The following is a 112,624-nucleotide window of genomic DNA, read 5'->3' as shown; positions in this document are numbered from 1 at the left end:
GCACCATCGCCGCCTCGCTCCTCAAGGGCTGCGAGGCCCTCGCCACCTCCGATGCCGTGATGGCGTATTCGCTCGGCGAGCGCGCCGTGCTCTTCGACGAGACGGCCCCGGGCCTGCGCTGCCTCGCCCGCACCTCGCTCGCCACCGACCAGCGCGGCACCGCCGAGGACTCCCTGCGCCGCGGCCTGGAGCACTTCCCCAAGGACGGCCACTTCGGCCTGGAGCTGGGCCGGCTCCTGCTCGAGGACAAGGATCCCCAGGGCGCCATCGCGGCGCTGGGCAAGGTGCCGCCGCGCTCGCCCGAGGCGGCCAAGGCCCGCGTGCTCCTGCAGAAGGCCCGCAGCGCCTCCAGCGAGGAGAGCGCGGCCCTGGCCCAGGCCCGCGCCATCGAGCGGCGCTTCACCGGCGAGACCGAGGACACGAAGGGCTCCGTCCAGCCCGCTTCCGGCTCCGCCTCCACCGGCCTTTCGTATGAGTCCGGCGTGGCCTCGGACGGGATGCGCACCCGCTCCAACAGCCGCTTCGTCGTGAAGTACTTCAACAACGCGCGCGACTTCGGCCAGCGCGCCGAGTACGAGGGCCGCATCGTCTCCGCGCTCGACGAGGCCCACTTCCACACCCGCCAGGTGCTGGGCGAGGCGCGCGAGGCCCCCGTGGACGTCATCCTCTACACCCGCGAGGAGTTCCGCACCCACCAGGGCTCGGCGCTGGCGCGCATGGTGGCCGGGCTGTACTCGGACGGCGCCATCCGCATCAACGACGCCGCCGAGCTCACCCAGCAGACCAAGGCCACCCTCGTCCACGAGTACGTGCACGCCGTGGTGGATGACCTGGTACGGGCGGCCCAGGGCGGCCAGCGCGTCCCCATCTGGCTCAACGAAGGCCTTGCCGAGTACGTGGAATGGCGCTACCTGGGCAGCGACAAGCCGCCCCACGCCCTGGCCACCCGCATGCGCGCCGCCGCCCAGAAGGGGCAGCTCCCGCGCCTGTCCGAGATGGCCGGGGGGGCCCTCATCCAGCAGCGCGACCCGGCCATGGCTTATGGGACCTCGGCCATCGCCGTCCGCGAGCTGCTGAAGGAGGGAGGGCCCGGCCGCCTGCTCGAGCTCATCCGCGAGGTGGGCCAGGGCGCTTCCTTCGAGGAGGCCCTCCGGCAGCGCTACGGCCGCGGGGTTCCGGAGCTGGAGGAGGCCGTCCAGGCCGCTCTCTCGCGGAGGTAACGGGCAGGCGGAATCCGCGTTCGCGAAGTTTACCCCTCCACTCGAGTCCCCTACACTCGCCTACGGAAATTTTTTGCTTTGGCGCTGCGGCAAGAGTCCTGGCCCTGGGTCCGCAGCGAGGTGACGATGTCCGACACACGCGCGGCGATGAGGGAGTTTCGCTTCCTGGATGAGAAGCGGACGCGGGGGAGTCTTCCCCCCGCGGAGGAAGCTCGTTGGAACGAGCTACGGGGGCACCTGGATGAACCAGGTATGCCCGCGCAGGAGCAGGCCGCGGCCATGGACCCCGCGCAGCAGCCCCAGGGCTACTACGCCGAAGACGGCCAGTGGTACGCCTACCCCGAGGGGTACGATCCCAACCAGGGCTACGCGGGCTACGACCCCAACCAGGGTTACGATCCCAACCAGGCCTACGCGCAGCAGCCCCAGGGCTACTACGCCGAAGACGGCCAGTGGTACGCCTACCCCGAAGGGTATGACCCCAACCAGGGCTACGCGCAGCAGCCCGCCCAGGGTTACGACCCCAACCAGGGCTACGCGGGCTACGATCCCAACCAGGCCTACGCGCAGCAGCCCCAGGGCTACTACGGCGAAGACGGCCAGTGGTACGCCTACCCCGAAGGGTACGATCCCAACCAGGGCTACGATCCCAACCAGGGTTACGACCCCAACCAGGGCTACGCCGCTCCCCAGGGAGAGGCCTGGCCGGCCGAGCCGCAGCAGCAGGCCGACGCCGGACCGCAGCCGGATGCCGCCCACGCCTTGCCGGTGCCCGGATACGTGCCGCAGCAGCCGCAGCCGATGCCGGATCCGGTCAAGCTCAGCCTCGAGACCGAGAACCTGGAGGTCCCCGCGCTGAACGAGCCCGCGCCCTGGGAGGAGCCCACGCCGGAGACTCCCGCGCAGGCCGAGGCCGAACCCCAGGCCGAAGCCGAGCCCATGCTGTTCGACGAGGCCGAGCCCCAGGCTGAAGCCGAGCCGATGCTGCTCGACGAGGCGCAGCCCCAGGCCGAAGCCGAGCCGATGCTGCTCGACGAGGCGCAGCCCGCCACCGAGGACGTCTTCGAGGTGGCCGACACCGACGTCTCGCCCGTCAGCGAAGCCATCCCCGTCCCCGAGAGCGTTCCCGAGTCGGTCGACATGAGCGACTGGAACGACGTCACCGCCCCCTCGGCGGCCTCGCTCGCCGCGCGGCAGCGGGAGCTCGGGTTCGAGCCGGATGGCTCGGATCCCATCGAGCTGGGCGAGGACGACTTCTCCTCGCTCAACTCCGACATCCAGACGCCTCCCGCCGCCTCGGCGCCGCCGGTGGCCGACGAGCGTCCGGCGACTCCCATCCGGACCATCGAGATCCAGCACTCCGACATCGAGCTGCTCGAGGGCGAGGCCGATGCGCCGCTCGCCGCCGAGCCGGTGCTCGCCCCTGTCACCGATGAGTGGGCCTCCGCGCCGCTCGCGGTGGACTCGGAGCCGGGCGCGCAGCAGTCCGCCAGCGACTCGGACGCCGCCCTGGCCGAAGAAGATCCGATGGAGATCACCGCGTCGTACGCGATCCCCGCGTACCCGGAGCCCTCGCCCGACGCGGCATCCGTGCCCACCCTGGACACGAGCGGCATCCAGTCCGAGCCCTCCGCGGCGGACGGGACGCCCACGTTCGACGTCTCGGAGCTCGAGGCCGCTCCGGCCCTGGACGCGGCCCCCGCGGCCGAGACGCCGTGGGAGACCACTCCGGAGGAATCCGCGCCCGTCGGCGATGGCACGGAGCAGCCCACGTTCGACATGGTGGAGGTGGGTGCCGAGATCGAACCGCCGGCTCCCGCTTCGGAGTACGCGTACGGCGAGCAGGTGACGACGCTGGAGCTGAACCCGGTGCAGGTCGCGCCCGACCTGCAGGCGGACACCGTGCAGGTCGCTGACTCGTTCGAGCCCGAGGCCGCACAGCCCTCGGACTGGGGCGTGCAGACGGACACGCTCGAGGCGGCGCCCGCGGACGAGCAGACGTACGACGCGGGCAACCCGGGCGACGCCGTGCCACTGGCCAGCGCCTCGGACTTCCTGGGTCACACGGAGCAGCCGGGCACGTCGGTGTCGGACGAGCCCGTACCGCTCGAGACGACGGATGCCAGCGCGAGCTGGAGCGGGAACGAGGACGCAGGAACCGGAGAGGGCCTGCAGCTCGAGAGCGCCGCAGAGTACATGAGCACTCCGGAGTTCGCGACGGCCAGCGCGACCTGGGGCCACCAGCCGGAGACCGCTGCCGAGCCCGAGAGCACCTCGGCGTACGGCGCGCCCCTGGTCGAGGAAGCCGACGCGCCAGCCATGGAGGCCCAGCCCGAGTGGGCGACGGGCTCCGAGGAACAGGCCGCCATCGAGGTGCAGGGCGAGTGGATGACCACCGAGCCCGCCACCGCCGAGGAGCCGCAGCCGGTGATGGAGGCTCAGGCCGAGTGGACCACGCCTGCCGAAGAGCAGCCGGTGATGGAGGCTCAGTCCGAGTGGGCTACGCCTGCCGAAGAGCAGCCGGTGATGGAGGCTCAGTCCGAATGGGCCACGCCTGCCGAAGAGCAGCCGGTGATGGAGGCTCAGTCCGAGTGGGCCACGCCTGCCGAAGAGCAGCCGGTGATGGAGGCTCAGCCCGAGTGGGCTACGCCTGCTGAAGAGCAGCCGGTGATGGAGGCTCAGTCCGAGTGGGCCACGCCTGCCGAAGAGCAGCCCGTCCTCGAGGCGCAGAGCGAATGGGCCACTCCCGCTGAAGAGCAGCCGATGATGGAGGCTCAGCCCGAGTGGGCCACTCCTGCCGAGGAGCAGCCCGTCCTCGAGGCGCAGACCGAGTGGGCCACGCCTGCCGAAGAGCAGCCGGTGATGGAGGCTCAGCCCGAGTGGGCCACTCCTGCCGAGGAGCAGCCTGCTGCCGAGGCGCAGACCGAGTGGGCCACGCCTGCCGAAGAGCAACCGGTGATGGAGGCTCAGGCCGAGTGGACCACGCCTGCTGAAGAGCAGCCTGCGGCAGAGACTCAGCCCGCCGCCGAGGCTCAGCCTGAGTGGGCCACGCCAGCTGAAGAGCAGCCCGTCCTCGAGGCGCAGACCGAGTGGACCACGCCTGCCGAAGAGCAGCCGGTGATGGAGGCTCAGGCCGAGTGGGCCACGCCTGCCGAAGAGCAGCCGGTGATGGAGGCTCAGCCTGAGTGGGCCACTCCCTCTGAGGAGCAGCCTGCCGCCGAGGCTCAGTCCGAATGGGCCACTCCCGCCGAAGAGCAGCCGGTGATGGAGGCCCAAGCCGAGTGGGCCACTCCCTCTGAGGAGCAGCCTGCCGCCGAGGCTCAGCCTGAATGGGCCACTCCTGCTGAAGAGCAGCCGGTGATGGAGGCTCAGCCTGAGTGGGCCACGCCCGCTGAGGAGCAGCCTGTCCTTGAGGCGCAGACCGAGTGGGCGACTCCCGCCGAAGAGCAGCCTGCCGCCGAAGCTCAGCCCGAGTGGGCCACGTCCGCTGAAGAGCAGCCTGCTGCCGAGGCGCAGCCCGAGTGGGCCACGCCCGCTGAAGAGCAGCCCGTCCTCGAGGCGCAGACCGAGTGGGCCACGCCTGCTGAAGAGCAGCCCGTCCTCGAGGCGCAGACCGAGTGGGCCACGCCCGCTGAAGAGCAGCCGGTGATGGAGGCTCAGGCCGAATGGGCCACGCCCGCCGAAGAGCAGCCCGTGATGGAGGCTCAGGCCGAGTGGGCCACTCCCTCTGATGAGCAGCCTGTCCTCGAGGCGCAGCCCGCTGCCGAAGCTCAGCCCGAGTGGGCCACGCCCGCCGAAGAGCAGCCCGTGATGGAGGCTCAGGCCGAGTGGGCCACTCCCGCCGAGGAGCAGCCCGTGATGGAGGCTCAGGCCGAGTGGGCCACTCCCGCCGAAGAGCAGCCCGTGATGGAGGCGCAGGCCGAGTGGGCCACTCCCGCCGAGGAGCAGCCCATCCTCGAGGCTCAGCCCGCCGCCGAGGAGCAACCCGTCCTCGAGGCGCAGACCGAGTGGGCCACGCCCGCCGAAGAGCAGCCCGTCCTGGAGGCTCAGGCCGAGTGGGCGACTCCCGCCGAGGAGCAGCCTGTCCTCGAGGCGCAGCCCGCCGCCGAGGCGCAGACCGAGTGGGCGACTCCCGCCGAGGAGCAGCCTGTCCTCGAGGCGCAGACCGAGTGGGCCACGCCTGCCGAAGAGCAGCAGCCGTGGATGGCCGCCGCCGAGCCGGCGCAGAGCACCGAGTGGGCTTCGGATGGCGCCGCGCAGGACTGGAACGCCTCTGCCGAGGGGCAGACCGGGTGGAGCGCGCCCGTCGAGGAGGTCCAGCCCGAGTGGGTGGCGGAGTCCTCCGAGGCCCCGGCCGTTGCGTCCGAGTGGAATACGCCCGCCGAGGACGCGCAGCCCCTCATGGAGGCGGCGCCCGCGGAACAGGCACCCGCCTGGGGTGGCGAGTCCGCGTCCCAGGGCGAGTGGGCCAGCGCTCCCGCGGACACCGCGTGGGGCGAGCCCGCTCCGGAGGCCTCGAGTTGGGAAGCGCAGCAGGCCAGCGGCACGCAGACCGACTGGAACGCGCCCGCCGCCGAGAGCCAGGGTGAGTGGGGCGCCACGGCCCACGACGCCGAGCCCATGGACTCCGGCCGGGATCCGTCCCTCTTCGGCACGAGCAGCACCTGGTCCGCCGAGGAGCCGGAGGCCGAGGCGCAGCCCCACTGGTCCACCCAGGAGCTGGCCCAGCCTCCTGCCTTCGATCGGCCCACGACCGAGAACGACATCCCCATCATGGAGATGGAGCCCGAGCCCGAGCTCCCGGTCATGGAAGCCGCGCCCGAGCTCCCGGTCATGGAGATCGAGCCCGAGATGACGGAGATCGATCTCTCGGAGGACAGCGTGGAGCCGCCCGCCATGGCGGCGCCCGTCATCGTTCCGCCTCCGCCCCCGGCTCCCGTGGTGGCCCCCGCCCCGGTGACCCGGAGCGCGCCGCTCCCCGTGCAGCCTCCGGCGCCTGCGATGGCTCCGAGGATGTCCGCCCCTCCCCCGCCGCCTCCCGCCGCGGTGGCGGCCCCGAGGGCTCCCTCGGCCACGTCCGCCATGGCCTCGAATCAGGTGCTCGTGCCCGGGGCGCCGCCGCCTCGCGCGACGCTCAACGCCATCCCGGCCGTGCCGGCCAGCGCGTCGTCCGCGGCCGTCATCGCCCCCATCAACGCCTTCATCGAGGGCGAGCACCGGGTCATCATCCACACGGTGGAGGGCCAGGTGAAGCGCGGCGCCATCCGCGACGTGGACCTGCTCGACGAGGTCATCCCGCTCGAGCAGCAGACCGGCTTCGCCCCCGAGCGCATTCCGGTCACCCGCGTGAAGGCCATCTTCTTCATGCTCGCCACCGGCAGCCGTCCGCCGCAGCCCGAGGGGCAGAAGGTCCGCGTCACCTTCACCGACGGGCGCCAGGTGGCCGGCTTCTCCGACGACTACAAGAACACGAGCCAGGGCTTCTTCGTCATCCCCGCGGACACGCGCACCAACACCTCGCGCATCTTCATCTACCGCGCCAGCGTGCAGGCCGTCGCCGAGGGCTGAGCCCCCCTTCCCCGCCGGTGGCCTCACGCGCCGGCGGTTCCCCGAAATGAAAGAGGGGCCTCGTCACCGAGGCCCCTCCGGGCGACTGCCCCGTGCTGCTCAGCCGACTACTTCTTGGCGGGAGCGCCCGGCTTGGCCGCGGGAGCCGCCGGAGCCGCGGCGGGATCCTTCTTCTTGTTCAGCTCGAGGTCCAGCGTGATGGCGACCTCCTCGCCCACCGCCACGCCGCCGGTCTCCAGCACGCTGTTCCAGCCCAGGCCGAAGTCCTTGCGGTTGATCTTCGTGGTGGCCGAGCCGCCGCGCTTGATGTTGCCCCACGGATCCTTCGCCTCCGTGGTGAAGCCCTCCACGTCCAGCACCACCGGCTTGGTCACGCCGTGCATGGTGAGGTTGCCCGTCACCTTCAGGTTCTGGCCGGCCTGCTCCACCTTCGTCGACTTGAAGGTGATGGTGGGGTACTTCGCGGTGTCGAAGAAGTCCGCGCTGCGCAGGTGCTCGTCGCGCTTGGGCTCGTTGGTGTTGACGGTGGTGGCGTCGATGACCGCCTCCACGGTGGACTTGGTGATGTCCTTCTCGTCGATGTTGGCCGAGCCAGTCACCTTGGAGAAGGCGCCGCGCACGTTGGACACCATCATGTGCTTCACGGAGAAGTTCGCGGCCGAGTGGGCCGAGTCGATCACGAACTCGGCGGCGAAGGCCAGCGACGGGGAAGCGAGCACGAGGGCGGCAACGGCGGGCTTGAGGGACAGCTTCATGGTGTTTCTCTCCAGTTGAACGACGTACAGCGGGTTTCATCCACGCAGCGCGAAGCTGCGCATGGACAGACTCGAATAATGGAAGCCCTCGAACACCGGGGTGAGCCGGTCCTCGGGGAGGGCCGCACCGAGAACGAAGAAGAGCGGCAGGAAGTGCTCCGCACTGGGATGCGCGAGGCGCGCGTGCGGTGCGCTCGTCCAGGACTGTACCCCGGTGAAATCGCGGGCCGCGAGTTTCGCGCCCACCCACGCATCGAACTCCCCGGCCCAGGCCGCGGCGGGCGCGGATTTGTCCTGCCAGGACAGCCGGCGCAGGTTGTGGGTGATGCCGCCGCTGCCCATGAGGAGCACGCCCTCGGAGCGCAGGGGGCGCAGCACCTCGCCCAGCTTCGCCACGTCCGCGGCGGAGGCGCCCCAGGGCAGCGACACCTGCACCACCGGCGTGCGCGCCGCCGGGAGGGCCAGCCGCAACGGAATCCAGGTGCCATGGTCCAGCCCGCGCCCGGCATCCGCCACGGCCGGCACACCCGCCGCGCCCAGCCGCGCGACGATGTCCCGCGCCAGCCCGGGCGAGCCGGGGCTCGGGTACTTCAAATGATAGAGGGGCTCCGGGAAGCCGCCGAAGTCATGGATGAGCGGAGGGGCCTCCGACGCGGTGACGTGCACGGCGTGGAGTGTCTCCCAATGGGCTGACACGACCACCACCGCGCGCACCGGAGCCAGCGTCTCGCCGAAGGCCTTGAGCGCCTGGGGGTACGCATCCGTCTCCAACGCCACCATGGGCGAGCCGTGGGACACGAAGAGCGCCGGGGCCAGGCGCGTCCCCGAGCCGCCCAGCATGCCCCCCATACCGGCGGCCGCCGCTCCCTGCAACACCTCGCGTCGATTCAGGTCCGAGCTCATCTCGGGGGAACCTCATAGCAACCCCCGGGCCAGGAAACCCAACCTTCCAAGCCCTTGGAATCCCTCACCTCCCCCACTTCAGCTCGCGCGGGGGCTCTCAAAACGATAGAGAGTCCCATCATCCTGAGAGGGAGGAGCCATGGCGCCGAGGCTGGAGCTGAACCTGAGTGAGCTGCTGACGTTCGAGCCGGACGGGGGGCTCATCCACTTCGCGGGCCAGCGGGTGCTGCTGTTGGATCCGGTGGCGCTGGGGCTGCTGCGCAAGGAGCTGATGGGAACGGTGGGGATGACGGCGGCGCGGGGCATCCTCACGCGGCTGGGCTTCGCGCACGGGTGGCGGACGGCGGAGACGATGAAGAACGCCTTCCCGTGGGAGGACGAGTCGCAGTGGCGCCGTGCGGGAGGGCGGCTGCACACGCTGCAGGGCCAGGTGGTGCTGGAGCCGGTGGAGCGCCGGGCGGAGGACGGCCCGGAGCCCTTCGCGGAGGCGCTGTGGCACCACTCGTACGAGGCGGAGCAGCACGTGCTGCACCTGGGCAAGGCGGAGGAGCCGGTGTGCTGGGCGCTGACGGGCTTCGCCAGCGGCTACATGAGCTACTGCAACGGCAAGCCGGTGTACTGCATCGAGACGCGCTGCGTGGGCAAGGGAGACCCCGTCTGTCAGATCATGGGGAAGCCCGAGGAGGAGTGGAGCCCGGAGTGCCGCGAGGCGCTGCGCTTCTACGAGACGCAGTGCATGGAGGGGGCGCTGGCGCAGGTGACGGACGCGCTGAAGCAGGCCGAGCGGAAGCTGCGGGTGAAGCGGCAGACGCTGGCGCGGGTGTCGGGCGTGCCGGAGGACCCGGCGGGCATGGTGGCGCGCACCGAGGCGATGAAGCAGGTGCTGAGCCTGGCGCGGCGGGCGGCGAAGGTGGACTCGACGGTGCTGATTACCGGAGAGAGCGGCGTGGGCAAGGAGCGGGTGGCGCAGCTCATCCACGAGGAGTCGGGACGGGCGCACAAGGCCTTCGTGGCGGTGAACTGCGCGGCGGTGACGGAGAGCCTGCTGGAGAGCGAGCTGTTCGGCCACGCGCGAGGGGCCTTCACGGGGGCCACGCACGACCGGCCGGGCCTCTTCGAGGCGGCGCACGGAGGCACGCTCTTCCTGGACGAGGTGGGCGAGGTGCCCGCGTCGATGCAGGCCAAGCTGCTGCGCGCGCTGCAGGAGAAGGAGGTGCGGCGCGTGGGGGAGAACCAGAGCCGCAAGGTGGACGTGCGGGTGGTGGCGGCGACGAACCGCAACCTGGCGGCGGAGGTGGTGTCGGGACGCTTCCGGCAGGACCTCTACTACCGCCTGCGCGTCATCGAGCTGCGGGTGCCGCCGCTGCGGGAGCGGCGCGACGACATCCTGCCGCTGGCGCGCATGCTGTTGGCGGAGGCGACGGAGCGGCTGGGGAGGCGGGTATCGGGGCTGTCACCGGAGGCGGCGGATCAGCTCCTGCGGTACGAGTGGCCGGGCAACGTGCGCGAGCTGGGCAACGCCATCGAGCGGGCGGTGGCGCTGTGCGAGGGCAACCGGGTGGAGAAGGACGACCTGCCGGAGGAGGTGCGCGCGGCGCCGCCGAGCCTGGTGCCGGGGGACTCGCCGCGGACGCTGGAGGCGATGGAGCGCGAGTACATCCTCGCGGTGCTGGCGCGCAACGGAGGAAACCGGGCGCGCACGGCGGAGCAGCTCGACATCGGGGTGGCGACGCTCTACCGCAAGCTCAAGCAGTACGGAGAGCCCGAGGTGCCCAACTGAGCCCCTCTCCCAAGCCAACCACCCAGCCAACCACCCTCAAGCAACAACCCCTCTCCCCTCGGGAGAGGGTCGGGGTGAGGGTATCGAGGCCCCCGGGTTGCCCCCCGGGAGCCCCACTCAAAATCAATTCAGAAACCGGTCATCCGGGCGCTCTTCGGAGATGACGCGCAGGTGGCGCGAGCGGCCACGGAGCTGCCGCTGCAGCCGCCAGTGCTGAAGACGAAGCATCAGGCTCTTGGGGCTGCCGCCGCGCACGGCGATGAAGGTGATGGCGAGCGCGAGGAAGCTCGGGAATCTGGGTGGCCCAGCCGGCCGAGAGCCCGTTGAGGATGACGAAGGCGGCGCCGATACCGGCGAAGAAGTTGCCGGTGATGGGGATGCCCCAGAAGTTCGTCTGCCCGCGCCCGATGGACAGGCCGTAGGCCACCCAGGCGATGGAGCCCATCACCCAGCCGCCGGTGTACGGCACGCCGCGCAGCAGCGGGAAGAACAGGGCCAGGAGGACGGTGAGGAAACCGGCGAGCACCGTGCCGCCCAGCACCACCCACAGCAGCCGCTTGGAGCCCCAGCTCATCTCCAGGCCGCCGCCGATGGAGTAGAGGGCGAAGGCACCGAAGAGGATGCCGAAGGGGTGGAGCTCGACGAAGCCGTAGGTGAAGGGCTGCCAGAGCATCAACCCGGGGAACACGGCGCCGGGGGTGAGCAGCAGCATCGAGCCCACGGAGCGGACCGCCAGGGCCAACACCGAGCCCACCACGAGCCCGATCGCCAGCCTGGCCGCCGTGGATTCCACGCTGGGGAAGCCGAACCCCCCGCCTCCGCCGCCGCCAAAGCTACGCATCGGTCGCATCCAACCCTCCTCGCTCGGGACACCCGAGAGTCGTCCAAAGGTGGTGGAACACCGCCCGCTTCGCAACCGTTTCCGTCCACTTCCGGGCGCACCAAAAAGCGAAGGGCACTCATCCCCACCGTTGGGGAGAGCACCCTCGGGTCCTCGTCGTTACCGACAGGACGTCCCGCTCAGGACTTGTGGCGGTAGAACAGGGTGATGGTCAGGCAGTGGAACTCCTTGTCGGAGGACTGCGTGACGATCTTGTCCACCACGTCCAGGTTCGAGTTCTCCTTGAGCCACTTGGTGATGTTCTCGCCCATGTTCTCGCGATCGCGCGCGAGCGTGGTGGAGAACACCTTGACTCCCGTGAAGTTGATGACGGCCATTCCCGACCCTCGTGTAACCGAAGAGATTCCGCAGGTTTACCGCGAGTCTTGACGGCCATCAAGGAAACGGCCCGAAATTCCGGCCTTTTTCCTGCCCGGTGCGTGACATCTCACCCTACCCGGCAGGACGGGCAGGCGGCCCGGGACGTGGGCCGCCTCCCCGGGGACGGCTCAGCGCGAGGACGCGGCGCGGCGAGCCTGGCAGGTGAGCTCGTCCTTGCACGAGGGACCGATGCCGTCGGGGTGCGCCCCCAGCGGCGTCTTGTCGCTCTCCTCCACGCCACACACCACACACTTGCGCTTGCGGTTGCGGCGCTCGGCGCGCCGTTGCTCGGCGATCGCCTTGGCCCGCTCGCGGGCCGCCTTCGCATCCAGCTCGTTGCTCATCGTCATGGGTTCCGTTGGAGTCGTCTGGGAAGCCGGGAGGCTCACAGCACCTCGATCAGCACCGCGATGCCCTGGCCGCCGCCGATGCACGCCGAGCCGATGCCGTAGCGGGCGCCCCGGCGCTGGAGCTCGTAGGCGAGCGTCATGGTGATGCGCGCGCCCGAGGCCCCCAGCGGGTGGCCCACGGCGATGGCGCCGCCATTCACGTTCGTCTGCTCGCGCGGCAGGCCCAGCTCCTTCTCCACCGCGAGGTACTGAGGGGCGAAGGCCTCGTTCACCTCGAAGAGGTCCACGTCGGTCAGCTTGCACTGGGCGCGCTCGAGCAGCCGGCGGATGGCCGGGGCCGGGCCGATGCCCATCACCTTCGGGTCGCACCCGGAGATGCCCCAGTTGACCAGCCGGGCCAGGGGCTTGAGGCCGTGCTTCTCCACGTAGCTCCGGGTGGCCATCACCATGGAGCCCGCGCCGTCGCTGATGCCGCTGGCCGCGCCCGCGTGCACCACGCCGTCCTTCTTGAAGACCTTGGGCAGCTTCTTGAGGCCCTCCACCGTCGTGTCCGGCCGGTTGTGCTCGTCCCGGGCGAACTGCGTCTCCCCCTTCTTGCTCTTCAGGGTGACGGGGCAGATCTCCTGCGCGAAGCGGCCCGACTCCTGGGCGGCGGCGAAGCGCTTCTGCGTGAGCACCGCGTACTCGTCCACCGCGTCCTGGGACAGGCCGTAGTCCACCGCGAGCTGCTCGGCGGTGAGGGCCATGGGCTGCCCGGTGTAGCTGTCCGTGAGGGACGTCCAGAGCATGTCCTCCATGCCGCCCTTGCCCAGCGGCAGGCCCCAGCGGGCGCCGCGGATGACGTGGGGCGCCTGGCTCATGGACTCGGTGCCACCGGCCAGCACGCAGTCGGCCTGCTCGGTGAGCATCATCTCCGCCGCCGTGACGAAGGCCTGGAAGCCCGAGCCACACAGCCGGTTGACGCCCAGCGCCGGCACCGGCACCGGCACGCCCGTGCGCAGGCCCACGTGCCGCGGCAGGTAGATGGCGTCCGCACTCGTCTGCACCACGTTGCCGTAGATGACGTGCTGGATGGACTCGGGTGACACCTTCGCCTGCTCGAGCGCGGCCCGGGCCGATTCCACGGCCAGATCGGTGGCGCTCAGCTCCTTCAGCGAGCCGCCGTACGTACCGAAGGCCGTACGCTTACCGGACAGGAAGTAGATTTCTTCGCTCTTGGACACGCTCTTCATCGCGGGACGACTCCAGACGGGCTGAAAAGTTTCGCTCTTCCTACTCCCCAAACGGGCCCGGTGCACGCCCCAGGTGCATCAGACCGGGCGGCCGCCTCCCAGGAAGAGACCGGCGACGATGGCAAGGGCCACGACCGTCCACAACAACCCCTGGACGTTCTGTCTCCGAATCTCCTTTTGGCCGAGCCCCCGGTACCATGCCTGCCCCGACCGCAACCGCTCTTCCCAGGTGAAATCTTCCGAGGGATTCAACCCTTGGAGCCGCAAGCGGTGGGCCTGGAGAAGACGCTCGGGGGAGGCCCCCGGAACCCCTCCAGAGCGATAACGGCCGGGGACCTCGAAACCCGGCCGCCTGTAACCCGCGGTGAGCACGAACCCCTCCGGGGCGAGCGGGGTGAGGAGATAGAAGCGGGGCTCACCCCGCGGCGAGAAATGAAGGGTGGCGAAGGTGTGCTCGCCGGGGTGTGCGAAATCGTAGGAGGCCGTGCCCTTCTGGAAGCGGGGCTTCTCCACGTGGCTGCCCAGGGGGACGAAGCCCAGGGCCTGGAGCTGGCCCGCCAGGGGAGCGAGCTCGGGCGGGAGCCGCATCTGCCCGGCGGGGGCCTCGGGCAGGACGCGCACGCTCGCGGGGGAGAGGAAGAGCACGGCGCGCCAGAAATTGAGGAGCAGCAGCTTCACGGCCATCCCCAACGCCACGAGCACGAAGAGCAGCTCGGCGAGGGGGCTCATGGCGGGACACCCGGAGACATGGGGCGCGCACCCTAGCCCGGCACGGGCCCGGCCGCACGCCTGCTGAGCGGACCTGCGGGAATAGCCACTGTCGGGGCGTGCACATCGTCTCTGCCAGCGGGGCAACGGCTGCGCCGCGGGAGGACGGTGATGCGAGCGAGGAGACTCTCGAAGCTGGCCGGAGTGCTGGCCGTGGCGGCGCTGGCGGGGTGCGGCTCATCGAAGCAGCAGGAGGAGGGCACGCGGAAGGACTTCCTCACCCTGCGGGACGCCACGGTGACGCTCTTTCCCGGGCACTGCGCGGGCGTCATCGTCGCGGACGGGCACCATGCCCTCACCGCCGCGCACTGCATCGACGTGCCCCCGGGAGAGCGCCAACCCGTGGTGCTGCGCAGCGGGCGGATGCTCAGCGGCGTCGTGAAGGTGGTGGACCCCCTGCGCGACCTGGCCGTCATCCGCTTCGACGAGGCGGCCCCGGTGCGCCCGCTGCCCGTGGCCACCGCGATGCCCCTTCCCGGAACGGGGCTCCTCTTCTTCGGCCGCACGGACCGTCCGAACGAGCCGCAGGAGGTGGAGCTGAAGCGGCTCGGGCGCTGCCCCTCGCTGCCGGGCGTGCCCCAGGCGCTCTTCACCAGCCTGGATGGAGAGAAGGGAGACTCGGGCGCGCCGGTGGTGGACCGTCAGCTCCAGGTGGTGGGCCTGGTGCATGGGGGCGCGGCATGCAGCATCGCGACACCCACCGCCGACCTGGCGCCCGTGCTGGACACGCTCGTCGCGGAGGTGGCCCGGCCCGGTGCCGAGCAGGGAGTCGGCGGCAGCGGAGGCGCCGGCCAGTAGTCCCCCACAAGAGTCCTCTCCTGGGGCGGGCGGACGGCCGGGCCCCGGCGCGCCGGAGCGCTTGTCCGGCGCGCCACCATGCCGAACTTGAGTCGAGCAGCATCAGGCGCGCACACGACGGAGACACCCATGGCGGACACTCCCAAGAATCAGCAGAACTTCCAGCCGCGCAACGCGGGTGAGCTCGAGGACTCCATCGACGCGGCGGCGGCGCGGGTGGCCCAGGACATCAACGCGCGCGCCCGGGCCGCGGACAACCCGGGATCCTCACAGGACACCTCCTGGGAGGCCCGCGTCGAGCGCGGCGAGGAGTGGGAGGAACAGGACGACAAGGACCCCGTCCGCAACCACGACATCAACGAGGACGTCTACAAGCGCGAGGCCCCCTCGGACCAGCGCGACGAGAAGACGGCGAGCCCCGTGGACCGGGACCGGAAGCGCTGACCCATCCCGCGCGTGCGGCCGGCGCCTGCCCTGGCGTCAGCCGCGCGCGAACAACGGGCCCTCGCGCTCGGACCTCACCGTGAAGCGGAAGAGGAGGAACAGCGCGGCGAGCGCCAGCGCCGTCACCCCGAGCCCCACGCTCTCGTGCCAGGGGGTGTTGGCGAGTTCCACGCGCCGCAGCACGCCGCCCTGGGCGTCGAAGCCGGCATGGAGGCGGTAGACGACGTTGCCGCCCCAGTGCAGGCCGATGCCCAGCCAGAGCGAGCCGGTCCGCACCAGCGCGAGCGCGAACATCAGCCCGATCAGCCCCAGGAAGACGGTGTCCTCCAGCGTCAGCCGCACGTACCAGGCGTGGTTGACGACGTAGAAGCACGTGGTGAGCGCGACGAGCGCGCCCGCGGACAGGTGGCCCGAGAGGTGGCGGAAGACGTACCCGCGCACCAGCACGTCATCCGTGGCGGACGAGAGGAACATCGCCAGCAGGGCCTGCGCCAGCAGCACGGCGGCATCCCCGGCCGGACGTACGCCCTCGACGCGGAAGGCGCCCAGCGCCCAGAGCAGCCCGTACTTGAGCGCCCAGAAGGCCGCGCAGAAAGCGAAGCCCAGCAGCAGGTTGCGCCCCCAGCCCCGGTGCCACGCGAGCCCCAGCTCCCCCAACCCGCCCGCTCCGCTCAGCCGCCCCACCCCATGGGCCAGCGGGAAGAAACCGGCGTAGAGCACCAACCACGCCACGGGCGGCAACCGCACGAAGTTCGGAACATTCAGGTACACGTCCAGCACGACGAAGCCCGCCACCAGCCACAGCAGGCCCCGCGCGAGCGGACGGCTCGGGGAGGCCTCGCTGCTCGAGGCGACGGCGAAGACGGGGGACTCGGTGGGGACGGGACTCGGAACCTGGGAGGGTGCGGCGCGCATGAAGGGCGCGCAATGTAGACCAAGGCGCGGAGCCGATCACACCCCGTGCAGACCCACCCGGACGCGCGCCTTGCTGGCCCGGAATTCCGCCAGCTTCCGCCGCACCTCGCCCATGTCCAGGGCGCGCGCCTGTCGGATGACATCCTCCAACATCGGCTCGGGCAGCACCCCCACGTGGTTGAGCAGCAGGAAGCCGTCGCGGAACACCATCAGCGCCGGCAACGCCTGCACGCCCATGACCTCCACCAGCTCCGGCTGCCCGTTCACATCCACCCGGGCGAAGGTGACATCCGGGTAGCGCCCCGCCATTCCCTCGAAAACAGGGCCGAAGATGCGGCAGGGCGAGCACCACTTCGCCCACCATTCGATGAGCAGGATGCCGGGCCTCCCCAACGTCGGCCCGAAGCTCTTGCTGTCCAGGGAGACCACCGACATGGGATTCCTCCAGGAAGACGGCACCGCGCCACTCTCCTCCTAAAGGTAGGAGTCCGCGGACGCAGCGGAAGATTCACCCCGCCGAATGCGGAAAAGACGACCCGTCCCTCTTCCTAATCCTCGGGAAGCGAGCGAAACTGAACACGTCCGCGATTGGGGGTACGGGCCCATGAATACCCCCGGTGAAACCGGAACGCGGAAGCCGGCCCGGGAGAGTGGAGAGTTCCGTGAAGCCCAGAGTGCTGATCGTGGATGACTCGTGGTCCATGCGCCAGACGCTGCGGCTGTTGCTCGCCCCGGAGTTCGACTGCGCGCTCGCCGAGAACGGGCTGTCCGCGCTGGAACAGGCGCGCCGGAGCCCGCCCGACATCATCGTGTCGGACGTGAACATGGACGGCATGGACGGGTACGAGCTGTGCCGCCAGGTGCGCGCCGAGCCCCCGCTCCAGAAGGTGCCCTTCCTCTTCATCAGCGGCCACGCGCCCCGCCCGGGCATTCCCGAGGCCGGCGACGCCTACCTCATCAAGCCCGTCCAGCCCGCCGTCCTCATCGCGCGGCTGCACGAGCTGCTCCCGTCGGCCCCGCTCGCCCTCGCCGCCGTCCGGAGTTGAGCGGACCGGCGGAAACGCCGGGCCTCAATTCCACAAGAAGCTGTCCGCGCCCCGGTGGACGACCGCGAGCTGCGCCAGGTATTCGCGCTCCGCACGCACCATGCGCCGGAAGGCCTCGAGCTGGAGCACGACCGCGACGAAGGCCACCGGCATCCACAACGACCAGGCGATGATCTGCAGCAGAAGCCCCAGGTAGATGGGGTTCTCCAGATAGCGATAGAGCCCCGTGGTCAGATGGTGTGCGGGCCGATTGGCCGACATCGAGAACGACTGGGCGCGCGTGAGCTGGATCTCCCCGGCGAACTCCATCCCCAACCCCACGGCCTGCACGACTACCGCCCCCCATCCCCACCCGCCCGGCAGCTCCAGCGCGAAGAAGAACGGGGCGAGCAGCAGGACCATGGGAAGCGGCGTTCCACGCGGCAGGATGACGCGCCTGCGCTCCGCTGGCGGCGTGCGTGCCACGACCAGCGCCTCATTGAACAGCAGGCACACGAACAGGATGCGGCTGACGGTGAAGGCACTCATGCGCTCCGCCCATTCTATCCCAAGCCCCCTGGCGGATGACGGGGTGCCCGCGGCTCAGGGATTCCACCACACGGCGCCCTTGCCCTCGATGGCCTCCACCGCGCGCCGCCGCACGTCCGCCATCTGCTCGGAGGTAAGGGGCCGGAAGGCCGCGGCGGCGTGGAGGGCGGCGTCCTGCTCGTTGGGGAAGCTCATCCCCATCAGCGCCACGTCCGGCTCCAACGTGAGCGTGTAGCGCACGCACTCCTCCACCCCGAGATGGGGCAGCGAGGGCGCGCCCGTGTCCGCTCCGCCCGAGCTCACCTTGCCGCGCGGACGCGCCTGCAGTGGCCGCCCGTAGCCCTCGGAGTCCCCGAGCAGCTTGCCGGCCCCGAAGGTCTTGAAGGTCACCGTGCCCACCCCCTTCTCCTTCGCCAGCGGGAGGATCTCCTCCACGTAACGCGGGTGGACGTAGGGCCCCACGGGGAACATCACCACGTCACAGCGGCCGGACTCGAGCGCGGCGCGCAGCACGTCCGGGTGGTGGCTGGAGATGCCCCGGAAGCGCGCCTTGCCCTGGCGCACGCACCGCTCCAGCTCCTCCAGGCCTCCGCCCGGCGCCGCCAGCCGCTCCCACGTGTCCAGCGTCGAAAGGTTGTGGAAGACGAAGAGGTCCACCGCCTCCAGTTGCAGCCGGCGCAGGCTCTCCTCCACCTGGGGCGTCACCGGCTGGTCCAGGAAGTCCACCTTGTCGATGACGAACATGCCCTCGCGGCGGCCGCGCAGGGCCTCGCCGACGATCTGCTCGCTGTAGCCGTCCTCGTAACCGGGGGCGGTGTCGATGACGTTGAGCCCGGCGTCCATGGCGCGGTGCAGCGTGGCTACGCACTGCGCCAGGGGGACGGAGCGGTCCGCCAGGTCCCCGATGCCCACCGCGGTGGCCAGGAAGCCGGTACGCCCGAGCCGCCGTCGAGCCTGGAAGCGGGGAAGCGTTCGTTCGTCTGCCATGGGAGCCTCAGTCTGGGTGATGGATGTGATGTCCGAAGGTACGGGTTTTACATACCCCGAGACTTCAACCATCGAGACGAAGGGCTATGCTCCGCCGCCCTTTCCCCGATTTCTCCCCCGAGGAGCCCCGCGTGATCAACGCCAACGTCCGCGTCCCCCCGCCGCAGAACGAGCCCGTGCTCTCCCACGCGCCCGGCAGCCCCGAGCGCGCCGAGCTGCAGGCCACGCTCAAGCGCATGGCCTCCGAGCAGATCGAGATTCCGATCGTCATCGGCGGCAAGCGCATCAAGTCCAGCAAGACGGACACGGTGCGGATGCCGCACAAGCACTCGCACGTGCTGGCCACGCTGCACGAGGCGGACGCCAGCCACGTGGAGCAGGCCATCCAGAGCGCGCTGTCGGTGAAGGACGAGTGGGCGCGGATGCCCTTCGTGGAGCGGGCGGCCATCTTCCTGCGCGCCGCGGAGCTGCTGGCCACGAAGTACCGCCCCATCCTCAACGCCTCCACCATGCTGGGCCAGTCGAAGACGGCGCACCAGGCGGAGATCGACGCGACGTGCGAGGCGGTGGACTTCCTGCGCTACAACGTCCACTTCGCGCAGCAGCTCTTGAGCGATCAGCCGGTGAGCCCGGCGCAGACGTGGAACATGATGGACTACCGTCCGCTGGACGGGTTCGTGTTCTCGGTGGCGCCGTTCAACTTCACGTCCATCGCGCTCAACCTGTGCGTGGCGCCGGCCATCATGGGCAACGTGGTGCTCTTCAAGCCCTCGAACACGGCGGCCTACAGCAACTGGTACAACATGGAGCTGCTGCGCGAGGCGGGCCTGCCCGACGGCGTCATCAACATGCTCCCGGGAGACGGCCCCACGGTGGGCAACCCCGTGCTGGCCAGCCCGCACCTGGGCGGCATCCACTTCACCGGCTCCACGCCCACCTTCCAGGGCATGTGGCGCACGGTGGGCGAGAACATCGCCCGCTACAAGCAGTACCCGCGGCTGGTGGGTGAGACGGGCGGCAAGGACTTCATCTTCGTGCACCCCTCGGCGGCGGAGGACCTGGACGCGGTGGCCACGGCCATCGTGCGCGGCGGCTACGAGTACCAGGGCCAGAAGTGCTCGGCGGCCTCGCGCATCTACGTGCCCGAGTCCCTGTGGCCCAAGCTCAAGACGCGGCTGCAGGAGATGATCGCCGAGCTGCGCATGGGCGACGTCACCGACTTCCGCAACTTCATGGGCGCGGTCATCGACGAGAAGTCCTTCAAGCGGACGTCCTCGTACCTCGAGCTGGCGAAGAACAGCGGCTCGGAGGCGACCATCGTCGCGGGCGGCGAGGCGGACCGGAGCGAGGGCTGGTTCGTGAAGCCCACGCTGGTGCAGCTCACCAACCCGCGCCACCGCATCATGCAGGAGGAGATCTTCGCGCCGGTGGTGGGCCTGTACGTGTACCCGGACGCGAAGCTCGAGGAGACGCTGCGCGAGTGCGACTCGTGCGCCACGTACGCGCTGACGGGCGCGGTGTTCGCGAGGGATCGCAAGGCCATCAGCCTGATGATGAGCACGCTGCGGCACGCGGCGGGCAACTTCTACATCAACGACAAGCCCACGGGCGCCGTGGTGGGCCAGCAGCCCTTCGGCGGCTCGCGCGCCTCGGGCACCAACGACAAGGCGGGCTCCATGTTGAACCTGGTGCGCTGGACGTCTCCGCGCACCATCAAGGAGAACCTCGCCCCGCCCACCCGCGTCCCCTACCCGTACATGGGCCAGTAGGACCCGGGAGCACGAGGCTCCGGCTGGAGGAAGGGCTCGGAACCGCGAGGGAGACCTCGAGGGTTCCGGGCCCTTCGCATTCATCCCCCCGCTGGCGCTCCCGGAGCGGCCACACGGGGCAGGCGGACCGTGAACGTCGTCCCCTCCCCCTGCGCGGACCGCACCTCGATGGCGCCCCCGTGCGCCTCGACGAGCTGCCGGCTGATGAAGAGCCCCAGGCCCAGGCTGCCCGGGGCACCGCCCCGCGTGCTCCGGCCCTTCTGAAAGGGCTCGAACAAGGTGGGCAGCACCTCGGCCGGAATGGGAGGGCCCTCGTTGTGGATCTCCAGGAACACCTCCCCGTCCGCCCCCCGCGAGCTCACCCGGACGGGCGTGTCCGCGGGGCTGTGCTGCACGGCATTGCCCACCAGGTTGGTGATGACCTGGGCCATGCGGTCCGCGTCCCACGCCCCCTGGGCGTCCCCCCCGGGCTGGAAGTGGATGTGCCGCTCGGGGTACGCGAGCTGCACCTCCTCCACCACGTGCCGGGCGAGCTCGTGGAAGTCCAGGGGCCTGGGCTCCACGGGAATCCCCCCCACCCGCGCCTGCGTGGAATCGAGCAGATCTCGAATCAGCCGGATGGCCCGGTCCGCCGCCGAGTAGATGCGGCCCAGCCCCTTGGCCTGCCAGTCCTGGAGGCCCTCGCGCTTGAGCATCATGCTGGCGGACATGGAGATGGCCGAGATGGGATTGCGCAAGTCATGGGACACGACGGCCACCAGGTCCTCGCGGATGCGGGCGGCCTCCTGGGCCTCCCGGGCGAGCACCTCCAGCCGGGCCCGGTCCGCTTGCACCTCCCGCAGCAGTTGCTCGCGCTCCTCCTTGGCCTCCTGGAGCGAGCGCGCCATCTTCGTGAAGGTCTCGGCGAACATCTTCAGCTCCCGGGGCCCCTCGGCCGGCACCGCGATGTCGAAGGCCCCTCCCTGGAGCGCCCGGGCCCTGTCGGTGAGTGTCGACACGGGGCGCGAGAAGTGGCGCGCGAAGACGAAGGAGAGCCCCACGGCGAGCGCCGCCAGGACCACGGCGGCCATGGCCAGCCGGGCCCGCAGCGCGCGCACCGGAGCAAAGGCCTCCGCCTGCTCGATGTGGGCCATGATGCAGCCGCCACCCAGCTCCTCGATGAAACGGAAGCCGTGGATGACGCCGACGTCTCGATAGTCCAGGGCCAGGAGCTCCGCGTCCCGGCCCGACAGGCACTCACGCATGGGCCGGGCGTCGATGGGATGGCTCCGGCTCTCCCCCGAGTGCCCCGGGTACCTCGGCTGCGTGATGAAGACCCCCTGGCTGTCCGCCAGGAACGTCTCCCCCGACTCGCCCAGTCCATACCGGTCCCGGAAGAGGGGCTCGAGATGCGTGGCGGCACTGAAACGCAACCCCAGCCTCATCCCTCCTCCCTCGATGACCATGTCGTAGACGCGCTCATGGCCCTGCTTGGGCTCGACGCGCGCGAGCTGGCCGGGTGGAAGCGGCGTCAGGTCCGCCAGGGACTCCGCCTCCTCCCCCACCTGGATGGGTTCCAGCCCACGGACCACCAGCCGGGCGCCCCGCCCTCCCTCGGTGGCCACGAAGCCGGCGAGCGTGTCCTGGAGACAGCGCACCCGCTCCGGCTCCTCGTCGGACTCGCAGTCGGACAGCGCGACCAGCAAGCCGCTGGCACGCTCATGCTGCCGGCTCAACCGCATCACCAGGGTATGCTCGCGCGCGTTCGCGGCGATTCCCACGGCCCGGATGGCATTCTCGCGCACGGCCTCGCTCGCCGCCCGATAGGCCAGCCCGCCAAGCGCCGCCGTCGTCACCAGCACGGGGAGGACCATCAACAGCAGGAGCTGGGAGCGGAAGGAGAGCGTCCTCATGACCTGCTCAAGAGAATGAGCATGAGGATTCCCCGGCGTCCCGGTCTGGCCGCCTGCCCCCCTGCCATAACCTCTTCGCCCGGACAGCGGAGGGGCTATGCTCCGCGCCATGCCTACCCCCCATATCTCCGCCGCGCCGGGAGACTTCGCCGACGTGGTGCTCATGCCCGGCGACCCGCTGCGCGCCCGCTACATCGCCCAGCGCTTCCTCCAGGACGCCCGCGAGGTCACCTCGGTCCGCAACATGTACGGCTTCACCGGCCAGAGCCGCGGCCGCAAGGTGTCCGTCATGGGCCATGGGATGGGAATCCCCTCCATCTCCATCTACGCCACCGAGCTCATCCGGGAGTACGGCGCCCGCGTGCTCATCCGCGTGGGCAGCTGCGGCGCCCTGCGCCAGGACGTGAAGCTGCGCGACGTCATCGTCGCGCTCGCCGCGGGCACCGACTCCAACGTCAACCGCATGCGCCTCAAGGGCCAGGACTTCCCCGCCGTGGCGGACTTCGCCCTCGCCCGGCAGGCCGTCGAGGCCGCCGAGAGGCGCAAGCTCCCGGTGCGCACCGGCTCCGTCTTCAGCTCGGATCTCTTCTACGCCCCGGGCGGAGAGAACTACGAGGTCCACGAGCGCATGGGCATGCTCGCCGTGGAGATGGAAGTGGCCGGCCTGTACGGCGTGGCCGCCGAGTTCAACGCCCGCGCCATGGCCCTGCTCACCGTCTCGGACCACCTGCGCACGGGCGAGAAGCTCAGCGCCGAGGCCCGCCAGAACTCGTTCGACGAGATGATCGAACTGGCCCTGGACGTGGCCACCGCTCAGTAGGCGCCGGTCCGCCTCAGCACGGCCGGCAGCGTCCGCAGCAGGATTTCGAGGTCCAGCCAGAGCGACCAGCGGTGGATGTACTCGCAGTCGAGCCGGACCACGTCCTCGAAGTCGGTGATGGAGCTGCGGCCGCTGACCTGCCACAGGCCGGTGATGCCCGGAAGGGCCCCCAGCCGGCCGAAGTGGTGCTCGCGGTAGTTGACCAGGTCCGACTCGAAGAAGGGCCGGGGCCCCACCAGCGACATGTTCCCCCACAGCACGTTGAGGAGCTGGGGCAGCTCGTCCAGGCTCCACTTGCGCAGGAAGGTCCCCACGCGGGTGACGCGGGGATCATTGGGAATCTTGAACAGGCGCGCATCGCCGCTCGTGTTGAGGTGGGCCAGCTTGGCCTTCTCCGCGTCGGCGCCCACCCGCATGGTGCGGAACTTCATCATGCGGAAGGTGCGACCGCCCTGCCCCACCCGCTCCTGGGCGAAGAAGACGGGCCCGCGCGAGTCGAGCTTGATGGCGATCGCGATGAGCGCCAGCAGCGGGGAGATGGCCAGCAGTCCCAGGCCCGCGCCGAGCAGGTCCACCGCCCGTTTGATCCACATCTGCTGCGCGCGCAGCGAGGGGATGGTGAGCCTCCATGAAGGAGAGCGAGCGGTAGGAGATGGGCGAGGGGCGCACCCAGCCGAGCCGGTCATAGCGGGACACGGCCAGCAGCCGGACGCCGGCGGACACCACGGCCTCCATCAGCGCCTTCATCTGCGCGTCGTCCACGAAGCCGCAGAGCACCACGGTGTCCACCGCGTTGTGCTGGAGCACGTTCCAGAGGTCATCCACGGAGCCGAGCACCTTGCCCGGACCATCGCTGGGAAGCTCGGGCACGGTGGGGGAGACCCATCCCACCACCTCCAGCACGCCGAAGTGCTCCAGGCGCTCGCGCACCCGCTGGCAGGCGGGGTCATCCGGAGAGCCCACCAACATCACCCGCTCGGCGGGGGAGTGAAAGGCGGGGATGCGGATGAGCCGGCCGATGAGCTGGTCGAGCATGAAGCGGTTCAACATGACGGTGACGCCCAGGCCGCCCACCGCCGTGAAGTAGTGCACCACCACCGGGGCGAGGCCGCGCAGCCACAGGTCACGCCAGAGCACCAGGCCCACCGCGAGCATCACCCCGCTGACGACCAGCCGCAGCGAGCGCCAGTTGTCTCCGGAGCGGTAGGCCCCGGCGATCAGCAGGCCCACCACGAGGGCGCCGCCCATCTGCCACCCACCGGCGGAGCCGAGCGGGGGAACGGCCCAGCGCGTGGCCGCGTCGAGAGGCTCGAGCTTCTGGCTGGTCTGCACGACGTTCAACGCGGCGCGGACCATGAGGAAGGCCGCGATGTCGGCGACGACCAGCAGGAAGACGCGCGAGGTGGCCCGCAGGGCGTGCATCAACAGCGTGCGGGAGGCCCGGCGCTGCAGCACGACGCGAGGAGGCACCAACCACAGAGGCTTGGCTGGGACTGGGACCGCGAGGAATCGGCCCGACGCGGAGGTAGTCCCGGGGGGAGGGACAGGCGAGGCAGGGGGGCTCACTCTCATATTTTGCCATCCGGCTCGCGAGCGAGTCCATGGCCGATGCGGAATAAAGACCCGACCTGCCGGGTTGGAGCGCCCTCGCGCTCGCCTGGCTGCTACACGCCGGACGGCATATTCCGCCGCGCCCCATCAGGCCGGGCCGCACCCCATACCTGGTGGATCTGGTGGCGCTTCCGTCATCACGGACATCCTGTTCAACGGATGTCTTGACAACATAACGGACGGGGTTCATGTTGCCGTTCGTCATGAGCTTCGCGCCCTTCGCCTGCCGTCGAATGTGGATGCCGAGTGGTGGGCCTCTGCCCGCCGCCGGTTGACCGACGTTCGTCGACCCGTGGCGAGGAAGAGCGGAGCCCACCATCCCGCGAGGGTCGGTGGGCTCAGTCGTTTCATGCCTCCGGTGCCCTCGTGGCTTTTCAGCCCCACCGAGGAGCACCTCCATGAGCACGAATCCGTCGCAGTCCAAGCACTTCGAGACCCTGGCCCTGCACGCCGGCTACGAGCCCGACCCCACCACGGGCTCGCGCGCCGTGCCCATCTACCAGACGACGAGCTACCAATTCCGCAACGCACAGCACGCGGCGGACCTGTTCGCGCTCAAGGAGCCGGGCAACATCTACACGCGCATCATGAACCCCACGACGGACGTCTTCGAGAAGCGCATCGCGGCGCTCGAGGGCGGAGTGGGCGCGCTGGCGGTGGCGTCGGGACAGGCGGCGGAGACGCTGGCCATCCTGAACATCCTCAAGGCGGGTGACGAGCTCGTCTCGGCCACGAGCCTCTACGGGGGCACGTACAACCTGTTCAAGGTGACGCTGCCGAGGCTGGGCATCCAGACGCGCTTCGTGGATGCGAACAAGCCGGACGAGGTGCGGGCTGCCATCGGGCCGAAGACGAAGGCGCTCTACATCGAGGCGGTGGGCAACCCGCGGCTGGACATTCCGGACTTCGAGGTGCTGGGGGCCATCGCCCGCGAGGCGGGGATTCCGCTCATCGTGGACAACACGGCGCTGTCGCCGGCGCTGTTCAACCCGCTGCGCCACGGGGCGAACATCGTGGTGCACAGCGCGACGAAGTACATCGGCGGCCACGGGACGTCGATTGGCGGCGTCATCGTGGACGGCGGCACGTTCCCCTGGGACAACGGACGCTTCCCCGAGTTCACCGAGCCCAGCCCGGGCTACCACGGGCTGCGGCTGACGGAGGCGCTCGGGGCGGCGGCGTACATCGGCAAGGCGCGGCTGGAGGGACTGAGGGACCTGGGCCCGTCGCTGAGCCCGTTCAACGCCCACGCCTTCATCCTGGGGCTGGAGACGCTGAAGCTGCGGGTGGAGAAGCACTCGGAGAACGCGCTGGCGGTGGCGAAGTGGCTGCGGCGGCACCCGAAGGTGGAGTGGGTGCGCTACCCGGGGCTGGAGGAGGATCCGTCCTTCGCGAACGCGAAGAAGTACCTGCGCAACGGAGCGGGCGGACTGGTGGCGTTCGGGGTGCGGGGCGGAGTGGAGGCGGGGCGCAAGCTCATCGATGGCGTGAAGCTGTGGAGCCTGCTGGCGAACATCGGAGACACGCGCTCGCTGATCATCCACCCGGCGAGCACGACGCACCAGCAGCTCACGCCCGAGGAGCGGCTGAGCACGGGAGTGACGGACGGACTGGTGCGGCTGTCGGTGGGCCTGGAGCACCTGGACGACCTGCAGGCGGACCTGGACCAGGCGCTCTCCGCGTCCTGAAGCCTCTGTCAGAGCCCCCTCCCCCACTCACGTCCAACCTCCCCTCGCCCTCCGGGAGAGGGACGGGGTGAGGGTGCCACGCATCCCAGGTTGGATCTCATCCCAAGAGGAACCCCACCATGTCCCCATCGCCGTGTGTCTTCGACCTCTCACTGCCCGACCTGCCACTCGAAGCAGGAGCGCGGGTCATGTCCCACGTGTCCCGAGGCTGGTGGTGGGGACCGGAGCAGGACCTGCCCTGGCTGCGTTCAAGAGCCCACGTGCTCCCGCCGGAGACCGTGCGAGAGAACGCCCTGCGCGTCGTGCGCCGCACGAAGGAGGAGCTCCGCCAGCTCGCCGAGGCACCGGGGCGCGAGCGACCGGTGAGCCCGGACCCCGCGGTGCCCACGGTGTTGCTGGTCCACGCGCTGACGGGAGACATGCGAGCGGGAGGCGAGGGCGGGTGGTGGGAGCCGGTCATCGGTCCAGGCCGGGCGCTGGATCCGGAGCGGGTGCGGCTGCTGTGCTTCAACAACCTGGGCTCCTGTTACGGGAAGCTCGGGCCCGGCGGACGAGGGCTTCCCCGGGCGAGTGGACGATCGCCGTTTCGAGCCGCCCGCGCCGCTGCTCCGGGGAGACCTGCGGCTGAACGAGCACCTGCTGCCAGCCACCGTCACGCCCTGGGACCAGGCGCGCGCCATCCTGCAGGCGCTGGACGCCCTGGGCATCGAGCGGCTCTCCCTCGTGGTGGGGGGCTCACTGGGAGGGATGATCGTCCTGTGCCTGGCGGTGCTGGCACCGGAGCGTTTCGAGCGCATCTGTCCCATCGCGGCGGCGGAGGAGGCGAGCCCGTGGGTCGTCGGTTGGAACCACGTGGCGAGACAAGCGCTGCTGTTGGATCCGGAGTTCCCCGAGGCACCCGCGCGAGGCCTGGAGCTGGCGCGGCAGCTCGCCATGCTCACGTACCGGGCGGAACCCGGCCTGCAATCGCGCCACGGGAGGAACCAACCCCGGCCGGGAGAGGCGGAAGCACCGGGCTGGTCCTCGCGGGCGCTCTACCCCATCCAGAGCTACCTGGAGTATCAGGGCGCGAAGCTGCGGGCGCGCTTCGACGCGCGGACGTACCTGGCACTGCTGGGAGCGATGGACCACCACGACCTCGGGCGCGCCCCCGAGGGCGACACGAGTGGAACGTGGGGCGTGGCACGAATCCGCGCGAGCGCCCTGTGCGTGGGCATCGACCACGACCAGCTCTTCTACCCCGAGCACATGGAGCGGCTGACGGGCCGGCTGCGAGCGCTCGGGCGCCACGCGGAGTACGCCGGACTCTCCAGCGCCCACGGACACGACGGCTTCCTCATCGAGTGGGAGCCGCTCGAGCGGCTGCTGCGGCGCGCGCTCGCCCTGCCTGGCGCGTCCACGTCAGGGGACTCCCCCTCCACGCCAGGAACGGAGGAGGAGGTGCACCCGGCCTCCCTGCCCTCGACGGCGTACGCATTGTCCACTCGGCCCGCTCCTTGCTGAGAAGTAGCGCGGGGGAGGTTGACCGGAGAGGTCACCCGTCGCAGGCTTGAAGGCATGGGACGGCACACACAAGAGGGTGGGGACGCCTTCCCCCGGGCGCCCACACAAGAGGAGTGGGAGGCGATGGGGCCGGAGGAGCAGGAGCGGGTGGTGGCGTCACTGCCCGGAGAGGTGACGTGGGACGAGATGGCCATGCCGGAGGGCGACAAGCACCTCCGGGCCAAGGTGCGCACACTGGACCTGCTCGAGGGCTACTTCAGCCACCAGCGGCGCAAGGTGTACATCGGTGCGGAGCTGCCCATCTACTACCCGGGCGAGCGCCGCTTCGCCCCGGACCTGCTGGTGGTGCTCGATGTGGAGACGCACGAGCGGGAGAAGTGGGTGGTGAGCGCCGAGGGCAAGGGGCTGGACTGGGTGCTGGAGGTCCACGTGGGCGGCGACCGGAAGAAGGACGCCGAATACAACGTGGAGCGCTACGCGCGGTTGGGCATTCCCGAGTACTTCATCTACGACCGGGCCCGGGAACGGCTGGAGGGATACCGGTTACCGGAGCCCGGGGCGAGACGGTACGAGCGGATGGAGACGAAGCAGGGCCGCTACACCTCGGAGGTGTTGGGGCTGGAGTTCGAGGTGGTGGGGGCGCAATTGCGGTTGTGGTCGGGCAACGCGCTGCTGCTGGAATCGGGGGAACTGGTGGAGCGGATGCAGGAGAAGCTGAAGGAGGTGCAGCAGCGGGTGGACGAGGAAGCACGGCTGCGCGAGCAGGAGGCGCGGCGGCGTGAGGAGGCGGAGCGCCGCATCGCGGAGCTGACGGCCGAGTTGGAGCGCCTCCAGCACCGCGAGGAGTGAAGGCCGGGCTCAGCTCCCGCCGTGATGGGCGTACACGGGGGCGTCCGGCTCCAGGGTGAAGGCGCGCAGTTGCTTGTAGTCCTTGTATTCGGCCTGGAGCGTCACCGCGTCCCCCACCTCGATGCGCGTGTCGCCGGAGGGGTGCAGCCACTCGTCGCCCTTCCCTCCCCGGCGCATGGACAGCGCCAGCCCTCCGAAGCGATCCCGTATCTCGGAGATGGTCAGCCCCGGCAGCCCCTCCCGCGCCTCGAAGACGGACACCACCATGAGGTGCGTGCCAATGCGGAACGAGTGGATGATGCGCGGATCCAACGCCGCCAGCGCCATGGCGGGGGCCGCCAGCGACGAGCTGCTCAGCGCCTCGGCCTTGAAGGTGTCGCGCACCTTGGCCACCAGGTCGTCATCGAAGAGCCGGATGACTACGCGGATGTCCGGGTTCATCCTGCGCGCATCCAGCGCGATGTTCAGGTTGGCCAGGTCGTCGTCCGTGGCGCAGACGATGGCCGCCGCCTTGCTCACGTTGGTGCGGGGCAGGCACTGCGGACTGCGGATGTCGTCGATGAGCAGCGGCACCTGCTCGTCGCGCAGCACCGACACGAAGGCCGCCTCCTCGCGCTTCTCCACCACCACCACGTCCTTGCCCAGCGAGCGCAGCTGCACCACCACCCGGTACCCCACCCTCCCCGCCCCGCACACCACCACGTGCCCCTTGAACGTCTCGGAGATCACCTCGAACCACTCCTTGTCCTGCCGGTGCTTGGCGAAGAAGAGATAGGCGAAGCGCACCACGCCGTCGACGAGCACCGCGATGCCCACCGGCGGGATGACCATGTCGAGGAACATCAACAGGCTGTCATCCACGTCCAGCGATGGCTCGCCATAGAGCAGGAAGTAGACGTGGCGCAGTGCCTTGCCCAGGCTCACCCCGTGCCCGTCCGGCCCGACGTAGCGCCAGCGGTACACCAGCGGCATGCAGCCGAAGAGCAACACCGCCATGAGGACCGTCGTGCGGAAGCGACGCAGCAGCGCACGGAGGTACAGCAGATTCATCGCCAGGCGGCGGCGGAGAGTCACCATCGGCTGCTTGCGTACCACGCCTGTGACGCCTCGGCCACCCAAGGGGCGGGAGACACGATGTCAGGCTCCGCCCTCCCGCCCGGACCCCCTGGCACACGAGGCCCCGGGCCGCCGAATCGAGGACCTGCCCCCTCTTCCTCCTCATCGACGGGAATCACACGGAGACGGGTGAGCCCAGGCTGGGACTCGCGCTGGGCCTCAACCTCCACCTGCTCCGCGTGGGATTCTCCTTCTGAGCCGTCTCCTACTCGTCCCGCGCGAGGACACCGCAGGCCACCCGCGCACCCGAGTTACCCGCCGGATCCGTCACCTGGTCATCCGCGCTGGCGTGGATGACGAGCGCGGTGCCATCCGCATCGAAGATGGAGAGCTGTCCCTCGTCGAGCCTCACCCGGTTGGTGGTGGTCTTGTAGGAGGCCTTGCCGCTCGCGTCCGCCTCCAGGTTGGGCAGGTCCCCGGCATGCGCGCCGGTGGGTGACTCCAGCCCATGCTGCTTGTCCAGCGGGTTGAAGTGGCCGCCCGCGCTGGTGAAGCCCGGCGTCTCGCACAGGCCCACCTGGTGGAAGTGGATGCCGTGCGGGCCCGGGTCGAGTCCGGTGGCCTCGACCTGGAGCTCCACCGAGTCTCCCCGCTGCACCAGCGTCACCGTGCCGACCTTCTGGCCGCTCGTGTTCACCAGTTCCGCCGTCGCGCGAGACTCGCCACACCCCGCCAGCGCCAGTCCAACTGCCACCCAGAGCATCTTCCGCATGTCCGTTCCTCCCGTGTTGCCGCCTGCACCGGCAGCTTCGGGCAACGGGCCCGTCGAGGGGCAGGACACACGCGGCGTCTGTGGCACCGCGCACACACGTGACGGCCGGGCTGTCCGACGCCGGACCTTCCTCTATCCTCCCGCCTCCCCTGCAGCACGCGAGGACGAACGATGCAGCACACGAACAAGACCCGAGAGCTGTTGGCTGTACTCGCCGCGGTGATGGTCGTGGGCACGGGGTGTGACCCCGAGCCCGTGACGCCCCCCGCGGAACCGCCCATCTCCACCCCCCAGCACACCTGGAGCTGGATCGACTTCTCCAACTCCACCTGTGACGAGGGCACGCCCACGGGGCTCGGCGCCAACCTCAGCGACAGCAAGAACCTGCTCATCTTCTTCAACGGCGGCGGAGCCTGCTGGAACGCCGCCACCTGCCTGCAGCTCAACACCTCCGCGCACGGGCCCTTCACCCAGACCCAGTTCGATGCGCTGAGCTCGCGGATCAGCTCGGGCTCCATCTTCGACCGGGAGCTCGCCAACAACCCGTTCAAGGACTGGAACTACTTCTTCATCCCGTACTGCACCGGGGACCTGCACATCGGCAACTCGGACGCCGTCTACACCGTCGGCTCCACCTCCACGACGTTCCACCACAAGGGGAGGGTGAACACCGAGGCCTTCCTCGCTCGCATCGCCTCCACGTTCCCCAACCCCGAGCAGGTCGTCGTCACCGGCTCGAGCGCCGGCGGCTTCGGCGCGGCGCTCAACTACGACTTCGTCCGCTCCACCTTCCCCAACGCCAAGGTCTTCCTCATCGATGACTCCGGGCCGCTGTTCAAGAGCAGCGCCATGTCCGCGAGCCTCCGCGCCGAATGGGCCAAGGCCTGGAACTACGACGCCGTCATGGATGCCCTCGACCCGGCCGTGAAGGAGGATTACTCGGCGCTCTACCCCGCGCTCGCCAGGAAGTACCCCAACGACCGCATGGCGCTCCTGTCCTCGCTGCAGGACCAGACGATCCGCACCTATTTGCAGCTCACCCCCACCGCCTTCGAGGCCGCGCTGAGGGATCTCGACGCCACGGTGCTCTCGCCGCTGCCGAACACCCGCTCCTTCCTCACCCCCGGCCAGGCCCACACGATGCTGCTCAACCCGGGGGCCCAGAGCTCGCAGGGCGTGGTGCTCCTGGACTGGCTCAACCAGATGCAGAGCGCGAGTGATACGGACTGGAGATCCGTGCGTCCGTAGAGACACGGGCCTGCTGACCCTCACCCCGTCCCTCTCCCAGAGGGAGAGGGCTCAACCCGGAAGCCTCGATACCCTCACCCCGTCCCTTGTATGTACCTGACAAGTCGGCGACTTCTGAGGTAAGTAGGCGCCGACGCAATCGGGAGAGGGTCGCCGCACCGTCCCTGGAGGCTGAGTCCTCGCGGGAGAGATTGGCGCCCTCGACCGATGTTTCATTGCCCGGACGGAATCCTGGGGCGGCCCCCGCGGCCAGTCCCCGTATAGACAAGGGTGGGCAGGGACATCGGGCTCGAGGCTCCCGGAGTGTTGCGTCCAGGAGGAGTCAGGTGAAGCAGTACGAGCGCTACGCCGGTATCGACATAGGCGCGGAGAAGCACGCAGTGGCAGTAGTGGACGCCAAGGGAGGGGTGGAGCGCAAACCCCTGCTCGTGAGTGAGGACCAGGAGGGCTATGGCCAACTGTGGCAGGCGCTGGGCCCGGCCGAGCAGGTGCTGGTGGCCATGGAGGCCACGGGCCATTACTGGCGCAACCTGGTGGCGGCCCTGCTGGCACGTGGCTACGCGGTGGCCCTCATCAATCCACTACGCACCCACCGCTACGCTGGCGAGGACCTGCGCCGAGCCAAGACGGATGCCCTGGATGCGCTGAGCATCGCGCGCTTCGCCCAGGAAAAACGCCTCCAGTCCTCGCACCTGCCCGACAGCGTGCTGGCCGAGGCTCAAGGAGGCCGTGTCACTGCGTGACAGGCTGCTGGAGGACCACGGCGTCAAGCTGCGCCAGCTGCACCGGCTGGTGGACCTGGGCTTCCCCGAATTCACCCGCCACGTGAAGCTCGACACCGAATTGGCCTGTGCCTTGCTCTGCCAGTACCCCACTGCCCAGGCCTTCGCTCACGCTCGTCTCAAGGCCATTTCCAACCTCAAGTCCGACGGCCGCCACTTCGTCGGCCTTCCCCTGGCTCGCACTCTCCAGCAGGCCGCCACGGCCTCGGTGGGCGCCCACCATGCCGCCCCCTTCCAGCAGGGCGTCAAGTACGCCTGCGAGGACCTCTCCAGACTGCGTCAACGGCTGCGCCAGGCAGACGACGACATCGGCTTGCTGGTGGACAAGCACGAGCTGGGCTCGCTGCTCACCAGCATCGACGGCCTGGGCCCTACCACCGTGGCGCGCCTGCTGGCCTCCGTGGGCGACCCGGCCTCTGTCTTCCCCGACGGCAACGCCCTGGTGTCCTTCGTCGGCTGTGCCCCGGCTGTCTCCCACTCCGGTAAACGCACCCCCTCCAGCCAGGGCCTGTGCCGCATTGGCGACGCACGTCTGCGCGCCGCCCTCTGGATGCCCACCCTCACCGCCGTGCGCTCCAACGGCCTGCTCAAGGACTACTACGAGCGGCTGCTGGCTCGCGGCAAGCGCAAGAAGGTCGCCCTGGTGGCCTGCATGCGCAAACTGCTGCTGGTCATCTACAGCGTCGCCAAGCGCCGCCAGCCTTTCCTCTACCCCCTCCCTCCCCCAGCCCCTCCCTCCCCAACACCTACATGACAAAATCTCTTGCTGGAGCAGACGGAATCTCTCCCGAGGGGAGAGGGGAAATTGGGCTCAGGCTCCCGTCGTCGGGGTGATGCTCGTCTCGGCTTCCTGCTTCGAGCGCCGACGCTCGATGAGCCACACCGCCAGCACGCCCATCTCGTAGCAGAGCAGCATCGGCCCGGCCATCAGCGACAGGTTCACCACGTCTCCCGTCGGCGTGAGGATCGCCGCCGCGATGAGGCACACCACGAAGGCGTGCCGCTGGTACTTCATCAGGAAGCCCGCCCTCACGATGCCCACCAGGCCCAGCAGCGCCATCACCAGCGGCAGCTCGAAGATGATGCCGAAGGACAAGAGCAGCAGCAGCACCAGCGAGAGCTGCTCGTTCATCGTCAGCATCGGCTTCGTCCACGACGCCGCCACGTGCCGCGCCTTGCCCAGCGCCAGCTCCTTCTCCAGCCGCCACAGTCCCGCCAGCTCCTTGGCATGCGTGGGCGCCCCCGTGGCCAGCCGGCTCACGGCCTCTTCCATGGCCGCCGCCGACTTCCCGTAGTCTTCCTTCGCGTACTCCTCCACGGCCTCCGCCCGCTGCGCCACCGACTGCCGCAGCGCGTGGCGCGCCGGCCCCTCGAAGCCGTCCGCCGCCGCGTCCAGCAGCCGCCCCAATCCCTCCAGCCGCGCCGACAGCTCCACGCTCTCCGCGGGCGCCCGCGAGGCCTCCGGGATGTGTCCCACCCCGTCCGCCTTCAGCGCCGTGCTCGCCTCCATCGCCAGCACCCCCGCCCGCTCCGCGTCCCCAATCCGCAGGAAGCGCAACGCGTCGTCCGCCCTCAGCCGCCCCACGTCCAGCCGCTGGGAGATGGCCAGGCCCACCTCGTCGTTGAGGAGGAACTTGAACATCGAGGGCAGCACCGCGAAGTAGCAGAACAGCGCCCCCGCCAGGAACGCCGACGAGCCCAGGAACACGAAGGGTCCCGCGTACCGGCGCTCGTCCGGGTAGAGCCCCGGCGACACGAAGCCCCAGATCTGCATGAGGATGACGGGCGTCGTCAGGAAGATGCCGCAGTAGACGCCCACCTTCATCAGGACGTTCAGCTCCTCGATGCCCGAGGTGTAGACGAGCGAACGGCCCTCGGGCGGCAACGCGTCCAGCACCGGCTTCATCAGGATGCCGAAGATGGGCTTGGCGAACACCAGCGCCGCGGCGCCCAGCACCAGCACCGCGATCGTGCACTTGAGAAGGCGGGAGCGGAGCTCCGTCAGGTGCTCCGCCAGACTCATCCGAAGGTCGTTATCCACGGGCGCGAATCTCGAGGGCTAGCCGCTCTTGGGGGCGTTGCGCGCCACCGTGCCCGGGACGGGCTCCAGACGCGGAAGGGCGTCCGGCTCCGCGGCCCCGGGGGTGGACGGCTCGGCGGTGGGAGAAGGGGGAGCCGAGGCCAGGGCCACGGCCTCGGCGGCCTCCGGAGCGGCGGCGGCGGCGGGGGTGGCGGCCTGGGCTTCCGGAGCGGCGGCCGGCGTCACGGACAGGGGCGCGGCGGGGACCGGCGAGGGCAGCGCCGCCGGGGTGGGCGGGTGCACCTGGGGCCGGGGCTCGTCCATGATCTCCTGGTCCATCTTGTAGAACTCGCGCTCCACCACGGTGCGGACCTCATCGGTCTGCCGGCGGAACTCGCGCACGAACTTGCCGATGGTCCGCGCGAACTCGGGCAGCTTCTGCGGTCCGAGGACGAGCAGTGCCACCACCACGATGAGGATGAGTTCGCCTGCGCCGACGTTGAACATGAGCGGATGGCTCCAGGAGGAACCGCCCCGGGGTTATCGCGCCCCGGACGGCGGGGTGCAACCCGATTGGACCGCGCCCTGTCCGCTTGCCTCCTCAGGACCGGGGGGCGCCGGGGACCACGGGCACGGGGGCGAGCGGGGTGGCGGCCACCCGGTCGCGCGCCAGCACCCGGCGCTCCACCAGGAAGAACAGGGCGGGCGCCATGAGCGTGAGGGCCATGGACACCAGCACCACCTGGTTCATCCCCCCGAGCTGCCCGTCGGGCAGGTCCGTCAGCAGCTTCGAGGACAGGGAGGCCCCGGCCGCGGCGCCCAGGTGCTGCACGGCCGACTGGAAGGACATGAAGCGCGCGCGGATGGCCTGCTCCGGCACCCGGGAGGTGAGCGTGCTGTAGGACACGTTGCGCACCCCGTTGGACAGGAAGAAGCACGCGAAGACGGCCACCAGCGGCACGCCCGCCGGCAGGTGGAGGAAGGCGATGTAGAGCGTGCCGATGAACAGCAGCGAGCCCACCGTGCCCACCCGGAACGAGCCCAGCGCGTCCACCGCCTTGCCGGCCGCCCGCAGCGTCACGAAGCTCACCAGGCCGCCGACGAAGTAGATGATCTCAATCTCCTCGCGGGGATAGCCGAGGTTGCGCTGCACGTAGCCGGAGATGTTGGGGATGATGACGAAGCCGGCCACGTTGAGCAGCGCCGTCAGCGAGTAGGACTGGAGCACGTCCGGGCGGGTGAACAAATCCCTCACGCTCACCGTGGGGCCCTGCCGGCGCTCCAGGTGCCCGCGCATGGGCGGCAGGAAGAAGATGGCCGCGGCCACCAGCAGCAGCCCCAGGCCCGCCACCGCGAAGAAGGGCATGCGCCAGTCCGCCCAGTGCGCCACCTTCAGGGCCATGGGGATGCCCAGCACGGACGCCACCGAGAAGGCCCCCATCACCGCGCCCATGGCCCGCCCGCGCCGCTCCGGCGGGATGAGGTCGGCGATGATGGACATGGCCAGCGACGTGGCCGGGCCGCCGAACAGGCCCGCCATCGCCCGCGCCACCAGCAGCGAGGTGAGCCCCGTGGCGAAGCCTCCCGCCGCCGTGGCCACCACCAGCCCCAGCATGGCCACCGCCAGCGCCTTGCGCCGGTCGAAGCGGTCCAGGAAGTAGCTGCCCGCCACACCCGCCACGCACCCGGCCGCCGTGTACGCCGCGCCGATGTTTCCCACCTGGCTGGTGGGGATGCCCAGCCCCGCCGCGAAGTCAGGGCCCAGCGGCATCACCATCACGAAGTCCAGGATGTTGACGAACTGGACCGCGCCAATCAGGAAGACGACCGTGCGCTCTGAGACCACTCGGGGCGAAGACATGTGCCCCTCCACGGGGTGGGTGCTGGCTTACACCTTGAAGCGCCGGATCTCGGCGCGGAGCACCTCGGACTGACGCTGGAGGCTGTCGATGGCCTCCTCCAGCCCCTTCACCGAGCGCGTCTGGTGCTCCGACACGCCCTTGATGGCCTCCACCGCCTTGAGCACCTGCTCGCTGCCCTTGGTCTGCTCCTTCTGGGCGCGGTTGAGGTGCGTCACCATCTCGTTGATGTTCTCGATGGAGCGGGTGATCTGCTTGCTGCCGTGCGCCTGCTCCTGGCTGCTGCGCTGCACGTGCGCGGTGATCGCCTTCATCCGCTCGGCGCTGTTCATGATCTGCTCGCCGCCCTTGGCCTGCTCGTTGGAGGCCTTGGAGATCATCTGCACCGTCTCGGAGATGCGGTGGATGGCCTGCGTCACCTGCTTGCTGCCGCGCGCCTGCTCCACCGTGGCCCGGGCAATGGCCTTCACCATCTGCGTGGACTTCTGCGCGCTGTCGTTGATCTTGCGCAGGGTGCCCTCGGCCTCGCGGCCCAGCTGCACGCCCTCCTCCACGTTGCGCACGCCCTGGTTCATCACCTGCACCGCGTTGCGGCTCTCCTCCTGCACGCGGCTGATGAGGTCGGCGATCTCCTTGGTGGACGCGCCGGTGCGCTCGGCCAGGTCCTTGATTTCATCGGCCACCACCGCGAAGCCCTTGCCGTGCTCGCCCGACTGCGCGGCGATGATGGCGGCGTTGAGCGCCAGCAGGTTGGTCTGCTCGGCCACGTCGTCGATGACGTTGAGGATGTTGCCGATTTCGGAGATGCGCCGGCCCAGGCTGTCGATGGCGCCCGAGGCCCCGAGGCTGAACTCCTTGATGCGGTCCATGCCCTGCATCGTCTTGCGCAGGGCGTCCACGCCCGTCTTGGCGTCCTCGGACACCTGCTCGGACAGGCGCGCCGTCTCGTTGGCGTTGGCCTCCACCTGGCCGATGGAGCTGTCCATCTGGCTGATGGAGGAGCTCGTCTCCTGGGTGGAGTCGCGCAGCTCGTCGATGTTCTTGGCGACCTCCTTGATGGAGAACGTCATCTCCTCGATGGCGCTGGTGGTCTCCTCCACGCTGGCGGCCATGGCCTGGACGTTCTCGGCCACCTCGTCGTTGGTGGCGGCCATCTCCATGATGGAGGAGCTGCTCTCCTCGGCGCTCTGGTAGAGCACCTCGACGTTCTCCGCGATGCCGCGCAAGGACGCCAGCATCTGCTCCATGGACGAGGACGTCTCCTCCACGCGCCCCTGGATGGTGGAGGCGCCCGAGGACACCGTGGTGCCGGCGCGCGAGAGCTGCTCGATGACGCCGGAGACCACCTCGGACACGCCGCGCACCTGGCCCAGCGTCTTGCGCAGCGACTGGCCGATGCTGTCGAGCGCCTCGGCCAACTGGCCCAGCTCGCCGCCCCCGGTGGCATCCACCGCCACCCGGCTGGTGAGGTCGCCCTCGGCCATCCTGCGGGCCACCGCCATCATCCGGTCCAACGGCCGGAGGATGAGCTTGTTCGTGACGAAGTAGATGAGGCCCACCACCACGCCCATGCCGATGATGAAGGCCCCCACCAGCAGCGCGGTGAGCTCACTGAGGATGTCGCGCAGGGGCGCGAAGTCCACCACCACGGCGATCTGGCACGCCCCGGTCCCGCACTGCGGCCCCTGAGCGGGCTGGGACAGGAGCCAGTCCCCGTTGGGCATCTTGAAGGACGCCGCCGCCCCCGTCCGGGAGAGCTGGCCGAGCAGCTCGGTGAACCGCTCGGGCTGCGCGCCGCCCTCCAGGAGGATGCTCCCGTTGCTGGAGACGATGGCGGCGTACGTGAAGTCCTTGTCCGCCTCGGACAGCCCACCGATGGCCCGCATGGCGAACGTGTCCGCGTCCGGCCGGGTGAGGATGGTGGCGAGCTTCCCGGGCCTTGGCATGGCCATGATCCATGAGCCGGGACTCGAGGTAGTTCGAGACCTGCCAGGAGATGGAGACGTAGAGGGCCCCGAGGATGATGAACAGGGCCACGGTGAACAAACCGAAGAGGGACACCCGGAGGCCGGGCTTTTTCAGGCGTCGGAGCAAGGCCTCGGGACTGTAGGAAGGTTGACCCTCGAAGGGCAAGAAACCGGCGGTCCCACCGGGGTGGGCTGGAGTCAGTCCCCTGCTCGGAGAGAGAGAGGGCGGGCATCCCGAGCAGGTCCGCGCCATACTGGATGGGTGGGAGCCCGCTCCATGACCCAGACGCTGCTGCTGACCGATCCCCTCTTCCTCCGGCACGACCCGGGCCCGGAGCACCCCGAGTGTCCCGCGCGTCTGTCCCACATCCTGGATCTGCTCAACATGGAGCCCATCACGGGAGCCGAGCGACGGGCCCCTCGCCCGGCCACCGAGGAGGAGCTCGCCGCGGTGCACACCCGGCGGCTGCGCGACTCCCTGCGGGGGATGCGCGGCCGGCACGAGGTGATCGACCCGGACACGTTGACCTCGCCGGACACGTATGACGCGGCGGTGCTGGCGGCGGGGGCCTCGGTGGAGGCGGTGGAGGAGGTGATGGCGGGACGGGCGCACAACGCCTTCGCGCTGGTGCGGCCCCCGGGGCATCACGCCGAGCCGGACCGGGCCATGGGCTTCTGCCTCTTCAACAACGTGGCCATCGCCGCGGAGGCCGCGCGCCGTCAGGGCGCCGAGCGGGTGCTGATTTTCGACTGGGACGTGCACCACGGCAACGGCACGCAGGCGGCCTTCTGGGCGCGGCGCGACGTGCTCTACATGTCGGTGCACCAGTACCCCTACTACCCGGACTCGGGCGCGCCCTTCGAGGTGGGCGAGGGCCCGGGGACCGGCTACACGATCAACTGCGGGCTGCCCGAGGGCGCGACGGACGCGGACTACGGGGCGCTCTTCCAGGATCTCTTCCTGCCGGTGGCACAGGCCTACAAGCCGGACCTGGTGCTGGTGTCCGCGGGCTTCGACGCGCACCGCGATGACCCGCTGGCCGGCATGCGGCTCACCGAGCGCGGCTTCGCGGCCATGTGCACGGCGCTCCGGGACGTGGCGGAGAGCGCCTGCAAGGGGCGGCTGGCGCTGATGCTGGAGGGCGGCTATTCGCTGGAGGGCCTCTCGCAGTCGGTGCACGCTTGCGTGGAGGTGATGGCGGGAGTGACGAAGGACAGCTTCCCGAAAGGGGTCTCGAGGGAAGCGGCGGCGGCGCTGCAGCGCAGCCGTGAGGCGCTCAAGCCCTACTGGTCCGTGCTGGGCCGGTGAGGAGCGCCAGAGTGGAGACCCGGACGACGTTCACAGGTGCTGGGGTGAGACGTGGATCGTGAAGCCGTGGAGAAGTTGCAGCGCGCGGGCCTGAAGGTGGAGCAGCCGGAGATGCTGCGCGTGGCCATCCAGCGCGACGAGAGCAAGCGGGTGATGAAGGTGCAGGGGGAGGTGCCGGTGATGGGCAACGAGGGACTCATCCTCGTGCAGCTCAAGCCCGTCTCGCAGTTGTGGACGGGCTCGGCGGTACCGCCGGACCTGTCGCGGACGCCGCCGCCGCAGTACCAGCCCTTCTTCCTGCTGATGGAGTCGACGGCCGCCAACTACTGCGCGGCGCAGGGCAGGCCCGAGACGGATGACGAGTTCGAGCGGCTCTTCCGCCAGCTTCGCCGCAGGCCGGACGGGACGGACGCGCACCCGCTCTTCTCGTACCTGCAAGGGGCGGTGCGCCTGTACATGTCGCTGCGCGACGTGAGCCAGGCCGAGTTCGAGGCGGTGGTCAACCGGCTGAGCCAGTCGGCGAAGTGGCATTCCACGCACACGGGCAGCACCAACTACCACCGCGAGGTGCTGCAGGGAGTGTTCGGCGCATGATCGATCTTTACACGTGGGCGACGCCCAATGGGCACAAGGTGTCCGTCACGCTGGAGGAGTTGGGGCTGGCGTACACGGTGAAGCCGGTGGACATCGGCAAGGGCGAGCAGAAGCAGCCCGGGTTCCTGAAGCTCAACCCCAACGGGCGCATTCCGGCCATCGTGGACCGCGAGGAGGGAGACTTCGCGGTGTTCGAGTCGGGAGCCATCATGCTCTACTTGGCGGAGAAGACGGGAAAGCTGCTGCCGTCGGACCGCAAGGGGCGCTCGCGGGTGACACAGTGGTTGATGTTCCAGATGGCGGGCGTGGGGCCCATGCAGGGACAGGCCAACGTCTTCTTCCGCTACTTCCCGGAGAAGATTCCCGCGGCCATCACGCGCTACCAGAACGAGACGCGGCGGCTCTACACGGTGCTCGACACGCGGCTGGGAGAGAGCGAGTACCTGGCGGGCGATTACAGCATCGCGGACATCGCCAACTGGGCGTGGGTGCGCGTGCATGACTGGGCGGGCGTGTCCGTCGACGGGCTGCCGAACCTGCAACGCTGGCTGGCGGCCATCGAGCAGCGGCCCGCGGCGCAGAAGGGACTGACCGTGCCGCACGTGGTGAAGCTCGACACGTCCGCATCCCAAGACCAGGCCATCAAGATGGCGCAGACGATCGTGCAGAAGTAGAGGCGGGAGGGAGGACCCGCCGGGCGCGAGCTTCGAAAACCTGTCCAACAGTTGGACAAGTTCGTGAAGCGCTCGCCCGGGAGGGCTACTCGATCTCCCGCACGCTCAACCACTTGAAGTCGACGTCGTTCGCCCCGTCCCAGCGGAAGACGGCGATGGGGCCTCCCCAGGTGATGGGCATGGCGTCCACGGCGCCTCCGCAATAGGACGCAGCTCCGCCCCAGCGCCCGTCATCCACCAGGTCGTAGACCTTCACCCACGAGACGCCGTCCGCCCTCGTGTCGAGCCACAGCTCCAGATGCACGGCCGTTGTCCCCTCGGCGGTGGGCGCGTTGCGCAGGATGGCCTTGAAGCCCACCCACCGGCCGCGCAGCGCACTCGTCGCCTGCACGTACGGCGACGACGCGTAGCTCACGTGCCAGGACTCCTTCTGCCACCGCACCTGGCCGTCGTAGTGGAGCGCGCCGTGGTAGGCGGAGCCCTCGCAGGGCCGTCCGTCCGAGTGCTCACCCCCGCGCGCCTGCCAGGAGAGGTTCTCGTCCCGCTTGCCGCCGGAGTTCACCCGCACGTAGCCCGTCATCTCCACGTTCCTCCAGTCGTTGGGCGCCTGCATGAAGCCGCTGCTCGCGAGCACCTCGCGGTCGTAGGTGGCGATGGCGGCGGTGTCGTATCCCGTCGACGTGTAGACGTGCATCCGCACCTGCTTGTCCCGCACCTTCCAGGAGCCATCCCTATTACGCGTGAGCGGCGTCCGTGGGTCGAAGCGGGCATCCGTCCTCGGATCCGCCGCCAGCGTCCACACCTCTCCGCCCGCCTTCGTCGGATGGAGCATCGCCACGCCAAAGGCGTCGATGCCCGCCTCCAGCGAAGGTGATTCAGGCGCCCGCTTCTCCCGCGCGAACGCGGAGCCCTCCGCGGCGGCGAGCACCAGCACCAGGCCCATCCCGACACGTCCCCCCAAGCCACTCCCCGCCTTCCCCACCACGCCCTCCCCTCCCACGGCCCGCTCCCCGCCGGAGACTCCGTCGGCCGAAGACTCCGGCTGGGACTCCAGGACAGGTGAACGCACGCTCCACGCCACCCGACCGGGACCGTAAGCTCGCCTCGAATTCGCCGCCCAACACCCTGCCCTCCGAGGTACTTGCGCTGTCCCCAACACGACGCGCGTGCGAGCAGGCTCCCATGACGGCACCAGAGCGGCTTCCGGGCGCGAGCTCGAGCAACTGGTCCAACAGTCGGACCAGCTGGAGCCAGTCGCGCCCGGGAGGGTCAGCCTTCTGGAGGAGAACGCCTCAACGCAAGAAGGGCCCGGTCCTCCGCCACGCGGAGCCCCGGGCCCTCCCCGACACCTGGCCTTCGTTCACTTCAGCGCCGGTCCATCAAGATCCGCAGGATGTACCAGAACAGCAGGGCCACGGAGGAGAACAGGGTCAGCGCCGCCGCGACGTGGGAGCCCACCGGGTAGTGATGAAGGACGTTGGACGTGTAATAGAGGATGTACCCGGCCGCGACCACGACCATCACCGCCGCGAAGAGCGTCCCCAGGGTGAAGCCGAAGAGAATCGAGACGACGATCAGGCCCAGGGCCGCGAATCCGGCGACCGTCAACGCGGGACGGAGCCACGAGAAGTCTCGCCGGGTGAGCAGGACCGTTCCCGTCAACCCCACGAAGACGAGCCCGGTGAGTACCCCCGCCTTGGCGATGATGTTCGGGTCCCCGGAGAAGTACGCGGCCACGTAGAGCAGCGGGAGCATGATGATGGCTTCCGCCACCACGTAGAGGCCGAGCCCCAGGTACTGCATGGCCGGAGAGGCCGCGGACCGGGCCCAGCGATCCGCCACCCACCCCACGAGCATGAAGGCGCCCAGGACGATGAGCCAGCTCATGCGCCCGCCAAGCATCGTCTGCACGAGCGGCCGCGCCAGCGGGGAGTTGAGGAGCACCGCCTCCAGCGCGATGAAGGCCAGCACCGCGCCCCCGAGATGGAGGTACGTCTTCCGGATGAAGGCCGTCCGCTCCGAGAGCGGCGCGTCCGCGGCGATCATCCCCCCAGTAGCCGTGTCCCAAGCCATGTCACGTCCTCCTTTCGTTCATCCATAACGGCGTCACAGGTCGAAGTCGCCCAGGTCGCCGCCGAGGTCCTCTCCAAAGCCCGCGTCGTCTCCGGCGGACGCGTCCTCCGACGCGGTGGAGTCCATTCCCCCCTCGTCCCCCCAGGAGCCGCCGCCGAAACCACCCAGGAACTGGTGGGCAATCGCCGAGCCGATCACCGTCCCCGCGATGCTGCCCAACAGGCTCCCCCCGAACATGCCGCCGAGGCCGCCTCCCCCGAAGGAGCGCTCCAGCGTCCCGGGCCGGCGCAGCTCGGCCCGCGTCGCCATTCTCGCCAGCGCGCGAGGGTCCGGGTCATTCGAGGCGGCCGCGCTCCGTTCCGCCGGAGGCAGCTCCTGGCCCAGCTCCCGGAGCGCCCGCCCCCGCTGCTCCGGCGTCAGCCGCGCGAAGGCCTCGGCATGCGCCTCCTCGATGGCCTCCGGCGGTGCCGTCCGCAGCAGATACCGGTAACGCGCCAGCGCCTGATCATCCGCGGAGGGAACCGCCGTCCTGCTTCGCTCCGGTTTCATGGAGCGGGAACCCCCACCGAAGATGCGGTCTAGAAATCCCATGTGAACCCTCCTCGCCGAGCCCCCCGCCGGGAGCAGTCGACACACCGTGGAGATGGGAGGGCCGCTTTGCTCGGCAGCATGACCGCCCCCCGGGCATCGCCCGCCCCAGGGGCGGCCCACGAGGCGGGGGCCCGGATGGCCGCCTGCTCGTGTCCACCGCATGCCGCACCGCGTCGCTTTCCTTCCCCGCGCCCCGGCGTTCCGTGGCAGGAAGTCGCCCGCACATCCGGAGGAAGCACACATGGCGGAGATGAGCTATCGCACGGCGCTGATAACGGGAGCCTCGAGTGGCCTGGGACGCGGGATGGCGCTCTGGTTCGCCCGGCGCGGCGTCAAGGTGTACGCCGCGGCCCGGCGCCGCGAGAACCTGGAGGCGCTCGCCAACGAGGCCCGCGCGGCCAACGCCCACGTCGAGCCGGTGGAGCTCGACGTCGCAGACCCGGACAACACCCTCGCCCGCATCCGCGAGTTGGACGCCGCCTGTGGCGGGTTGGACCTCGTCATCGCCAATGCCGGCTTCGGCCAGGAGACGTCCGGCAAGCGCATCAAGTGGGACACGGTGCAGAAGACCATCGACGTCAACGTCACCGGGGCCGCCGCCACCCTGAGCGCCGTGCTGCCGCGGATGGTGGAGCGCAAGCGGGGCCACATCGTCGGCGTGGCCAGCCTCGCCGCCTTCCGGGGCCTGCCGCGCAACGCCGCCTACTCCGCCTCCAAGGCCTTCCTCTCCACCTTCATGGAGAGCCTGCGCGTGGACCTGCGGGGCACCGGCGTCCAGGTCACCTGTCTCTATCCCGGCTTCGTGAAGAGCGAGATGACGGCGCAGAACAAGTTCCAGATGCCCTTCCTCCTGGAGACGGAGGAGGCCGTGGAGCTGATGGCGAAGGCCATCCTGCGCGGGGAGGCGCAGTACGCCTTCCCCTGGCAGATGGCCGGCGTCATGGGCCTGCTGAAGCAACTGCCCAACGCCCTCTTCGACGCCGCGATGCGCAAGACGCGCTGACTACGGCGCGCCCATGATGAAGTCCTGCACGCCCACCGAGCCCTTCTCGGGGGCCACGTCCTCGGGCTGCGTGCCCTTCTTGAACCAGATGTTGACGGCGTCCTTCGACCCGGACGAGGCGATCTTCCCCGTCTTCTTGTCGATGCGCAGCAGCATCATGTTCTCGCGCAGCCACTCGGGCGGCCAGAACTCGGACTGGGGACGCGCCGCCAGCGCCGGCTTCATGTAGTTGAGCCAGATGGGCAGCGACGCGCGGCCACCCGTCTCGTAGCGGCCCAGCGGGTGCTCGTTCTTGTCGTAGCCCACCCACGCCACCGTCACGAGATCCCTCGTGAAGCCGGCGAACCACGTGTCGAACGAGTCGTTGGTGGTGCCCGTCTTGCCCGCCGCCGGCTTGCCCAGCTTCTGCGCCGGGCCGCCCGTGCCCTCCGTCACCACGCCGCGCAACATCGTGGTGGTGATGAAGCCCGTCTCGGGGCTCATCACCTGCTCGCCCGGCTCGAACAGCCGCGCGTAGCCCGCCGCCACCCGGTCCTGCAGCGGCGCCCACGCGTCGTCGTACGCCGTGTGGTCCTCCAGCGTGCGCCCGAAGCGGTCTTCGATCTTGCGGATGAAGTACGTGGGCTTCTTGCGGCCGTAGCGGTTGAAGACGGCGTACACGTTGGCCAGGTCGTACGGGTACACGCACGAGGAGCCCAGCGCCGCCGAGAAGTCCATGTTCATCGGCGTGGAGAGGCCCAGCCGCGTGCTCCACTCGGCCATGTTCTTCACCCCCACCGCCGCGAACGTCTTCACCGCGGGGATGTTCATCGAGTTCACCAGCGCCGTGCGCAGCAGCACGTCCCCGAGGAACTCGTCGCTGTAGTTGTCCGGCTTCCACGCGACGCCGTTCTCGGGGTCATGCTCGACGATGGGCGAGTCCACGATGATGGTGGCGCCCGTCCACCCGAGCTGCTCCAGCGCCGCCGAGTACACCAGCGGCTTGAAGGAGCTGCCCGGCTGGCGGCACGCCTGGAAGGCCCGGTTGAACTCGTTGGCGTCGAAGTCGTAGCCGCCCACCATCGCCGTGAGGTACTGGCGGTGCGGATCGATGGACACCAGCGCGCTCTGCAGCTCCGGCTCCTGCTCCAGCCGGAAGAGCGGAACGCCCTCGGGGACTTCCTTGTCCAGCTTGCGGTCGAACTGGACGTTGTCGTCCGTCAGTTCCTTCTTCACCACGTGGCGCACCACGATGACGTCGCCCACGGTGAGCACGCGCCTGGCGGAGGTGAGCATCAGCCCCGGGTAGTAGCCCTCGGGGTTCACCTTGCGCGCCCAGCGCATGCCCAGCAGCGGCAGCAGGCCCTGGTGCGGACCCACCTGCACCTCGGCGCCCTCGGCCTCCACCTTCGTCACCAGGGCCACGTACAGCTTGTTCTCCTGGAGCTGCTCGTTGCCCATGGCCCTCGACGCCTTCGTCAGGAAGGCCTCGCGCTCCTCCTTGGTGGCCAGCTGCTGCACCGGCCCGCGGAAGCCCTGGCGCTTGTCGATGGCCATCAGCCCCGCGAGCACCGACTCCTGCGCGGCGCGCTGGCGCTCGCTGTCCATGGTGGCGAAGACCTTCAGGCCCTCGTTGAGCAGCACCTTGTTGGTGTAGCGCTCCACCAGGTTCTTGCGCACCTGCTCCGTGAAGTACGGGGCGAACTCGTGGAAGACGTCCTCCACCGGGTACACGTTCACCGGCTCCGAGTCCGCCTGGGCGCGCTCCTCCGCCGAAATCATCCCCTCGTCGAACATGCGCCGCAGCACGTACGAGCGGCGCTTCTTCGCCGCCTCCGGCTTGAGGAAGGGCGAGTAGCGGCTGGGCGCCTGCGGCAGGCCGGCGATCAGCGTCATCTCCCCCAGCGTCAGGTCGCGCACGTCCTTGCGGTAGTAGTTCTCCGCCGCGCTCTGCACACCGTAGCTGTGGTGCCCGAGGAAGACGTTGTTGAGGTAGAGGTAGAGGATCTCCTCCTTCGTCAGCGCCTCCTCCAGGCGCCGGGCGAGGATGGCCTCGCGGATCTTCCGCGTGAGGTTCTTCGCGGTGGCGCTCTCGTAGCCCTCGGCGGAGATGAGCACGGCCTTGGCCGTCTGCTGCGTCAGGGTGGAGCCACCCTGCACGCTGCCGCCCAGGCCCAGCTTCTTGCGGATCGTCTTGGAGGCGGCGCGCGCCGTGCCCAGCACGTCCACGCCATGGTGATCGAAGAAGCTGGAGTCCTCGCTGGCGATGAAGGCCTGCACCAGCCGCTTGGGGATGCGCTCGTAGGGCACCACCTTGCGCCGGTGGTGGTAGAACTCGCCGGCCAGCACCGCGTCGTCGGTGTAGACCTCGGTGACGATGGGCGGCCAGTACTGGTCCACCTTGGGGATGTCCGGCAGCCCCTGCGAGTAGTGGTAGTAGATGCCGGCCACCACGATCACCGCCGCGGTGGCCCCCGTCAGGGTGGCCCACGCGGCGAACTTCAGCAGGCGCACCCAGAGGGGGCGCTTGGGCGGAACACCGTCGAGCACCAGCTTCGACTCGGAGCGATCGGTCTTCTCGGGATTCTGACTCATGAGGGTTCCAGCGCGGCGCGCTTGAGCACGTCCTTCAACTCCGGGGGCAACTCCGCCTCTATCGCCACCTTGCCCCCGTGAGCCGGGTGGGGAAATTCAATGAACTCGGCATGCAGGAACAGGCGTTTGAGCCCCCAACGGGCCCGCACATCCCTGTTGAAACCGAAGTCACCGTATTTCTTGTCCCCGGCCACCGGGTGGCCAATGGCCGTCAGATGCCTTCTTATCTGATGAGTGCGTCCGGTCTCGATGACGCAGGAGAGGAGGGCTGCCTCGCCCGACTGCTTGATGACCTTCCATCGCGTCACGGCCTCCTGCATGTTCACCCCGCGACGGGCCTTGGACTCGGCCGTCTGCTGGTGCTCAGCGAGCGGCAGGTTAATGACCCCCGAGTCCTTCGGCATCCGGCCTTTGACGAGTGTCAGATACCTCTTGCGCGGATGTCCGTTGGTGAAGAGTTCCGTGAAGTGGACCATCGCCGGGCGGCGCTTGGCGACGAGGATGACGCCACTCGTCTCCCTGTCCAGCCGGTGGGCGGGGCTGGCGGCGAAGTCGTTCCTCACTGCCTTGGGCCCCAGCCAGGCGCGCACATAGTCCACCAGCGTACCGCCGGTGATTCCACTGCCAGTGTGGACGGCCATCCCACTCGGCTTGTTCACGGCCATCATCCAGTCGTCCTCGAAGAGGATGACCAGCTCGCTGGGGTCCACGGGGGGAGGGGGTGGGGGTTTGCGCGCCTCGGGGGTGGCGGGGGCGAGGAGCTGCTCCTCGGTCCCCCGGATGGAAATGGTGTCGCCGGCGGCCAGGGGCTGCTCTGGCTGGGCCCGCTTGCCGTTCACCCGCACCTTCTTCACGCGAATCATCTTGAAGAGGTGGGAGGTGGGCACGTTCGCGAGCTTCTTGCGGAGGAACTTGTCCAACCGCATGCCCGCGCTGTCTTCCTCGATTCGGAACTCGATCATTTGACTGGCGCAGGGACCACACCACACCGATAAATTCGGGTCCATGCCGAAAGCCCCCACGATTGAACAGCTCCTGCAGAATGGCAGCGCCGAGTGGAACCGACTGCGCAAGGCCGGCAAGGTCCCTACCGAGCACACGGGCGCGACCTTCGCGCAGCTCTTCTCCGCCAATACGGACCTGTCCGGACTGGGACTGGTGGGCAGCGAGTGGGAGCGCTGCGACCTGTCCAAGGTGAATTTCCGCGATACGGACCTCTCCAACGCCTACTTCCACGGCGGCCGCCTCCAGGATTGCGACTTCCGGGGCGCCAACCTGGAAGGGGCCACCTTCGAGAAGCTCAAGCTCCTGCGCTGTGACTTCACGGGCGCCAGGGGCCTGGAGGAGGCCGACTTCGACGAGGTGGACATGGACCGCGTCACCGGCCTGGACGGAGAGGAGGCCCCGCCGCCCCCGCCGCCCCCGGTGCAGGGGATTACGGCCTTCACCCGCGAGCAGCGCGACAGGGTGATGGGCCCGGGCTCCCTGCTGGCCCCCGCCCACGAGCAGCAGCAGTCCGCCGAGGGCGAGTTGCCGCCCTTCAAGCCCCAGGACAACCCGGGCCAGCTCTTCTTCCGCGCCCTCAAGCGCCTGGGGGCCCCGCCCCTCTGGGTGCTGGACGTGTCCGGCCTGCGCCCGCTGCTGCCCTCGCGCCTGCCGCCGGGCAGCTCCCTGGAGACGCTCTACCGCGAGGCGGTGAAGACGCGGCTGGAGAACAAGAAGCCCGCGGCGGACCCCGGCGCGGTGGAGCGGGCCCAGCGCTCGCTGCGCATGGGCGCCAAGGACTCCAACCTCGCGGCCATGTACCTGCGCGAGGTGGGCGTGGTGCCCTCCTTCCGCTTCTCCGCGGCCAAGGTGCTCAAGGACGCCCTGCGCGAGGAGCTGGCGGTGGATGACCTCACCGGCTCGGTGGACCCGCGCACCACCGGCGCGCTGCTGGAGCTGCGGCTGCCCCAGGAGGTGGTGGAGCACACCCACGAGGTGCGCCGCCGGCTGTCCGCCACCCAGCTCTACACCGCGCTGCTCGAGGCCGGCTTCAACCCGGACAACAACTGGGAGGAAGCGCTGGAGTCGGCCGAGCCCGCCATGGAGCTGGCGCAGCTCGCCACCGGCGACGACCGGCAGGCCCTGCTCGAGGGCTTCCAGGTGTTCTCCGCCCTGCCCGAGGAGGCCCGGCTGCGGCGCCTGGCCTACCTGGCCGAGTCCCTCAACCACCTGGAGCTCCTCGGCCGCCTGCCCGAGGGCATGGAGCCGGCCTGGCTCTCCGGCCCCGAGACGCGCGAGTGCCATGACCGCGAGATGACGTACGTGCAGTCGCTGCGCGCCGACGACATCCCCAAGAAGGTGCCCGCGCTGGGCAAGGCCGAGCTGGGCGTTCCCGAGGGCGAGGTGCCCGAGGAGAGCGACGACGATCTCTTCGTCCACCTGCGCTGCGATGTGTGCGGCAAGGAGAAGCTCATCGTCCAGTCGCCCGCTGAAGAGTGACAGGCGTGTAGGACGTCCGCGGACAGGGGGAGTGAACGCCCCGGGACACTCCCCCTGTCCCATCCGGTACACCCGCCGGGCCCCTGGCCGCGCAAGTGGCCGGAATCCGGGGCCCGGGCGCGCGGCACGGGGAGTGCTTTGGGGAGGACACATGAGCCCACGGGCTCATGAGGTCCTTCTACAACCCGGAGCCTTCCTCCATGAAACGCCTCCAGCTTCTCACGCTCGGCCTGTTCGCGCTCGCCTTCGGCCTGGTCACCACCGGCTGCGGCAACGGCCAGAGCAGCGTCACCATCAAGCTCACCGACGCCCCGGGTGACTTCAAGGCCGCCGTCGTCACCATCTCCCAGGTGTACCTGCAGGGCCAGGGCGGCCGCGTGGTCCTCAGCGACGAGGCCACCACCACCAACCTGCTGACGCTGGCCAACGACACCCAGGACATCGTCAAGGACGCCATCGTCCCCGAGGGCAAGTACTCGGAGCTGCGCTTCGTCATCTCCGGCGCGTACATCGAGGTGGAGCAGGCCGACGGCAGCAGCCGCTTCTACGCCACCTCCAACGACTACGCGGGCCTGCCCGAGGGCGCCACCGTCTCCGGCATCCTCCAGACGCCCAGCTTCAGCTCCTCCGGCGTGAAGGTGAAGTTCGACGGCGACGTCGAGGTGGCCGGCGAGCAGAAGGTCATCCTGGTGGACTTCGACGTGTCCCAGAGCTTCGGCAAGGAGCGCGGCCAGGGTGACAAGTGGGTGATGAAGCCGGTCATCAAGGGCGCGGACATCGTGTTCAGCGGCAGCGTGGACGTGACGCTGGCCCAGGGCGAGGGCGTGACCCTGCCCACCGTGGACGGCACCGCCCTGACGCTGGGCTCCTTCCGCGCCACGCTCCGGAGCACCGAGCCGGCCGCCGATGGCGCCGCCGAGCCCGCCGCCGAGGAGATCGCCCTGACGGACCTCAACGGTGACGGCGTGTTCGAGGCCAGCTTCAAATTCCTCGTCCCCGGCAACTACGAGCTGAGCTTCGCGGCCCCCGAGGGCGTGAGCTTCACCACCAACCCGGGCGTGCCGGCCGCCATCACCATCGGCTCGGGCACCATCCAGACGCAGGCCTTCGTGCTGACCTCGGCCTCCGTCTCGGCGCGCTAACAGCTCCTCGGAAAACGGAAGAGTACCCGTAGGACTCGTTGTAGCAGGCAGTCCCCCAAGCAGTACCCCCTCGGTCGTTACCGGATGGGGATACGGCACGGCACCGTATCCCCGTCCGGTCTTTTGCGGGGCCCGGGACTCCGGGCTCAGAGCAGCGAGAGTTGCTTGGGCGCGCCGAGCGCACGCGCATCCAGGCCGTGCCCGCGCAGCACCTCGGCCAGCTCCTCGGCGAAACCGTGCAGGGTGATGACGTCCCGCGCGCCGGTGGCCTTCGCGTACCGCACCAGCGAGGGGCAGTCCGCATGGTCCGAGAGCGGGAAGGCCACGTCCGCGTTGTAGCGCCGCGTCGCCCCCGCCCCATCCAGCGCCCAGCCGGTGAGCACGGCGGTGGCGCGGGGCCAGAGGGGTGCGAGCGCCCCGCCCCGGTTGAGGTGCGGCGGGAAGAAGAGCACCTCGCCCGGCTCGACGCGGCCCTCGTAGCGCCGCAGCGGCTCGATGGGGACACCGAGCTCGCCGTAGAGCTTCGTCACCTCGTAGATGGAGGGGTGGGCCACCAGCGGGAAGCCGCGGTCCGCGAGGTACTTCATCGCCTCCTGGCTCTTGCCCAGCGCGTAGGCCAGCAGCACCGGCACCGCGCCGCGCTCCAGGTGACGGCGCACCCAGGACTCCACCTGCCCCAGCACCTCCTCGCGCGGCGGGAAGACGTAGCGCGGGTGCCCGAAGGTGGACTCGATGACGAGCACGTCGCACTCGGCCACCTGTGCGGGCTCGGCGGTGAGCGAGGGCGCGAGGCTCAGGTCCCCCGTGTAGACGATGCGCTTGCCGTCCTCGCGGGTGACGCGAATCTGCGCGCTGCCCAGGACGTGGCCCGCGGGCAGCAGCTCCAGCGTGAGCGGGCCCAGCGCGAAGGGACGGCCATAGGGCACGGCCAGCGGCGCGTTGAGGTCGCCCAGCCGGTGCGCCATGAGCCGCAGCGTGGCGGCGGTGGCGATGGTGCGCTCGTGCCGGGCGATGTGGTCCGAGTGCGCGTGGCTGACGAAGGACAGCGGGGACTTGCGCTTCGCGTCCAGGGACAAGGGCGTCCCCGTCAGGTGCAGTCCGTTCCTTCGCAGCTCGACGCTCATGGGAGACGCTGGGTATAGCGTGTCCCGGCGGCCTTGCACGTCTTCCCGCCCTACTCGCTGGCCGGTGCGTCCGGCAGCCGGGGGGCCGTGCGCGCGCGCATCCGCTCCCAGAGATGGCCTCCGAGCTCGGCCACCAGCACGCCCAGGACGATGAGGCCACCGCCCACCCACTCGCGCGGGCCGAGCTTCTCGTAGCCGAGCGCCACCGAGTACACGCCCGCGAAGACGGGCTCCATGGAGCAGATGAGCGCCACACGCACCGCGGTGGTGCGGACCTGCGCCCACGTCTGGATGCAGATGGCCAGCGCGCTGGCGAAGAGCCCGCAGAAGGCCGCAGCGCCCACGAAGGACGGTGTCCAGTCCACCCGTGAGCCCGCGAAGGGCAGGCAGAGCGCGGACAGCAGGGCCACCACCCAGAGCTGCACCCCCACGAGCGCCACCACACTCGACTTCGGCGCGTACCGCTCGGTGAGGAGGATGTGGAAGGCGTAGGCCAGCGCACAGCCCAGCGTCAGCCAGTCACCCCGGGACAGGCCGTGCCCCGCGTCCAGCTCCGCGCCGGTGAGGTAGCGCATGCCCACCGCCGCCAGCACCACGCCCACCCACGAGGAGAGGCGCGGCACCCGCCGGAAGAGCACCAGCCCCAGCACCGGGACGAGCACCACGTACAACCCGGTGATGAAGGCCGAGCGCGAGGGCGTGGTGGACACCAGCCCCACCGTCTGCAGGACGAAGCCGAGGAAGAGGAAGACGCCCAGCAGCAGCCCCCGGCGCAGCGTGTCGGGGACGAGCAGCTCGCGCCGGGCGATGGCCGTGAGCGCCAGCGCGCCGATGCCGAAGCGCAGCGCGAGGAAGGAGTACGGGTCTCCATGGCTGAGCGCCCCCTTCACCACCACGAAGGTGATGCCCCAGAAGGCGGTGATGAGGGCCAGGGCCCCGTCGGCCTGGAGGCGCGCACGGCGCTCGGAGTGGGATGGGAGTCCCGTCGTCTGCGTCGGTGCCGGAGAGCTGCTCACGGACTGCTTTTGGCCTACCCTCCGGGCCGATGCAATGGGGGAGACGGCGCCTCCCAGCCCCGAGCCCTCGCCTCCCGTGCGAGCTCTCGCGCGAGCGCCCCGTCCACGCCGAGCCCGCGCGCCACGGGGGCCACCACCCGCCACCGCACCCGCGCGCTCCCCTCCTCCGCATAGGTGAAGCCCCGGAGCCGGCCCCTCGCATCGAAGGCCCCCACCGCCAGCCCCGCGCCCCGGGCCAGCGCGGGCCCCAGCTCCGCCACCGCGTGGGGCAGGTGGTGCCCCGCGAAGACGAGCAGCGCCTCTTCCTCTCCCGGGCGCAGCGGGCGCACCGTCAGCGCGCCGAGCCAGCGGGCCCGCCCGGGCCGTGTCCACGCGGAGGTTCCCCACTCCCGCGCCAGGTGCCGGGCCGCTCGCAACACGGGGCTCCGGAAGGCCGTGGTGCCCAGGCGCTGCGCGGCGCGGAACAACGGGCGGGTGAGCACGGGGACGGGCCACTCCATGCCTCGCGTCCGCACGCGGATGACCCGCCCCAGCAACTCGGCGGAAGGGTCCTCCTTCCCCAGCAACGAGGCGGTGCGCACCGGGGACGTCCCCGTCACGAGGTGCGCCGTCAGTCCGCCATCCGCCCGGAGCAGCACGGCGACGTCTCCCGGAGCCACCGCTTCCGCCGCGCACCGGAGCACCTGGAGGGAATCCCCACTGCGCAACAGGGGCCACATGCTGCGGCCCAGTCCTCGCACCCAGAGCGTCCCGCCCTCGGGGAGCTGGCGCAGGAGTTGCCCCATGGCCCCGGACGTCACGCCGCGCCCACGAAGTCTCGCGCGAAGACGCCCGCGTCCGGCGACTTGCGGCAGGTGAAGAGGAACATGCCCACGCGTCCGGCCAGCTCCACCGCGCGCGCCGCCAGCTCCGGGCGCGACACCGTCCCCGGAGGCGGCCGGTAGGCCTGTTGCAGCAGCAGGCGCACCGCTTCAGGGGCCTCCACGGGACTCACCGATTCGGCCGGGCCCTTCACCACCCAGACGATGCGCGCCAACCGGGCCTCCGCGCACGTGGGCACCAGGTCCGCATCCGAGCGGAAGGGACTGCCATGCACCCGGCCCGAGGGCAGCAGCCCCACCGTCTCGTCCGACAGCAGCGCGCCTCCGGCCGCCACCGCCGCCCGCGCCAGCGTGGACTTGCCGGCGCCACTCGGGCCCACGATGACCAGGGCCTTTCCGGAGAACGCCACCGCCGCCGCGTGGAGCAGCACGCCTCCCTGCCGCAGCACGCTCACCAGCACCGCCGCCCGGAGCGCCGCCTCCGCCGCGAAGGGGTCCGCGGGGATGTGGGCCACCACCCGCTCCGCTTCCACCTCGACGGAGCCCCACCGGGGTCGCTGCGCATCCAGGAGGAAGCCCTGGGCACTCGCCTCGGGGGACAGGGGACGGGCAGTCAGGCGCAGCCGGGGTGAACCTGCCTGCCCGGAGGGTCGAAGGTGAGACCAGACGCACCGCTGCTCGAGCAGCGGAACGAGCCCGTCCTCCACCTCGATGACGCCCTCCCCCGCCAGCACCTCACGCCCCATCAGAACTCGCTGTCAGGCGCACGGATGTCGCAGTTGGGCTCGCAGTCCTGTCCCTGGGAGGCGAAGAGATTGGCCACGAGAATCTTCTCCGAACGGATCGCCGGAGGCCGGTAGGGCCGCTTGCGCTTCCTGGTCTCGTGGGTCATCGCCATCCCTCCTCAATACCAGATCTGCACCCGGCCACCGAGGTTGTCTCCCGCCGCGATGTCCGGCCGGCCGTCCCCGTTGAAGTCACCTACCGTCACGCTCACGCCCAGCGCCGTGGCGCCCGAGGCGAGGAGACGGCCCTGGCTGAACCCTCCGAGCGACAGCTCGAACTCCGAGCCCGGGGTCGCCCGGTTGTAGAGCACCCAGACGGAGCCGCCCGTCAGGATGTTCGTCCCCGCGACGATGTCGGTCTTCCCATCCCCGTTCATGTCGGCGCAGGCCAGCCCGTTGCCGAAGTTGTTGGCCCCGAGGATGTTGAGCGCCGGCGCGGGGGGATAGCCCACCGGCCCGCCATCCGCGTACACCAGCAGACGGTTCGCGAAGGGGTAGCTGATCACCAGATCCCGCCCCGGGCCACCCACCAGGTCCACGTTGGCGCACGCCTCCGTGCCGAAACCGTCGAAGCGGGTATCCGTGCTCGTCGTCTGCGTGAGGACCTGCAGGGCCGAGCCGGCCGGGATGGGGGCGGTGGCATCGAGCACCGCCTTGCCGGAGAAGAGGTAGACGCGGTTGAACTGCTCGCGCGAGGCCGGCAGCGCGAAGTCCCCGTAACCATCCCCCGTGATGTCTCCCAGCCAGGCCACACCGCGCTGGCGGCCGAAGGAGTTGATGGCCGTGGAGACCGGAGGCGTCTCGCCGGTGAAGATGCGATCCGCCCTGGAAGCGGGGATGTGGCAGGACGCGCTGGCCACCGTGCAGGCCGCACCCGAGCTGGAATCGACCTTCAGGGCGTCCCACTGGGCCCGGCTGCGCCCGAAGAAGAGGTACACCCGGCCCACGCCGCTGTTCTCGTAGGAGGAGCTGAGGACCACCTCCCCGAGGCCATCCGCGTTGATGTCGCCGATGATGCGCGCCGCCACACCGAGCCGCCCGCCCGCCACCGTCCCGCGGAACTCGATCGGCGCCGTATCATCGACGATCTTCGCCGGGTCCCCGGTGCGTCCAAAGTAGAGGAAGGCCCGGCCGAGGTTGCCGGACCAGCCGGACGCGCCCACGAGCAGATCCGCCCTCCCCTCGCCGGCCACATCGCCCACGTTGCCGATACCGAGGTCGATACCGAAGTACTGCACGGTGGTATCCGGAGGCAGCAGCGTGTGCTTGGGCGTGGGGGCCGCGCCTCCCGTGGGGAAGAGCTTCGCCCCCGAGTACACGTACACCGCGCCCCGGTTGGAGCCCTGATCGAAGTTGGCGACCACCAGGTCATCCCCCGGTGTCCCGTCCAGGGGGCCGGAGCCCACGAGGAAGCCGAAACGGGTGCCCACGCCGGGGCCGGTCACGTCGCGGGTGCGCAGGAAGTTGTCCACCGTCACGGGCGCGGCGATGCGGCTGTAGTTGCCCACCTCGTCACGCGCACGCAGTTGGAGGGAGTAGGAGGTCAGCGGCGGCAGCGGCGTGAGCGTGAAGGCCGTGGAGGAGCCGGGCAGCGGCGTGGCGCTGGCCTGCTTCACCTTGCCGTTGAAGAAGATGGCATCCGTGGTGATGCCGCCCGTCTGGGCGACGCTCGTCGTCCAGCGCAGATCGTACCCAGCGGGCTCACCGGAGGCCGCGTCCGAGCCGTCGTCCTTCACGGCGCTCCAGTTGACCGCCACCGAGGCGGTGCGCTCGGCCCCCGCCACGACGCCGGCCGACACCACCGGGGCCGCCGGAGGCCGGACGTCCACGGTGACGGTGGCGCTCCGGCGCGTCTCGTTGCCCGCGGTATCGGTGGCCACGATGACCAGGGAGCCCGACGTGCCGTGCGGCAGGGTGATGGGCAGGTCCAGCGCCTTGTCGTTCGAGTCGAGCACCACCGCCGGCTTCACCAGGTCCACGTCGTTGTAGAGGACGCGCACCGTGCCGTTGTTGCCCCCGGTCACCCGGAAGGCGAGCTTCGCCTCGGCGTCTCCGTCCGGAGTGAGGTCGATGATGTAGTTGGTGGGCACCGGAGTGCGGAAGAAGGCCTCGTTGGAGTCGGCCACGTAGAAGAGCGTCGTCGCGGCCGGGACCACGCTCGCGACGCCCGGAGCCGTGAGGTCGACGGTGATGCTGGCGGAGACGGAGGTGGGGGTGCGCCCATCATCCATCTCGAGGCGCAGGGTGGTCGTCGCCGCATCCGGCAGCGTGACGTCGAAGCCGAAGCTCCCGGTGGCCGCGTCCGCCGTGGTGGTGGCCTCGGCCGGCCCCGACGAGCCGCGGAACAGCCGCACCTGACGGCCCTTGCAGACGCCCGTCACCCCCTCGATGCGGTACTGCAGTCCCGTCACCGCCGGCTGGAGATCATCCTTCTGGGCCAGGGTGACCGCGGTCCCCGAGGGCTTCGTGAAGCGCTGGTCGCATCCCTCGAAGGTGACGTTGAGGTTCTCCACGAGGACGACGGTGACGTTGCCCACCGCGTCGCTCACCTCGAAGCGGAGGTCCTGCACGCCGAGCACCAGGTTCGTGTTGACGGAGATCATCCCGTCACTGCCCACGGTGGGAGCCGCGAGCGGCACGGGCGCGCGCCCGTCCTTTGGGATGCTGGAGATGCTGACCGTCCGGCCCACCGCCCCGCTCACGTTGGCGCGCAACGTCACGATGGACGAGCTCAACTCCGATCCCGGAGCCGGAGTGGGAGACACCGGCACCAGCACGGGCGGCTCGAAATCCACCGTCGCGGTCCGCGTGAGGACCGTCTGATTGCCCGCCTCGTCCGTGGCCTGGATGCGGAACGCATACGCCGTGAGACCCGAGGTGGGGACCGTGAAGAGTTCCGAGATCTTCAGCGCGACGGGCGTGCTCCTGCGGGTCTCGTTCAGCGGCGTGACGTGGAGCTCCACGCCCTCGGGCTCCACGTCGGCGCTCGTGCGGGCGGAGAGGAGCACCTGATAGCCCGTCATGGCGGAGTCGGCGTCATCGAAGGGACCGAACACCGTGTTGTCCGCGGGCAGCACGTCCGTGAGGACGGGGGGGAAGCGATCCAACCGGAACTGCGCGAACGCCGCGAGGTTGAGCGGGTCGAGCGGCGCGGGGCTGGAGATCTTGTTGGAGTTACCGGCCGCGTCGGTGATGACGGCCACCACCGGGTAACGCGCCTCCACCGGATTGGGCAGGCTGGAGAGCGGCACCCGGGCCACGCCACCGGACACATCGGCCTGCCCGAAGAGCGTCACGCCCATGGCGTCACGCACCTGCACCTTGCGCCCATCCTCCACGCCGGTAAAGGACACGGTGACGGTGGGGGGGATGCCCGAGGGCGACTCCGCCAGGTTGAGCTGGCCGTCCTGGTTGTCATCGTCGTCGAAGGCGATGCTGGTGACGCGCGGGCGGACCGAGTCCACCACCAGCGAGACCGCCGGGGTGTCCGTGAAGCCCGTATCGTTCAGCACCGCCTTGAGGGCGTACTCGCCATCCGGGAAGGTGAAGTCCGCCACGAAGGAGGGCACGTCGGTGGCGAGCGTGTAGAAGCCCGAGCCATCCCGGCAGGGCGTGGCCGCCGGTACCAGGGGGAGGCTCGTGCAGAGGTCCACGCGACCCCCGGCGGCGGCGCCGGACAGCGAGTACTGCAAGGGAGCCTGGATGCCGGGCTGCTCGGCGTTGCGATCCGCGGCCAGATTGAAGCGGGTGGACGGCACGGGCCTGAGCAGCGTCAGGGTGCGCATCGCGGTGTCCACGGTGAGCAGCTCCGTGGCGCACGCCGCCACGCCCGTGGTGCTGATGAGGGTGGCCCGCAGGGCATTGGCGCCCTCGTTGAGCTCCACACCGGAGAAGGTCAGCTCCTGGGCGGAGCCCGAATCGGTGACCGGCAGCGAGCCCACCTCCCGCGTCCCCTGGAAGAGCTTGAGCTGCCCGGCGCTCCCGGCGGACACCGAGACCCGCACGTTCACCGTCAGCCCGCCTCCCGAGCGGACCGTCCCGTCCTCGAGGCCCAGGGCCCGGCCCGCGGCCGGAGCGACGATGGCGAGGTGCGCGCCCGTGAGGCCGAGCGTCAGCGCCTTCTCCCGCGTGGTGCTGTTGCCCGCGGCATCCGTGGCCTTCACGGACAGCGAGCACGAGCCCGCCGCGGGCACCGTCACCTCGCGCAGCAGGGCGAGGCCCGAGGCATCGGCCACCGTGCGCACGTTGTTGCCCGGATCGCAGCCGGTGAGCGCCACCGTGGCGAAGGGATCGGTGCGGGCGGTGACGATGACCTGCGTGCCCGGAAGCGCGGAGGTATCGCGCGTCTGCGTCCCCAGCACGCCGCTCCCCGCGTCCTCGCTGGAGACGGACACGAGGACATCGGGGCTCACGGTGTCCCGCGTCACGGTGAGCGCCTGGCTCACCCCGAGCGCACCGCACGAGGCCACGAGCTGGTAGACCCCGTCCGAGCCGAGCGCGGCCGACACCTGGGTGCTGCCGCCCACCACGCTCCCCGTCGCGCTCGTCTCCCTTCCGGCCGCATCCCGCACGCGGACCGTGACGGGGCCCGTGCTCGTCTCCACCCGTACGGACAGGGCCGCCTCCGACACCACCACGCCGGGCAGGGGCGAGACGATGCGGCAGGCCGCGCGCCCGGTGCTCACGTTGACCGTCGCGCTCTTGCACGAGGAGGGCAGCGCCGGATTGCGCACGCAGGCCTGCACCGCGTTGCTGCCCTCGGCGAGCGACACCCGCCACGTCGCGAGACGCCCGCCCCCGTCCGCCGCCGCGGTGGCCACCCGCACCGGTGCGCCCGGCGTGCCGGTGACGGTCGTGGAGAACTCGATGAATGTCGATGGGTCACTCGCGCTCGTCGTCGCGGTGACGTCCACCTGGATGCCGTTGGAGGCATTGCCATCCGCGTCCACCACGGAGGACGGCGTGGAGAAGCTCGATGGCATGCGGCGTGGGCGCCACCACCACGTCGAAGGGCCGCTCCACCGGATTGCCGCCGGAGTCCGTCACCCGCAGCGTGTAGGGGAAGAGTCCTCCCCCGGGCACCACCACCTCCGGGAAGGAGACGACGCCACCGGACACCGTCGCGGACAGCGGCGTCTGGCCCTCGCGGGACAGCGTAGCCACCGTGCCGTCCTCGCAGCAGCCCACCACCGCCTCCACCTTGAAGGTCGAGGAGGACACGGCCGCCACGGGCGCGGACAGCTCCACGCGCGGCGCCACCGAGTCCAGGGTGAAGCTGCGCTTGGAGCTCGCCACGTCCTTGTCGCCGTAGCGCACCACCGCGTAGCACTCGGCCACCTGCGCCTCGCACGAGGCCTCGGTGAGCGTCACCGGCACCTCGGTGATACCGCCCGGGGCCACCATGAAGTCCGCCGTGGGAATCCCGCAGGCATTGCCGCAGTACAGCGTGCCCGCGCGGCCCGCCAGCCCGCTGGTGCGCAGCTTGAACCGCACCTGGTAGCCCGGCGTGGCCGGGTCCACGTCGTCCGACTCGCGCAGCACCTGCCCCTCGGCGGGGCCCGAGATGTCCACGCTCCACGACTCCCCGCCCACCGTCACGCTCTGGTTGTGCGTGGCCGTGCGCTTGGAGCCCGCCTCCTCCACCGTCACCCGCAGCACGTTGGTGCGTCCCGGCAGCGTCACCCGGGGGAAGCGCACCTGGCCACCGTCGATGAACGCGGCCGTCGCCTCGCGCCACGAGGGCTCTCCGGCAAGCTGCACCTCCAGCTTCGCCCGGGCCAGCGTCACCGCGCGGCCCGAGGAGTCCGTGGCCACCGCCACCACGTCGTACTGGAAGCCCTCGGCCGCCGGGTCCGCATCATCCCCCTGCGCCAGCCGCTGGCCGTCCACCGGCTGCCCGAACACCACCGTCAGCTCGGACTCCACCGGCGGCGTTCCGCACGTACACCCCGCCACCCACAGCGCACACACCGCCAGAATCCACTGCCATCCCGCTCGATGCATGAGTGCCTCTCGCTGTACCCAGGCCGGCCCTCCCGGGCTCACGGCCCGAGCACCAGCACCTTCTTTTCCACCAGCAGCCTCACGAAGGAGACCGTGTCCTCACGGCATTGCGCTGGCTCCACCTCGAACTCCTCGCACAGCACTCCCACGATGTCGCCCACTGTGCGACACCCGTCGATGAGCTCGAGGATGCGCTCGGCCACCTCGGACGCCTCGCCGCGCTCGTCCTCGAGCGTGTGCAGGGTGTCGTCCGGGCCCACCGCCAACATCCGGTCCCCGACTCGCTGAACCCCCGCCTCCGGGTGCAGGCGCGGCACCGCCTCCAACACGTCTCCTCCGCGCGCGTTCACCAGGCTCCTCGACCCGCCAGCCTCGACGAAATGGGTGGGATGCTACCCGGTCACCCCACCCCGGGCCAGGAACGGCGCCCGCTCGCTGGCCCTGTTGTCGACCATTCAGGAACCGTTATGACGTGAGGTGCGCGCTGCCCGACACGGGGGCGCGGGGAGACAGGAAATTTATGAGCACGACGTCAGAGGGCCAGATGGTCCCCCAGCGGGGCTGGTGGAGCCGCAACTGGATATGGGCGGCGCCCGTGGGATGCATGGGGCTGCTGTTCTCCTGCTGCCTCCTGGGCTTCCTCCTCTTCGGCGCCACCACCTGGCAGTCCCTGCGGGGCTCGGGTGTCCTCGTCGACGGGGTGACCCAGGCGAAGCAGTCCCTGGAGGTGCGCGAGGCGCTCGGCGAGCCCATCGAGTCGAGCATGGTGCCCCAGCAGTACTCCATGCACTCCGGGACGGACGGAGGCTCGGCCCGCTTCGCGGTGGGCCTGAAGGGCCCCAAGGGCAGTGGCACCCTGTATGGCGAGGCCTACAAGAAAGGCGACGCGTGGACGTTCACCACCTTGAAGGTGGAGGTGCCGGATCACCCCGTCATCAACCTGCTCGGGCCCTCGTCCGAGCCGGCCCCGAAGACGATTCCCTTCGACCCCAAGTCGCTGCCGGACGTGGAGCCCCTGCCCGAGGACGAGGAGCCCGCTCCACCCGAACCCAAGCGGGGCAAGCAGGGCCAGGAGGACATCCAGCTCTGATCCATTCAACGCAGAAGGGGCGGCCGCGAGGAGTGTTCCCCCCGCTACCGCCCCTCCTGACTCCGAGCCGTGAGGCTCCGAGTGCCTAGCCCTTGGCCTTGTGGATGGCCTCGCGCAGCGCGGGCAGCACCTTGAAGAGGTCGTCCACCAGTCCGTAGTCGGCCACCTGGAAGATGGGGGCCTCGGGGTCCTTGTTGATGGCGACGATCGTCTTGGAGCTCTTCATGCCCGCGAGGTGCTGGATGGCTCCGCTGATGCCCGCAGCGATGTAGAGCTGCGGCGCCACCACCTTGCCCGTCTGGCCCACCTGCAGGTCGTTGGGCACCCAGCCGGCGTCGCACACCGCGCGCGAGGCGCCCACCGCGGCGCCCAGCTCGTCGGCCAGCGCCTCAATCTCCTTGAAGTCGCCCTTGGTGCCGCGACCACCGGAGACCACCACGCGCGCCTCGGTCAGCTCGGGACGCGCGCTCTTGACCTCCTTGAAGTCCACGAACTTCGTCTTGCCCGTCTCCACCTTGGGCGAGAAGGCCTTCACCTCGGCGGCACCCTGGCCCCCCGCGGCCGCGGGGAACTCGGTGGCGCGCAGCGTGAACACCTTCACCGGCGTGGTGAGCTTCACCTCGGCGAACACGTTGCCCGCCCACATGGGCCGGCTGAACGTCACGTCCGCGCCACCGCCGTTGAAGCCCATCACGTCCGTCGCCATGGCCGCCTGCAGGCGCGCCGCCACGCGGGGCATCAGGTCCTTGCCCTGCGCCGTGGACGCCATGCCCACGTAGTCGGCGCCAATGGACTTCGCCAGCTCGGCGATGGCCGGGGCGTACGTCTCGGCCAGGTAATTCTCGAACTCGGGCGCCGCGGCGGTGTGCACCGCCTTGGCTCCCAGGCCCGCCAGCTCCGTGGCCACCTTGGAGGGATCCTTGGAGAGCAGCACCAGGTGCAGCTCCGCGCCCGCCTTGTCGGCGAGCTGCTTGCCCGCGCTCACGGCATTCAGGCTCGCCTTGCGCAGGTTCCCGTCCGGCTGCTGCTCCGCAACGATGAGAACGATCGGCATGTTCAGCTCCAGATTCTCGAAGAAGAGGGGAACGGGCCCCGGTCAGACCGCCTTGGCCTCGTTGCGCAGCTTGTCCACCAACGTCGCCACGTCCGGCACCTTGATGCCGGCCTTGCGCGGAGGCGGAGAGGCCATCTTCAGCACCTGCACCTTCGGGGTGACGTCCACGCCCAGCTTGGCCGGGGTGAGCTCCTCGATGGGCTTGCTCTTGGCCTTCATGATGCCCGGCAGGCTCGCGTAGCGCGGCATGTTCAGGCGCAGGTCCGTGGTGACCACCGCGGGCAGCGTGCACTCGAGCGTGGCCAGCCCGTTGTCCACCTCGCGCACCACGCGCACGCTCTTGCCGTCCGGGCCCACCGTCAGCGCCGGCACCTTGTTCTTCTCCTGCTCGCTCTCCAGCGACTCCACCTTCGAGGCGAACGTGGCCTGGCCCCAGCCCAGGAACTCGGCCAGGTACTGGCCCACCTGGTTCTGGTCGTCATCGATGGCCTGCTTGCCAAGGATGACCATGTCCGGCTTCTCCTTCTCGGCCACCTTCTGCAGCAGCCCCGCCACGCCCATCTGATCCAACGGGCCCGTGTGGTTCACCCACACCGCGCGCGCGGCACCCATGGCCAGCGCGTGCCGCAGCTGCTCCTGCACTTCCTTGCCGCCGATGGAGACCACCACCACCTCGCCGCCATGCTTGGCCACGAGGCGCAGTCCCTCTTCGACACCAATCTCATCGAAGGGGTTGATCTTGTACTTCAGCCCCTCTTGCACGATGCCCGAGCCGTCCGGCTTCACCTTGATCTTGGACTCGGGGTCTTCCACGCGCTTGGCGGTGACGAGGATCTTCACGTCCTTCTCCTTAGAGCGGGTACTCCCAGAAATGGCGCAACAGGGCGCAGATTCATGACGCAACGCGCCGCGTCGCGGGGCGTTGATCTACGCATCAACACCCAGCGACGGCAACGGAGAAGCGTCTGCAGCGGACAGTTTTTCTTCCCTACTTGAACAGCTCGCGCGCGATCACGAGGCGCTGCACCTGGCTGGTGCCCTCGTAGATTTGAATGAGCTTGGCGTCGCGCATCAGCTTCTCCACCGGGTACTCCTTGATGTAGCCGTAGCCGCCGTAGACCTGCACGGCGTCGGTGGCGACCTTCATGGCCATGTCGGCGGCGAAGCACTTGGCGTAGGAGGACACGAGGGTGGGCTTCTGGCCCTCATCCAACAACCAGGCGCTCTGGTGGCACAGCAGGCGCGCGGCCTGGGTGTTCATGGCCATGTCGGCGAGCATGAACTGGATGCCCTGGTGCTCGCGGATGGCCTTGCCGAACGTCTTGCGCTGAGCGGAGTACTCCAGCGAGTACTCGAGCGCGGCGCGGGCGATGCCCACCGAGAGGATGGCGGTGACGGGACGGCTGTTGTCCAGCGTCTCCATGGCGATGCGCCAGCCCTCGCCCTCCTCGCCGATGCGGTTGGCCACCGGGACGCGCACGTCCTCGAAGGTGAGCGCCACGGTGTCGCTGGCGCGCTGGCCCATCTTGTTCTCGTGCTTGCCCACGGTGAGGCCCTTGGGACGGCCCTCCACCACGAAGCACGTAATCCCCTTGTGCTTCTTGGCCTTATCCACGGTGGCGAACACCGTGTACTGGTCCGCGTGGCCGCCGTTGGTGATGAAGCACTTGGAGCCGTTGAGGACGTAGTGGTCCCCATCGCGCACGGCGGTGGTGCTCATGTTGGCCACGTCCGAGCCCGCCTCCGGCTCGGTGAGGCAGAAGGAGGCCAGCTTGAACTTCTCGGTGAAGGGCCGCAGCAGCCGCTGCTTCTGCTCCTCGCTGGCGCCCACCATGATGGGCAGGTTGGCCAGGTCGTTGGCCGTGATGGAGGTGGCCATGCCGGCGCAGCCCCAGGCCAGCTCCTCGTAGGCCAGGAGCTGGTCCAGGTGCGACAGGCCCACGCCCCCGTACGCCTCGGGGAGGGCCATGTTCAGCAGGCCGTTCTCCCAGGCCGACATGATGATCTCCCGGGGGAACTGGGAGGTCTCGTCGTGGTGGGCCGCCTTGGGGCGGATGACCTCGCGGGCGAACTTGCGCGCCATCTCCTGCAGGGCACGCTGGGATTCGGTGAGCTGGAAGTCCATGGTTCCTCGCTGATGTGGGAGAGGGGACTACACGCCCCCTGATTCCAGAATCAACGAATACCCCGGACCGGAGAATTGTGCCAGCACACCGCACCCGCAAGGGGACTACGGCTTGGCGGACTTGGGCACCTTCTCCCAGTCGGCGAGGAACTTCTTGATGCCAATGTCGGTCAGCGGATGGTTGGCGAGCTGGGTGATGACGCTGTAGGGCAGCGTGGCCACGTCGGCGCCCATGCGAGCGGCCTGGAGCACGTGCACCGGGTTGCGGATGCTGGCCACCAGCACCTGCGTGGTGAAGTCGTAGTTCTGGTAGATCTCGATGATGTGGGCGATGAGCTCCATGCCGTCCTGGGAGATGTCATCCAGGCGGCCCACGAAGGGCGAGATGTAGGTGGCGCCGGCCTTGGCGGCCAGGAGCGCCTGGTTGGCGGAGAAGCAGAGGGTCACGTTGGTGCGGATGCCCTCGGAGGTGAGCGCCTTGACGGCCTTCATGCCCTCCACGCCCATGGGAATCTTCACCACGACGTTGTCGTGAATCTTGGCGAGCTGGCGGCCTTCCTTGATGAGCTCGGGAGCCTCGGCGGAGACGCACTCGGCGCTCACGGGGCCATCCACGATGGAGCAGATTTCGCGGATGGTCTCCTCCAGGCCGCGGCCCACCTTGGCCAGCAGCGACGGGTTGGTGGTGACACCATCCAGCACGCCCATATCGTGGGCCTTGCGGATCTCCGCGACGTCGGCGGTATCGATGAAGAACTTCATCTCGTCCACTCTCCGTTCAGGTCAGGCAGTGAGCCTGTGATGGAAAACGCGCGGAGGCAGGAGGTGCGCTCCCGTCTGCCCGCCGGGCGAGCAGGCGCGTAGCCGATGCCCCCCGGTGCGTCAAGCTGGCAGGCCCGGCCGGGTCCCGGAAGGAGGCTGGGTCAACCATGCCGGAATGCGTAGTACCCCTCGAGGACCGGCCGCCCTCCCCGCTGCGTCATGCCGAAGTGGCGCAGCACTTCCACGTCCCACAGTTCCTCGGACTCGAAGCGCAGGGCCTGGCCGGTGGGAAGCTCGAGCCTCGATGACCAGGTGGGAGCGGCGCTCGTGCTCGTAATCGTAGTGCACCTGCCGGATGCCGGCCCCCTTGAGGACGCAGTAGATCATCACCCGGATGGGCGCGGAGAGGGGAGATGCGAACGCCTGGATGAGCGGGCTGAGCGCTTCGCTCTCCGCGACGAGCTGCTCCAGAAGGTGTGGCGACAGGGGCCGCGACAGGCGCCGCTGATACTCCGCTTCGACGGCCTGCATCTCCCGCAGGTACCTGCGCGCCGCCTCCTCCGCATCCCCTTCGAGCGCCCACCCCACTCCGGCGGAGTCGAACAACTGCCTCAACGTTCGTGTCTGTTCTCCCTCCTGCGTCACGCTGCCTCCCCCCGCGGTTGAGTGTTGCCTTGCAAGAGCCAGCGGTTCCATTTGATGTTCTCGAGTAGCTCGCTGACCAGCAGCCCCGAGGCGGAGCGCCTGTCGTTCACCACGAACGACAGGGCGTCCTCACTGCGCGAGACCCAGATGACGGCATCCGCGTTGCCGGCCGTCAGGCCGTCCCGGCGCCAGGACTCGAAGCTGGCCGGGTCCCGATAGATGAAGACTTCGGCTGCGGGAGTGAGCGGGAAGAGCCGCTCGCTGCGGATGGGCAGGACCGGCCGACCAGGAACCTCGACCAGGGCATCCCTCCAGACGCTGCGAAGCCAACGAACCGTCAGGTCAATCTCCGTCCCGCTGGAAGCACCCTCCACCCAGAGGTCATCTCCGCCCATCATTCGATGCCGGTCCTTCCGTGGAACGCCTGCCGCCCTCGTTCCACCTCATAGTTCACGGGAGAGTAGAAGATGCGCTTGAGGCGGCCCCGACCTCCCGGCAGCGGCAGCAAATCCCCCCGGTCTCCGAAAGAGAAGATGTAGTGGAGCTTTTCCCTGGGCAAGAACAGCTTCACCGCGAGGTTGTGCTCGTCCTGCTCGTAACTCGTGAAGTAGGCCCCCACGGGATGGTGCGAGGCCGGAGGCTGGGTGGCCCTGAAATTCCAGGTGGGTTGGCTGCGGATGCCGTCAAAGCCCGCTTTGTTCGTGAAGTGATTCATGTGCGGAGGCTCGTGCAAGCACCGGACCGGGCAGTACCGGGGAGCAAGCAGGGCGGGGGCGCCGTCCCGTAGGCCCTCGAGCGTCTCGGGTGCAGGACGGATGGCGCCCGGAGTTGCCTCCAACAGCATCCCGCAGTGGGAAGCATGAATATCCGCCGGGCGAGCAGGCGCGTAGCCGATGCCCCCCGGTGCGTCAAGCTGGCAGGCCCGGCCGGGCTGGGGGTACAAGGGCGCTCCATGGCCCGCGCCTCTCGAAGCACCGCCCGGAAGCCCCGCCTCCGCGCCATTCTCGGACACGCCACGCCCGCTCCCACGCCCTCCCCCGCCGCTCAGGATGAGCGCGAGGCCACGCTCACCTATGCGCGCAGCGTGCTTGAGGCCGAGGCCCAGGCCATCCTCGGGCTGATGGGGCGACTGGACGGCTCCTTCCTGCGAGCGCTCGAGCTGGTGCGCGACTCGGTGCAGACGGTGGTGACGGGCGTGGGCAAGGCGGGGCTGATCGGCCAGAAGCTGTCGGCCACGCTGGCCTCCACGGGCATCCGCTCCGTCTTCCTGCACCCCACCGAGGCCGTGCACGGAGACCTGGGCCGGGTGGGCCGCGGCGACGTCATCCTCGCCCTGTCCAACAGCGGCACCACCGAGGAGCTGGTGCGGCTGCTGCCCTCCTTCAAGCGGCTGGGCGTCCCCGTCATCGCGATGACCGGTGACGCGGAGAGCCCGCTGGCGCGCGGCGCGGACGTGGTGCTGGACATCGGCCGGATTGAGGAGGCCTGCCCCATGGGCATGGTGCCCACCGCCTCCACCGCGGCGCTGCACGCCATGGGCGACGCGCTGGCCATGGCGGTGCTGCGCGCCCGGCCCTTCGGCTCGGCCGAGTACGCCCTGCTCCACCCGGGCGGGAAGATTGGCCGCTCCGTCATGCGCGTCTTCGAGCTGATGCGCTCGGGCCCCGCCAACCCCGTGGTGCGCGACAGCGCGAAGCTCTCCGAGGCCGTGGTGGTGATGACCAACACCCCGGGCCGGCCCGGTGCCACCAACGTGGTGGACCGGCAGGGACGGCTGGTGGGCATCTTCACGGACGGAGATTTGCGCCGGCTCGTCGAGCAGGGGCGGACGAGCTTCGACGTGCCCATCCGCGACGTCATGGGCAAGCGGCCCCGGTGCGTGGGCCCCGAGGTGCTGGTGCTCCAGGCCACCAAGCTGATGCGCGAGTTCCGCGTGGACCAGCTCCCCGTGGTCGACGCCGAGGGCAAGGCCGTGGGCCTGCTCGATGTGCAGGACCTGCTCGCCGCGCGCTACTTCTGAGAATCTTCCAGCGCCATCATCCCCGCGCCGGAGCCCGCGCCCCCCTCGGGGACTTCACTTGTTGACAGAGTCTTCTCGTACGCGGAGTGTTGGAGCCCCAGCCGCTGGTGGCTGGCGATTCCTTGGAGTCACTCCATGACGAAGAAGAACCTGATGGTGGTGGCCGTGTTCGTCGTTGGCCTGCTGGGTGGCGGTACGGCGGCGATGGCGCTGTCGAGCCTCTGACATGGCGCCCTGCCCGATCGACTTCACCTGCCGCGATGAGCGCGGCCGTTGCATTCCCTGCCCGGAGTGGTGAACCCGGAGTAAGGCGCTGGGAGCCCGAGACGTGGGGCTCCCGCCGCCACCCACCTGTTCGCGGATGGCGCGCTACTGGGACGGTGGCGGGGACGCGTGCTCGGAGGGCTGCGCCGTGGGCCTGACTGGCTGCGTCAGCAGCGCACGGGCGGCGATCTCCGTGAGCGTGTAGAGGATGAAGGCGTCCTGGTCGTCGATGGGGCGCTCGTCCTGCAGGGCGTGGATCTTCTTCCGCCGCTCGTTGAGGGCCGAGAAGATGTTGTCCTCGAAGCGGCCAATGAGCCGGGACTGGCGGCAGGCCCCCACCAGCTCGCCCAGCGTCGCGCGGCCCACGTCCTTGCCCCCCACGCTCGTCACGGGCGGCTCATGGGCGGCCAACAGCCCGCGCAGCATCCGCTCGCAGCAACGCGCGCACGCCACCACCACCTTCTGCGGCTGGCGTTCCTCGAGCGCCAGACGGGCCGAGGCCAGCTCCTGCAACAACTCCAGATCATCGGTCTGCCAGGTGAACAGCGACACGGGCAGGGCGAGGGTATCGGTCCCCTGGGAGGTGAGGGTGAGCTGCGGGCCGTGCTGCTCGTCCACCACGTCCAGGAAGCCGAGCGCCACCAGCTTGCGCAGCCGCAGGTTGAGGTCCCTCGCACCAATGGCCATGTCGTTGATCATCACCGCCGCCACATCGCTGCCACTCTGGGCCACCAACTGCAGCACCCGGTAGTCGAGCGTATCGAGCGGCGTGCGGGTGGGCGGCAGGGTCCCGGCCTCGCCGAGCTCGCTCCGCGCGGAGAGCACCTCCTTCGGGTCGAAGCCCACCAGCCAGCTCTGCTGGTGCAGCACCAGCGGCAACAGCCCTACCGCCACCACCGAGAGCAGCAGATCGGCCCACAGGCTCGGCAGGGCGAAGCGCTCGGGCCAGGCGACGAGCAGGAAGCCGTCGAGCGCCACCAGTGCCTGGAAGAGGCTGCAGAAGACAGGATAGACACGCAGCGCGGCGCGGTGCTGGTACACCGACACCTCGGTGAGGCCCAACCGCACCAGCACCAGCAACGCGGGGTAGGCGCCCGCGAACACGAACAGCCCGCCCAGCCTCACCAGCAGCCGCACCTGCGCCAGCGCCGAGGCCTCTACCCAACCTGGAAAGGTGAGCCGGGCCACCACCGGCGTCGCCACGCCCAGCGCAACCCCCGCCAGGATGACCACGGCCCGCCTGTCACGCAGGGCTCCCAGCTCCAGATGCTTGCGTCCGGCGTTCGCCATGGCCGCACAGCATAACCCCAGGAAGGGACGTCTCTCCCCTCCCCTACTCCCGAGCAGCAGCCGCGGCGGCCTCAGAACGGCGCGGAGCTTTCGAGCTCGATGCGCGCGCTCGTGTGCGGATGGTTGAACGACAGGGCCTCGGCGTGGAGCATCAGGCGCGTGTCGTCACGGCCGTACAGCCGGTCGCCGGTGATCGGCGCGCCGAGGCCGAGCGGGTGCGCGACATGGACGCGAAGCTGGTGCGGCAGCCAGGTGCGGGGCCAGAGCGACACCCGGGTCCGGGGGCCGCTCCGATGAGTGACACACCAATCGGTGATGGCGCGCTTGCCGTGGAGCGGGTCGACGAGCTGGCGGCGACGGTCCTCCCGGTCCGCCCGCAGCGGCAGCTCGATGACGCCCTGCTCGCCAGCGACGTGCCCCTCGAGCCATGCGACGAAGCGCCTGTCGGCCTCGCGCCGCGCGAACTGCCGCTGGAGCGCCGCGTGGGTCGCCGCGTCCCTGGCCAGGAGCAGCAGCCCGGAGGTCTCGGGTTCGAGGGCATGCACGACGAGCAGTCCGGACGCGTGCCGCCGCGAACGGACGAGCACCGAGTCACGTGACGGCTCGTGGCGGCCGGGGACCGAGAGAAGACCGGGAGGCTTGTCCACGACGAGCACCCACGCGTCCTCGTACACGAGCCGTAGCGCATCCGCCGGGCCCGGTGCCGCGCCGGGGAGCGGCGCCAGATCGACGGACAACCCCTCGAGCATGTACGGCAGGACGCCGCCGCACTTGCTACGGCATGCCGGGTAGTACACCCCCGCGTGCCGTCCTCCCGTGAGGGGCGGCGCCCCCCACCAGAACTCGGCGAGCGCCAGGGGCCGCAGGCCGTGACGGTAGGCCTGAGCGAGCAGCTTCGGTGCGGCACAGTCGCCCGCGCCTCCCGGCGGCGGCTCGGGCGCGAAGAGCGTTGCCAGGAGCCGGCTCTCGCCGCGCGCATTCGGGATGACGTAGCTCTCGGCGATCTGCCGCCACAGTTGCCGCGAGCGCTCGGCGCGCAGGTGCTCGATCCCGGCGCGTTGCGTGTCGAGCGCTCGCAAGGCCGAAACCAGAACCTCACGCTCCTGCTGGTGCGCCACCTCCAACCGCTGGCGTTCAGCGGCGTCAGCCCGGCTCTCCTGCTCGAGCGCGTGAAGCGCCGCACGGCGCTCGTCGTCTCCGGCCTCTCCGTTGGCCAGGCGCTGGCGCGCATCGTGCCGGAAGCCACGGTTCACCTCATGGCGCGCTCGCATCCCGGCGATGGCCGTACCGTGGCGCTCGGTCATGTCCGCGAGGCTCGCTCGGAGCGCGACGGGCTCCGCCCCCTCGGCCAGCAGGGCATGGCGCGCACCGAGCGCTCGCAACTCCGCCTCACCAGCGGGCAGGAACGCGTCGCGCGCGATGGGGTCGAAGAGCGGCGGCGCGAACCCGTCGACCTGCCAGCGGCCATCGAGCATGCCCGAGAACCCACGGAGGTAGCCGACGCGGCCATCCGGAGCCGCGACGACCAGCACCCCGAACATCTTGCCCTGGCCGGGCGCGTCGAGGGCTCCGAGGTCTATCCCGCTGACGAGGCCACCGTGGAGCAGGAACCGTTGCAGCTCCTCGGCGGCCCGGCGAGCCAGGGCATGCGGCGGGCCGTGAGCGAACGGGTCCGTGAGCCGCACCGGCACCTTGGCCGCGGCCGGCTGCGGCTCGAAGTACGTCACAGGAGGGCCAGGAAGAGACACGGGAGCCAGAGTGTAGCGCCGCCGCCGCCGCAAGGCTCATGACCCCAAGCCCGCCGTTCCCCAACGACGTCCCGCCACTCACTGCCCGATCGATTGGGGCAGCGGTTGGGGGAGCATGGAGGTCGTGTAGCACTTCCCCTGGTACTCGTAGAGTTCCTCCGGGCACGGGGCCTTCAGCTCGTGGGGCACCCAGCAGGCGCCCATGATCTCCACCTCGATACGCGGCGTGCACGGAGGGCGCTTCTGCCCTTTGTAGGGCTTGCGCGGAAAAGGATGGGCGAGGACCAGTGGCCCTCCGTCCGCGGGAGCCCTGAGCGAATGGCCCGTGAGAGGTATCATGGTGTCCGTCGGCACCTCTTCGCTCACGGACGCTGGCGAGGCTCTCGCCAAACGGTCCGGGCCGTCCGCCGGTGGGGACAGGGGCGCCTGCCAGAGCAGGGCGAAGACCAGGGCACACAACGCGGCGGCGCCAGCCAGCGCCAGCCCCAGGCGCCACCGGGAGCGAGGTTCATCGTAGACGGGGAAGGCGTCGGCCATGCGCTTCACGCCCTCGTGCACATCCTCGAACACGCACACCAACTCCTCCATGGACTGCCTCTCGGGGTCCATGGACCTGGGGGAGTGCTCCACCTCCAGGACGAGGTAGCTGGGGGAAGCCGAGGAGATGCAGCGCACCCGCCAGTCCGGCAGCGGCGCCGAGCCGTCCTCGGTGGGTCTGAACACCAGGGCCGTCACCCCGCTCGTCTCGTGCGTGGCCCGGTAGAGCTCGCCGCGGCTGTGCTCGTCCTGCGGCACCTGCTCGTGGAGCTGGTACGGCCCCACCTGCTCCACATCCTCCCTGCTCACCTCGGACTTCTTCTCCTCGTCCACGCGTGCTCCTCGTTGGCCTCTCCACCTGCGCGAGGCCCGAGGCGCTTGTTTGCACCGGGCCCAACTCCCGCTCCAGGACGTGCACGGTGGCCCCGAGAAGCCCTACTACTCACTACGTCAGCGAATCGGTTTTACGACGACGTGGAGGAGGAAGACGAAGACCCCGCTCCGTGAGCGAGGCCACCGCAGGGGCTCACCGCGCCTCGATCAGCATCGGCAAGCCGTTGCTCACTCCGAGGGTGCCGAACATGTCGAACCGCGGCACGTGGCCGGGCTTCAGGCGCAGCTTGAAGCGGCGTGCGAGCATGGCCGCCATCACGTGTGTCTCGAGCAGGGAGAAGTTGTTGCCCAGGCAGATGCGCGGTCCGATGGCGAACGGGTGATAGGCGTGAGCATGGCGTGCCGCCTCGCGCTCGGGCAACCACCGGTCGGGATCGAAGCGCTCCGGCTCGTCCCAGAAGCCTGGGTGCCGGTGGGTGGCGTAGGCGAAGACAATCGTCCTCGTGCCGGCCGGGATGCGGACCCCATCGAGCTCGTCATCGGCAACGGCGTCACGGGCGTACATCGGCGCGGCCGGATAGAGCCGGAGGACCTCCTTCACGACCTGGAGGGTGTACGGAAGCCGCTTCAAATCATTGAGCGTCGGAGGCGCGTCGCCCACCAGCACCGAGTCCAGCTCGGCATGCAGCCGCCGCTCCACCTCCGGGTTCTGGGACAGCGCGTACCACAAGAACGAGAGCGTCCGTGCCGTGGTCTCATGCCCCGCGGCGAACATGGTCAGGCCGTTGTCCACGAGGAGCTGCTCCGCCATGAACGTCCCCGTCTCCTCGTCCTTGGTCGTCATCATCTTCGTCAGCAGGTCATCCGGCCACTGCTCGGTGGGGATGGCCCGGCGCCGCTCGATGAGCTCGCGGATGTAGGCCGTCACGAGCTTCTTGGACCGGCGGAACCGCAGGTTCCCGGGAGTGGGCACCCAGTGCGGCACCTGGACGGGACGCATCTGCATGCCCGAGATGTGGGAAACCATCGTCTCGATCGAGTTCTTGATCCGCTGCAGGGTCTCGCCCGAGTCGGTGCTGAAGACCGAGTGGAGGATGACGGAGGCGGTGACCTGCATCATCTCATCGAGCATCTCGACGGGACGGCCGGAGCCCTGGTGCCGCGACCGCCAGCGCTCGATGAGCTGCTGCGTGTCGGAGAGGAAGATGGGGAAGAACTTCTCCACGCCGCGAGGGGTGAAGAACGGCGCCATGAGTCTGCGCTGTCGGCGCCAGTCATCCCCGGTGGCGGTGACGATGCCGTGGCCGAGCAGCAGCTCTCGGAGGACGTCGTAGCTCTCGCCCTTGTCGTAGCTCTCGCGGCCCGTGACGTTGATGTGGCGCACGTGGTCCGGGTGGGTCACCAACAGGAGCGACTGCGCACCCATCCGGAGGCGGATCAGATCTCCGTGCTGGCGCCAGGTACTCATCAGCCAGCCGAGGAACCCCTCTCGCCGGACGGCCTTGAGCATCTCGAAGGTGGAGGGAGCGTACTCGGTGAGGGTCCGGGGCGTGTCGATGGAGGGGGCCGTATTCATGGTCATGGAATCCTGGGTCAGGCCGGGGTCAAAAGGGAATCCTGAGTCTCCGCTCCCGCCAGGGATACAGGTAGACGCGCGGCGCGCTACAGCTTGACCGGCAGCTTTTTCGGCCCGCGCATGAGGACGCCCGTGCGCCACTTCAGCGACTCCGCTGGCGTGGCCAGGCGCAGGTTGGGAAACCGGTTCACCAGCGTCTGGATGGCGATCTGTCCTTCCAGCCGCGCCAGCGGTGCCCCCAGGCAGTAGTGGATGCCCAACCCGAAGGACACGTGCTTGTTCGGCTCGCGGCCCAGGTCGAGCGTGTTCGGGTCCTTGAACTGGCGCTCGTCCCGGTTGGCCGAGGCGAGCACGGCGAAGACCAGGTCTCCACGCGGAATCGTCACCCCACTCACGGTGATGTCCTCTCGCGCGATGCGCTCGGTGGAGATCTCCACCGGGCTCGCGTAGCGCAGGAGCTCCTCGACCGCCGGCTCGATGAGGGCGGGCTCCTTCCTCAGCCGCTCCAACTGCTCGGGGTGCTGGAGCAGGGCGAGCGTGCCGCCGGAGATCAGGTTCACCGTGGTCTCGTGCCCGGCCACCAGCAGGAGGAACGCCATGCTGACCAGCTCGTCCGGGGTCAGCTTGTCGCCCGCCTCCTCCGCCTGGATGAGCGCCGAGAGCAGGTCGTCTCCCAGGGACGTGCGCCGCTGCGCGATGAGCTTGCGCAGGTAGCGGGTGAACATCACCACGCTCGGGATGGAGAGCAGCACGTCCGTCATGTCCGTATTCGAGACGAGCCGGTTGGACCAGTGCTGGAACTTCCGGTAGTCGCCCGGGGGGACGCCCAGCATCTCGGCGATGATGGTCACGGGCAGCAGGAAGGCGTACTCCGCGACGAGGTCCATGGAGCCCTTGCGCGCGGCCGCGTCCAGCAGCTCGTCCGACAGGGTCTGGACACGCGAGCGCAGCCGCTCGATCAGCCGCGGCGTGAAGGCCTTGTGGACGAGCGCGCGCAGCCGGGTGTGGTCCGGCGGATCCCGGCTCAGCATGTTCTGCACCAGCGGCGTGAAGAACTTGAAGAACCAGGGCAGCTTCGCCTGCTGCTCCGGAGTCATGCTGCCGAGGCGATCCTTGCTGATGCCTCCGTGCTTCAACACCTGGGCGACGTCTTCGTAGCGCGTCACCAGCCAGCCCACCTCGTTGCCCGGGACCTTGATGCGGAAGACGGGCGCCTCCTCGCGCAAGCGCGCGTAGACGGGGAACGGGTTGGACTTGAAGCGCTGCGACTTGAACTCCGGCTGCGGCAGGGTCTGCATGAAGAGCCTCCCGCGGGAGGATCTAACACGGCCCGGACAGGCTCGCGGAGGCGCATGCGGAGACGGGTCCCGCGAATGCACCCACGCGCTGCTGCCGCCGGACGCGCTCGGCCGGGGCGCGCAGGCCCGCCTCGTCCAGGTGCCGGGCCGCCCAGGCGCTCGCCGCGTCCAGGTGGGGGACGATGGTGTAGGGCACGGGCGGCGGCCTGAAGTGGAAGATGACGCTCATCGTCAGCACCACCGTGGGCGAGGTGATGACGTAGGCGAGCCCCAGCAGCGACTGGCGCATCAACGCCGCGTTCGCCTCGAGCCACTCCACGTGCCGCTGCCGCTGCTCGCTCGACAGGAGCCACAGGGCGCGCAGGTCGAAGATGCAGAGGTGGCGCTCCCCCCGCTGCAAATATTGAGTGGACCTGTCGAGGTAGGCCTCGAACTCCTGGCGCGAGGGCTCGCCGGTGAGACGCACGCCCAGCAGAGGCCATTGAGAGTCGTCGAAGATGAAGGGGGCCGCGCGATTCATGGGACCCAAGATGTGGAGGCGGTCCCCTTCTTCAGCAAGGTGCGCGCGTGTGTTTTGCCCTACCCGAGGGGTCGGGCACCGTCTCAACGCACTTCTTCAACCGCTCTGCAGCGTCATTACCGCACCGGCGCGGGCTCAGCTCCTCGCGCGCCGGCAGGCCTCACGGCCCCAGCAACGGGGACTAGCGGGTGGAGGCAATCACCACCAGGCCCGAGGCAACACGGATGGCCTCATCCACCTGATAGGGCATTCGTCCGAGGGACTCGGCATCGAGCTCGTCCCCCTCGATGCTCCAGGAGCCATTGACCGGGGCCGAGATCGGGAGGAGAGAAGGAGGGAGCAGGGCCCGTGCGACATCCTCGGGCAGTTCCAGTGTCGCGGCCTGTGCGGAGGCCCCGCCTTGTGGCTCGAGCGCCTTCAATCCCTCAGCATCGAGCTCGAGGTACACATACGCCACGGAGTCAGAGGGACCCAGGCCCTCACCGCCCCTGGGCAGCACGGCCAGACGGCCCGCACGTGTCCCACTCGGCAGATTGATGACCTTTCCGAGGATTGAGAGATCAGTCCGGATGTCCCTGGAGGCTGGTTTCGCCTGGGTCACTGGAGGGCGCGTTCGGTCGCAGCCGTCACATGCATTGAGCAGCGCCGCGCAGCCCAGGAGAAGAAGACGGGATGACCGTTTCAACATCATCGCTCCTGTCACCTGCGCGCGTCCTCGGGAGCCGTGGTGCGACCGGCTCCTGAGCCTACATGGCGTTGTTGGAGCTACTGGCTCAGCTTGGCCTGCAGCGAGGCGCGGGCCGCGTAGTCCGGCGCCGAGGCGGCCAGCTTCGTCCAGAGCGCCTTCGCGCCCTTGGCGTCGCCCTTGGCCTTCAGCGTCTCGCCGAGCTGATCCACCGCCGCCGGGTCAGAGCCCACCGCCACGCCCCACACCCGGTCCGCCGTGGGCTTGCCCAACCCCACCAGCGTCCACGCCAGGCCTGCCTTCACCCGCCCGTCCGGCCGCAGCGGCATCACCTGCCGGTACGCCGCCAGCGCCTCGTCATAGCGGCCCTTCGACAGCAACTCCTCGCCCTGCTCCACCGTCTGCGTGAGCTGGGCCTCGAGCTTCCGGCGTGCGCTCGACGTTCTGCATCGCCTGCATCGTCTCTTGCGAGAGCGTCGGCGCCGAGTCACCCCCACCCGCCATGGGGCCAGCCTGGCCGCCACCGCGCGGGCCACCACCGCCCGCCATCGGCCCCTGCGCCATCATCGGGTTGGGCGACAGGTTCAGCTTGGAGGCCCGGATGTTCCGGTCCTCCGCGCGCGAGGCCTGCCACTTCTTCATGCCTCCGGCCTTCACCGCCTCGTCCGTCATGCGGCCCAGCTTGCGCGCCAGCGCCGCTCTCGGGGAGTCCGGGTTCGCCGCCAGGAAGGCCTCGAAGCCCTCGTGCGCGGCCTGCAGCGCCTTCAGGTCCTCGCCCTTCGTCTCGTACAGCAGCGCCGAGCGCCCGAAGAGCGCGTCCGCGTACGTGGGCGCCACTTCCAGCACCCGCTCGTACGTCTTCAGCGCTCCCGCCGCGTCTCCGGAGAGGAAGAGCGCGTTGCCGCGCATCGCCTCCACCTCCAGCACCGGCTCCAGCGCCGCGCGCGCACAGGCCGCCGCGCCCGCCGTGTCACCCTTCTTCGCGCGCTCCACCGCCGCCGCCGCCATCTCCTCCACCGGAGACATCGCCGAGAAGCCGCACTTCGCCTCCGTGGGGCTCTGCACCGGCGTCTTGCCCAGCTTCTTGCGCTGCGCCAGGAAGAGCTCGCGCGCGGCCTTCCCCTTCTCCTCCGCCTGCAGGAAGTAGGGGATGGCGTCCGCCGCACGGCCGTTCGTGTAGTAGAGCTTGCCCAGCGACGAGGCGATCTCGAACGTCTTCTCCCGCTCGCGCAGGCCCTGCATGCTGTCGAGCTGCTCGAGCAGCTCCGCCGCACTGGGAGGCGCCCGGCCCGTCATCGGCGGGTGCCCGTCCGGCATCTGTCCCGGGGCCGCGGCATTCGAGGCCGCCGCTCCCGAGCCGAAATCGGGGTGGCCCGCGGGCATGCCCGGGGAGGAGGCGGCCGGACGCTGGGTCTCCGAGCCGAGGGGCGGGTGACCAGCGGGCAGATTGGTGGGCTCGGCGGCGAGCAGGGCCGCGGCCGTCAGGGCGAGAGAGAGGGTCATCACTCGGTTACCGGGAGAAGGGTTTCGGGCCACTGGGTGGCCGCGCACCGGCGCACATCTTGGGGAGCGAGCTGGGTGAGCAGCTCTACCACCGTCATGCCCAGCACGGGGTGCTCCGCATCGGGAGCGAGCTCGGAGAGCGGCTCCAGGGCGAAACGGCGTTTGTGCAGCTCGAGGTGGGGCACCTGGAGGTTGGGGTCCGCCACCACTTCGCAGTCCCAGAGCAGGATGTCCAGGTCGATGGGACGGGGTCCCCAGCGCTGGCCCCCGGGCTCGCGGCCCAGGTCGCGCTCTATCTGCTTGAGGATGCAGAGCAGCCGTTGGGGCGGCAGCGAGCACTCCAACGCGACGACGGCGTTGAGGTAGTGCGGCTGGGGCGGACCCACGGGCGCACTCTCGAAGAGAGACGAGCAGCGCAGGACGGCCACTGCATCGATACGGGACATCGCCTCCAGGGCGGAGACGAGTTGGGCTTCGCGGTCTCCCACATTGGAGCCCAGCCCTACATAGACGGTGGCGCTCAAGGCCCCATCTCAACAGGGTTGGCCAGGGTGCCGATTCCCTCCAGCTCCACTTCCACCAGGTCCCCGGCCACCAGCCGGCCCACGCCCGAGGGCGTCCCCGTGCTCACCAGGTCGCCCGGCAGGAGGGTCATGATGTGGGAGATGAAGGACACCAGCCTGGCGGGGCTGAAGACCATGTCGGAGGTGCGGCTGTCCTGTCGCACCTGTCCATTCACCCGGCAGAGGATGCGCAGGTCCGCCGCGGACAGGCCGGTGACAATCCACGGCCCGGCGCAGGCGAAGGTGTCGTAGCTCTTGGCGCGGGTGTGCTGAATCTCGCGGCGCTGGATGTCTCGGGCCGTCACGTCGTTGATGCAGGTGAGGCCCCAGATGGCGCGGGCGGCGGTGGCCTCGTCGGCGTTCTTCAGGCGCTCGCCGATGACGAGCCCCAGCTCCGCCTCGTAGTGCACCTCCTGGCTCGCCTGGGGAATCTGGATGGGCGAGCGGTGCGCGTTGAGCGCGGTGGAGGGCTTCATGAAGATGAGGGGCTCGGGAGGGACGGGCTTGCCCATCTCCTCGGCGTGCTTGCGGTAGTTCTGCCCGATGCACACCACCTTGGAGGCCTCCGAGGGCACCAGCAGCGACACCGCGCCGAGTGCCACGCGCTGGCCCGTGGCCTCTCTGCCGGCCCACGGCGCGCCGGAGAGCACCACCACCTCTTCACCCTCGATGCGGCCGTGGTGCGCACGGCCTTCCTGCTGGAAACGGCAATAACGCGTCGTCATGACGTCCTCTGGAAGCCGAGCACGTCGGCCATGTCGTAGAGCCCCGGCGAGCGGCCCGTCACCCAGCGGGCGGCCCGCAACGCCCCCAGGCCGAACTGGTCCCGGTGGGTGGCCCGGTGGGTGAGCTCGATGCGCTCGCCCTCGCCGAAGAAGTACACGGTGTGCTCGCCCACGACGTCCCCGCCGCGCAGCGTCTGCACCCCGATCTCCTGCTTCGGGCGCGCGCCAATCTGTCCCTGCCGGGCGAAGGTCAGGTCCTCCTGGCCCCGCCCCAGCGCAGAGGCGAGCACCTCGGCCAGCTTCAGCGCCGTGCCCGAGGGGGCGTCCTTCTTCATGCGGTGGTGCGCCTCGAGCACCTCCACGTCGTAGCCCTCGCCCAGCACGCGGGCGAGCTCGGCGGCCATGCGGATGACCACGTTCACGCCCACGGAGGTGTTGGGGGCCAGCACCACGGGGATGGAGCTGGCGCTGGCGGCCAGCTCGGCGCGGGACTCGGGGGTGAAGCCCGTGGAGCCGATGACCATGGCCACGCCGCGCTCGGCGCACTGGCGCGCGTGGGCCACGCTGGCCTCCGCGCTGGTGAAGTCGATGACCACCTGGGCTCGCGCGGTGTCGAGCACCCGGCCGAGGTCCTCGCCTCCGGAGACACCGAGGGCCTCCAGGCGAGAGAGCTGGCGCGCGGTGGCTCCGGCCAGCTCCAGGTCCTTGGACTCACGGACGAGGCGCAGCAGCGTGCCGCCCATGCGGCCGGTGACTCCAGTGATGACGGTGCGGATCATGGTGTCCTCGAAACCCTCACCCCGGCCCTCTCCCGGAGGGAGAGGGGATGTGTTGGCCCTCTGTCCACAGTGAGTGGTCCACAGTGCTCCACTCCCTCTCCCCTCGGGAGAGGGCCGGGGTGAGGGTGTCACGCATCCCGGGTTCAGCCCTGGACGAGGCCCAGCTTGCGCAGCTCGGCCTCCAGCTTCTTCGCGTTGGGCTCGGACATGGGGACGAGCGGCAGGCGCAGCTCCGGTCCGAACAGTCCCAGCTTGTGCAGCGCCCACTTCACGGGAATCGGATTGGACTCGATGAACAGCAGCCGGTGCAGCTCGTTCATCCGCACCTGGAGATCCCGCGCCTTCGCCAGGTCACCGGCGCGAGCGGCGGCCACCAGGTCCGCCATCATCCGCGGGGCCACGTTGGAGGACACGGAGATGACGCCCTTGCCGCCGCAGGCGATGAAGGGCAGCACGGTGAAGTCATCACCGGACAGGAGCGTCAGCCGCTCGCCGCACTTCTCCACCAGGTCCACCGCGCGGACCAGGTTGCCCGTGGCCTCCTTGAGGGCCACCACCTCGGGGAAGTCGCACAGCCGCAGCGCCGTCTCCGGCAGCAGGTCCACGCCCGTCCGGCCCGGCACGTTGTAGGCGATGATGGGGAAGCCGGGGTGCGCCTTGGCCACCGCCCGGAAGTGCTCCACCAGGCCCGCCTGGGTCGGCTTGTTGTAGTACGGCGTGACGATGAGCGTGCCCTCCGCGCCGGCCTCGCGGGCGCGCTTCACGTTCTCGATCGTCTCCGCCGTGCTGTTGGAGCCCGCGCCGGCCACCACCGGCACCCGGCCCGCCGCCTCCTCCACCGCCACGCGGATGGTGCGGAAGCGCTCCTCGGCGGACATCGTCACCGCCTCGCCCGTCGTGCCCACGGGGATGAGCACGTTCGTGCCGCCGGCGATCTGCTGCCGGACGAGCGCACGGTAGGAAGCCTCATCGAACGCTCCCTCCCGGAAGGGGGTGGCGAGCGCGGTCATCGAGCCTTCGAAAGTCCTCATACCGCGGCTTATATGTTCAGGGCCGCTCGCCGCGCCAGAGGTCCTCGACGCTCTCCCGCTCGCGCACCACCCGCCAGGCGTCGCCGTCCACCAGCACCTCGGCCGGCCGGGGCCGGGAGTTGTAGTTGGAGGCCATACTCATGCCGTAGGCCCCGGCGGTCATCATCGCGAACAGCTCGCCCTGCCTGGGCAGCACCAGCTTGCGTTGACGGGCCAACACGTCGGTGGACTCGCACACGGGCCCGACCACGTCCACCTCCACCTCCTTGCCGCGCCGCTGCACCAGCGGCTGCAGCCCGTGGTGGGCGTCGTAGAGGGCGGGGCGCATCAGGTCGTTCATGCCCGCGTCCACCACCACGAACTGGCGGGCCGGCGTCTCCTTGCGGAAGAGCACGCGGGTGACGAGCACGCCCGCATTGCCCACCAGCAGGCGGCCCGGCTCGAAGATGAGGGTGGCGCCGGTGTCACCCGCCGCCGCGATGGCCGTGCGCGCGTACTCGGCGGGCGTGGGGGGCGTCTCCTCGGTGTAGGTGATGCCCAGGCCGCCGCCGATGTCCAGGTACTGCAGCGCGTGCCCCTGGGCCTTCAGCTCCTGGTAGAGCCCGGCCATCTTGGTGAGCGCGGACTTGAAGGGCGCGGTGCGCGTAATCTGGGAGCCGATGTGGCAGTCCAACCCCACCGCCCGCAGGCCCTTCATCTTCTTGGCGCGGGCGTAGAGGGCCGCCGTGTCCTCGAAGGGGACGCCGAACTTGGACGTCTTCAGGCCGGTGGAGATGTGACGGTGGGTGCGTGCGTCCACGTTGGGATTCACACGCAAGGCGAAGGGCGCGCGCTTGCCCTGGGCACGGCCCACGGCGTCGAGCAGCTCCAGTTCCTCGGGGCTCTCCACGTTGAAGAAGAGGATGCCGGCGGCGAGGGCCTGGGCCATCTCATCGGCCGTCTTCCCCACGCCGGCGAACACCGTCTTGCCGGGCTGGCCACCGGCCGCCTTCACGCGGGCCAGCTCACCGCCGGAGACGATGTCGAAACCACTGCCCTCCTCGGCCAGCAGGCGCAGCACCGCGAGGGTGGAGTTGGCCTTCACCGCGTAGCACACCAGGTGCGGGTGCGAGCCGAAGGCCTCCGCCACCACCCGGAAGTGCCGGCGCAGCGTGGCGGCGGAGTAGACGTAGACAGGGGTGCCCACCGCATCGGCGATGGCCGACAGGGGCACGTCCTCGGCGTGCAGGACACGCTTGCGATAGCTGAAGTGATTCACGGCGTCCCAGCGTCAGGGAGAGAAGTCGGAGGCGGAGACGGCTGCTGCGTCTCCGGGGGGGGCGCGGGCGGACGGGGCGGCCCCTTGATACCGCAGGCCGCCGCACCCGACACCCCGAGCACTGCGATGAGACAGCGAAACCGCCGCATCGGCCTTCCTAGAAGCGGATGCCGAGCGTGCCGCGGATGGCGTGGGACGTGGCCAGCTCCACCCGGGCGTTCGGGTCCGACTCGTTCAGACCGGCGAGCGGGAAGAGCACGGACCAGTCCACGCGCGCCACGAACCCATCCTCCGTCTCGTAGCGGGCGCCCACGTTCGTCTCGATGCCCAGCATCCGGTCCGTGAAGGACGGCGTGGACTCGGCGTAGAGGGACTGCGAGTAGATGGCGCTGCCGAAGAGATCGAAGCCCTGCGTCAGCGTGTAGCGGACGGTCGGCTTGACGTAGACGGCGTCGGTGACGGTGCCCACCAGCTCGCGCCAGAGGATGTTGTCCACGCGGTAGGCACGGTTGAAGCGGAAGTTGCGGATGGCGTTGTCACGGCAGCCGCCGGTGCCGCAGAAGAACTGCGGACCCTCCACGTCACCCGGCTGGGCGGAGCCGCCCGGCCCCGTGCCCGGCTGGCCCGGGTAGGCGCCGAAGCCCGGCGCCCGGTCACCCGAGGCGAAGCCCACCTCGAGCTGGAGGTTGAGCTGCCCGTTGAGCATCCGGTACTCGCCCACCGCCGCGCCGCCGAAGGCCACCACGTCCAGCGCCTGGTTGAAGCTCGGATCGTTCACCTGGGCCGCCGTGCGCGCCAGGCCGTTGATCTGCCCGAGGTAGGCGGCCAGCTCGAACTCCACGCGGAAGTTGCGCTCCTCGTAGCGCAGCCACACGTCCGGGATGTAGAGCGTCGCGCCGCGCGGGACGAACAGGCCCGGCTGCTCCACGCCCTCGTCGTTGACCGCCGGGCTGTAGCGCTGCGTGCGCCAGCTGAAGTGCAGGCCGTAGTTGAGCACGCCCTGGTTGTTGTCCAGCTTGGCCTTCACCTGCTGCGGGGTGTCCCGGCGCGCCACGGCCAGCACCCAGCTATGGCTGTCGTCCGCGCTGGAGATGTCCACCGGCTGGCCCTGCTCGCCATTGGGGTAGGCGTAGATGCCCTCGTCGTTGAACTCGAACATGGGCGTCACGTAGAAGCCGTCGAAGGGCTCCGTGACGAACATGACGCGGTCCACCACGTCGCCGAAGTCACACTCCAGGCAGTTGCCGTCGTTGCGCAGCAGGCCCAGGCCCCAGTGCGCCGTCATGCGGCCGAAGCGCAGCAGACCCACCGGCGTGGACACCTCGCCGTAGGCCTCGCGCACCATCAGCGAGTCCTTGATGCTGTTGAGGGCCGAGCGCGGGGAGACCTGCCCGTCATTGAAGATGTCGAAGAGGTAGAAGTTCCTGTCGACGTCGCTCATGGGCGTGGAGCCCAGAATCACGTTGTCCAGGGCGTCCACCTGGAGCTTCACCCGCACCTCCTCGGAGATGTTGAAGGTGGGCTCCAGGCGCAGGCGCATGTCGGCGAAGGACTGGGTACTCTCCGTGGGCCGGGGCGAGGGGAAGAGCCGGCTCTCCAGGGGCTTGCCCAGATCGAACTGGTAGTAGAGGTTGGGCCGCAGACGGTAGTAGCCGTCCAGGGTGAAGATCTCCAGCTTGCGCTTCTCCTCGACCCACTCCTCCTGCCAGTCGGTGGCGAGTGACTGGGTCGCGAGCTGGGCGCGGATCTCCTCGCGCATCTCCTGCTTGGCGGCCTCCACGCGCTTGTCCACCTCCTGGCGGATGCGCTCCTCGGTGGAGTCGGCCCCCTCGGGGGTGGCGGGAGCGGCGTTCTCCTGGGCGGGAGCCGGCGACCCGGACTGGGGCGCGGGCGTCTGGGCGGTGGCCGTAGCGGAGGCGACGAGCAGCGCCGCCAGCAGGGCGTTCGACGACATAGGGGATTCTTCTCCGAGGCCGCGCGAGTGCGGCAAGGTGCAAAGGGCGGGCGAGTCAACCGGACCCGGCCGGGGGTGTCAACGACGGCGAGAAGTTGTCTTCCTCCGTCCGTCCGGGGGTTTACGGCCCGGGTGCTTCGGTTGGCACTGGGGACAGCAATGGGTGGTACGGCCTCCCTGGGGGAAGGATTGCACGGTCGTCCCGCACCGGGCACAGGCCGTCCCGGCGCGGCCGTAGACGAGGAAACGGTTCTCCGCGCCGTCCTCCAGGTACGCGGGCTCCTCGCCCTGCTGCTCCTCGAGGCCGAAGGTGATGGAGGCGTGGATGGCGTCGGCCAGCCGCTGCCACTCCTCGGGAGTGAGCGAGCCCGGCTTGCGCGCGGGATGGAGCCCGGCCCGGAAGAGGGCCTCGGCGGCATGGATGTTGCCGAGCCCCGTCACCCGGCCCTGGTCCATCAGGGCCACCTTGAGCTCCTGCTTGGAGTGGCCCACGGACTCCTGGAGCTGCGCGGCGGTGAGGCCATCGGCGAGCGGATCCCTCCCCAGCTCCTTCACCGCGTCCAGCTCGTGCAGGCGCGAGGCGGCGCACGGCTCCATGCGGCCGAAGAGGCGCGAGTCGGCGAAGTGGATGACGTCGCCGGAGTCCAGGTGGAAGCGGGCGCGGCTGTAGGGGACGGGGACGCCCTCGGGGCGGCGGACGAAGCGGCCCGTCATGCCCAGGTGGCCCAGCAGCCCCCGGCCGCCCTCGAAGGTGAAGAGGAGGTACTTGCCGCGCCGCTCCAACGACACCAGGCGGCCCCGGAGCTCGGCGAAGTCCTCGCGGCGCGCCCCGCGGAAGATGCGCGAATCATCCGCCTCGGCGCGGACCACGCGGCGGCCGTCCATCCAATGGACGAGGTTGCGCCGGGCGATTTCGACTTCCGGAAGCTCGGGCATGCGGGTGTGCGGCATAACACCCTGCGCACGCCGCACGCATTGCTTACTTGTTGCCGCGCGCACATCTGCGCGAAACAACTCCCCGGCAAACGGCGCGCCCCGAGTAGAAGGGTCGCCTTCGTTCAACGCTCCTTCTCCCCATCCGGAGGCCCCCACATGGCCGACATCCAGAAGAAGTACACGCCCATGCAGTTCACCCACCTCAAGGGGCTCAAGGGCATCAGCGACGCGGTGCTCGAGTCGCACTTCAAGCTGTACGAGGGCTACGTCAACCGCACCAACAAGCTGACCGAGCTGCTCTCGGGCCTGCAGGCCAAGGGCGAGGGCCTCGGCTCCAACCCGGCCTACGCCGAGATGACCCGCCGGATGGGCTTCGAGTACAACGGCATGGTCCTGCACGAGTACTACTTCGGCAACATGAAGCCGGGCGGCGCCACCACGCCGGGCGGCAAGCTGAAGCAGGCCATGGAGCAGAGCTTCGGCTCCTATGAGAACTGGCTGGCGGACTTCAAGGCCGTGGGCACCTCGCCGGGCATCGGCTGGGCCGTCACCTTCCAGGATCCGCGCACCGGCTGGCTCTCCAACCACTGGATTACGCTGCACGAGAACGGCAACATCGCCGGCTACACGCCCATCATCGTCATGGACGCGTGGGAGCACGCCTTCGTGCCGGACTACAAGCCGTTCGAGCGCGCGAAGTACGTGGACGCGTACTTCCAGAACATCGACTTCGACGCCTGCGAGGCGCGCCTGAAGAAGTAGCACTTCAGGGCTTCGCGTTTCGCGTCAAGGCGGCGGGTGGGCACCTCACGGGCCCATCCGCCGTCGTCGTTTCGGGGGCTACGCCTTCTTCTTCCCGGTGCCGGAGCCGCCCTTGCCGCGGGTCCGCGCCGTGCTCCCCACCGGCTTCTGGCGGGGAGTCCGTTCCCGCGCCTCGCGGGCGGCCTGCGGGCGCATCCGCAAGGCCCCCCGGGTGGGGAAGCTCCGTCACCTCGCCGCGCACGGCCTCCCCCCTGCCCTCCCGGCTGGCACGCGGCACCGCCTGCGCCACGGGCGCCGGAGCCTGGGGAGGCACCTCGCGGATGCCGTGCTTCCGGGCCCGCCGCTCGAGGAAGCCGAGCAGCCGCTCGCGGTGCGTGTCCTGGTAGCGATGGGGCTCGAATTCGACGGTACGGGCCTCGACGGCGCGCAGCACGGCCTCCACATCGCTCTCGACGGGACGGGGCCCGGGCAGGGTCAGCTCGGAGAAGCTGTCCTGGGAGATGAGCTCGTCCGCGTAGTGCAGGGTGGAGAGGACGAGGCCCCGCCCATGCGGCCACACCACGCACAGGTGCCCCTTGAGGTGCATCACCAGCCGCCCGATGCCGGCCCGCCCCGAGGCCCTCAGCGCCATGGCCAGGGTGGCAAAGGGCCGCAACGCCTTCTCCCCCGGCATCACGTGGTAGGTGGTGTCGAAGAGGATGGGGTCGATCTCCGACAGCTCGATGAAGTCCTCCAGGTCGACGGTGCGGCTGGCCACCGGATCGAAGGCCTCCAGCTCGCCGCGCGTCACCTCCACGTAGTGGCCGGGGCGGATTTCGTAGCCCTTCACCACGTGCTCGAAGGGCACCTCCTTCCCATCGGCGGCACACACCCGTTTCTGCTGGATGCGGGCACCATCGGCGTCGTGCAGGAGATGGAACTGCACCTGCCGGGGCGACACGGCGCCGTAGAGCCGCACCGGGACGTGCACGTGCCCGAAGCCGAGCGAACCGGTCCAGACGGGACGAGACATGTGGGGCCTCCCTGGCACCCGCGGGGGCGCCGTCTCCTAGATTCCGTAGCGCCCGGCCGGTCGGCAAGGCACTCCTCGCTCACGGCCAGGGGCCCGCCGGGACGTTTGCCCCCGCGCATTGCATATCCGTCCACAGCCGGCCGTCCCGGGAGAGAACCCCCGGCAGGGGATGCTTGCCGAGCCCCGGAACGCTGAGTACGACCCCGGGTCCTCCGGCAGCACCAGACAAGGAAGGCGACGCATGAAGAGGATTCTCTCGGTGGTCATGACCCTCTCGCTGGCGATGGGGCTCACGACGGGTTGCGCGGCGGGCAAGAAGGTCAACGTGGGGCGCACGGCGGCGGCCCTGTTCATCTCCGATCAGCAGGAGGCGGAGCTCGGCAAGCAGGTGAAGCAGGAGCTCGAGACGAAGGAGAAGATCAAGTACGTGGAGGACCCGGCGGTGCTGGAGTACGTGCGCAGCGTGGCCACGCCCATCCTCCAGGCGGCGAACCGGGACCGGCAGAACGTGAAGTGGAAGGTGAACGTCATCGATGACCCGAAGATGGTGAACGCCTTCGCCACACCGGGCGGCTACCTGTACGTGTACACGGGCCTGCTGCTGGCGGCGGACAACGAGGCGGAGCTGGCCGGCGTGCTGGGCCACGAGGCCGCGCACGTGACGGGCCGGCACTCGGCGCAGGCGCTGATGCTCCAGTACGGCCAGGAGGCGATCAAGCAGGTGGCGCTCGGGAAGAACCCGGGGACGGCGGCGCAGATCGCGTCGAGCCTCGCGGGCGCGGGCACGGGCCTGGCCTTCAGCCGGAGCAACGAGACGGAGGCGGACGAGCTGGGCGCGAAGTACACCTCGGCGGCGGGCTATGATCCGCGCGGACTGGTGACCTTCTTCCAGAAGCTGGCGGCGGCCGAGGGCAAGACGCCGGGCTTCATGAAGTGGCTGAGCACGCACCCGGCGAGCGCGGATCGCGTGCAGCACCTCAACAGCTACATCTCGCAGAAGGGGCTGACGGGCTCGAACGCGGGGACGGAGCGGCTGGCCCCCATCAAGGCGCGCCTGAAGCAGTAGGCCGTCAGTGCAGGGAGGAGTGCGGTCCCGGCTCCTCCCGCGTGGGCGGAGAGCCCTCGCCGGAGTCATCCTGGACTTCGGCGGGGGGAAGGACCTCGGGAGAGGCGCGCTCGGCCATGCGCCGGCGCCAGCGCCAGAAGGCGAGCCGCTCCCGGCCCGAGCGGAGCCCCCGGGGAGCGCTCTTGAGGTGGGGCGCCTCGATGGGCGGAGGCTTTCCGGCGGCCTGGGCGGCCTCGGCCGCGGCGTGCTCGAGGACGGCATTCACCTCGCCGCCGAGAATGAAGATGAGGCCGGTGAGGTAGAGCCACAGCAGCAGCACGACGACCCCGCCGATGGAGCCATAGGTGACGTTGTAGCGGCCGAAGTGCTCCACGTACTGCGTGAAGCCCCAGGTGGTGGCGAGCCACAGCACGGTGGCGAGCGCCGCGCCGGGAGAGAGGAACTGGTAGCGGTGCCGGACGGCGGGCAGGCGCCAGTAGCACAGCGCCAGCGCCAGCATGACGAGAGCCGCGGTGAAGGGCCAACGCAGCCAGGACCAGACGGCGTGGTAGACGTTGAGGAAGTGGAGCCGCCCGGCGATCCACTCGCCCACCTGACCGCCCAGCAGGAAGAGGGCGAAGGCCAGGGGGAGGAGCAGCGAGCCCGCCACGGTCATGATGATGGCGAGCCCCTGGGTCTTCCAGAAGGGCCGGTACTCGGGGACGTCGTAGGCGAGGTTGAGCGCGCGGCGGAACGCGTCCACGCCGCGCGAGGCCGTCCAGAGCGCCACCACGAAGCCGAGGGTGATGAGGCGGGGCTGGCTGTCCTGGACGAGCGACTCGAGGTGCCCCTGCACCACCTGCAGGGCCTCGGCGGGCATGAGGGGAGCGAGCCGCTCCATCATGGCGTCCACGGCACCCGGGGCGAACGGCAGCCGGCCCGCGAGCGTCACGAGGAAGAAGAGGAAGGGGAAGAGGGAGAAGAGGAAATAGAAGGCGAGCTGCGCGGCCCCCTCGGTGATCGCGTCCTCCTGGAGCTCCACCCAGAGACGCCGGAAGAACTCACGCCATGTCAGGTGCCTGGGCTTGCGGAACGGCATGGCCTCCTCCGCGGTGTCCCGGATTATCGAAGATGGGAAGGTGGGCACGGGTGGGCCTCCGTGCAGCAAGTAACCGGGCAGGCCCTCGCCGCCCCCTTCCCCGCCGCCCGCTCACCGGGAGCCATATCCCCCGAGGGCGCGAGGCCTGCTAGCCTCCCCGTCCACCATGCTTCCGTTTCCGCTCGTCGTCCTCCTGACGCTCGCCGCTGGTCCCGACCGCACCGTCCCCGCGGGGTGCCGTGAGGATTTCGTGACCTGCCGCGAGGACTGCACCATCGACTACGGTGGCAGCACGACGAAGTACCGCCAGCTCAGCCTGTGCCTCCAGAGCTGTGAGAAGGAGCAGGCGGAGTGCACCACCCGGCACTACTCGCTCCGGGACACCGGCTACGACAAGCCGGTCCGGGACACCGAGGCTCCGGCCGCGCGCATCGAGACCCCGCGGGACGGGGTGCGCCGTGGAGTCTACCGGGCCTCGGACTCGGAACCGGCGCCCGAGCCGGAGCCGGACATGATCAAGGAACCGGAGCCCGAGCCGGAGCCGGCACCGGAGCCGAAGGCGGAGCAGCAGCGGGAACCGGAGCCCGAGGTCCGGCCCACGCCGAAGGGGAAGAGCACGGTGAAGAAGGCCTCGGCGAAGAGCGGGGACATGCGCATCTTCGACGAGGACGAGCCCACGCCCGCCCCCGAGCCCGAAGCCGAAGCCGAGCCCGAACCGGAGCCCGCGCCCAGACCGGCGCCGAAGCGGGTGGAGCCGCCGTCGCGTCCCGCGCCGCCGCCGGAGCCCAAGAAGAAGGACATCTCGGACTGGGACCCCAACGAGCGCTGAACGACCGAGGGGCTACCCGCGCGCGACCGGAGCCCCCACCGCCTCCTCCGAGGCCCGCGGAGGCCCTGACACGAGCGGGGCACTCTGCGTCAGCCGCACGCCGGCGATCACCAGCCCTCCGCCGAGAGCCAGGCCCCAGTGCAGGGACTCGCCGAGCAACAACCACGCGGCGATGGCGGTGGTGGAGGGCTGGAGGTTGGAGAAGACAGCGACGCGGGAGGCCGGCACCTTGGACAGGGCGTAGTACCAGATGAGGTACGCGACGACGGAGGTGAGGATGGCCAGGTACGCGATGCTGCCGAGCGCGGGGAGGCTGGCGGAGAAGGTGCGTGCGGGAGCCAGCGCGAAGGGCGTGACGGGCAGCAGGAGCAGGGCGGCGGCCACCATGCTCCACGCGGTGGAGCGCAGGGGGCCGTGGGCGGCGGCGAAGGGCTTGCCCTCGGTGGTGTAGACGACCCAGGCGCTCACGGCGGCGAGGATGAGGAGGTCCCCCACGAGCGACCCGCTCGCCGAGGCCAGCCCCCGTCCGAGCAGCAGCACCACCACGCCCGCGAGCGCGGTGAGGATGCCGAACGTGGCGCGCGAGGAAGGCCGCTCGTGCCCGCGCGCGAGACTCACCAGGTACACGCCGAGCGGGGTGAGCGCATAGAGCAGGGCGGCATGGGCGGCGGTGGAGCGGGACAGCCCATAGAAGAACAGCATCTGGTTGATGGGGCCCGCGAGCAGGCCGAGCATCAGCACGCGGCGCCACTCGGAGCGCGGCGGCAGTTTGGGGCCGGGCGTGAAGACGAGCAGCAGGCAGAAGACGGTGGCGCTGAGGAGGAAGCGCCAGAGCACCACGGTGACGGGCGGCAACTCCTCCATGGCCCGCTTGCCGGCCAGATACGTGCCCGTGTTGATCAACACCTGGAAGATCAGCGCGGCGTAGACCGGGCCGAGCGGCGCCTGACGAGGAGAGACAACTTCAGTGGAGGATGCGGACATCGCTTCGGGCCACGTACCAGATTGCCCGGTGGCCCGGAACAGCACCTGTCACTTCGAGCAGGTCACGACAGAGACCTACACCCTGCCGGCGGGCTCGCCGCGGGCGGTGCGCGGCGTGTTCCTCAGGGCGAGGCCGCTCCGGCCACCGGTGGGGCACGCACCTGGAGCACCACGTCGAGGACGGCCGCGCTCGCCTGCCGGGCATGTGCCTGGTCCGTCAACAACGAGAGGTGGTTGGCCTCGGGGATGAGGCGGTACTCGCCGCGGGAGGAGAGGGAGACCATCTCGCGGTGCAGGGCCTGGAATGCGGGGACCAGCTCCGGTGCACCAGCGGCCGCGCCCGCGCTCACCACCAGCAGGGGCCTGTCACCGAGCCCCCGGGTGGCACGGACCTGGGCCGCGGAGTCGTCCCAGGCCAGCATCTCGTCGTGCGCGGCCTCCATGTGCCGGGGCGTGGAGGCGAAGGCCGCGGCCTCCGCGAAGGCCCGCTCGGGCAGCCCGCGCCCCATCGCGTCGAAGAGGCCCGTGGCGCGCACCAGGCCCACCTGGACGAGCGCGGGCATGAGGGCCATCATCTTCACGCCCAGCTCGAACTGCTTCCGGGCGGACCCCGGCAACCGCTCCAGCTGGTCCGGGTGCGAGGCATCCAACAGCACCATTCCAGCGACCTGCTCCGGGTAGCGATCCGCGTAGAGGCGGACGAAGAGCCCACCCAGCGAGTGCCCCACGAGGACGAGGGGACCGGACTCGCCCGCGTTGGCGAGCAGGGTGTGGAGCTGCTCGACGACATGCGCCGCGTCGTGAGGCCCCTGGCCCGGCTCGCTCCAGGCGTTCCCCGCCCGGTCGTACGCACAGACGCGCGTGGTCTTCGCCACCTCGGACTGCACCCAGGCCCAGCCGGAGGACATGCTGTTGGCGCCCGACTCCAACACCACGGTGGGACGGCCCTCGCCGAGGCAGTGCAGATGCAGGCGGTGGCCGCCCACGTCCACCATCCGTCCCGGTGGGGGGAAGTCGCGCTCATCCGCCGCGGCGGACACGGCCTGGTACACCGTGCCGGTGACCAGCAGGAGGGCGAGCCCCAGGCCCGTCCACAGCAGTCTGCGCAGCCAGCGCCGGGGCGGACGGCCCTGGGATACGGAGGCGGGAGGAGGGGTCTCGGACGAGGCGCTCATGAGGTTCCCGTACCACACGACGAGGAAAGGCGGCCAGACACGGACCGCGCGGCCACGCTGGCGCGGTTGGACGCTTGGCTCGAACGGACTACGCGTCCAGGTGCCGGAGCGCCCACTGCGCGGCGTGGCGAACCTGCTCGCTAGGGTCCTGGCACAGCTTCTCCAGGAGGGAGCGGGCCTCGGCCTGCTTCACGGCGCCCAGGGCGTACACGGCATTGCGGCGCAGGCCGTCGTACTTGGCCCGCGCGAGCGGGGTGCCGGGAATGAGCCGCTCGTACTGCTCCGGGGTGAGCGCGGCCAGCTCCATCACCCCGAGCTGCGCCACTGCCCGGGGCGTGAAGCGCTCGTTGGGGGTGAACACGGGGCTGCGATTGAGGGGGCAGACGTCCTGGCAGATGTCGCAGCCGAAGACGATGTTGTCCATCTCCACGCGGAAGGACTCGGGCACCTCGGCGTGGCGGTTCTCGATGGTCTGGTAGGAGAGGCAGGCCCGCGCGTCCACGCGGCCGTGGCCCAGCAACGCGCCGGTGGGGCAGGACATGATGCACTTGCGGCAGTGGCCGCAGCGGTCGCTGGCGGGGCCTCCCGCGTACGCATCCACCTCGGCGTCCAGGATGAGCGCGGACAGCAGCACCCACGAGCCAAAGGGCTCGGTGATGAAGCACCCGTTCTTGCCCACGTAGCCCAGGCCCGCGCGCGCGGCCCACACCTTCTCCATCAACGGGCCCGAGTCCACGCTGCCGTAGTGGTGCACCTCGGGGTACGCGTCCGAAATCAGCTTGCGGAAGGCCTTCAGCTTGTCGCGCAGGGTGGAGTGGTAGTCCCGGCTGCGCGCGTAGCGGGCGATGGGCGAGCCCTCCACCCGGGGCTCATCGCGGTAGTAGTTGGTGGCGAAGGCGATGACGGTGCGCGCGCCGGGGAGCAGCCGGGAGACATCCAGCCGCTCGGCCGCCCGGGTGCCCATCCAATCCATGTCCGCGGCGCAGCCGGACTCCAGCCACCCGAAGAGGAACTCGGAGGGGATGGGCTCGGCGCGCGCGAAGCCCACGAGGTCGAAGCCGACCTGCTCGGAGAGCTGGCGGAGATGTTCAGTGGGCAGCGGAGTCACGGTCTCTAGATAACCGCTACTTCGTGGGCTTCTCCGGTATCCACTTCACGTCCTCGACGCCAGCCCGGTGGTTGGCGATCCGGGCCATGACGAACAGCAGGTCCGAGAGCCGGTTGAGGTAGACCACCGCCTCCTGCTGGGCCTCGCCCTCGCGCAGGGCGGCGACGACCCGGCGCTCGGCCCGGCGGCACACCGTGCGGGAGAGGTGCAACGCGGCGGCTGCCTGGCTGCCCCCTGGCAGGATGAAGTGCGTCATGGGCGACAGCTCCGTCTCGAAGGTGTCGATGGCCTTCTCCATGTCCGTCACCCACTCGGCCTTGAGCTTGGGGATGTGCTCGGAGGCCTTGGTGCCCACCGGCGTGGCCAGCACGGCCCCCACGGTGAAGAGCTGGTCCTGCAACCGCAGCAGGAGCGCATCCAGGTCCGAGGGCATGGACAGGGCGCGCGCCAGTCCGAGCGAGGCGTTCAGCTCGTCCACCTCGCCGTAGGCGTCCACGCGCACGCTGTCCTTGCGCACCCGGCCTCCGCCGAACAGGCCCGTCTCTCCCGTATCCCCGGTCTTCGTGTAGATCTTCATGGCGGCGCCCTTCTAACGGCTTCCCGTGCGAGACCGCCACTGGAAGACGATTCGTCCAGCATCAAGCATCGGGCGCGGCGGAAGATTCGCGATCACCCTGGGCGTGGGCTACTAGAAAAACAGCCCATGAAACAGTACCTCGCCCTGCTCGAGCACGTCCTCCACCACGGAACGAAGAAGAGTGACCGGACCGGGACCGGGACGCTGAGCATCTTCGGCCACCAGATGCGGTTCGACCTCACGCAGGGGTTCCCGCTGGTGACGACGAAGAAGCTGCACCTCAAGTCCATCATCCACGAGCTGCTGTGGATGCTCGCGGGCGGCACCAACGTGAAGGACTTGCAGAAGCACGGCGTCACCATCTGGGACGAGTGGGCGGACGCGGAGGGCAACCTCGGCCCCATCTACGGGCACCAGTGGCGCTCGTGGCCCAGGCCCGGCGGCGGCTCCATCGATCAGATGACCCAGCTCGTCGAGCAGCTGCGCAAGAACCCCGACTCGCGCCGGCACATCATCAGTGCGTGGAACGTGGCGGACCTGGACGCGATGAAGCTGCCGCCCTGCCACATCCTGTTCCAGTTCTACGTGGCGGACGGAAAGCTCTCCTGCCAGCTCTACCAGCGCAGCGCGGACATCTTCCTCGGGCTGCCCTTCAACATCGCGTCCTATGCGCTGCTGACGATGATGGTGGCGCAGGTGACGGGGCTCCAGGCCCACGAGTTCATCCACACCACGGGTGACGCGCACCTGTACCTCAACCACGTGGAACAGGCCCGCGAGCAGCTCGTGCGCGAGCCGCGTGCGCTGCCGAAGATGACGCTCAACCCCGAGGTCCGCTCGCTCTTCGGCTTCAAGTACGAGGACTTCACGCTGAGCGGCTACGAGCCGCACCCCGCCATCAAGGCGCCCGTGGCCGTATGAAGAGGATCTCCGCCATCGTGGCCATGGCCACCAACCGGTGCATCGGCCGGGACAACACCCTGCCCTGGCGGCTGCCCGCGGACCTCAAGCGCTTCAAGCAGCTCACGATGGGGCACACGCTCGTCATGGGCCGCAAGACATACGAGTCCATCGGCCGGCCGCTGCCGGGCAGGACGATGGTGGTGGTGACGCGCCAGCGGGACTACGCGCCCGAGGGCGTGCAGGTGGCACACTCCCTGGAGCAGGCGCTGGAGCTGGCGCGCGGTGACGAGGTCTTCATCGCGGGCGGCGCGGACCTCTACCGGCAGGCCATGGCGCACGTGCGGCGGCTGTACCTCACGCGCATCGGCCAGGACTACGAGGGCGACACCTTCTTCCCCGAGGTGGACCTGTCCGGCTGGAAGCTCGTCGCCGAGGAGCACCACCCGGCCACCGCCACTGAACCGCCCTTCTCCTTCCTCACCTACGAGCGGTAGAGGCGGGCCCCATTTTGATTTTGATTATCAAAATTGAAAATAGAGGCCGAGGGCTGGTACACCACCTTTCGTGAAGCACTCCGGCCTTCTGCTCCTGTCCCTGTTGCTCGTGGCGCCCCTGGCCGCCGCTGATGAAGGTGCGTCCGAGGGGCGCACCTGGCACCGTCTGGTGGGCATCCTCCAGTACCTCCAGGCGGACTACCCGATGGCGGTGGAGTCGAAGTCCGACTTCGAGCTGGCCGAGCAGCGCAGCTTCATCGCCGAGGCGGCCGAGGCGGCCGGAGAGCTGGGGCCCCGGGGCGAGGCCTTCCTGTCGCGCCTGAAGGAGATCAAGGCCCGGGTGGACAAGGCCGAGGATCCCGAGGGCGTCAGCCGCGACTGCGGCGAGCTGGTGGAGGACCTGGTGCTCGCCGGGGGCCTGGCGCGCAGCCCGCGCACGCCGCCGGACCTGGCGCTGGGCGCGCAGGTGTACAAGCAGAACTGCGTGGCGTGCCACGGCACGGACGGGCGCGCGCAGGTGCCCATCGCCGCGACGATGGAGCCGCAGCCGGCCAACTTCCATGACCCGGACATCATGGCCGGGCTCACCCCGTACAAGGCCTTCAACACGGTGGGCTTCGGCGTGCCCGGTACGGCCATGCCCGGCTTCCCCACCCTCACCGAGGAGGAGCGCTGGGCCGTCGCCTTCTACGTCCACACGCTGCGCCAGCCCGCGTGCGAGGGCAACCCGCCGCGCGTCTCGCTGGAGAAGCTCGCCAACGCCACGGATCCCGAGCTCGTCCAGGCCCACGGACAGGAGCACCTCGCGTGCCTGCGCCGCGAGATGCCCGACGTGGACGAGGAGCGCGGTCTGCTGACGGCGAGAGACCACGTGGAGCAGGCGCTGAAGCTGGGCGCCGCCGGGGACTCGCTCGGGGCGCGCAACGCGCTGCTGGACGCATACCTCAACGGGCTCGAGCCGGTGGAGGCGACGCTGAGCGCCCGCAGTCCCGAGCTGGTGCTGAAGCTGGAGAAGGCCTTCCTGGACACGCGGCTCGCCGCCGAGCAGAAGAGTCCGCACCTCCAGGACGAGGGCCGCGTCCTGCTGTCGCTGCTGGACGAGGCGCGGCGCGGCAGCGGCACCACGGCGGGCTTCGTCTCGGTGCTGTGGCTGACCGTGCTCATCCTCCTGCGCGAGGGTTTCGAGGCCACCGTCATCGTCGCGGCGCTGCTGGCCATGCTGCGCAAGATGCAGGCGACGGCGTACGCGCGCGTGGTGCACGCCGGCTGGGTGTCCGCGCTGGTGCTGGGCGCACTCCTCTTCATCTTCGGCCGGCACCTGCTGGGCGGAGCCAACCGCGAGATGCTCGAGGGCGTGGCCGCGCTCGCCGCCGTGGGCATGCTGCTGTACGCGGCCCTGTGGCTCAACGCGCGCGCCAACATGAGCAAGTTCATGGGCGAGCTGCGCGAGAAGATGAAGGGCGCGCTCGGCAAGGGCAGCGGCGTGGGCCTCTTCGCCATCGCCTTCTCCGCCGCGCTGCGCGAGAGCGTGGAGACGGCCATCTTCCTGCAAGGGCTCGCGCTCGACTCGGCGTCCGGGGTGGCCTGGGGCTGCGCCGTGGGCGCCGTGGCCCTCACCCTGCTGGTCCTCTTCATCAACCGCATGGGCTACAAGCTGCCCATGAAGACGCTCTTCAAGGCGTCCACGGTGCTGCTCGTCGTCACCGCCATCATCCTGCTCGGCAAGGGGCTGCGCGCCCTGCAGGAAGTGGGCATGGTGCCGCTCAAGCCCATTCCCCTCTTCACCTTCGAGCCGCTCGGCATCTTCCCGGATGCCATGACGTTCTTCCCGCAGCTCGTGCTGACGGCCATCCCGCTCGCCCTGCTCATCATCAAGCGGCGCGGCGGGGACAGCACCCGGCTGGCGGACGCCTCGCAGGGCTGAGCGCCCGCGCGGGACCCCGACGAAGGGCCCCGCGCCCCGTCACGACGAGGCGGCGGCCAGCAGCGACTGCACCAGCCCGCGCAACTCCTGGGTGGAGAACGGCTTCTCCACCCGGTGGTTGGGCACGTGGCTCAGGAACGCGCGCGCATTGGCCGTGAAGGCGCCTCCGGTGAGGAACACCATCCTCCCGGCCAGGCCCGGCGAGTGGTCCGCCACCGCCTGGTGCAGCTCCATCCCGCTCATCTCCGGCATCATCAAATCGCACAGGATGAGATCGAACGGCTCTCCGCTGGTGAGCCGGGCCTGGGCCTCCCGCGCGCTCGTCAGCGCGACGACCTCGTGCTCCCGCTGGAGCGTCCGGCGGATGGCCATGCCGATCATCGGCTCGTCATCCACGACGAGGATGCGGCCACGCCGGGCCGCCGCGGACACCACGGCCTCCTTCGGCGGCTCGCTCGGGCGGGCGGCGGTGGTGGCGCGCAGGATGACGCGGAAGGTGCTCCCCTTGCCGACCTCGCTCTCCACCTCCATCCGTCCACCGAAGCTGGTGATGATGTCCTGGCAGATGGGCAGGCCGAGCCCCGTTCCCACGCCCACGGGCTTGGTGGTGAAGAACGGCTCGAACAACCGCTCCAGGTTCTCCGCCGGAATGCCCGAGCCCGTATCCCGCACCTCGATGGCCAGGCCCTCGGCATGGGGCCGCGTGAGGACGCGGATCTCATTGCGCTCCACGCCGCCCTCGGGGATGGCCTGGGCCGCGTTGACGAGCAGGTTCACCATCACCTGCCCCAGCCGGCCCTCGTGCGCCTCGGCCATGAGCTGGTCCGTGAAGTCCCGCACCAGCCGCGCGCGGTGCTTGATTTCATTGGAAGCCATGCTGATGGCGCTCTCGAGGACACGGTTCACGTCCACGGGCTCGGGCCGCGCCTGCTCCTCCGCGCGAGAGAACATCTTCAATTGCCGGACGATATCGCGCACGCGCGTGGCCCCGAGCTGCGCGTCGGCGACCAGCTTGCGCACATCGTCCTGCTCGCCGCCGGGCAGCGTCAGCCGGGGGAGCACGTCCGTCTCCAGGTGGCCGAGGTTGGCCACCGTGAAGGCGAGCGGATTGTTGATTTCATGGGCGATGCCCGCGGCGAGCGTCCCGAGCGAGGCCATGCGGTCGGCGCGCACCAGGCGGGCCTCCATCTGCTTGCGCTCCGTCAAATCCCTCACGAGCCAGACGATGCAGGGCTGGCCATCGAACACGCTGGGGGCATGAGCGAGCTCCACGAAGACGGGAGTCCCGTTCTTGCGCAGCATGCGGATCTCCATGGGGGCGGCCTTCGCCACCGTCCCCACCTGGGCATCGCGGGGGAGCAACACACGCGACTCGGCGTGGATGAACATCCCCTCCAGCTCGACCCGCGAGCCTCCCAGGAGCTCATCCGCGGACGAGAGGCCAATCAGCGAGACGAGCGCGGGGTTGGCATAGACGAGCCGCTCGCCCTGCGTCACCCCGACGCCATCGGGCAGCCGCTCGATGAGCTCGCGGAAGCTCGCCCGCGACCGGCGCAGCTCCTCCAGCGTGCGCGCATGCTGGAGCGCGTAGCGGATGGAGCGTGCCAGGAGCGTCGGCGTGAGCTGCGACTTGTCGAGGAAATCGGCGGCCCCGGCCTTCAGCGCCTCCTCATCGAGGGCCTCGTCGCTCATCCCCGTCAGCAGGATGACCGGGCCGAGCCATCCCTGCTGCCGCATCCGCGCGAGCAGATCGAGGCCCGTGCTGGCATCGAGACGGTAGTCGAGCAGGCACACGTCATGGCGCCCGGACCGCAGTTCCTCGAGGGCCTGCTCGCCGTTGTCCACCCACTCCAGCACCATGCGCCCCCGGCTGATGGAGCGCAGGGCGTCACGGGTCAGGATGAAATCATCCTCGTCATCCTCGACCAGCAGGATGCGGATGAAGGGCTGTTCTGCATCAGGTTTCATGGGGACCAGCGGGGCGAGGCAGTTCGACGATCTGGAACCAGTGTTTGTCGAGGATCTTCACGACCTCGACGAGCCCATCGAAAGTCACGGGCTTGGAGATGAAGCAATTGGCCCCGAGGTCATAGCTGCGAAGAATGTCCTCCTCGGCCTTGGAGGTAGTCAGGACGACCACGGGGATCTGCCGGAGCGCCGGGTCGGACTTGATTTCGCGCAGGGCCTCGCGGCCGTCCTTGCGGGGCATGTTCAGGTCCAGGAGGATCAGCCCCGGCCGAGGGGAGCTCTTCGGATCCGCGTAGGCGCCGCGCCGGTACAGGTAGTCGAGCAGCTCTTCCCCATCCTCGACGAACCGGAGCTCGTTCATGAGCCGGCTCTCCTGCATGGCCGTGCGGGCGAACTCCCGATCGTCCATGTCGTCATCCGCCATCAGAATCGTGACGAGCTTTCGGTGTGGCATGGGTCCTCTCTACCTGGGGGGGATGGGCTTGAGTGGCAGCTTGACGATGAAGGTGGCCCCCTGCCCGGGCTTGCTGCGTGCATCGATGCTTCCACCGTGTCTCTCGGCGATCTTCCGGCAGATCGCCAGCCCGATGCCCGTGCCCTCGTACTTGCCGCGCCCGTGCAGGCGCTGGAACACGTTGAAGATGCGGTCGAGGTACTTCTCATCGAAGCCGATGCCGTTGTCGGCCACCCGCAGCTCGCACAGCCCCGCGTCGGCATGGACCGTGGCGTGGATGGAGACGGACGGTGCCACGTTCTCCCGCCGGAACTTGAGGGCGTTGCTCACCAGGTTCTGGAGCAACTGCCGCATCTGCATCGGCTCGGCCTCGAGCGTGGGCAGCTCGCCGACCGTGACCGTGGCTCCCGCCTGCTCGATGGCCGTCTCGAGGTCCGCCAGCACCTCCCGGGCCACCCGGCCGAGGTCCACGCGGGCGAAGGTGGGGGCCTTCGAGGAGATGCGCGAGAAGGAGAGCAGGTCGTCGATCAACCTGCGCATGCGGCCCGCGGCGTTGTTCATCCGCTCCAGGTAGTCGCGCCCCTCGGGGCTCAGGGACGCGGCGCACGTCGTCTTCAGGCGCTCGCCGAAGGTCTGGATCTTCCGCAGCGGCTCCTGCAAATCATGCGAGGCCACGGACGCGAAGCTCTCCAGCTCCCGGTTGGACTGCTCCAGGCGGAACTGGGTGCGCTTGAGGTCCGTGATGTCCATCAGGCTCATCGTGAAGCCGATGACCTGCTCACCCGACCGGATCGGCCCCAGGTGTACGCCGAACCACTCGGGACCGTAGGCGATGTTGGGCCGGTGCTCGTAGAAGACGGGCTCGCCCGTGGTGAGCACCCGCTGGACGTGGCCCCGCACCATCTCGACGTCTTCCGGTGGGGTGAATTCGAGGTGCTTCCTGCCCACAATCTCGGAGAGCGCCAGACCCGGGAAGGTGTAATTCATGAACTGGATCCGCCCGTCGGCGTCGCACGCCATCATCGCGACCGGCGACTGCGCGACCAGCACCTCCGCGCCAAACCTGTTGTCCGGCTTGACGCGGCGAGCCTCGAGATCATTGGCCAGGGTGTTGAGCGCCGTGGCCACCGGTGCCAGCGGCCCTTCTCCCACGCGGCACCGGACATGGGGCTCGTTCGCCACCAGCCGGGCGATCACCGCGAGCAGCTCCTCGACCGTGGTTTCCCGAGGTGAGGGGCATGACTCGGAGGAAGGAGCGCCCTCCCCGGTACTTCGCTGCGTTTGCAAGCTGGAGCCCCCTGGTTTCACTTCGTGTCGGCTGAAAGCCCCCGAGGGGCCTCACGGCTTTATCTTGACGGGAAAGAAGCGGCTGAACAAACGGCGCCCCCCTGGGGGCTCAGGTGCGGAAATAACGGCCAGAATCTTCCCGCACCCGGCCTTCGCCCCGGAGTTTCAACAGGACCGCCAGTGCGCTCCGCTCTGCCACCGGGTGTAGGAACGGGGGGGTGTCCGAGTACGCCTGTTCCACCACCTGTTCGAGGCTCGCGCCGTCCACCGACACCGCCTCCAGGATGCGCGCCTCGCGTGCGGCCCGGTGGTCCAGGTACTCCTGGAGCTTGCCCGGCCCGTCCGGAATCGCCGTCCCGTGCGAGGGGTGCAGCGTGCTCACCGGCCAGTCCCTCAAGCGGGCGAGCTGCTTCAGGTACTCGGCCATGTCGCCCTCGGGCGGGTCGATGACGATGGAGCCCACGCTCGCCACCATGTCGCCGACCACCGCCGCGCTCGTCCGCTCGTCCACCAGGCACAGGTGGCCCCGGGCGTGCCCCGGCGTGTAGAGCACCCGCCAGCGCTGGGGTGGATTGCCCGCGAGCTCCAGCACCTCGCCGTCCTCCAGCAACCGGGCCGCCGGGACGTCCACCCGGTCCGCCGTCCGCGCGTGGCACCACATCGGCACCTTCAACCGTTCCGTCACTCCGCGCACGCCGCCCACATGGTCCCCATGGTGGTGCGTGAGGACCACCGCCTGGACGCGGTGCCCCTCCGCCACCAGCGCCTCCACCAGGTCCAGCAGCCGGGCGACCTCGGCCTCGTCGTCCGCCCCCGGGTCCACGATGAGCAGCTCGCCATTGCCCAGCACGTACGCGTTGGTGTGCGTGGCGGGAGGCAGCGTGTGAGTCCGCAGGGGGAACACCCGGACGCCCTGGTGGAACTCGATGCGCCGCGCGATGAAGTCCGCGCAGTCCGGCTGCTCGCGGAGCTGCCTCAGCGCCCGCTCCGGCGTGACGAAGTCCGCCATCACCCGCAGCACGTGCAGGGCGGGCGGGTGCAACAGCGCGGTGCCCTGCTCCCAGCGGGCCAGCGCCTCGGCCGGCTTCACCCACGCGGCCTCCGACAGCTCCCCGGGCCACCACTCCGCCCGGGCGTGCTCCGGCATCTCCACCAGGTAGAAGAAGGTGTCGAAGCGCACGGGGGCGAACTCCGGCGTCACCCACCGCCCCGCGTCCGGGAAGTCCTCCGCCCGGAGCATCAGCCCGTGCCGCTGGAGCAGCTCGGACCACGTGCCGCGCTTCTCCAGCAGCGCGCGGCGCGCCTCGCGCACCTCGTCCGGGCTCAACCGCCAGGCGCCCTCGGCCACCAGCACCCCGGCCTCCTCGAGGAGCTCGCGCGCCGCGGCCACCCGCAGCGCCGCCTCCTGCCCCGAGGCCCCGCGCACCGGCACCAGCGCGTCCGTCTTGTCCACCTTGCCGCCCGGGAAGGCATAGAAGCCCCCGGCGAAGGCGAGCGCCTTCTCGCGCCGCACCCAGAAGACCTCCACGCCCTCCGGCGTCCGGCGGTACGGCACCACCACCGACGCGGGCCTCGTCGCCGCCACGGACGGGGGCGGCGGCATCCCGGGCAACGCCTCGCTCATGACTGCACCGCCTGTCCCAACAGCCGCGCCATCATGTTGCGCGCGTCTTCGATTTGATCCGGCCGCACGTACAGGCGCGAGAGCCGCACCGCGCCGCTGTAGCGCTGGTAGAGCGGCGTGTAGCGGGCCACCTCCGTCAGCCGGCCGGTGGACATGTCGGCGATGAAGAGGCTCGGGCCCGAGCCCTCCGTGAAGTACTTGGAGAGCACGCCCTTGGACTCCACCGTGAAGTGCTCGAAGCCGCCCGTCACCAGCGCGCTGCGCAGCACCTCCAGGTCGTAGCCCACGTCCCGCTCGGTGAATTGCGCCAGCAGCTTGAAGCCCCGGCGCGTGGAGATGCGGTCGGCCCACCGGTTCTTCGAGCGCCGCAGCGTATACCAGAGCGCCACGTCATCGCAGGCGAGGAAGGCCTCCGGGTCCGAGGGAATCTCGAACTCGCCGGGCGCCTCCTCGTAGTAGCGCCGCAGCATGTAGTCGAAGTTCACCGAGGTGTGGTGGTAGTAGACCGAAACGAACATGTGGTAGCGGCTGAGGAGGAAGTCCTCGAAGGCGAACGCCGCCGCCCGGCTCAGGGCCAGGTAGACGCGCCCATCCTTCACCGCCGGATTCAGGTTGGAGATGAGCCAGTCCATGTCGTACCGGCCGTAGTTGACTCCCGTATAGAAGGAGTCGCGCACCAGGTAGTCCATGCGGTCCGCGTCCAGCTCGCCGGACACGATGGCGCGCAGCAGCGGCGTCCAGTCCACCCCGGCGTGCGAGAAGCCCGGGTCCTGGGGCGCGCGGGCCCCGGTGATGAGCCCCACCACCGCCGGGGGCGTGATGCCCAGCGGCCCATAGCGCTGCTCGATGATGGGGGTGAGCGAGCTGTCCAGCAGGAGCTTGGCGGTGAAGTCCTCGTGCGTCGCCTGCTCGCCTTCCGCCACGGCATCCAACCAGGGAGGCAGCCTCAGGGAGGCACGCGCCGGGGCGATGCGCTCCGAGGCATGGGAGAGCGGCATGTGGCCCAGGTCGTGACACAGGACGGCCAGACGCACCGCGGCACTGAAGCGGGCCCGGACTTCCGAGGGCAGACTGGAGCGGGCGGTGACGGCGTGGAAGACTCGGGAGGCGACGTGCATCGCGCCCAGCGAGTGGGCGTGCCGGGTGTGGGTGGCGCCTGGGAAGGCCAGGTCACCGAAGCCCAACTGCCGGACGTGACGCAGCCGCTGGTAGTAGCGGCTGTCGATGACTGCCTTCTCCTCGTCACTCACATCGATGGTGCCGTGGATGGGGTCGCGAATCCGCATGGTTCTCCTCTCATACTTCCGGGACCAGCTCGGCGGCCAGCCAAACGGGCCATCTGTGAACTGTCATCCCCCCGGGGGACGTGTTAACCCTCGCCACAGCACACGCACCACGCATGCATATCGCCATCCTGTACAACCAAGACCATGAGCTGTTGGAGGACGACCCGGGTCGGGAGGCGCGAGAGGACGTGACGCGCGTGGCCTCGGCCCTGGCCGACGCCCTCTCCCGCGGCGAGACCCATGCCGAGCCGCTCGCCGTCGAGGGCTCCCGGCTGGAGTTCGTGGACCTGCTCGCCCGGATGCAGCCCGGCCTGGTCATCAACCTCTGCGAGTCCGTGGCCGCGGACGCCCGCGGGGAGATGGTCATCCCCTGCCTGCTGGACATGCTCGGGCTGCCGTACACCGGCTCGCCGGCCCTCTCGCTGGGCCTGGCGCTGCACAAGGACAAGGCCAAGGAGCTGCTCAAGGCCCGGGGGGTGTCCACGCCGGGCTTCGCCCGGTTGGACCGTGTCGAGGACGCGGCCACGCTGGAGCTGCCCTTCCCGCTGATCGTCAAGCCCGCGCGCGAGGACGCCAGCGTGGGGATTACGAACAACTCGGTGGTGCATGACCGGGCCGCCCTGGGCCGCGCGGTGGAGGCGGTGCTGCGCACCTTCCACCAGCCCGCCCTCGTGGAGCAGTTCATCCCCGGGCGGGAGATCTACGTGCCGCTGCTGGGCAACCACCCGCGCCAGGCACTGCCGCTCACGGAGATCCGCTTCGGCAAGCTCTTCGAGGACCGGCCCAACATCGTCACCTACGCGGCGAAGTGGGAGTCCGGCTCGCCCGAATACCAGCACACGCCCACCGCGCCCTGCCTGCTGGAGGACGCCGCGCTGGAGGCCCGTCTGGTGAAGACGGCGATGGAGGCCTTCGCCGCCCTCGAGTGCCAGGACTACGGCCGCGTGGACCTCCGGGTGACTCCGGAGGGCGTGCCCTACGTCATCGACATCAACCCCAACTGCGATCTCCACCCTGATGCGGGGTTCGCCAAGGCCGCCCGCGCGGCTGGCCTGGACTACCCCGCGCTGGCCACCCGGTTGGTGGAAATCGCGCTAGAGAGAGCCCATGCCCATGGACATCCGACCGCTCGAAGGAAAGGACCGGGAGCCACTCGCCTCCCTGATCCGTCGAATCGAAACGTTCTCGCAGGAAGAGGTGGGAGTCGCGATCGAGCTCGTCGATCTCGCGCTTCAGCCGAATAACCCCGACTACAAGATTCTCGTCGCGGACCGGGACGGCACGCTGGTGGGTTACGTGTGCTACGGCCCCACGCCAATGACGGAGGGGACGTACGACCTGTATTGGATCGCCTCCGATCCCACGGTGCGTGGGCAGGGCATCGGCGCCTCGCTCATCTCCGGCATGGAGGCGGACCTGCGCCGCATCCAGGCGCGCATCATCCGCGTGGAGACGAGCGCCACCGAGGCCTACGGCCCCACCCGCGGCTTCTACGCCTCCATGAAGTACAACGAAGAGGCGCGCATCCGCGACTTCTACAAGGTCGGCGACGACCTCATCATCCTCACCAAGCGGGTCTGACGAGCCCCCGCCCCCGCGCCGGAGCGCAGCGAGCGATGCGACTTCCCAGAAGAGCCCTCCTTCCCGTGGGTGCCGCGCTGCTGAGCCTGGCACTCGTGCAGTGCAAGAAGCAGGAGCCCGCCCCCGAGGCCCCTCAGGCCCAGGTGCAGCAGGCCCAGACGCAGCAGGCGCAGACTCCGGCCACTGTGTCCGATGTGCTCAAGGCACCCCGTCCCCAGGGCGGCGAGTACCTGGGGCTGTACCTGGTGGACAAGAAGGTGGGCTACGTCTTCAACGACCTGGGCCCCGTCCCCGGCCGCGGTGACCGGGTGCGCAGCATCAACGAGCTGCACTTCAAGGCGCAGGTCGGCGCCCGGCTCTCCGAGCGCGTGCACCGGGAAGAACGCATCTACGAGGCCCGGCCCGGCGGCAAGCTGGTGGCCTTCACCATCGAGCAGCGGGGCGACGGCGGCAACCAGACGCTGGTGGGCACGGCCACACCCGGCGGGCTCAGCGTGGTGCGCAAGCGGCCGGGGATGCCGGACGAGACGGTGAACCTGCCGCCCACCACCGAGGTGGTGGAGGACGCCGACCAGGTGCGCGTGGCCCTGCTGCGCCAGGCGAACGTGAGCGGCAGCGCGATGGATGGGACGGACCTCGGCACCTACAAGATGAGCACCACGGTGCAGCCGGCGGAGGAGCGGCTCATCAGCGGGGTCAAGGTGAAGGTGGGCAAGGCGGTCAGCCTCTCGGAGAAGGAGAAGGTGCCCGTCACGGCCTGGGTGGCCGAGGACGGACGGATGCTGGAGCTGGAGTACGGCCAGACGATGAAGGCCCGGGCCGAGCCCGAGGACGTGGCGAAGCGGCTGGACCTGGTGGAGGTGTTCGGCCTCACGCGCGTCGTGCTGCCCAAGGCGCTGCCGCCCGAGGCGCAGGCCATCCCCGGCCAGGTGAAGCTGGTGATGGAGAACCTGCCGGAGAAGTTCCGGCGCGACACCTACCGGCAGAAGTACGAGGCGCAGCCGGACGGGCGCGTGCTGGTGACGCTGTCGGCGCGGGCCCCCGACCCGAAGCGCCTCGCGCCCAGGCCGCTCGCGGACCCCGAGGGAGGCGAGAACCTCAAGAACTCCATCATCATCGAGAGCCACAGCCCGCAGATCCGCGAGCTGGCCACGCAACTGGTGGGGAGCGAGAAGGACGCCTACACGGCGGCGAAGAAGATCGTCGGCTGGGTGGCCACGAACCTGAAGAAGGACTACGGGGCGAGCGCGGACCGGGCCACGGACGTGCTGCGCCAGCGCAAGGGAGACTGCACGGAGCACTCGCTGCTCACGGTGTCCCTGCTGCGGGCCTCGGGGATTCCCGCCCGGCGGGTGGACGGCGTCATCTACATGGTGAACCAGGACGGCGTCCCCGCCCTCTACTGGCACGAGTGGGTGGAGGCCTTCGTGGGCGAGTGGACCCAGATGGACCCCACCTTCAACCAGGTGGTGGCGGATGCCACCCACTTCGGGGTGGGCCTGGAAGGAAACGCGGAAATCACCCCACTCATTGGGACCCTAAAGGTCGTCGAGGTGAAATAGGGCACGCCAGGGGGCTCCCCCCTTGGCAACGCGTTGAAGAGTCGACTAAGCAGCCCCCTGCCTTTGTGGCAATAGTAACGGGGGTTTCATGAACAAGTTGACGCAGAAGTTCCTGGCGGTCTCGCTGCTCGCCCTCGCGGGCTGTGAGGGTGAGGCCAACAGTGGCCGGCTCGTTGGATTCATCGTGGATGGCCAGACGGGGCAGCGGCTGAACTTCTTCAAGGCCGAGAGCGACAAGAACAACCTGGGCGCCGACGGCGACAGCCAGAGCCAGGTGTACGCGATCGTCGACGGTGAGTTCCGCCGTGCGGAGCCGTGCGGCCGCGGCGATCTGAACGACAAGAACGGCATCGAGGCGGACGGGTGCTATCAGATCAAGGGCATCCCGGAGGGGATGACGGTTCCGATCTTCGCGCAGGCCCCGGGTTACGAGCGGTTCGTCGGTGAGTACACGTACGCGATGCTCGACCTGGACGTGGAGCACGCGCAGAAGGTGGCCAACATCCGGCTGTTCCCCAAGGGCTTCTCGGTGGAGCACCGGTTCAACGTGCTCTTCAACAGCCAGCCGGTGCCGAAGGCCCAGGTCATCTGCCAGTACACGCCGACGGACGGCAACTCGCTGCAGGTGTCGGGCAACTTCCTTCCCCCCGTCAACACCGGGACCACCGCCATCAGCGCCACCAGCGGTGACGACGGCGTGGTGGTCATCCCGGGCGATCAGCTCGTCAACGGCGCGACCTACCGCTGCGAGGCGGTGATGAGCCAGTCCATGGACGGGCGGACGCTGTCGGGTCAGGGTTCCTTCACGGCCGGCGTGAGCCAGTCCAACCAGCTCATGACGCTGTCCACCAGCGGCTCGACCGATGAGCTGCTCTATGCCCTGCGCTCCACCGCGGACGACAGCTACAAGCTGATGGGTGCGAACGGCAAGCTCTCCATCACCTTCAACCGCCCGGTGGAGATCGTTCCGGGTACGGCCGACTGCCAGACGGCTACCGCCAGCATCTTCTACCCGGATGGCGACACCAACGTGGGCGAAGCTCTACCCGACCGAAGCGGGCAACAACGCCTCGGAGCAGGTCATCGTGGAGTCCTCCGCCGATGGGCTCACGCTGACGCTCGGGTTCAACTCGCGACTCGCGTTCGACCCGGATGACCGCGGCACCTACATCAGCTTCAGCGGCATCGTCGTGCGCCCGCGCGGCGCCACGGACACCACCAACCTTCGCGCCATCGGTGGCGTGGGTGCCTGCCCGGCGATCAATGGGTATTACGTGTCGGACCTCAGGAACCTGCGCATGGGCGGCTCCGACCAGACCGGCACCATCCAGCTCTTCTAGGCTCCACCCCTGATTCGAAGCCCGGACTCCTCATGGGACCCGGGCCAGCATGTTCGCGAGACCGCCCGGCTCCTTCATGGGCGGCTCGCAGGCGAAGTGGCGGCACAGGTAGGCGGCTGCGTGGCCGCCTACCGGCTCGCGGCCCTCGAAGGTCTCTCGCATCGACGGTGGCACGGGCGCTCCCGGCTCCTTCCACGCGAAGGCGAACGTCGGAGCGTAGGCCGTCCGAGTCACCGACAGCAGCGGCTCCACCACCTCCCGGGCCCCCGCGAAGGTGACGCTCGGCGCCCCCTCCGCCAGCGCGTCCGCCGCCAGCCCCAGGTGCCCGTAGCCCATCGGGTTCTGCCGGAGCTGCTCCCGCATGCGCGACACGTAGCTCTCCGCCAGCTCCAGGTACTTCTTGTTCCCCGTCAGCGCCGCCAGCGCCACCTGCGCCTCCGTCAGCGTCGAGGCCCCCGAGGGAAACGCGTTGTCGAACGTCGCGTAGGTCGCCACCACCAGGTCCTGCTGGGCCTTGGGCGCCGTCAGGTACGCCCGCTTCTCTCCATCCCAGAAGCGCTCCTCCGCCGCCTTCACCAGCGCCTCCGCCGCCTCCAGGTACCTCGGCTCGAAGGTCGCCTGGTACAGCGCCGTCAGCCCCGAGGCCAGGTCACCGTAGTCCTCGAGGAACCCCGGGATGCGCGCCTGCCCCTCCTGGTACGAGCGCAACAACCGCTGGCCATCCCACAGCTCCGTCAACAGGAAGTCCGCCGACCTCCGCGCCAGCTCCACCCAGTCCGCCCGCCCGAAGACCCGTCCCGCGAAGGCCAGGCCCCGCATCATCAGCCCGTTCCACCCCGCGAGGATCTTGTCGTCCCGGCCCGGCTTCACCCGCTTCTCCCGCGCCGCGAAGAGCTTCCGCCGGGCCTCGCCGAGCCGCGCCTCCACCTCCTCCACCGGGAGCTGGAAGTCCTTCGCCAGTGTCTCCACCGGCACCACCGCCTCCAGCACCGTCGCCCCGTGCTCGAAGTTCCCTCCCGGGGTGATGCGGAAGTGGCGCAGCGCCAGCTCGGCCAGCTCGGGCGTCAGCACCTCCCGCACCTGCTCGGGCTTCCAGACGAAGAACTTCCCTTCCTCGCCCTCGCTGTCCGCGTCCTGCGTGGCGTAGAAGCCGCCGCGCGCGTCCGTCATCTCGCGCCGCACGTACTCCGCCGTCTCCTCCACCACCTTGCGCCACAACGGCCTCGGCTCCACCTGGTACGCCTCCGTGTACAGGTGCAGCAGTTGCGCGTTGTCGTACAGCATCTTCTCGAAGTGCGGCACCGTCCACCGCTCGTCCACCGAGTAGCGGTGGAACCCGCCGCCGAGCTGGTCGTAGATGCCTCCCAGCGCCATCCGCTCCAGCGTCAGCAACACCGCCTTCTTCAGCGCGTCGTTGCCGCTGTTGCGCCGCCAGGCCCGGAGCAGCATCGCCACGTTCATCGGGTTGGGGAACTTGGGCGCTCCACCGAAGCCTCCGTTCACCCCGTCCACCCGGCGCAGCATGGACTCGCCCATGGCCACGATGTCCTCCCCCTTCAGCGCCGCCGCCACCGCGTCCAGCCCGTAGCTGGCCAGCTCGCCCAGGCCCTCACGGAACTCCTCCGACTGGCGCAGCACCTCGTCCCGCTTCGCCGTCCAGGCGTTGTGCAGCGCCTCCAGCACCTTCGGGAAACCCGGCCTCCCGTACTTGTCCCCCGGCGGGAAGTACGTGCCCCCGTAGAAGGGCAGCAGCTCCGGCGTCAGGAACACCGTCAGCGGCCACCCACCCCCCTGCCCCATCAACTGCACCACCCCCTGGTAGATTTGATCCACGTCCGGCCGCTCCTCGCGGTCCACCTTCACGTTGATGAACCACTCGTTCATCAACCCGGCGATGGTGGGGTCCTCGAAGGACTCGTGCGCCATCACGTGGCACCAGTGGCACGCCGAGTAGCCCACCGACAGCAGGATGGGCTTGTTCTCCGCCCGGGCCCGCGCGAAGGCCTCGTCTCCCCACGGGTACCAGTCCACCGGATTCGACGCATGCTGCCGCAGATAGGGCGACGGCTCGCGCGCGAGACGGTTTTTCGCACCGGAAGGCGGAGTCTGGGCCACGGGATGCTCCTGACGAAGAGGGCGGGCCAGTGTGATACGAGCCACACCCGGCGCGAGCAAGCTCCTCGGAGCGTGCGTATTGCCCGGTACAATTCCGAGTGTTCAGGGTCGGGTAGAAAAGGGGCTGGGCAAATGCCCCGGGTTGAGCTTTGTCCTGGGTCGTGGCCGAGCCCCTCCCCACCCGCGCGCCCTCCCTCGTGACGCTCAGCCTCGTGCTGCTGGCGGTGAGCGCCGGGGTGCGGCTCGCGCTCGCGTCCGGCACCGACATCTACTTCGACGAGGCCTACTACTGGCAATGGGCCCAGCACCTCGACTGGGGCTACTACGACCACCCGCCCCTGGTGGCCTGGCTCATCGCCGCGCTCGGCGTCCGGCTCACCGCCCTGCTGTGCGGCGCGGGCACCGTGGCCGCCGTGTGGGGTCTCGCCCGGGACGTGCACGGAAACAAGGAGGCCGCGTGGCGCGCCGCCGCGCTGTGGAGCCTGGTTCCCGCGGGCCTCCTCGCCGGCGTCTGGGCCACTCCCGACACGCCCCTGCTGCTCTGCTGGGTGCTCGCGCTGTGGGCGCTCTACCGCGAGCGGTGGGTGCTGGCGGGACTGGCCTGCGGGCTGGCCCTGCTGTCCAAGTACCCGGGCGTCCTGCTCTCCGTGGCCTTCGTCGCCGCCTGCGTGCGCGCCCGCCGCCTGCCCGCCGGAGCGTGGCTCACCGCGCTCCTCGGCGTGCTCCTCTTCCTGCCCGTGGTGCTGTGGAACGCGCGGCATGACTGGGTGGGCTTCGCCTTCCAGCTCAAGCACGGCCTCGGTGGCACCGGCGGGTGGCGCACCTTCGGGGAGTTCCTCGCCGGCCAGCTCGCGCTCGGCGGCCCCGTGCTGCTCCCGTTGACCGGGGTGTACGTGTTGCGCGGCCCGAGGGAGCAGTTCCTCCTGCGCGCGGCCGCCGCCGCTCCCCTCCTCCTCTTCGGCTACGCCTCCCTCCGCACCCGGGGCGAGGCCAACTGGCCGGCCGCCGCGTACCTCTCCGCGTGCGTGGGAATCGCCGGCATGCGCCCCGCGTGGTTCCGCGCCGCGGCCCTCGCCAACCTCACCGTGGTGCTCGCGGTGGGCTCCCACCTGCTCTTCCCCCTGCTGCGCTTCGAGCGCGACACGCCCCTGGCCCGCACCCACGGCTGGTCCGTGTTGTCCCAGCTCGCCGAGCCCTCGCGGCTCTTCCCCGGGCTCGAGCGGGAGGACGTGGCCGGGGTGTACGCACCCAGCTATCAGCTCGCCTCCGAGGTGGCCTACTACGCCCGGCTGCCCACGGACACCGCGGGCGGAGCCCGCTACAGCCAGTATGACCTCTGGCCGGAGCTGGGGGTGGCACCCGGCCAGGACGCGCTGTGGCTCACCGAGGACCGTCCTCCTCCCGAGGAGCTGGCCGCGCGCTTCACCTCGGTGGAGGGGCCCGTGGTGCTGCCCGCCGACTTCCGCGGGCGCCGCGTGCACACCTTCTCCGTGTGGCGGCTGCGCGACGCGAAGCCCTGAGGCCGCATTCGCTATGCTGCGCGCCTCCCCCCACTTCCGGGGGACCTCCGAGCTTTCCGTGGAGCACGCAATGCAGCGCAGCCGCCTCGCCGTCCTGCTGTTTCTACCGCTGGCCCTCGCCACCGGATGTCCCGCTCCCCAGTGCCAGGGCACGGCCTGCGACGGCAGCGATGCCGGAGTCGATGCCGGAGCCGATGCCGGAGTGGATTCCGGCACCGTCGACACGGGCGACTTCGCGGCCACCGGCCCCTACGCCAACTGCCACTTCATCCAGGGCACCACGGGCACGCTGTGCGGTGAGCTCGGCGGCTTCGACCTGTCCGCGTGTCAGCTCCCCACGCTCGGCGGCGTTGGCCAGGAGGGCGTCTTCACCACCCTCGGCCGTATCGACCAGAACGATGGCGGCGTGCGCTACTTCACGCAGAGCCATTCCCTGCGCAACGACGGTGGAGTCGAGACCTTCAACGGTTGGGCCACCCTCAGCCCCACCATGAACCTCACCAAGCAGTTCGACAACGACACCTGGTTCGTCTCGCGGCACACCACCAGCCGGCTCGCGGACGGCGGCACGCTCAACGTCACGGTGGGCTATGCCGGCTGCTCGGCCCAGGACACCAACCACTTCACCGGCTGCTATGCCGTGTGCCGCAATGGCGAGTCCTCCGAGGTGGGCACCTTCAAGGCCGCCCGCATCG

At 69.8% G+C, this 112,624-nt stretch carries 101 protein-coding genes (2 of these 101 only partly in view); 35 read left to right on the top strand and 66 right to left on the bottom strand.

The annotated features are described in order from the left end of the window. Together ACN28I_RS39990 and ACN28I_RS39985 are read left to right on the top strand one after the other, a co-directional pair. Positions 1-1,220, top strand: the 3' portion of a protein-coding gene (locus ACN28I_RS39990; RefSeq protein ID WP_420947141.1) for a peptidase MA family metallohydrolase. 148 nt of this gene lie to the left of the window's left edge; 1,220 of the gene's 1,368 nt are visible here — the last part of the coding sequence; its start codon lies beyond the left edge, outside the window; its stop codon occupies positions 1,218-1,220. 126 nt (positions 1,221-1,346) lie between these two features. Next, positions 1,347-6,788 (top strand): DUF6982 domain-containing protein, encoded by a 5,442-nt coding sequence (locus tag ACN28I_RS39985; protein ID WP_420947140.1) that lies wholly within the window; start codon positions 1,347-1,349, stop codon positions 6,786-6,788. Positions 6,789-6,895: 107 nt separating this feature from the next. Here the strand turns inward: ACN28I_RS39985 and ACN28I_RS39980 are convergent, their stop codons facing one another. Continuing rightward, on the bottom strand, positions 6,896-7,543 hold the full coding sequence (locus ACN28I_RS39980) for a YceI family protein (protein ID WP_420947139.1): 648 nt from the start codon (positions 7,541-7,543) through the stop codon (positions 6,896-6,898). 36 nt (positions 7,544-7,579) lie between these two features. After that, on the bottom strand, positions 7,580-8,446 hold the full coding sequence (locus tag ACN28I_RS39975; protein WP_420947138.1) for a dioxygenase: 867 nt from the start codon (positions 8,444-8,446) through the stop codon (positions 7,580-7,582). Positions 8,447-8,585: 139 nt separating this feature from the next. On the opposite strand from ACN28I_RS39975, the gene ACN28I_RS39970 reads away from it, so the two are divergent. Next, a complete protein-coding gene (locus ACN28I_RS39970; protein WP_420947137.1) occupies positions 8,586-10,226 on the top strand; it encodes a sigma 54-interacting transcriptional regulator in 1,641 nt (546 codons plus the stop codon). Between the two features lie 139 nt (positions 10,227-10,365). On the opposite strand, the gene ACN28I_RS39965 is transcribed toward ACN28I_RS39970, so the two are convergent. From ACN28I_RS39965 to ACN28I_RS39945, 5 genes are all read right to left on the bottom strand, one after another. After that, complete coding sequence (locus tag ACN28I_RS39965) at positions 10,366-11,076, bottom strand: DUF1751 domain-containing protein (protein WP_420947136.1); 711 nt, start codon at positions 11,074-11,076, stop codon at positions 10,366-10,368. 170 nt (positions 11,077-11,246) lie between these two features. Beyond that, positions 11,247-11,444 carry a hypothetical protein gene (locus ACN28I_RS39960; RefSeq protein WP_047860063.1) on the bottom strand — a complete coding sequence of 66 codons (198 nt, stop codon included), beginning with the start codon at positions 11,442-11,444 and terminating at the stop codon, positions 11,247-11,249. A 171-nt stretch (positions 11,445-11,615) separates the two neighbouring features. Continuing rightward, the gene (locus tag ACN28I_RS39955; RefSeq protein WP_420948804.1) at positions 11,616-11,831 is read right to left on the bottom strand and encodes a hypothetical protein; all 216 of its coding nucleotides are present in this window, start codon (positions 11,829-11,831) and stop codon (positions 11,616-11,618) included. A 41-nt stretch (positions 11,832-11,872) separates the two neighbouring features. Next, positions 11,873-13,069, bottom strand: a complete 1,197-nt coding sequence (locus ACN28I_RS39950) for an acetyl-CoA C-acetyltransferase (protein ID WP_420947135.1) — start codon at positions 13,067-13,069, stop codon at positions 11,873-11,875. A gap of 78 nt (positions 13,070-13,147) precedes the next feature. After that, positions 13,148-13,798 (bottom strand): hypothetical protein, encoded by a 651-nt coding sequence (locus ACN28I_RS39945; RefSeq protein ID WP_420947134.1) that lies wholly within the window; start codon positions 13,796-13,798, stop codon positions 13,148-13,150. Between the two features lie 150 nt (positions 13,799-13,948). Between ACN28I_RS39945 and ACN28I_RS39940 the strand changes: the two genes are divergently transcribed. Both ACN28I_RS39940 and ACN28I_RS39935 read left to right on the top strand, forming a co-directional pair. After that, the gene (locus tag ACN28I_RS39940) at positions 13,949-14,635 is read left to right on the top strand and encodes a S1 family peptidase (protein WP_420947133.1); all 687 of its coding nucleotides are present in this window, start codon (positions 13,949-13,951) and stop codon (positions 14,633-14,635) included. A 129-nt stretch (positions 14,636-14,764) separates the two neighbouring features. Further along, positions 14,765-15,079: a hypothetical protein gene (locus ACN28I_RS39935; protein WP_420947132.1), complete on the top strand. Its 315-nt coding sequence runs from the start codon at positions 14,765-14,767 to the stop codon at positions 15,077-15,079. A 36-nt stretch (positions 15,080-15,115) separates the two neighbouring features. Here the strand turns inward: ACN28I_RS39935 and ACN28I_RS39930 are convergent, their stop codons facing one another. Beyond that, positions 15,116-15,994: a CPBP family intramembrane glutamic endopeptidase gene (locus ACN28I_RS39930; protein WP_420947131.1), complete on the bottom strand. Its 879-nt coding sequence runs from the start codon at positions 15,992-15,994 to the stop codon at positions 15,116-15,118. A gap of 36 nt (positions 15,995-16,030) precedes the next feature. Continuing rightward, a complete protein-coding gene (locus ACN28I_RS39925; protein WP_420947130.1) occupies positions 16,031-16,429 on the bottom strand; it encodes a thioredoxin family protein in 399 nt (132 codons plus the stop codon). Positions 16,430-16,656: 227 nt separating this feature from the next. Here ACN28I_RS39925 and ACN28I_RS39920 point away from each other — a divergent pair, with 227 nt between their 5' ends. Further along, a complete protein-coding gene (locus ACN28I_RS39920; protein ID WP_420947129.1) occupies positions 16,657-17,040 on the top strand; it encodes a response regulator in 384 nt (127 codons plus the stop codon). 24 nt (positions 17,041-17,064) lie between these two features. On the opposite strand, the gene ACN28I_RS39915 is transcribed toward ACN28I_RS39920, so the two are convergent. Together ACN28I_RS39915 and ACN28I_RS39910 are read right to left on the bottom strand one after the other, a co-directional pair. Then, entirely contained in the window at positions 17,065-17,568 is a 504-nt protein-coding gene (locus ACN28I_RS39915; RefSeq protein ID WP_420947128.1) for a methyltransferase, read from the bottom strand. 54 nt (positions 17,569-17,622) lie between these two features. Next, entirely contained in the window at positions 17,623-18,555 is a 933-nt protein-coding gene (locus ACN28I_RS39910; protein ID WP_420947127.1) for an aldo/keto reductase, read from the bottom strand. 131 nt (positions 18,556-18,686) lie between these two features. Between ACN28I_RS39910 and pruA the strand changes: the two genes are divergently transcribed. Then, entirely contained in the window at positions 18,687-20,324 is a 1,638-nt protein-coding gene (gene pruA, locus ACN28I_RS39905; protein WP_420947126.1) for an L-glutamate gamma-semialdehyde dehydrogenase, read from the top strand. Between the two features lie 80 nt (positions 20,325-20,404). On the opposite strand, the gene ACN28I_RS39900 is transcribed toward pruA, so the two are convergent. After that, positions 20,405-22,216, bottom strand: coding sequence for a HAMP domain-containing sensor histidine kinase (locus ACN28I_RS39900; RefSeq protein WP_420947125.1), 1,812 nt, complete (start codon positions 22,214-22,216; stop codon positions 20,405-20,407). 109 nt (positions 22,217-22,325) lie between these two features. Here ACN28I_RS39900 and deoD point away from each other — a divergent pair, with 109 nt between their 5' ends. Beyond that, positions 22,326-23,036 (top strand): purine-nucleoside phosphorylase, encoded by a 711-nt coding sequence (gene deoD, locus ACN28I_RS39895; RefSeq protein ID WP_420947124.1) that lies wholly within the window; start codon positions 22,326-22,328, stop codon positions 23,034-23,036. On the opposite strand, the gene ACN28I_RS39890 is transcribed toward deoD, so the two are convergent. Next, a complete protein-coding gene (locus tag ACN28I_RS39890) occupies positions 23,030-23,629 on the bottom strand; it encodes a sugar transferase (RefSeq protein WP_420947123.1) in 600 nt (199 codons plus the stop codon). The two genes, deoD and ACN28I_RS39890, sit on opposite strands and share 7 nt — an antisense overlap. A gap of 1,416 nt (positions 23,630-25,045) precedes the next feature. Here ACN28I_RS39890 and ACN28I_RS39885 point away from each other — a divergent pair. The 3 genes from ACN28I_RS39885 (at position 25,046) to ACN28I_RS39875 (ending at position 28,687) form a co-directional block, all read left to right on the top strand. Beyond that, complete coding sequence (locus tag ACN28I_RS39885) at positions 25,046-26,335, top strand: O-acetylhomoserine aminocarboxypropyltransferase/cysteine synthase family protein (protein ID WP_420947122.1); 1,290 nt, start codon at positions 25,046-25,048, stop codon at positions 26,333-26,335. 570 nt (positions 26,336-26,905) lie between these two features. After that, the gene (locus ACN28I_RS39880) at positions 26,906-27,838 is read left to right on the top strand and encodes an alpha/beta fold hydrolase (RefSeq protein WP_420947121.1); all 933 of its coding nucleotides are present in this window, start codon (positions 26,906-26,908) and stop codon (positions 27,836-27,838) included. Between the two features lie 54 nt (positions 27,839-27,892). Next, entirely contained in the window at positions 27,893-28,687 is a 795-nt protein-coding gene (locus ACN28I_RS39875) for a Uma2 family endonuclease (protein ID WP_420947120.1), read from the top strand. Positions 28,688-28,696: 9 nt separating this feature from the next. On the opposite strand, the gene ACN28I_RS39870 is transcribed toward ACN28I_RS39875, so the two are convergent. After that, the gene (locus tag ACN28I_RS39870) at positions 28,697-29,764 is read right to left on the bottom strand and encodes a potassium channel family protein (RefSeq protein ID WP_420947119.1); all 1,068 of its coding nucleotides are present in this window, start codon (positions 29,762-29,764) and stop codon (positions 28,697-28,699) included. A gap of 244 nt (positions 29,765-30,008) precedes the next feature. Further along, entirely contained in the window at positions 30,009-30,515 is a 507-nt protein-coding gene (locus tag ACN28I_RS39865) for a superoxide dismutase family protein (protein WP_420947118.1), read from the bottom strand. A gap of 171 nt (positions 30,516-30,686) precedes the next feature. Here ACN28I_RS39865 and ACN28I_RS39860 point away from each other — a divergent pair, with 171 nt between their 5' ends. The 3 genes from ACN28I_RS39860 (at position 30,687) to ACN28I_RS39850 (ending at position 33,299) form a co-directional block, all read left to right on the top strand. Next, the gene (locus tag ACN28I_RS39860) at positions 30,687-31,763 is read left to right on the top strand and encodes a pectin acetylesterase-family hydrolase (protein WP_420947117.1); all 1,077 of its coding nucleotides are present in this window, start codon (positions 30,687-30,689) and stop codon (positions 31,761-31,763) included. 326 nt (positions 31,764-32,089) lie between these two features. Further along, the gene (locus tag ACN28I_RS39855) at positions 32,090-32,506 is read left to right on the top strand and encodes an IS110 family transposase (RefSeq protein WP_420942184.1); all 417 of its coding nucleotides are present in this window, start codon (positions 32,090-32,092) and stop codon (positions 32,504-32,506) included. Then, complete coding sequence (locus ACN28I_RS39850) at positions 32,493-33,299, top strand: transposase (RefSeq protein ID WP_420942185.1); 807 nt, start codon at positions 32,493-32,495, stop codon at positions 33,297-33,299. The genes ACN28I_RS39855 and ACN28I_RS39850 overlap by 14 nt, the downstream gene beginning before the upstream one ends. A 57-nt stretch (positions 33,300-33,356) precedes the next feature. Here ACN28I_RS39850 and ACN28I_RS39845 read toward each other — a convergent pair whose 3' ends face one another. The 4 genes from ACN28I_RS39845 to ACN28I_RS39830 all read right to left on the bottom strand — a co-directional run bounded on the left by ACN28I_RS39845 (position 33,357) and on the right by ACN28I_RS39830 (position 38,370). Beyond that, positions 33,357-34,568, bottom strand: coding sequence for a twin-arginine translocase subunit TatC (locus tag ACN28I_RS39845; protein WP_420948803.1), 1,212 nt, complete (start codon positions 34,566-34,568; stop codon positions 33,357-33,359). A 36-nt stretch (positions 34,569-34,604) separates the two neighbouring features. Continuing rightward, positions 34,605-35,072 carry a Sec-independent protein translocase protein TatB gene (gene tatB, locus ACN28I_RS39840; protein WP_420947116.1) on the bottom strand — a complete coding sequence of 156 codons (468 nt, stop codon included), beginning with the start codon at positions 35,070-35,072 and terminating at the stop codon, positions 34,605-34,607. 94 nt (positions 35,073-35,166) lie between these two features. Next, on the bottom strand, positions 35,167-36,426 hold the full coding sequence (locus tag ACN28I_RS39835) for an MFS transporter (RefSeq protein ID WP_420947115.1): 1,260 nt from the start codon (positions 36,424-36,426) through the stop codon (positions 35,167-35,169). A gap of 27 nt (positions 36,427-36,453) precedes the next feature. Next, positions 36,454-38,370, bottom strand: a complete 1,917-nt coding sequence (locus ACN28I_RS39830; RefSeq protein WP_420947114.1) for a methyl-accepting chemotaxis protein — start codon at positions 38,368-38,370, stop codon at positions 36,454-36,456. Between the two features lie 298 nt (positions 38,371-38,668). Between ACN28I_RS39830 and ACN28I_RS39825 the strand changes: the two genes are divergently transcribed. The 3 genes from ACN28I_RS39825 to ACN28I_RS39815 are packed head-to-tail and all read left to right on the top strand — an operon-like array spanning position 38,669 to position 40,968. Next, positions 38,669-39,700, top strand: coding sequence for a histone deacetylase (locus tag ACN28I_RS39825; protein ID WP_420947113.1), 1,032 nt, complete (start codon positions 38,669-38,671; stop codon positions 39,698-39,700). Positions 39,701-39,751: 51 nt separating this feature from the next. After that, a complete protein-coding gene (locus ACN28I_RS39820) occupies positions 39,752-40,294 on the top strand; it encodes a hypothetical protein (protein WP_420947112.1) in 543 nt (180 codons plus the stop codon). After that, positions 40,291-40,968: a glutathione S-transferase family protein gene (locus tag ACN28I_RS39815; RefSeq protein ID WP_420947111.1), complete on the top strand. Its 678-nt coding sequence runs from the start codon at positions 40,291-40,293 to the stop codon at positions 40,966-40,968. The genes ACN28I_RS39820 and ACN28I_RS39815 overlap by 4 nt, the downstream gene beginning before the upstream one ends. 85 nt (positions 40,969-41,053) lie before the next feature. Here the strand turns inward: ACN28I_RS39815 and ACN28I_RS39810 are convergent, their stop codons facing one another. The 3 genes from ACN28I_RS39810 to ACN28I_RS39800 all read right to left on the bottom strand — a co-directional run bounded on the left by ACN28I_RS39810 (position 41,054) and on the right by ACN28I_RS39800 (position 43,590). Next, positions 41,054-42,037 carry a carbohydrate-binding protein gene (locus ACN28I_RS39810; protein WP_420947110.1) on the bottom strand — a complete coding sequence of 328 codons (984 nt, stop codon included), beginning with the start codon at positions 42,035-42,037 and terminating at the stop codon, positions 41,054-41,056. Between the two features lie 296 nt (positions 42,038-42,333). Next, positions 42,334-43,041: a Bax inhibitor-1 family protein gene (locus tag ACN28I_RS39805; protein ID WP_420947109.1), complete on the bottom strand. Its 708-nt coding sequence runs from the start codon at positions 43,039-43,041 to the stop codon at positions 42,334-42,336. Between the two features lie 33 nt (positions 43,042-43,074). Beyond that, positions 43,075-43,590: a hypothetical protein gene (locus ACN28I_RS39800; RefSeq protein WP_420947108.1), complete on the bottom strand. Its 516-nt coding sequence runs from the start codon at positions 43,588-43,590 to the stop codon at positions 43,075-43,077. 292 nt (positions 43,591-43,882) lie between these two features. Here ACN28I_RS39800 and ACN28I_RS39795 point away from each other — a divergent pair, with 292 nt between their 5' ends. Next, complete coding sequence (locus tag ACN28I_RS39795) at positions 43,883-44,635, top strand: SDR family NAD(P)-dependent oxidoreductase (protein WP_420947107.1); 753 nt, start codon at positions 43,883-43,885, stop codon at positions 44,633-44,635. On the opposite strand, the gene ACN28I_RS39790 is transcribed toward ACN28I_RS39795, so the two are convergent. Together ACN28I_RS39790 and ACN28I_RS39785 are read right to left on the bottom strand one after the other, a co-directional pair. Next, on the bottom strand, positions 44,636-47,209 hold the full coding sequence (locus ACN28I_RS39790) for a penicillin-binding protein 1A (RefSeq protein ID WP_420947106.1): 2,574 nt from the start codon (positions 47,207-47,209) through the stop codon (positions 44,636-44,638). Beyond that, positions 47,206-48,171, bottom strand: a complete 966-nt coding sequence (locus ACN28I_RS39785; protein WP_420947105.1) for an RluA family pseudouridine synthase — start codon at positions 48,169-48,171, stop codon at positions 47,206-47,208. The genes ACN28I_RS39790 and ACN28I_RS39785 overlap by 4 nt, the downstream gene beginning before the upstream one ends. A gap of 43 nt (positions 48,172-48,214) precedes the next feature. Between ACN28I_RS39785 and ACN28I_RS39780 the strand changes: the two genes are divergently transcribed. Both ACN28I_RS39780 and ACN28I_RS39775 read left to right on the top strand, forming a co-directional pair. Then, positions 48,215-49,693, top strand: coding sequence for a pentapeptide repeat-containing protein (locus ACN28I_RS39780; RefSeq protein WP_420947104.1), 1,479 nt, complete (start codon positions 48,215-48,217; stop codon positions 49,691-49,693). A 200-nt stretch (positions 49,694-49,893) separates the two neighbouring features. Beyond that, the gene (locus tag ACN28I_RS39775) at positions 49,894-50,835 is read left to right on the top strand and encodes a DUF4382 domain-containing protein (RefSeq protein ID WP_420947103.1); all 942 of its coding nucleotides are present in this window, start codon (positions 49,894-49,896) and stop codon (positions 50,833-50,835) included. Between the two features lie 146 nt (positions 50,836-50,981). Here ACN28I_RS39775 and ACN28I_RS39770 read toward each other — a convergent pair whose 3' ends face one another. From ACN28I_RS39770 to ACN28I_RS39735, 8 genes are read right to left on the bottom strand one after another with little or no spacing between them, the layout of a single operon-like run. Beyond that, positions 50,982-51,959: an MBL fold metallo-hydrolase gene (locus ACN28I_RS39770; protein ID WP_420947102.1), complete on the bottom strand. Its 978-nt coding sequence runs from the start codon at positions 51,957-51,959 to the stop codon at positions 50,982-50,984. 50 nt (positions 51,960-52,009) lie between these two features. Then, positions 52,010-52,975, bottom strand: coding sequence for a DMT family transporter (locus ACN28I_RS39765; RefSeq protein WP_420947101.1), 966 nt, complete (start codon positions 52,973-52,975; stop codon positions 52,010-52,012). A 14-nt stretch (positions 52,976-52,989) separates the two neighbouring features. Next, positions 52,990-53,775: an N-acetyltransferase gene (locus ACN28I_RS39760; protein ID WP_420947100.1), complete on the bottom strand. Its 786-nt coding sequence runs from the start codon at positions 53,773-53,775 to the stop codon at positions 52,990-52,992. After that, complete coding sequence (locus ACN28I_RS39755) at positions 53,772-54,542, bottom strand: potassium transporter TrkH (RefSeq protein WP_420947099.1); 771 nt, start codon at positions 54,540-54,542, stop codon at positions 53,772-53,774. The genes ACN28I_RS39760 and ACN28I_RS39755 overlap by 4 nt, the downstream gene beginning before the upstream one ends. Next, positions 54,542-54,688, bottom strand: coding sequence for a hypothetical protein (locus tag ACN28I_RS39750; protein ID WP_420947098.1), 147 nt, complete (start codon positions 54,686-54,688; stop codon positions 54,542-54,544). Before ACN28I_RS39750 ends, ACN28I_RS39755 begins: the two co-directional genes overlap by 1 nt. A 12-nt stretch (positions 54,689-54,700) precedes the next feature. Further along, entirely contained in the window at positions 54,701-59,563 is a 4,863-nt protein-coding gene (locus ACN28I_RS39745; RefSeq protein WP_420947097.1) for an FG-GAP-like repeat-containing protein, read from the bottom strand. After that, entirely contained in the window at positions 59,463-60,584 is a 1,122-nt protein-coding gene (locus tag ACN28I_RS39740) for a hypothetical protein (RefSeq protein WP_420947096.1), read from the bottom strand. Before ACN28I_RS39740 ends, ACN28I_RS39745 begins: the two co-directional genes overlap by 101 nt. Before the next feature lie 38 nt (positions 60,585-60,622). Then, positions 60,623-60,934, bottom strand: a complete 312-nt coding sequence (locus ACN28I_RS39735) for a PqqD family protein (RefSeq protein WP_420947095.1) — start codon at positions 60,932-60,934, stop codon at positions 60,623-60,625. Between the two features lie 170 nt (positions 60,935-61,104). Between ACN28I_RS39735 and ACN28I_RS39730 the strand changes: the two genes are divergently transcribed. Next, entirely contained in the window at positions 61,105-61,674 is a 570-nt protein-coding gene (locus ACN28I_RS39730; protein ID WP_420947094.1) for a cytochrome c oxidase assembly factor Coa1 family protein, read from the top strand. Between the two features lie 85 nt (positions 61,675-61,759). Here ACN28I_RS39730 and ACN28I_RS39725 read toward each other — a convergent pair whose 3' ends face one another. The 6 genes from ACN28I_RS39725 to ACN28I_RS39700 form a co-directional block, all read right to left on the bottom strand. Further along, the gene (locus ACN28I_RS39725) at positions 61,760-62,728 is read right to left on the bottom strand and encodes an electron transfer flavoprotein subunit alpha/FixB family protein (RefSeq protein ID WP_420947093.1); all 969 of its coding nucleotides are present in this window, start codon (positions 62,726-62,728) and stop codon (positions 61,760-61,762) included. Between the two features lie 42 nt (positions 62,729-62,770). Further along, on the bottom strand, positions 62,771-63,568 hold the full coding sequence (locus tag ACN28I_RS39720; protein ID WP_420947092.1) for an electron transfer flavoprotein subunit beta/FixA family protein: 798 nt from the start codon (positions 63,566-63,568) through the stop codon (positions 62,771-62,773). 148 nt (positions 63,569-63,716) lie between these two features. Further along, on the bottom strand, positions 63,717-64,853 hold the full coding sequence (locus ACN28I_RS39715) for an acyl-CoA dehydrogenase family protein (RefSeq protein WP_420947091.1): 1,137 nt from the start codon (positions 64,851-64,853) through the stop codon (positions 63,717-63,719). A 105-nt stretch (positions 64,854-64,958) separates the two neighbouring features. Beyond that, a complete protein-coding gene (gene fsa, locus ACN28I_RS39710; RefSeq protein ID WP_420947090.1) occupies positions 64,959-65,615 on the bottom strand; it encodes a fructose-6-phosphate aldolase in 657 nt (218 codons plus the stop codon). Positions 65,616-66,256: 641 nt separating this feature from the next. Beyond that, positions 66,257-66,658: a hypothetical protein gene (locus ACN28I_RS39705; protein ID WP_420947089.1), complete on the bottom strand. Its 402-nt coding sequence runs from the start codon at positions 66,656-66,658 to the stop codon at positions 66,257-66,259. Continuing rightward, positions 66,655-66,975 (bottom strand): hypothetical protein, encoded by a 321-nt coding sequence (locus ACN28I_RS39700; protein WP_420947088.1) that lies wholly within the window; start codon positions 66,973-66,975, stop codon positions 66,655-66,657. Before ACN28I_RS39700 ends, ACN28I_RS39705 begins: the two co-directional genes overlap by 4 nt. A gap of 237 nt (positions 66,976-67,212) precedes the next feature. On the opposite strand from ACN28I_RS39700, the gene ACN28I_RS39695 reads away from it, so the two are divergent. Continuing rightward, entirely contained in the window at positions 67,213-68,280 is a 1,068-nt protein-coding gene (locus ACN28I_RS39695) for a KpsF/GutQ family sugar-phosphate isomerase (protein WP_420947087.1), read from the top strand. A 369-nt stretch (positions 68,281-68,649) separates the two neighbouring features. Here the strand turns inward: ACN28I_RS39695 and ACN28I_RS39690 are convergent, their stop codons facing one another. The 16 genes from ACN28I_RS39690 to mutM form a co-directional block, all read right to left on the bottom strand. Beyond that, positions 68,650-69,834: a hypothetical protein gene (locus ACN28I_RS39690; RefSeq protein WP_420947086.1), complete on the bottom strand. Its 1,185-nt coding sequence runs from the start codon at positions 69,832-69,834 to the stop codon at positions 68,650-68,652. 71 nt (positions 69,835-69,905) lie between these two features. Further along, on the bottom strand, positions 69,906-71,561 hold the full coding sequence (locus ACN28I_RS39685) for an RluA family pseudouridine synthase (protein ID WP_420947085.1): 1,656 nt from the start codon (positions 71,559-71,561) through the stop codon (positions 69,906-69,908). A 99-nt stretch (positions 71,562-71,660) separates the two neighbouring features. Next, positions 71,661-72,452 (bottom strand): hypothetical protein, encoded by a 792-nt coding sequence (locus ACN28I_RS39680; RefSeq protein ID WP_420947084.1) that lies wholly within the window; start codon positions 72,450-72,452, stop codon positions 71,661-71,663. A 193-nt stretch (positions 72,453-72,645) separates the two neighbouring features. Next, positions 72,646-74,028 carry a cytochrome P450 gene (locus ACN28I_RS39675; RefSeq protein ID WP_420947083.1) on the bottom strand — a complete coding sequence of 461 codons (1,383 nt, stop codon included), beginning with the start codon at positions 74,026-74,028 and terminating at the stop codon, positions 72,646-72,648. An 86-nt stretch (positions 74,029-74,114) separates the two neighbouring features. Beyond that, complete coding sequence (locus ACN28I_RS39670) at positions 74,115-75,326, bottom strand: cytochrome P450 family protein (protein WP_420947082.1); 1,212 nt, start codon at positions 75,324-75,326, stop codon at positions 74,115-74,117. 22 nt (positions 75,327-75,348) lie between these two features. Beyond that, a complete protein-coding gene (locus ACN28I_RS39665) occupies positions 75,349-75,846 on the bottom strand; it encodes a hypothetical protein (protein ID WP_420947081.1) in 498 nt (165 codons plus the stop codon). A 181-nt stretch (positions 75,847-76,027) separates the two neighbouring features. Then, positions 76,028-76,303, bottom strand: coding sequence for a hypothetical protein (locus tag ACN28I_RS39660; RefSeq protein ID WP_420947080.1), 276 nt, complete (start codon positions 76,301-76,303; stop codon positions 76,028-76,030). Between the two features lie 308 nt (positions 76,304-76,611). After that, positions 76,612-76,911, bottom strand: coding sequence for a hypothetical protein (locus ACN28I_RS39655; RefSeq protein WP_420947079.1), 300 nt, complete (start codon positions 76,909-76,911; stop codon positions 76,612-76,614). Beyond that, positions 76,889-78,034 (bottom strand): hypothetical protein, encoded by a 1,146-nt coding sequence (locus tag ACN28I_RS39650; protein WP_420947078.1) that lies wholly within the window; start codon positions 78,032-78,034, stop codon positions 76,889-76,891. The genes ACN28I_RS39655 and ACN28I_RS39650 overlap by 23 nt, the downstream gene beginning before the upstream one ends. Beyond that, positions 78,034-78,558 carry a 2-amino-4-hydroxy-6-hydroxymethyldihydropteridine diphosphokinase gene (gene folK / locus ACN28I_RS39645; protein WP_420947077.1) on the bottom strand — a complete coding sequence of 175 codons (525 nt, stop codon included), beginning with the start codon at positions 78,556-78,558 and terminating at the stop codon, positions 78,034-78,036. Before folK ends, ACN28I_RS39650 begins: the two co-directional genes overlap by 1 nt. After that, entirely contained in the window at positions 78,555-79,322 is a 768-nt protein-coding gene (locus ACN28I_RS39640) for a fumarylacetoacetate hydrolase family protein (RefSeq protein WP_420947076.1), read from the bottom strand. The genes folK and ACN28I_RS39640 overlap by 4 nt, the downstream gene beginning before the upstream one ends. Then, a complete protein-coding gene (gene dapB, locus ACN28I_RS39635; protein WP_420947075.1) occupies positions 79,319-80,101 on the bottom strand; it encodes a 4-hydroxy-tetrahydrodipicolinate reductase in 783 nt (260 codons plus the stop codon). Before dapB ends, ACN28I_RS39640 begins: the two co-directional genes overlap by 4 nt. 143 nt (positions 80,102-80,244) lie before the next feature. Continuing rightward, positions 80,245-81,132 (bottom strand): 4-hydroxy-tetrahydrodipicolinate synthase, encoded by an 888-nt coding sequence (dapA, locus tag ACN28I_RS39630; RefSeq protein WP_420947074.1) that lies wholly within the window; start codon positions 81,130-81,132, stop codon positions 80,245-80,247. Between the two features lie 16 nt (positions 81,133-81,148). Then, complete coding sequence (lysA, locus tag ACN28I_RS39625; RefSeq protein ID WP_420947073.1) at positions 81,149-82,390, bottom strand: diaminopimelate decarboxylase; 1,242 nt, start codon at positions 82,388-82,390, stop codon at positions 81,149-81,151. 157 nt (positions 82,391-82,547) lie between these two features. Further along, positions 82,548-84,344 (bottom strand): TIGR04551 family protein, encoded by a 1,797-nt coding sequence (locus ACN28I_RS39620; protein WP_420947072.1) that lies wholly within the window; start codon positions 84,342-84,344, stop codon positions 82,548-82,550. 78 nt (positions 84,345-84,422) lie between these two features. Continuing rightward, positions 84,423-85,280, bottom strand: coding sequence for a bifunctional DNA-formamidopyrimidine glycosylase/DNA-(apurinic or apyrimidinic site) lyase (mutM, locus tag ACN28I_RS39615; RefSeq protein ID WP_420947071.1), 858 nt, complete (start codon positions 85,278-85,280; stop codon positions 84,423-84,425). A 156-nt stretch (positions 85,281-85,436) separates the two neighbouring features. On the opposite strand from mutM, the gene ACN28I_RS39610 reads away from it, so the two are divergent. Further along, positions 85,437-86,042 carry a superoxide dismutase gene (locus ACN28I_RS39610; RefSeq protein ID WP_420947070.1) on the top strand — a complete coding sequence of 202 codons (606 nt, stop codon included), beginning with the start codon at positions 85,437-85,439 and terminating at the stop codon, positions 86,040-86,042. Positions 86,043-86,046: 4 nt separating this feature from the next. Here the strand turns inward: ACN28I_RS39610 and ACN28I_RS39605 are convergent, their stop codons facing one another. Then, positions 86,047-87,054, bottom strand: coding sequence for a Ku protein (locus ACN28I_RS39605; protein ID WP_420947069.1), 1,008 nt, complete (start codon positions 87,052-87,054; stop codon positions 86,047-86,049). 241 nt (positions 87,055-87,295) lie between these two features. On the opposite strand from ACN28I_RS39605, the gene ACN28I_RS39600 reads away from it, so the two are divergent. Beyond that, the gene (locus ACN28I_RS39600; RefSeq protein WP_420947068.1) at positions 87,296-88,120 is read left to right on the top strand and encodes a M48 family metallopeptidase; all 825 of its coding nucleotides are present in this window, start codon (positions 87,296-87,298) and stop codon (positions 88,118-88,120) included. Between the two features lie 4 nt (positions 88,121-88,124). On the opposite strand, the gene ACN28I_RS39595 is transcribed toward ACN28I_RS39600, so the two are convergent. Continuing rightward, positions 88,125-89,198 (bottom strand): YihY/virulence factor BrkB family protein, encoded by a 1,074-nt coding sequence (locus ACN28I_RS39595; RefSeq protein WP_420947067.1) that lies wholly within the window; start codon positions 89,196-89,198, stop codon positions 88,125-88,127. Between the two features lie 166 nt (positions 89,199-89,364). Here ACN28I_RS39595 and ACN28I_RS39590 point away from each other — a divergent pair, with 166 nt between their 5' ends. Further along, the gene (locus ACN28I_RS39590; RefSeq protein ID WP_420947066.1) at positions 89,365-90,027 is read left to right on the top strand and encodes a hypothetical protein; all 663 of its coding nucleotides are present in this window, start codon (positions 89,365-89,367) and stop codon (positions 90,025-90,027) included. 12 nt (positions 90,028-90,039) lie between these two features. On the opposite strand, the gene ACN28I_RS39585 is transcribed toward ACN28I_RS39590, so the two are convergent. The 4 genes from ACN28I_RS39585 to ACN28I_RS39570 form a co-directional block, all read right to left on the bottom strand. Next, a complete protein-coding gene (locus ACN28I_RS39585; protein WP_420947065.1) occupies positions 90,040-91,011 on the bottom strand; it encodes a DMT family transporter in 972 nt (323 codons plus the stop codon). Between the two features lie 122 nt (positions 91,012-91,133). Then, positions 91,134-92,186, bottom strand: coding sequence for an alpha/beta hydrolase (locus ACN28I_RS39580; protein WP_420947064.1), 1,053 nt, complete (start codon positions 92,184-92,186; stop codon positions 91,134-91,136). A gap of 88 nt (positions 92,187-92,274) precedes the next feature. Beyond that, positions 92,275-93,294 (bottom strand): tRNA epoxyqueuosine(34) reductase QueG, encoded by a 1,020-nt coding sequence (gene queG, locus ACN28I_RS39575; protein WP_420947063.1) that lies wholly within the window; start codon positions 93,292-93,294, stop codon positions 92,275-92,277. A 16-nt stretch (positions 93,295-93,310) separates the two neighbouring features. After that, positions 93,311-93,871 carry a cob(I)yrinic acid a,c-diamide adenosyltransferase gene (locus tag ACN28I_RS39570; protein WP_420947062.1) on the bottom strand — a complete coding sequence of 187 codons (561 nt, stop codon included), beginning with the start codon at positions 93,869-93,871 and terminating at the stop codon, positions 93,311-93,313. A gap of 126 nt (positions 93,872-93,997) precedes the next feature. On the opposite strand from ACN28I_RS39570, the gene ACN28I_RS39565 reads away from it, so the two are divergent. The 3 genes from ACN28I_RS39565 to ACN28I_RS39555 all read left to right on the top strand — a co-directional run bounded on the left by ACN28I_RS39565 (position 93,998) and on the right by ACN28I_RS39555 (position 97,192). Further along, the gene (locus ACN28I_RS39565; RefSeq protein ID WP_420947061.1) at positions 93,998-94,792 is read left to right on the top strand and encodes a thymidylate synthase; all 795 of its coding nucleotides are present in this window, start codon (positions 93,998-94,000) and stop codon (positions 94,790-94,792) included. After that, the gene (locus ACN28I_RS39560) at positions 94,789-95,268 is read left to right on the top strand and encodes a dihydrofolate reductase (RefSeq protein WP_420947060.1); all 480 of its coding nucleotides are present in this window, start codon (positions 94,789-94,791) and stop codon (positions 95,266-95,268) included. The genes ACN28I_RS39565 and ACN28I_RS39560 overlap by 4 nt, the downstream gene beginning before the upstream one ends. Before the next feature lie 70 nt (positions 95,269-95,338). Continuing rightward, complete coding sequence (locus ACN28I_RS39555; RefSeq protein ID WP_420947059.1) at positions 95,339-97,192, top strand: FTR1 family protein; 1,854 nt, start codon at positions 95,339-95,341, stop codon at positions 97,190-97,192. A 39-nt stretch (positions 97,193-97,231) separates the two neighbouring features. Here ACN28I_RS39555 and ACN28I_RS39550 read toward each other — a convergent pair whose 3' ends face one another. The 5 genes from ACN28I_RS39550 to ACN28I_RS39530 all read right to left on the bottom strand — a co-directional run bounded on the left by ACN28I_RS39550 (position 97,232) and on the right by ACN28I_RS39530 (position 103,811). Next, positions 97,232-99,160, bottom strand: a complete 1,929-nt coding sequence (locus ACN28I_RS39550) for a response regulator (protein WP_420947058.1) — start codon at positions 99,158-99,160, stop codon at positions 97,232-97,234. Next, positions 99,150-99,614 (bottom strand): response regulator, encoded by a 465-nt coding sequence (locus ACN28I_RS39545; protein WP_420947057.1) that lies wholly within the window; start codon positions 99,612-99,614, stop codon positions 99,150-99,152. Before ACN28I_RS39545 ends, ACN28I_RS39550 begins: the two co-directional genes overlap by 11 nt. A 9-nt stretch (positions 99,615-99,623) precedes the next feature. Beyond that, the gene (locus ACN28I_RS39540) at positions 99,624-100,811 is read right to left on the bottom strand and encodes an ATP-binding protein (RefSeq protein ID WP_420947056.1); all 1,188 of its coding nucleotides are present in this window, start codon (positions 100,809-100,811) and stop codon (positions 99,624-99,626) included. A gap of 199 nt (positions 100,812-101,010) precedes the next feature. Beyond that, the gene (locus tag ACN28I_RS39535) at positions 101,011-102,525 is read right to left on the bottom strand and encodes an MBL fold metallo-hydrolase (protein ID WP_420947055.1); all 1,515 of its coding nucleotides are present in this window, start codon (positions 102,523-102,525) and stop codon (positions 101,011-101,013) included. Continuing rightward, the gene (locus tag ACN28I_RS39530) at positions 102,522-103,811 is read right to left on the bottom strand and encodes an HD domain-containing protein (protein WP_420947054.1); all 1,290 of its coding nucleotides are present in this window, start codon (positions 103,809-103,811) and stop codon (positions 102,522-102,524) included. The genes ACN28I_RS39535 and ACN28I_RS39530 overlap by 4 nt, the downstream gene beginning before the upstream one ends. Positions 103,812-103,924: 113 nt before the next feature. On the opposite strand from ACN28I_RS39530, the gene ACN28I_RS39525 reads away from it, so the two are divergent. From ACN28I_RS39525 to ACN28I_RS39505, 5 genes are all read left to right on the top strand, one after another. Next, complete coding sequence (locus ACN28I_RS39525) at positions 103,925-105,055, top strand: D-alanine--D-alanine ligase family protein (RefSeq protein ID WP_420947053.1); 1,131 nt, start codon at positions 103,925-103,927, stop codon at positions 105,053-105,055. After that, on the top strand, positions 105,009-105,392 hold the full coding sequence (locus ACN28I_RS39520) for a GNAT family N-acetyltransferase (protein ID WP_420947052.1): 384 nt from the start codon (positions 105,009-105,011) through the stop codon (positions 105,390-105,392). Before ACN28I_RS39525 ends, ACN28I_RS39520 begins: the two co-directional genes overlap by 47 nt. 65 nt (positions 105,393-105,457) lie before the next feature. Beyond that, the gene (locus tag ACN28I_RS39515; protein ID WP_420947051.1) at positions 105,458-106,954 is read left to right on the top strand and encodes a transglutaminase-like domain-containing protein; all 1,497 of its coding nucleotides are present in this window, start codon (positions 105,458-105,460) and stop codon (positions 106,952-106,954) included. A gap of 88 nt (positions 106,955-107,042) precedes the next feature. Next, complete coding sequence (locus ACN28I_RS39510) at positions 107,043-108,110, top strand: hypothetical protein (protein WP_420947050.1); 1,068 nt, start codon at positions 107,043-107,045, stop codon at positions 108,108-108,110. Then, positions 108,040-108,294, top strand: a complete 255-nt coding sequence (locus ACN28I_RS39505; protein ID WP_420947049.1) for a hypothetical protein — start codon at positions 108,040-108,042, stop codon at positions 108,292-108,294. The genes ACN28I_RS39510 and ACN28I_RS39505 overlap by 71 nt, the downstream gene beginning before the upstream one ends. Positions 108,295-108,324: 30 nt before the next feature. Here the strand turns inward: ACN28I_RS39505 and ACN28I_RS39500 are convergent, their stop codons facing one another. After that, positions 108,325-110,409, bottom strand: a complete 2,085-nt coding sequence (locus ACN28I_RS39500; RefSeq protein WP_420947048.1) for a thioredoxin domain-containing protein — start codon at positions 110,407-110,409, stop codon at positions 108,325-108,327. Between the two features lie 161 nt (positions 110,410-110,570). Here ACN28I_RS39500 and ACN28I_RS39495 point away from each other — a divergent pair, with 161 nt between their 5' ends. Both ACN28I_RS39495 and ACN28I_RS39490 read left to right on the top strand, forming a co-directional pair. Further along, positions 110,571-111,929: an ArnT family glycosyltransferase gene (locus tag ACN28I_RS39495; RefSeq protein ID WP_420947047.1), complete on the top strand. Its 1,359-nt coding sequence runs from the start codon at positions 110,571-110,573 to the stop codon at positions 111,927-111,929. A gap of 70 nt (positions 111,930-111,999) precedes the next feature. Further along, a protein-coding gene (locus ACN28I_RS39490; RefSeq protein ID WP_420947046.1) for an LVIVD repeat-containing protein crosses the window boundary here: on the top strand, positions 112,000-112,624 show its start. It continues 1,109 nt past the right edge of the window; only the first 625 of its 1,734 coding nucleotides appear in the window; the start codon lies at positions 112,000-112,002; the stop codon falls past the right edge of the window.

Source organism: Archangium gephyra (assembly GCF_049060025.1).
In the GTDB taxonomy this organism is placed as follows: Bacteria; Myxococcota; Myxococcia; order Myxococcales; family Myxococcaceae; genus Archangium; species Archangium gephyra_A.
This window is presented reverse-complemented; position numbering and strand designations above follow the sequence as displayed.

Bases quoted from the DNA above. Each gene is read 5' to 3' on its own strand.
- ACN28I_RS39705 (WP_420947089.1), bottom strand. From the start codon at position 66,658: ATGATGGGCGGAGATGACCTCTGGGTGGAGGGTGCTTCCAGCGGGACG.
- dapB (WP_420947075.1), bottom strand. From the start codon at position 80,101: ATGATCCGCACCGTCATCACTGGAGTCACCGGCCGCATGGGCGGCACG.
- ACN28I_RS39975 (WP_420947138.1), bottom strand. From the start codon at position 8,446: ATGAGCTCGGACCTGAATCGACGCGAGGTGTTGCAGGGAGCGGCGGCC.
- ACN28I_RS39875 (WP_420947120.1), top strand. From the start codon at position 27,893: ATGGGACGGCACACACAAGAGGGTGGGGACGCCTTCCCCCGGGCGCCC.
- ACN28I_RS39960 (WP_047860063.1), bottom strand. From the start codon at position 11,444: ATGGCCGTCATCAACTTCACGGGAGTCAAGGTGTTCTCCACCACGCTC.
- ACN28I_RS39865 (WP_420947118.1), bottom strand. From the start codon at position 30,515: ATGCGGAAGATGCTCTGGGTGGCAGTTGGACTGGCGCTGGCGGGGTGT.
- ACN28I_RS39930 (WP_420947131.1), bottom strand. From the start codon at position 15,994: ATGCGCGCCGCACCCTCCCAGGTTCCGAGTCCCGTCCCCACCGAGTCC.
- ACN28I_RS39935 (WP_420947132.1), top strand. From the start codon at position 14,765: ATGGCGGACACTCCCAAGAATCAGCAGAACTTCCAGCCGCGCAACGCG.
- ACN28I_RS39580 (WP_420947064.1), bottom strand. From the start codon at position 92,186: ATGAGCGCCTCGTCCGAGACCCCTCCTCCCGCCTCCGTATCCCAGGGC.
- ACN28I_RS39925 (WP_420947130.1), bottom strand. From the start codon at position 16,429: ATGTCGGTGGTCTCCCTGGACAGCAAGAGCTTCGGGCCGACGTTGGGG.
- ACN28I_RS39585 (WP_420947065.1), bottom strand. From the start codon at position 91,011: ATGTCCGCATCCTCCACTGAAGTTGTCTCTCCTCGTCAGGCGCCGCTC.
- ACN28I_RS39700 (WP_420947088.1), bottom strand. From the start codon at position 66,975: ATGAATCACTTCACGAACAAAGCGGGCTTTGACGGCATCCGCAGCCAA.
- ACN28I_RS39740 (WP_420947096.1), bottom strand. From the start codon at position 60,584: ATGCATCGAGCGGGATGGCAGTGGATTCTGGCGGTGTGTGCGCTGTGG.
- ACN28I_RS39755 (WP_420947099.1), bottom strand. From the start codon at position 54,542: ATGGGGCGTGAGGTGCTGGCGGGGGAGGGCGTCATCGAGGTGGAGGAC.
- ACN28I_RS39885 (WP_420947122.1), top strand. From the start codon at position 25,046: ATGAGCACGAATCCGTCGCAGTCCAAGCACTTCGAGACCCTGGCCCTG.
- ACN28I_RS39565 (WP_420947061.1), top strand. From the start codon at position 93,998: ATGAAACAGTACCTCGCCCTGCTCGAGCACGTCCTCCACCACGGAACG.
- ACN28I_RS39910 (WP_420947127.1), bottom strand. From the start codon at position 18,555: ATGGCAGACGAACGAACGCTTCCCCGCTTCCAGGCTCGACGGCGGCTC.
- ACN28I_RS39535 (WP_420947055.1), bottom strand. From the start codon at position 102,525: ATGAGCGAGGCGTTGCCCGGGATGCCGCCGCCCCCGTCCGTGGCGGCG.
- ACN28I_RS39590 (WP_420947066.1), top strand. From the start codon at position 89,365: ATGCTTCCGTTTCCGCTCGTCGTCCTCCTGACGCTCGCCGCTGGTCCC.
- mutM (WP_420947071.1), bottom strand. From the start codon at position 85,280: ATGCCCGAGCTTCCGGAAGTCGAAATCGCCCGGCGCAACCTCGTCCAT.
- tatB (WP_420947116.1), bottom strand. From the start codon at position 35,072: ATGTTCAACGTCGGCGCAGGCGAACTCATCCTCATCGTGGTGGTGGCA.
- ACN28I_RS39530 (WP_420947054.1), bottom strand. From the start codon at position 103,811: ATGCGGATTCGCGACCCCATCCACGGCACCATCGATGTGAGTGACGAG.
- ACN28I_RS39545 (WP_420947057.1), bottom strand. From the start codon at position 99,614: ATGCCACACCGAAAGCTCGTCACGATTCTGATGGCGGATGACGACATG.
- ACN28I_RS39725 (WP_420947093.1), bottom strand. From the start codon at position 62,728: ATGCCGATCGTTCTCATCGTTGCGGAGCAGCAGCCGGACGGGAACCTG.
- ACN28I_RS39550 (WP_420947058.1), bottom strand. From the start codon at position 99,160: ATGAAACCTGATGCAGAACAGCCCTTCATCCGCATCCTGCTGGTCGAG.
- ACN28I_RS39785 (WP_420947105.1), bottom strand. From the start codon at position 48,171: ATGATCGAGTTCCGAATCGAGGAAGACAGCGCGGGCATGCGGTTGGAC.
- ACN28I_RS39825 (WP_420947113.1), top strand. From the start codon at position 38,669: ATGACCCAGACGCTGCTGCTGACCGATCCCCTCTTCCTCCGGCACGAC.
- ACN28I_RS39890 (WP_420947123.1), bottom strand. From the start codon at position 23,629: ATGTGGATCAAACGGGCGGTGGACCTGCTCGGCGCGGGCCTGGGACTG.
- ACN28I_RS39690 (WP_420947086.1), bottom strand. From the start codon at position 69,834: ATGGCGAACGCCGGACGCAAGCATCTGGAGCTGGGAGCCCTGCGTGAC.
- ACN28I_RS39915 (WP_420947128.1), bottom strand. From the start codon at position 17,568: ATGAGTGCCTTCACCGTCAGCCGCATCCTGTTCGTGTGCCTGCTGTTC.
- ACN28I_RS39830 (WP_420947114.1), bottom strand. From the start codon at position 38,370: ATGCCAAGGCCCGGGAAGCTCGCCACCATCCTCACCCGGCCGGACGCG.
- ACN28I_RS39695 (WP_420947087.1), top strand. From the start codon at position 67,213: ATGGCCCGCGCCTCTCGAAGCACCGCCCGGAAGCCCCGCCTCCGCGCC.
- ACN28I_RS39665 (WP_420947081.1), bottom strand. From the start codon at position 75,846: ATGAATCGCGCGGCCCCCTTCATCTTCGACGACTCTCAATGGCCTCTG.
- ACN28I_RS39605 (WP_420947069.1), bottom strand. From the start codon at position 87,054: ATGTCTCGTCCCGTCTGGACCGGTTCGCTCGGCTTCGGGCACGTGCAC.
- ACN28I_RS39870 (WP_420947119.1), bottom strand. From the start codon at position 29,764: ATGGTGACTCTCCGCCGCCGCCTGGCGATGAATCTGCTGTACCTCCGT.
- ACN28I_RS39675 (WP_420947083.1), bottom strand. From the start codon at position 74,028: ATGAATACGGCCCCCTCCATCGACACGCCCCGGACCCTCACCGAGTAC.
- ACN28I_RS39900 (WP_420947125.1), bottom strand. From the start codon at position 22,216: ATGAGGACGCTCTCCTTCCGCTCCCAGCTCCTGCTGTTGATGGTCCTC.
- ACN28I_RS39620 (WP_420947072.1), bottom strand. From the start codon at position 84,344: ATGTCGTCGAACGCCCTGCTGGCGGCGCTGCTCGTCGCCTCCGCTACG.
- ACN28I_RS39650 (WP_420947078.1), bottom strand. From the start codon at position 78,034: ATGACCCTCTCTCTCGCCCTGACGGCCGCGGCCCTGCTCGCCGCCGAG.
- fsa (WP_420947090.1), bottom strand. From the start codon at position 65,615: ATGAAGTTCTTCATCGATACCGCCGACGTCGCGGAGATCCGCAAGGCC.
- ACN28I_RS39595 (WP_420947067.1), bottom strand. From the start codon at position 89,198: ATGCCGTTCCGCAAGCCCAGGCACCTGACATGGCGTGAGTTCTTCCGG.
- ACN28I_RS39845 (WP_420948803.1), bottom strand. From the start codon at position 34,568: ATGAGTCTGGCGGAGCACCTGACGGAGCTCCGCTCCCGCCTTCTCAAG.
- ACN28I_RS39815 (WP_420947111.1), top strand. From the start codon at position 40,291: ATGATCGATCTTTACACGTGGGCGACGCCCAATGGGCACAAGGTGTCC.
- ACN28I_RS39730 (WP_420947094.1), top strand. From the start codon at position 61,105: ATGAGCACGACGTCAGAGGGCCAGATGGTCCCCCAGCGGGGCTGGTGG.
- ACN28I_RS39525 (WP_420947053.1), top strand. From the start codon at position 103,925: ATGCATATCGCCATCCTGTACAACCAAGACCATGAGCTGTTGGAGGAC.
- ACN28I_RS39640 (WP_420947076.1), bottom strand. From the start codon at position 79,322: ATGACGACGCGTTATTGCCGTTTCCAGCAGGAAGGCCGTGCGCACCAC.
- deoD (WP_420947124.1), top strand. From the start codon at position 22,326: ATGCCTACCCCCCATATCTCCGCCGCGCCGGGAGACTTCGCCGACGTG.
- ACN28I_RS39510 (WP_420947050.1), top strand. From the start codon at position 107,043: ATGAACAAGTTGACGCAGAAGTTCCTGGCGGTCTCGCTGCTCGCCCTC.
- ACN28I_RS39835 (WP_420947115.1), bottom strand. From the start codon at position 36,426: ATGTCTTCGCCCCGAGTGGTCTCAGAGCGCACGGTCGTCTTCCTGATT.
- ACN28I_RS39945 (WP_420947134.1), bottom strand. From the start codon at position 13,798: ATGAGCCCCCTCGCCGAGCTGCTCTTCGTGCTCGTGGCGTTGGGGATG.
- ACN28I_RS39955 (WP_420948804.1), bottom strand. From the start codon at position 11,831: ATGAGCAACGAGCTGGATGCGAAGGCGGCCCGCGAGCGGGCCAAGGCG.
- dapA (WP_420947074.1), bottom strand. From the start codon at position 81,132: ATGAGGACTTTCGAAGGCTCGATGACCGCGCTCGCCACCCCCTTCCGG.
- ACN28I_RS39715 (WP_420947091.1), bottom strand. From the start codon at position 64,853: ATGGACTTCCAGCTCACCGAATCCCAGCGTGCCCTGCAGGAGATGGCG.
- ACN28I_RS39610 (WP_420947070.1), top strand. From the start codon at position 85,437: ATGGCCGACATCCAGAAGAAGTACACGCCCATGCAGTTCACCCACCTC.
- ACN28I_RS39970 (WP_420947137.1), top strand. From the start codon at position 8,586: ATGGCGCCGAGGCTGGAGCTGAACCTGAGTGAGCTGCTGACGTTCGAG.
- ACN28I_RS39980 (WP_420947139.1), bottom strand. From the start codon at position 7,543: ATGAAGCTGTCCCTCAAGCCCGCCGTTGCCGCCCTCGTGCTCGCTTCC.
- ACN28I_RS39940 (WP_420947133.1), top strand. From the start codon at position 13,949: ATGCGAGCGAGGAGACTCTCGAAGCTGGCCGGAGTGCTGGCCGTGGCG.
- ACN28I_RS39790 (WP_420947106.1), bottom strand. From the start codon at position 47,209: ATGAGTCAGAATCCCGAGAAGACCGATCGCTCCGAGTCGAAGCTGGTG.
- ACN28I_RS39795 (WP_420947107.1), top strand. From the start codon at position 43,883: ATGAGCTATCGCACGGCGCTGATAACGGGAGCCTCGAGTGGCCTGGGA.
- ACN28I_RS39805 (WP_420947109.1), bottom strand. From the start codon at position 43,041: ATGGCTTGGGACACGGCTACTGGGGGGATGATCGCCGCGGACGCGCCG.
- ACN28I_RS39770 (WP_420947102.1), bottom strand. From the start codon at position 51,959: ATGAGCGTCGAGCTGCGAAGGAACGGACTGCACCTGACGGGGACGCCC.
- ACN28I_RS39800 (WP_420947108.1), bottom strand. From the start codon at position 43,590: ATGAAACCGGAGCGAAGCAGGACGGCGGTTCCCTCCGCGGATGATCAG.
- ACN28I_RS39985 (WP_420947140.1), top strand. From the start codon at position 1,347: ATGTCCGACACACGCGCGGCGATGAGGGAGTTTCGCTTCCTGGATGAG.
- ACN28I_RS39745 (WP_420947097.1), bottom strand. From the start codon at position 59,563: ATGCCATCGAGCTTCTCCACGCCGTCCTCCGTGGTGGACGCGGATGGC.
- ACN28I_RS39570 (WP_420947062.1), bottom strand. From the start codon at position 93,871: ATGAAGATCTACACGAAGACCGGGGATACGGGAGAGACGGGCCTGTTC.
- ACN28I_RS39780 (WP_420947104.1), top strand. From the start codon at position 48,215: ATGCCGAAAGCCCCCACGATTGAACAGCTCCTGCAGAATGGCAGCGCC.
- ACN28I_RS39860 (WP_420947117.1), top strand. From the start codon at position 30,687: ATGCAGCACACGAACAAGACCCGAGAGCTGTTGGCTGTACTCGCCGCG.
- ACN28I_RS39560 (WP_420947060.1), top strand. From the start codon at position 94,789: ATGAAGAGGATCTCCGCCATCGTGGCCATGGCCACCAACCGGTGCATC.
- ACN28I_RS39775 (WP_420947103.1), top strand. From the start codon at position 49,894: ATGAAACGCCTCCAGCTTCTCACGCTCGGCCTGTTCGCGCTCGCCTTC.
- ACN28I_RS39670 (WP_420947082.1), bottom strand. From the start codon at position 75,326: ATGCAGACCCTGCCGCAGCCGGAGTTCAAGTCGCAGCGCTTCAAGTCC.
- ACN28I_RS39965 (WP_420947136.1), bottom strand. From the start codon at position 11,076: ATGCGACCGATGCGTAGCTTTGGCGGCGGCGGAGGCGGGGGGTTCGGC.
- ACN28I_RS39750 (WP_420947098.1), bottom strand. From the start codon at position 54,688: ATGACCCACGAGACCAGGAAGCGCAAGCGGCCCTACCGGCCTCCGGCG.
- ACN28I_RS39950 (WP_420947135.1), bottom strand. From the start codon at position 13,069: ATGAAGAGCGTGTCCAAGAGCGAAGAAATCTACTTCCTGTCCGGTAAG.
- ACN28I_RS39600 (WP_420947068.1), top strand. From the start codon at position 87,296: ATGAAGAGGATTCTCTCGGTGGTCATGACCCTCTCGCTGGCGATGGGG.